This is a genomic window from Hymenobacter arcticus (assembly GCF_054779975.1).
The window spans coordinates 739,013-829,799 of sequence record NZ_BAAGXF010000001.1; the positions used below are offsets into that span (position 1 = coordinate 739,013).

At 61.6% G+C, this 90,787-nt stretch carries 69 protein-coding genes and 1 riboswitch (1 of these 70 only partly in view); of the genes, 42 read left to right on the top strand and 27 right to left on the bottom strand.

All coding sequences use genetic code 11. From position 1 onward, the window contains the following. A protein-coding gene (locus ACYVGC_RS03235; RefSeq protein ID WP_460582336.1) for a PAS domain-containing protein crosses the window boundary here: on the bottom strand, window positions 1–3,451 show its 5' portion. It extends 302 nt beyond the left edge of the window; the window shows 3,451 of its 3,753 coding nt (coding positions 1–3,451); it begins with the start codon at window positions 3,449–3,451; its stop codon lies off the left edge, out of view. A 348-nt stretch (window positions 3,452–3,799) separates the two neighbouring features. Here ACYVGC_RS03235 and ACYVGC_RS03240 point away from each other — a divergent pair, with 348 nt between their 5' ends. The 5 genes from ACYVGC_RS03240 (at window position 3,800) to ACYVGC_RS03260 (ending at window position 12,188) form a co-directional block, all read left to right on the top strand. Further along, window positions 3,800–4,468 (top strand): urease accessory protein UreF, encoded by a 669-nt coding sequence (locus tag ACYVGC_RS03240; RefSeq protein WP_460582337.1) that lies wholly within the window; start codon window positions 3,800–3,802, stop codon window positions 4,466–4,468. A gap of 64 nt (window positions 4,469–4,532) precedes the next feature. After that, complete coding sequence (ureG, locus tag ACYVGC_RS03245) at window positions 4,533–5,285, top strand: urease accessory protein UreG (protein ID WP_460582338.1); 753 nt, start codon at window positions 4,533–4,535, stop codon at window positions 5,283–5,285. 308 nt (window positions 5,286–5,593) lie between these two features. Next, on the top strand, window positions 5,594–10,099 hold the full coding sequence (gene gltB / locus ACYVGC_RS03250; protein ID WP_460582339.1) for a glutamate synthase family protein: 4,506 nt from the start codon (window positions 5,594–5,596) through the stop codon (window positions 10,097–10,099). A gap of 81 nt (window positions 10,100–10,180) precedes the next feature. After that, window positions 10,181–10,615 (top strand): Imm7 family immunity protein, encoded by a 435-nt coding sequence (locus tag ACYVGC_RS03255; RefSeq protein WP_460582340.1) that lies wholly within the window; start codon window positions 10,181–10,183, stop codon window positions 10,613–10,615. Between the two features lie 103 nt (window positions 10,616–10,718). After that, the gene (locus tag ACYVGC_RS03260; protein WP_460582341.1) at window positions 10,719–12,188 is read left to right on the top strand and encodes a glutamate synthase subunit beta; all 1,470 of its coding nucleotides are present in this window, start codon (window positions 10,719–10,721) and stop codon (window positions 12,186–12,188) included. A gap of 62 nt (window positions 12,189–12,250) precedes the next feature. Here the strand turns inward: ACYVGC_RS03260 and ACYVGC_RS03265 are convergent, their stop codons facing one another. From ACYVGC_RS03265 to ACYVGC_RS03285, 5 genes are all read right to left on the bottom strand, one after another. Next, window positions 12,251–12,778, bottom strand: coding sequence for a hypothetical protein (locus ACYVGC_RS03265; protein WP_460582342.1), 528 nt, complete (start codon window positions 12,776–12,778; stop codon window positions 12,251–12,253). Window positions 12,779–12,863: 85 nt separating this feature from the next. After that, the gene (locus ACYVGC_RS03270) at window positions 12,864–13,691 is read right to left on the bottom strand and encodes a phosphatase PAP2 family protein (protein WP_460582343.1); all 828 of its coding nucleotides are present in this window, start codon (window positions 13,689–13,691) and stop codon (window positions 12,864–12,866) included. A gap of 16 nt (window positions 13,692–13,707) precedes the next feature. Then, entirely contained in the window at window positions 13,708–14,337 is a 630-nt protein-coding gene (locus tag ACYVGC_RS03275; protein ID WP_460582344.1) for a YdcF family protein, read from the bottom strand. A gap of 13 nt (window positions 14,338–14,350) precedes the next feature. Beyond that, on the bottom strand, window positions 14,351–15,265 hold the full coding sequence (locus ACYVGC_RS03280; protein ID WP_460582345.1) for an urease accessory protein UreD: 915 nt from the start codon (window positions 15,263–15,265) through the stop codon (window positions 14,351–14,353). A 58-nt stretch (window positions 15,266–15,323) separates the two neighbouring features. Continuing rightward, window positions 15,324–15,737, bottom strand: coding sequence for a DUF6960 family protein (locus ACYVGC_RS03285; protein WP_460582346.1), 414 nt, complete (start codon window positions 15,735–15,737; stop codon window positions 15,324–15,326). Between the two features lie 211 nt (window positions 15,738–15,948). On the opposite strand from ACYVGC_RS03285, the gene ACYVGC_RS03290 reads away from it, so the two are divergent. Together ACYVGC_RS03290 and ACYVGC_RS03295 are read left to right on the top strand one after the other, a co-directional pair. After that, complete coding sequence (locus tag ACYVGC_RS03290) at window positions 15,949–17,340, top strand: T9SS type A sorting domain-containing protein (protein ID WP_460582347.1); 1,392 nt, start codon at window positions 15,949–15,951, stop codon at window positions 17,338–17,340. Between the two features lie 325 nt (window positions 17,341–17,665). After that, entirely contained in the window at window positions 17,666–21,010 is a 3,345-nt protein-coding gene (locus ACYVGC_RS03295) for an IPT/TIG domain-containing protein (protein WP_460582348.1), read from the top strand. 76 nt (window positions 21,011–21,086) lie between these two features. Here the strand turns inward: ACYVGC_RS03295 and ACYVGC_RS03300 are convergent, their stop codons facing one another. Then, on the bottom strand, window positions 21,087–21,554 hold the full coding sequence (locus ACYVGC_RS03300) for a hypothetical protein (protein WP_460582349.1): 468 nt from the start codon (window positions 21,552–21,554) through the stop codon (window positions 21,087–21,089). 240 nt (window positions 21,555–21,794) lie between these two features. Here ACYVGC_RS03300 and ACYVGC_RS03305 point away from each other — a divergent pair, with 240 nt between their 5' ends. Further along, on the top strand, window positions 21,795–23,684 hold the full coding sequence (locus ACYVGC_RS03305; protein WP_460582350.1) for an alpha-amylase family glycosyl hydrolase: 1,890 nt from the start codon (window positions 21,795–21,797) through the stop codon (window positions 23,682–23,684). 93 nt (window positions 23,685–23,777) lie between these two features. Here the strand turns inward: ACYVGC_RS03305 and kdpC are convergent, their stop codons facing one another. The 4 genes from kdpC to ACYVGC_RS03325 form a co-directional block, all read right to left on the bottom strand. After that, window positions 23,778–24,341 carry a potassium-transporting ATPase subunit C gene (gene kdpC / locus ACYVGC_RS03310; protein WP_460582351.1) on the bottom strand — a complete coding sequence of 188 codons (564 nt, stop codon included), beginning with the start codon at window positions 24,339–24,341 and terminating at the stop codon, window positions 23,778–23,780. 203 nt (window positions 24,342–24,544) lie between these two features. Beyond that, window positions 24,545–26,254, bottom strand: a complete 1,710-nt coding sequence (gene kdpA, locus ACYVGC_RS03315; protein WP_460582352.1) for a potassium-transporting ATPase subunit KdpA — start codon at window positions 26,252–26,254, stop codon at window positions 24,545–24,547. A gap of 174 nt (window positions 26,255–26,428) precedes the next feature. Next, window positions 26,429–27,781: an outer membrane beta-barrel protein gene (locus ACYVGC_RS03320; protein WP_460582353.1), complete on the bottom strand. Its 1,353-nt coding sequence runs from the start codon at window positions 27,779–27,781 to the stop codon at window positions 26,429–26,431. A 138-nt stretch (window positions 27,782–27,919) separates the two neighbouring features. Next, window positions 27,920–29,179 carry a cation:proton antiporter gene (locus ACYVGC_RS03325; RefSeq protein WP_460582354.1) on the bottom strand — a complete coding sequence of 420 codons (1,260 nt, stop codon included), beginning with the start codon at window positions 29,177–29,179 and terminating at the stop codon, window positions 27,920–27,922. 767 nt (window positions 29,180–29,946) lie between these two features. On the opposite strand from ACYVGC_RS03325, the gene ACYVGC_RS03330 reads away from it, so the two are divergent. Continuing rightward, window positions 29,947–31,788 carry a HAMP domain-containing sensor histidine kinase gene (locus ACYVGC_RS03330; RefSeq protein WP_460582355.1) on the top strand — a complete coding sequence of 614 codons (1,842 nt, stop codon included), beginning with the start codon at window positions 29,947–29,949 and terminating at the stop codon, window positions 31,786–31,788. A 17-nt stretch (window positions 31,789–31,805) separates the two neighbouring features. On the opposite strand, the gene ACYVGC_RS03335 is transcribed toward ACYVGC_RS03330, so the two are convergent. Continuing rightward, complete coding sequence (locus tag ACYVGC_RS03335) at window positions 31,806–32,435, bottom strand: nitroreductase family protein (RefSeq protein ID WP_460582356.1); 630 nt, start codon at window positions 32,433–32,435, stop codon at window positions 31,806–31,808. 137 nt (window positions 32,436–32,572) lie between these two features. Further along, on the bottom strand, window positions 32,573–33,145 hold the full coding sequence (locus tag ACYVGC_RS03340; RefSeq protein WP_460582357.1) for a protein-tyrosine phosphatase family protein: 573 nt from the start codon (window positions 33,143–33,145) through the stop codon (window positions 32,573–32,575). A 289-nt stretch (window positions 33,146–33,434) separates the two neighbouring features. On the opposite strand from ACYVGC_RS03340, the gene pta reads away from it, so the two are divergent. The 10 genes from pta (at window position 33,435) to trpS (ending at window position 44,688) form a co-directional block, all read left to right on the top strand. After that, a complete protein-coding gene (gene pta / locus ACYVGC_RS03345; protein WP_460582358.1) occupies window positions 33,435–35,528 on the top strand; it encodes a phosphate acetyltransferase in 2,094 nt (697 codons plus the stop codon). A 178-nt stretch (window positions 35,529–35,706) separates the two neighbouring features. Next, on the top strand, window positions 35,707–36,918 hold the full coding sequence (locus ACYVGC_RS03350) for an acetate/propionate family kinase (protein ID WP_460582359.1): 1,212 nt from the start codon (window positions 35,707–35,709) through the stop codon (window positions 36,916–36,918). 127 nt (window positions 36,919–37,045) lie between these two features. Continuing rightward, complete coding sequence (locus tag ACYVGC_RS03355) at window positions 37,046–38,884, top strand: glycosyltransferase family protein (protein ID WP_460582360.1); 1,839 nt, start codon at window positions 37,046–37,048, stop codon at window positions 38,882–38,884. Between the two features lie 106 nt (window positions 38,885–38,990). Further along, complete coding sequence (locus tag ACYVGC_RS03360) at window positions 38,991–39,863, top strand: DUF4198 domain-containing protein (protein ID WP_460582361.1); 873 nt, start codon at window positions 38,991–38,993, stop codon at window positions 39,861–39,863. A 116-nt stretch (window positions 39,864–39,979) separates the two neighbouring features. Beyond that, complete coding sequence (locus ACYVGC_RS03365; protein ID WP_151089188.1) at window positions 39,980–40,354, top strand: STAS domain-containing protein; 375 nt, start codon at window positions 39,980–39,982, stop codon at window positions 40,352–40,354. Between the two features lie 164 nt (window positions 40,355–40,518). Next, entirely contained in the window at window positions 40,519–41,436 is a 918-nt protein-coding gene (locus ACYVGC_RS03370; protein WP_460582362.1) for a ribonuclease Z, read from the top strand. Between the two features lie 127 nt (window positions 41,437–41,563). Then, window positions 41,564–42,313: a VUT family protein gene (locus tag ACYVGC_RS03375; RefSeq protein ID WP_460582363.1), complete on the top strand. Its 750-nt coding sequence runs from the start codon at window positions 41,564–41,566 to the stop codon at window positions 42,311–42,313. Between the two features lie 18 nt (window positions 42,314–42,331). Beyond that, entirely contained in the window at window positions 42,332–42,943 is a 612-nt protein-coding gene (locus tag ACYVGC_RS03380; RefSeq protein WP_460582364.1) for a PALP domain-containing protein, read from the top strand. Between the two features lie 130 nt (window positions 42,944–43,073). Beyond that, window positions 43,074–43,697: a hypothetical protein gene (locus ACYVGC_RS03385; protein WP_460582365.1), complete on the top strand. Its 624-nt coding sequence runs from the start codon at window positions 43,074–43,076 to the stop codon at window positions 43,695–43,697. A gap of 16 nt (window positions 43,698–43,713) precedes the next feature. Then, entirely contained in the window at window positions 43,714–44,688 is a 975-nt protein-coding gene (gene trpS, locus ACYVGC_RS03390) for a tryptophan--tRNA ligase (protein WP_460582366.1), read from the top strand. Between the two features lie 139 nt (window positions 44,689–44,827). Here trpS and ACYVGC_RS03395 read toward each other — a convergent pair whose 3' ends face one another. Then, window positions 44,828–45,631, bottom strand: a complete 804-nt coding sequence (locus tag ACYVGC_RS03395) for a hypothetical protein (protein ID WP_460582367.1) — start codon at window positions 45,629–45,631, stop codon at window positions 44,828–44,830. A gap of 243 nt (window positions 45,632–45,874) precedes the next feature. On the opposite strand from ACYVGC_RS03395, the gene ACYVGC_RS03400 reads away from it, so the two are divergent. Continuing rightward, window positions 45,875–48,046: a S9 family peptidase gene (locus ACYVGC_RS03400; RefSeq protein WP_460582368.1), complete on the top strand. Its 2,172-nt coding sequence runs from the start codon at window positions 45,875–45,877 to the stop codon at window positions 48,044–48,046. Window positions 48,047–48,166: 120 nt separating this feature from the next. On the opposite strand, the gene ACYVGC_RS03405 is transcribed toward ACYVGC_RS03400, so the two are convergent. Next, window positions 48,167–48,808, bottom strand: a complete 642-nt coding sequence (locus ACYVGC_RS03405; protein WP_460582369.1) for a Dps family protein — start codon at window positions 48,806–48,808, stop codon at window positions 48,167–48,169. 268 nt (window positions 48,809–49,076) lie between these two features. Between ACYVGC_RS03405 and ACYVGC_RS03410 the strand changes: the two genes are divergently transcribed. Together ACYVGC_RS03410 and ACYVGC_RS03415 are read left to right on the top strand one after the other, a co-directional pair. Continuing rightward, the gene (locus ACYVGC_RS03410; RefSeq protein WP_460582370.1) at window positions 49,077–49,745 is read left to right on the top strand and encodes a response regulator transcription factor; all 669 of its coding nucleotides are present in this window, start codon (window positions 49,077–49,079) and stop codon (window positions 49,743–49,745) included. Further along, the gene (locus tag ACYVGC_RS03415) at window positions 49,729–51,126 is read left to right on the top strand and encodes a sensor histidine kinase (protein WP_460582371.1); all 1,398 of its coding nucleotides are present in this window, start codon (window positions 49,729–49,731) and stop codon (window positions 51,124–51,126) included. Before ACYVGC_RS03410 ends, ACYVGC_RS03415 begins: the two co-directional genes overlap by 17 nt. Window positions 51,127–51,264: 138 nt before the next feature. Here ACYVGC_RS03415 and ACYVGC_RS03420 read toward each other — a convergent pair whose 3' ends face one another. From ACYVGC_RS03420 to mnmH, 6 genes are all read right to left on the bottom strand, one after another. Beyond that, a complete protein-coding gene (locus ACYVGC_RS03420; RefSeq protein WP_460582372.1) occupies window positions 51,265–52,173 on the bottom strand; it encodes a nucleotidyl transferase family protein in 909 nt (302 codons plus the stop codon). Next, complete coding sequence (locus ACYVGC_RS03425; RefSeq protein WP_460582373.1) at window positions 52,170–52,553, bottom strand: hypothetical protein; 384 nt, start codon at window positions 52,551–52,553, stop codon at window positions 52,170–52,172. Before ACYVGC_RS03425 ends, ACYVGC_RS03420 begins: the two co-directional genes overlap by 4 nt. A gap of 171 nt (window positions 52,554–52,724) precedes the next feature. Continuing rightward, window positions 52,725–53,783, bottom strand: coding sequence for a selenide, water dikinase (selD, locus tag ACYVGC_RS03430; RefSeq protein WP_460582374.1), 1,059 nt, complete (start codon window positions 53,781–53,783; stop codon window positions 52,725–52,727). Between the two features lie 49 nt (window positions 53,784–53,832). After that, entirely contained in the window at window positions 53,833–54,222 is a 390-nt protein-coding gene (locus ACYVGC_RS03435; RefSeq protein ID WP_460582375.1) for a VOC family protein, read from the bottom strand. A gap of 42 nt (window positions 54,223–54,264) precedes the next feature. Further along, entirely contained in the window at window positions 54,265–54,741 is a 477-nt protein-coding gene (locus ACYVGC_RS03440; RefSeq protein ID WP_460582376.1) for a hypothetical protein, read from the bottom strand. Window positions 54,742–54,938: 197 nt separating this feature from the next. Further along, window positions 54,939–55,976, bottom strand: a complete 1,038-nt coding sequence (mnmH, locus tag ACYVGC_RS03445; protein WP_460582377.1) for a tRNA 2-selenouridine(34) synthase MnmH — start codon at window positions 55,974–55,976, stop codon at window positions 54,939–54,941. A 201-nt stretch (window positions 55,977–56,177) separates the two neighbouring features. Between mnmH and ACYVGC_RS03450 the strand changes: the two genes are divergently transcribed. Both ACYVGC_RS03450 and ACYVGC_RS03455 read left to right on the top strand, forming a co-directional pair. Beyond that, window positions 56,178–57,656 carry a complex I subunit 4 family protein gene (locus tag ACYVGC_RS03450; protein WP_460582378.1) on the top strand — a complete coding sequence of 493 codons (1,479 nt, stop codon included), beginning with the start codon at window positions 56,178–56,180 and terminating at the stop codon, window positions 57,654–57,656. Between the two features lie 161 nt (window positions 57,657–57,817). After that, on the top strand, window positions 57,818–59,242 hold the full coding sequence (locus tag ACYVGC_RS03455; protein ID WP_460582379.1) for an NADH-quinone oxidoreductase subunit N: 1,425 nt from the start codon (window positions 57,818–57,820) through the stop codon (window positions 59,240–59,242). A gap of 83 nt (window positions 59,243–59,325) precedes the next feature. On the opposite strand, the gene ACYVGC_RS03460 is transcribed toward ACYVGC_RS03455, so the two are convergent. Further along, window positions 59,326–60,720, bottom strand: coding sequence for an NAD(P)/FAD-dependent oxidoreductase (locus ACYVGC_RS03460; RefSeq protein ID WP_460582380.1), 1,395 nt, complete (start codon window positions 60,718–60,720; stop codon window positions 59,326–59,328). 86 nt (window positions 60,721–60,806) lie between these two features. Further along, the gene (locus ACYVGC_RS03465) at window positions 60,807–61,481 is read right to left on the bottom strand and encodes a carboxypeptidase-like regulatory domain-containing protein (protein WP_460582381.1); all 675 of its coding nucleotides are present in this window, start codon (window positions 61,479–61,481) and stop codon (window positions 60,807–60,809) included. 109 nt (window positions 61,482–61,590) lie between these two features. Here ACYVGC_RS03465 and ACYVGC_RS03470 point away from each other — a divergent pair, with 109 nt between their 5' ends. The 18 genes from ACYVGC_RS03470 to ACYVGC_RS03555 all read left to right on the top strand — a co-directional run bounded on the left by ACYVGC_RS03470 (window position 61,591) and on the right by ACYVGC_RS03555 (window position 87,874). Next, on the top strand, window positions 61,591–61,980 hold the full coding sequence (locus tag ACYVGC_RS03470; RefSeq protein WP_460582382.1) for an ArsR/SmtB family transcription factor: 390 nt from the start codon (window positions 61,591–61,593) through the stop codon (window positions 61,978–61,980). Between the two features lie 83 nt (window positions 61,981–62,063). Further along, window positions 62,064–62,363 (top strand): (2Fe-2S) ferredoxin domain-containing protein, encoded by a 300-nt coding sequence (locus ACYVGC_RS03475; RefSeq protein ID WP_460582383.1) that lies wholly within the window; start codon window positions 62,064–62,066, stop codon window positions 62,361–62,363. Between the two features lie 14 nt (window positions 62,364–62,377). After that, a complete protein-coding gene (locus ACYVGC_RS03480; RefSeq protein ID WP_460582384.1) occupies window positions 62,378–63,076 on the top strand; it encodes a YjjG family noncanonical pyrimidine nucleotidase in 699 nt (232 codons plus the stop codon). Window positions 63,077–63,560: 484 nt separating this feature from the next. Continuing rightward, entirely contained in the window at window positions 63,561–64,106 is a 546-nt protein-coding gene (locus ACYVGC_RS03485; RefSeq protein ID WP_460582385.1) for a phage tail protein, read from the top strand. A 14-nt stretch (window positions 64,107–64,120) separates the two neighbouring features. Continuing rightward, window positions 64,121–64,654, top strand: coding sequence for a phage tail protein (locus tag ACYVGC_RS03490; protein WP_460582386.1), 534 nt, complete (start codon window positions 64,121–64,123; stop codon window positions 64,652–64,654). Window positions 64,655–64,693: 39 nt separating this feature from the next. Further along, window positions 64,694–65,221: a phage tail protein gene (locus tag ACYVGC_RS03495; protein ID WP_460582387.1), complete on the top strand. Its 528-nt coding sequence runs from the start codon at window positions 64,694–64,696 to the stop codon at window positions 65,219–65,221. 56 nt (window positions 65,222–65,277) lie between these two features. Further along, window positions 65,278–66,240 carry a methionyl-tRNA formyltransferase gene (locus ACYVGC_RS03500; RefSeq protein ID WP_460582388.1) on the top strand — a complete coding sequence of 321 codons (963 nt, stop codon included), beginning with the start codon at window positions 65,278–65,280 and terminating at the stop codon, window positions 66,238–66,240. Window positions 66,241–66,292: 52 nt separating this feature from the next. Further along, on the top strand, window positions 66,293–72,613 hold the full coding sequence (locus ACYVGC_RS03505) for a T9SS type A sorting domain-containing protein (RefSeq protein ID WP_460582389.1): 6,321 nt from the start codon (window positions 66,293–66,295) through the stop codon (window positions 72,611–72,613). Between the two features lie 79 nt (window positions 72,614–72,692). Then, window positions 72,693–72,893, top strand: coding sequence for a PID-CTERM protein-sorting domain-containing protein (locus ACYVGC_RS03510; protein WP_460582390.1), 201 nt, complete (start codon window positions 72,693–72,695; stop codon window positions 72,891–72,893). Window positions 72,894–73,100: 207 nt separating this feature from the next. Beyond that, the gene (gene pruA, locus ACYVGC_RS03515; RefSeq protein ID WP_460582391.1) at window positions 73,101–74,765 is read left to right on the top strand and encodes an L-glutamate gamma-semialdehyde dehydrogenase; all 1,665 of its coding nucleotides are present in this window, start codon (window positions 73,101–73,103) and stop codon (window positions 74,763–74,765) included. 186 nt (window positions 74,766–74,951) lie between these two features. Next, a riboswitch (SAM riboswitch) is annotated at window positions 74,952–75,045 on the top strand. 283 nt (window positions 75,046–75,328) lie between these two features. Continuing rightward, window positions 75,329–76,087 (top strand): phosphoadenosine phosphosulfate reductase family protein, encoded by a 759-nt coding sequence (locus ACYVGC_RS03520; protein WP_460582392.1) that lies wholly within the window; start codon window positions 75,329–75,331, stop codon window positions 76,085–76,087. Window positions 76,088–76,260: 173 nt separating this feature from the next. Further along, window positions 76,261–77,157 carry a sulfate adenylyltransferase subunit CysD gene (gene cysD / locus ACYVGC_RS03525; protein WP_460582393.1) on the top strand — a complete coding sequence of 299 codons (897 nt, stop codon included), beginning with the start codon at window positions 76,261–76,263 and terminating at the stop codon, window positions 77,155–77,157. A 153-nt stretch (window positions 77,158–77,310) separates the two neighbouring features. After that, window positions 77,311–78,606 (top strand): sulfate adenylyltransferase subunit 1, encoded by a 1,296-nt coding sequence (locus tag ACYVGC_RS03530; protein WP_460582394.1) that lies wholly within the window; start codon window positions 77,311–77,313, stop codon window positions 78,604–78,606. 158 nt (window positions 78,607–78,764) lie between these two features. Continuing rightward, window positions 78,765–79,580: a uroporphyrinogen-III C-methyltransferase gene (gene cobA, locus ACYVGC_RS03535; protein WP_460582395.1), complete on the top strand. Its 816-nt coding sequence runs from the start codon at window positions 78,765–78,767 to the stop codon at window positions 79,578–79,580. A 54-nt stretch (window positions 79,581–79,634) separates the two neighbouring features. Beyond that, window positions 79,635–81,455, top strand: coding sequence for a diflavin oxidoreductase (locus ACYVGC_RS03540; protein WP_460582396.1), 1,821 nt, complete (start codon window positions 79,635–79,637; stop codon window positions 81,453–81,455). A 369-nt stretch (window positions 81,456–81,824) separates the two neighbouring features. Beyond that, window positions 81,825–84,728: a TonB-dependent receptor domain-containing protein gene (locus ACYVGC_RS03545; protein WP_460582397.1), complete on the top strand. Its 2,904-nt coding sequence runs from the start codon at window positions 81,825–81,827 to the stop codon at window positions 84,726–84,728. Window positions 84,729–84,860: 132 nt separating this feature from the next. Next, window positions 84,861–86,576 (top strand): assimilatory sulfite reductase (NADPH) hemoprotein subunit, encoded by a 1,716-nt coding sequence (gene cysI, locus ACYVGC_RS03550; RefSeq protein WP_460582398.1) that lies wholly within the window; start codon window positions 84,861–84,863, stop codon window positions 86,574–86,576. Window positions 86,577–86,596: 20 nt separating this feature from the next. Continuing rightward, window positions 86,597–87,874, top strand: coding sequence for a TSUP family transporter (locus tag ACYVGC_RS03555; RefSeq protein WP_460582399.1), 1,278 nt, complete (start codon window positions 86,597–86,599; stop codon window positions 87,872–87,874). A 331-nt stretch (window positions 87,875–88,205) separates the two neighbouring features. Here the strand turns inward: ACYVGC_RS03555 and ACYVGC_RS03560 are convergent, their stop codons facing one another. The 4 genes from ACYVGC_RS03560 to ACYVGC_RS03575 all read right to left on the bottom strand — a co-directional run bounded on the left by ACYVGC_RS03560 (window position 88,206) and on the right by ACYVGC_RS03575 (window position 90,366). After that, the gene (locus ACYVGC_RS03560) at window positions 88,206–88,328 is read right to left on the bottom strand and encodes a hypothetical protein (protein ID WP_460582400.1); all 123 of its coding nucleotides are present in this window, start codon (window positions 88,326–88,328) and stop codon (window positions 88,206–88,208) included. A 655-nt stretch (window positions 88,329–88,983) separates the two neighbouring features. Beyond that, on the bottom strand, window positions 88,984–89,121 hold the full coding sequence (locus tag ACYVGC_RS03565; RefSeq protein ID WP_460582417.1) for a transposase: 138 nt from the start codon (window positions 89,119–89,121) through the stop codon (window positions 88,984–88,986). Between the two features lie 576 nt (window positions 89,122–89,697). After that, window positions 89,698–89,931: a hypothetical protein gene (locus ACYVGC_RS03570; protein ID WP_460582401.1), complete on the bottom strand. Its 234-nt coding sequence runs from the start codon at window positions 89,929–89,931 to the stop codon at window positions 89,698–89,700. A gap of 24 nt (window positions 89,932–89,955) precedes the next feature. After that, on the bottom strand, window positions 89,956–90,366 hold the full coding sequence (locus ACYVGC_RS03575) for a hypothetical protein (RefSeq protein WP_460582402.1): 411 nt from the start codon (window positions 90,364–90,366) through the stop codon (window positions 89,956–89,958). Window positions 90,367–90,787 lie beyond the last annotated feature (421 nt).

Genomic DNA, 90,787 nt, shown 5'->3' on the forward strand with positions numbered 1-90,787 from the left:
ACTTCACGGCGTTGCTGAGCAGGTTGTAGACCACCGAGCGCAGGTGCTGGGGCGTGAACGAGATGGTGGCGCAGGCCGTGAGGTCTAGCGTGAGCTGGGCATCGGTGGCCTCAAACTCGGGAGCTAGGTCGAGGCGCACGGCCTCCACCACGGCGGCCAGGTTGAGGGGCTCGGCGGGCTCGGCGTGGGCTTGCTGCAAGCGCGAGAGGTCGGTGAGCTGGGCAATGGTAAGCTGAAAGCGCTCGATGGACCCCCGCATCATGTCCAGCACGCGGGGCACCAGGCCGGCCTGCCGGGCCTCGGCGGGCAGCTGCTTACGAAGCAGCAGCAGCAGGCCTTCGATGTTGGAGATGGGCGCTTTGAGGTCGTGCGAGGCGGTGTAGATAAAGTTGTCCAGGTCGGCGTTGGTGCGGGTGAGGTGGGCGTTGGTGGTGCGCAGCTCGGCGTTGGCCTGGGCCAGCTGCTGGCGGGCCAGCACGCGCTGGCTCACATCGGTGGCCACTATCACCACGGCCGTCACCTGCCCTTGCTCATTGATAAGAGGCTGATAGACAAAGTGAAAATATACCTTTTCGGACCTTCCCTGCCGCACTAGTTGCGCGGGGAGCTCCTGGGCCACAAAGGGCATGCCCGTGCGCCGCACCTCATCGAGGATGTGCGGGTAGCCCTGGTCCACTACCTCCGGCAGCACTTCAAACAGGGGCTGCCTCAGCACCTCGGCCAGAGAGCGGCCCCACAGCTCACAAATGGCCGGGTTGGCCACCTCCACCACGTAGGTGGGGCCCGCCAGCAGGGCCAGGGCCACGGGGGCCTGCTCAAACACGGTTTGCATGCGGGCCAGGCCGGCGTCGCGCTCCTGGCGCGCGCGCACCTGCTCGCTCACGTCGTAGGCAAAAACGGAAACGCCCGTAATCACCCCGTTTTCGTGGTAGGCCTGGTACGTAAAGTTGAAGTAGCGCACCAGCGGCGGGCCGGTGGGCTGGGTGATGACCAGCGGCAATTCGGTGCCCGAAAAGGCTTCGCCCGTTTCATATACCCGCGCCACCAGCTCCAGAAAGCCCTGCGGCCCGGCTTCGGGGAGGGCATCGGCCATGCGGCGGCCATGCAGCTCGCGGCCGGGAAACAAGCCCGCAAAAGCTTCGTTCAGGTAGTCGTACCGAAACTCGGGCCCGTACATGAGGGCCACCAGGGCGGGTGTTTGGGCAAATACCTGGTAATACGTTTCGCGCTCCTGTGCCCGGCGCTGCACGGCGGCCAGCACTTCGGCCTGCAGGGCTTCGGCACGCTGCTGCTCCCGCACCTGGGCCGTAACGTCTATGCCAAATACCAGCACCCCGTTGATGCGGCTGTGCTCGTCGTAGCAGGCCTGCCCCACACCCCGGAAGTAGAAATCGGCCGGCGGACTGCCAGGGTGCTGCACCAGGGGCAAGTGTAGGCACGTTTCCTCGTGGGTTTCGCCGGTGGCGTACACGCGCTGCAGCAGCTGCCACACGGGGTGGCTGGCCAGTTCGGGCAGGGCCGTGAGCAGGGGCAGCCCCAGCAGCGGGCGGCCCGGTAGCAGTGCCTGCAAGATGGGGTTAATGAACTCAAACACCAGCCCGGGCCCGTTGAGCACGCAGATGGCGGCCGGGGCTTGCTCAAAAAAGCGCTCTAGGCGCTGGCGCTCGCGCTCGGAGGCGGCGCGGGCTTGCTGGGCCTCGGCCACGCCGGCGGCCACGCGGCATTCCAGCTCCTGGTTGAGCAGGTGCACCTGGCGGCGGGCCAGCACCTGCTCCGTCACGTCGTTGGCAATGGTGAGCACGCCCGTTACCTGGTTCTGCTCGTTGAGCAAAGGCTGGTACACAATGTTGAAGTAGCCGGCCACCAGCTCCCCGTTGCGCGGCACAAGCAACTCCAGCTCCTGCCCCCGCAGCGGCGTGCGCGTGCGCATTACCTGGTGCAGCAGCTCGTCAAATCCTTTGCCTTGCAGCTGGGGCAGGGCTTCGAGCAGGGGGCGGCCCAGTAGCTCGTGCGGCGGGTGGCCCCACACCTCGCCCGCAGTAGCATTGAAGGCCACCAGGCGCAGGTCGGGCCCCTCCACGTAGCTGATGGGCACCGGGGCCTGCTGAATAATGGCCTGCAGCTGCTGCCGCTGCGTTTCGGCTTCGGCGCGGGCGGCCCGGGCCTCGCGGGTGCGCGCCTGCACGCGGGTTTCCAGCTCTTCGTTGAGCTGCTGCACCTGGCGGCGCGCGCGCACCTGCTGCGTCACGTCAACGGCGAAGATGAGCACGCCGTCGATGACCTCGTGCGCGCCGTAGCGCGCCTGGTAAAGGCAGTTGAAATAATGGTCTGCCAGCTGGCCGCCGGGGGCGGTGGGCAGTTGCCGGCACACCTCGCGGCCCTGGCAGGTGCGGCCCGTGTTGTACACGCTATGCAGCAGGGCCAGCAGGGCCGGCCCATCTTCGCCCGAGTACACGTCTTGCAGCGGCCGGCCCAGCAGGGGCATACCCGGAAATAATTGCTGGTATACGGGGTTTACCAACTCGTGCACCAGCGCGGGGCCGTCGAGAATGCAGATGGCCACCGGCGACTGCTCAAACAGGCGCTCCAGGCGCTGGCGCTGGCGCTCCGCCTCGGCCCGGGCCTGCTGGGCCTCGGCCACGCCGGCCGCCACGCGGGCCGCCAGCTCCTCGTTGAGCTGCTGCAGCTGCCGGCGGGCCAGCACCTGCTCCGTTACATCGAAAGCAAAAATAGCAACGCCCACCACCTGGCCGTGCTCGTGGTAGGCTTGGTACGTAAAGTTGAAGTAACAGGTGTGCGGCGGCTGGTTGGCGTATATGCCAATAACCATTGGCTTTTCGGCCTCTGTATACGTGTTGCCCGTCTCGTACACGCGGTCTAGCCGGGCCAGTGAGTTCTGCTTGTCCAGCTCGGGCAGCGCCTCGGCCACGCGGCGCCCCAGCAGCTCGCGGCCCGGCATCAGCCGCCGATACGCCGCGTTGTAGTATTCAAACTCATGGTGTGGCCCGCGCATCAGGCAAATTGCGGCCGGGGCTTGCTCATACATTTGGTAGCGCGCAGCGGGCACCGCCGGGGCAGGTGCCTCGGCAAACAGCAGCATCAGGTGGGCGTCCTGGCGCTGGGCCGTTACGTGCCAGCCGCCGCGGCCGTCTTCGTAGCGGTGTGGCGGGCTGGGCTGGCCGGCGGCAGCTTCGGCAAACGCTGCGCGGCAAAAGGCCAGCAGCGCCGGCTGCGGGTACGCGGGGCCCAGCAGGGTGCCGGCCGGCTGCGCGGGTAGCTCCAGCAGGCGCTGGGCGGCGGGGTTGAGCCGCACGTAGGCAAAGTCAACCAGGTTTGTCGGGTCGGCCTCGGCATACACGGGCCTCAACTGCACCACCCCTTCCCGCAGGGCATCCAGCAGCAGCGCCGGTAAGACCAGGGCGGCAGGGGTAGGATGGATGGGAAAAGTCATGGCGCAGCGCAAATGCCAGGTAGGATAATCACAAGGTAGGTTGCAAGTACAAGCTTGCAAAATAGCCGCATCCAACACAGGCGCACGCCTTTTTTGTGCAGCTAATCAACTAGTTAGCATTTTTACAAGTCATTGCCCTTCTACGGTCCTCGGCAGTGCTGGGCTAAAGCGTTTTTTGGGTGCCGGCTGGCAGCCAAATATAAGTTATTAAGCTATTACTCCGCACAGTTTTTCTACCGGCTACCCGGCGCAGCCCTCCCCAAAATGCCTCGCCAACCCTAGCCCTGTCGCCGCCGGGGCCGCCCCGTCCGGCGCCGCGGCGTAGCTTGCCCACCCATCTCGCTCCCCGTGCCCCAACTCGCCCGCTTGCTCCACCTCGCCGATTCGGCGCTGCCCACCGGCTCCTTCGCCTACTCCTACGGCCTGGAAAGCAGCCTCACCTTTGGCCTGGTGCGCACCGAAACGGAGTTTCGGGCCTACCTCTATTCGTTTCTCCAGCAAGCAGTTAGCTTCGAGTTGCCGTTTATTACCTCGGCTATCTTATTAATTGATAACGAGTTAGATAATTTACTCACTGAGTACGATGCCCAGCTGCTCGCGCCCGCATTGCACCGCGCCAGCCTCACGCAGGGCAAAAACTGGCTCAAGCTGCTCGATTCATTTTATCCCGAAGCCGGGCTGGCCCAGCTGGGCGAAGAACTAGCGCGGCGGCAAGTACCCGCGCATTTTGTGCCGTTATTCGGCCTGAGCCTGGGCAAAACCGGTTTTGCCCAGGCTGCTATTCAGGCTACTTACCTGCACCTGGTCCTGCGCGACCAGCTGAGCGCGGCCATTCGCCTGGGCTTCATCGGGCCGATGGCGGGGCACCGGCTGCAACACGATTTTTACGCCGTTTTTGATAATTTGCTGAGCGCGGCGGATATTCGGCCCTACACCGAGGCCACGCGCTGCACCGTGCTGCTCGACGTGGCCCAGCTGCTGCACGACGACATTTACTCGCGGCTGTTTCAAAACTGACTATCGTTTAAGAAGTTACCGCTGAGGTACGCAGTGGTAACTTCGTAGAATAACCCGCCCACCTATGGCTTTCGTCGATAAGCTCGCCCTCCTTCTGCACGGCCACAGCCACGAGGCCCTGGAGTCGCCCGGCGACTTTGCCGCCCGCGAAACGCGGCGGCTGCCGCCCTACCGCAACTTCCGCAAGCGCGCCTTTACGGTGGGCATCGGCGGGCCGGTGGGCACCGGCAAAACGGCCCTGCTCAAGGCGTTGTGCGAAAACCTGCGGGGCGACTACCGCCTGGGCGTGGTCACCAACGATATTTTTACCCGTGAGGATGCCGAGTTTCTCATCCGCGAGAGCGCCCTCACCGCCGACCGCATCGTGGGTGTCGAAACCGGTGGCTGCCCCCACGCCGCCATCCGGGAAGACATTTCGCTGAACATGGACGCGCTCGAAGGCCTGATGTTACGGTTTGATAATCAAATCGATTACCTATTTGTAGAAAGCGGCGGCGACAACCTGGCCGCCCACTTCAGCCGCGAGCTGGTCGATTACTCCATTTACGTCATCGACGTGTCGGGCGGCGACAAAATTCCGCGCAAGGGTGGGCCCGGTATTACGCAGTCTGACCTATTGATTATCAATAAGATAGACCTGGCCCCATTGGTAAAGGCCGACCTTGCCGTAATGGACCGCGATTCAAAAAAAATGCGTGGTGATGGGCCCTTTGTGTTTGCCCGCGCCTCCGATGGCCATAACTTAGCCGCCATCATCGAGCACATTCACTCGGCCCGGGCCCGCGCCCTGGCCGCCGTGCGCGAAGACCGCCGCTAACTACTTAGCCTGCTGTTTGCTGGCGGCGGCGTATCTTACTCTGCGGTTTGCGCACCCACTGCGCCAAACTGCCCCGGCAACGGCTGACTTTGTTAGCCCGCGCTTCTACCCTCTCCCTCCCCTCCCCCACCCATCACGGATGCCGATTTTCGGCACTAGCCTCGCTGTTTTTTCGAAAGCAGCTTGGGGCCAGCGCCGCGAAGCCGTGCCCGGCCCGGAAGTAGCGCGGACTTTCCGTCCGCGAGCACTAAACGCCCCAAGTCGCGGACTGAAAGTCCGCGCTGCAGCTCGCCTAATTTCTACTTGAAATGACCACGCCCACTCTTTACCGGCCCGAGTTTGAGCACGATGCGTGCGGCACGGGCTTCATTACGTACATCGACGGGCGCAAGAGCCACCAGATTGTGGCCGACGCCCTCACTATGCTCGCCAATATGGAGCACCGCGGCGCGTGCGGCTGCGATTCCGACTCGGGCGACGGCGCGGGCGTGCTCATTCAGCTGCCGCACTGGTTTTTGCTGGAGGAGTGCGTGAAGCACGGCATCCGGCTGCCCGAGCCGGGCGGCTACGGCGTGGGCATGGTGTTTTTCCCGAAGGACTCCACGCTGCGCGAAGGCACCCGCGCCATCATCGCGGCGGCGGCGCAGCAGCTGGGCATTCCGGTGCTGGGCTACCGGCCGGTGCCGGTGCGCACCGCGGGCATCGGCGTCACGGCCCTATCGGCCGAGCCGGTGATGGAGCAGCTGTTTCTGGCGCGGCCCACTGGGGTGACTACGGAGGCCGACTTCGACCGCAAGCTATACGTGTTGCGTCGGTTGATTATCAAGAACTTGAAGGAGCAGCTGCCGACGGCGATGGAGGCGTTTTACTTCGCTTCGCTCTCGTGCCGCACCATTGTGTACAAGGGGCAGTTGACCACTTATCAGGTGGGCATGTACTACCCCGACCTGAGCGACGAGCGTGTGACGTCGGCGTTTGGGCTGGTGCACTCGCGCTTTTCGACCAATACCATGCCCTCATGGCGGCTGGCGCAGCCCTTTCGCTATCTCGCTCATAATGGGGAGATTAACACGTTGCGCGGCAACCTCAACTGGTTCTATGCCGGCCTGCCTACCTATACCTCGCCCTACTTTTCGGCGGAGGAAATGGAGATTTTGCTGCCCGTAATTGACGCGGGCCAGTCGGACTCGGCCTGCCTCGATAACATCGTGGAATTGCTCACGCACTGCGGCCGCTCGCTGCCCCACGTGCTGATGATGCTGGTGCCCGAGGCCTGGGACGGCAACGAGCAGATGGACCCGCTCAAAAAGGCGTTCTACGAGTTTCACGCCACCTTTATGGCCCCCTGGGACGGCCCGGCGGCGCTCAACTTCACCGATGGCAACCTGGTGGGCGCCATGCTCGACCGCAACGGCCTGCGGCCTTTGCGCTACGCCATCACCAACGACGGGCGCGTATTGGTGGCCTCCGAGGCGGGCACGCTGCCGCTGGCCCCGGAGACGATTATCAAGAAGGGCCGCTTGCAGCCGGGCAAAATGTTTGTGGTGGATATGGCCGCCGGCCGCATCCTCACCGACCGCGAAATAAAGGCGCAAGCCGCTGGGCAGCAGCCCTATGGCACCTGGCTGGATAACTACCAGATTCGGATGGAAGACCTGGCCGAGCCGCGCCTCACCTTCACCGACCTCGGCGCGGAGGCCGTGATGAAATTCCAGCAGGCCTTCGGCTACACCCGCGAAGACCTCGAAACCATCATCGCCCCGATGGCCCTGGAAGCCAAGGAACCCATCGGCTCGATGGGCGTGGACGTGCCCCTGGCCGTACTCTCCGACCAGCCGCAGCACCTGAGCAGCTACTTCAAGCAGTTTTTTGCGCAGGTCACCAACCCGCCCATCGACCCCATCCGCGAGCGGCTGGTGATGAGCCTGGCCACCTTCATCGGCAACAACGGCAACATCCTGGACGAGGACCCGCGCCACTGCCACTGCGTGGCCGCCAAGCAGCCCATCCTCAGCAACCGTGAGCTCGAAAAGCTGCGCAGCATCGACACTGGCTCGTTTCAGGCCAAAACCCTGCAAACCTATTTCAAGGCCGACGGCAAGCCGGGCGCCTTGCAGCGCGGCGTAGAGCGCCTGTGCCGCTACGCACAAGATGCAGTGGATGACGGCTTTGAGGTACTCATTCTTTCCGACCGGGCCATGGACTCGGAGCACGCACCCATTCCGTCGCTGCTGGCGGTGTCGGCGGTGCATCACCACCTCATCAAGCGCGGCATGCGCGGCTCGGTGGGCCTGGTGGTAGAGGCCGGCGACGTGTGGGAAGTGCATCATTTTGCCTGCCTGCTGTCGTTTGGGGCCACGGCGATTAACCCGTATTTAGCGCTGGCGACCATCCAGACGCGCCACGCGGCGGGGCTGCTAGGCGCCGATTTGCCGGCCGAAAAGCTGGCCTACAACTACATCAAGGCGGTGTGCGACGGGCTGCTGAAGATTTTCTCGAAGATGGGAATTTCGACCTTGCAGAGCTACCACGGCGCACAAGTATTTGAAATACTGGGACTTAATCAAAGCGTGGTGGACCAGTATTTCACCGGCGCCGTGACCCGTATTCAGGGGTTGGGGCTGGATGAAATTGCTAAAGAAACGCTCTACAAGCACCACCACGGCTACAAGCAGGAAAGCACGGTGGGCCCCGAACTGCTCGACGCGGGCGGCGTGTACCAGTGGCGGCGCAAGGGCGAGGCCCACATGTTCAACCCTGAAACGGTGCACCTGCTGCAACACGCCACGCGCACGGGTAATTATCAGACGTACAAGAAGTACGCCCAGCTGCTGAACGAGCACCCCAACCAGCTCTTTACCATTAGGGGGCTTTTGGGCTTCGCCAAGCACCGGCCCAGCATTGCCCTCGAAGAAGTGGAGCCGGCCGAGGCGCTGATGAAGCGCTTTGCCACCGGCGCCATGTCGTTTGGCAGCATCTCGCACGAGGCGCACAGCACGCTAGCCATCGCCATGAATCGCATCGGCGGCAAGAGCAATACCGGTGAGGGCGGCGAAGACCCGCTGCGCTACGAGCACATGGAAAACGGCGACTCCATGCGCTCGGCCATCAAGCAAATCGCCTCGGCCCGCTTCGGCGTCACGGCGCATTATCTCACCAACGCCGACGAGCTGCAAATAAAAATGGCCCAGGGCGCCAAGCCCGGCGAGGGCGGCCAACTGCCTGGCCACAAGGTAGATGACTGGATTGCGAAGGTGCGCCACGCCACGCCCGGCGTGGGGTTGATTTCGCCCCCACCGCACCACGATATCTACTCCATCGAAGACCTGGCGCAACTGATTTTCGACCTCAAAAACGCCAACCGCGCCGCCCGCATCAACGTGAAGCTGGTGAGCAAGGCGGGCGTGGGGACCATCGCGGCCGGCGTGGCCAAGGCGCACGCCGACGTAATTCTCATCTCGGGCTACGACGGCGGCACGGGCGCGTCGCCGCTTAGCAGCATCCGCCACGCTGGCCTACCCTGGGAGCTGGGCCTGGCAGAAGCGCACCAGACACTGCTGCGCAATCAGCTCCGCAGCCGCGTAGTGCTGCAAGCCGACGGCCAGCTCAAAACCGGCCGCGACCTCGCCGTGGCCGCCCTGCTGGGGGCGGAAGAATTTGGCGTGGCCACGGCCGCCCTCATCGCGGGCGGCTGCATCATGATGCGCAAGTGCCACCTCAACACCTGCCCGGTGGGCGTGGCTACCCAAGACCCCGAGCTGCGTAAGTTGTTCAGTGGCAAGCCCGAGCACATCGTCAACCTCTTCCGCTTTTTGGCCGAAGAGCTGCGCGAAATCATGGCCGAGCTGGGCTTCCGTACCCTTAACGAAATGGTGGGCCGCAGCGAATTCCTGAAAGTGAACCCCGACGCCGGCCACTGGAAAGCCAAGCTTATCGACCTCGACGCGGTGCTGCACCCGGCCCCCAACATCTCGGGCGGCACCCTCTACAACAGCGAAAGCCAGGACCACGGCATCGCCGAAGTACTTGACTGGCAACTACTAGCCCACGCCCAGCCCGCGCTGGAGCGCCAGGAAATGGTAACGGGCGAATTCGCCGTGAAGAACACCGACCGCACCATCGGCACGCTGCTCTCCAACGAGATTGCCAAGCGCTACCACGCCGCCGGCCTGCCCGCCGATACCATCCGCTACAAGTTCACTGGCTCGGCCGGGCAGAGCTTCGGCGCGTTCTCGGCCAGCGGCCTGACTTTCAAGCTCGAAGGCGAAGCCAACGACTACGTGGGCAAGGGCCTGAGCGGGGCGCGGCTGGCTATTTTCCCGCCCGCCGCCAGCACATTTATTCCCGAGAATAACATCCTCATCGGCAACGTGGCGCTCTACGGCGCAACTTCGGGCGAGCTTTACGTGCGCGGCAAGGCGGGCGAGCGCTTCGCGGTGCGCAACTCGGGCGCCACGGCCGTAGTCGAGGGCGTGGGCGACCACGGCTGCGAGTACATGACCGGCGGCCGGGTGCTGGTACTGGGTGGCACGGGCCGCAATTTTGCCGCCGGCATGAGCGGCGGCCTGGCTTGGGTATACGACCCCGCCGGCCAGTTTCCCGTGAACTGCAACCCCGACATGGTAGCCCTCGAAGGCCTCACCGAAACGGACGAGGCGGAGATTCAGGCTCTGCTCAAGCAGCACGTGGAGCTGACGGGCAGCCACTTGGCTAATTACCTGCTGGGCAACTGGGAGGAGGAAGCGGGGCGGTTTGTGAAGGTGTTCCCGCTGGAGTATAAGCGGGTGCTGGAGAAGGTGGTGAAGGTGGCCTAACGGGGCGCCTCACCCCCCGGCCCCCTCTCCGAAAAGGAGAGGAGGATGCTATTGTCAAGTAGAAATCAGGATAAGTTTGCAATGGTAGAAGTACATGGCTGGATTACGTTGCGATATAGCGACTACCATTCAGAAATTGTTGAACAAGAGAACTTTTTGTACACATTTAAGCAATTTCTTCTCAAGCATTGTGCATGGGTACTTAGCGACCAAGAAGGGCAGAGTGGTAGTCTGATTAGCCGCAACGGTTTAGATTGTTTTACTCTAAACGTGCAGCATAATCATCCTGGCAGTCCTTTCTATCCTTTGGATATTTTTACTTGGGTCGCCGAGAATTCAACTGGTAGCTATGGGATGCTTTATTTCCATGATGACGAAGATGCAATACATCATAATGAATTTCAAGTCTTCGTTTTAAAACGAGGAAAACTTGTCAAAGCAAACGACCATTTCCTGTCGCCTTATGTCGAAGAGGTCGAAAAAGAATACGACGAGAGCAATCCCCCAAAAGATTAACTTTCAATCCAATTAAAATAACTCCCAAACCCGCCTAGGCTCTCTCTCCCCCGCAGGATTCTGCGGATAAAGCAGAGTGGGGTCGGGGGGTGGGGCTGCACCCATGGGCAACATCACCGGTTTCAAAGAATACCCGCGCACCGCGCCGCCCAAAGCGGCCCCGACCGAGCGCGTCTCCCACTACCAGGAATTCATCGGCCTCTACCCCGAAAAGGAGCTGCACCACCAGGCAGCGCGCTGCATGAACTGCGGCGTACCGTTCTGTCACTCAGGCTGTCCGCTGGGCAATATCATCCCCGAGTTCAACGAGGCGGTGTACCGGCAAGACTGGCGCGAGGCCTACGACATCCTCTCGGCCACCAACAATTTTCCCGAGTTTACGGGCCGCATCTGCCCCGCGCCCTGCGAGTCGGCGTGCGTGCTGAGCATCCACAGCGCGCCGGTGGCCATTGAGGAAATCGAGAAGCACATCATCGAAATCGCCTTCGAGAAGGGCTACGTGCAGCCCACCGCGCCGGTGCTCAAAACCGGCAAAACGGTGGCCGTAGTCGGCTCTGGCCCGGCCGGCATGGCCGTGGCGGCGCAGCTCACCGAGGCCGGCCACACCGTGACAGTATTTGAGCGCGACCCGCACGCAGGCGGCCTCATGCGCTACGGCGTGCCCGATTTCAAGCTGGAGAAATGGGTGATTGAGCGCCGCATCAAGCTGCTCGAAGACGCCGGCGTGACCTTTCGTTACAACGTGGAAATCGGCCGCGACATCTCGGCCGACGAGCTGCGCCGCGCCTTCGATTCGGTGGTGCTGGCCGGCGGGGCCTCGGCCCCGCGCGAGCTGCCCCTGCCCGGACGCGACCTCAAAGGCATTCACTACGCGATGGAGTATCTGACGCAACAAAACCGCCGCGTGAGCGACACGCCCGTCGACAGCGAGCACATCCTGGCCGATGGCCTCGACGTGGTGGTAATTGGCAGCGGCGACACGGGCTCCGACTGCGTGGGCACCGCCAACCGCCAGCAGGCCAAGTCGGTAGCGCAGTTTGCCATGATGCACCAGCCCGGCGAAGAGCGCCCGGCCCACACGCCCTGGCCGCTCTACCCCACCGTGTTCCGCACTAGCAGCTCGCACGAGGAGGGCTGCCAGCGCTACTGGGGCGTGAACACCAAAGCCTTCCTGGGCGACGAAAATGGGGAGGTGCGCGCCCTGCTTGTGAGCGATGTAACCTGGGAAACCGACGACCTGGGCCGCCGCGTCCGCTTCGAGGAAGTGCCCGGCTCCGACCGCGAAATCCCGTGCCAGCTGGTGCTGCTGGCCCTGGGCTTCACCGGGCCCGCCAACGCGGGCCTGCTCGGCCAGCTAGGCGTAACACTGGATGAGCGCGGCAACGTGCACGCCCCCGAAACCACCTACCACACCAGTGTCCCCGGCGTGTTCGTGGCCGGCGACATGCGCCGTGGCCAGTCGCTCATCGTCTGGGCCATCTCGGAAGGCCGCGAGGCGGCCCGGCAAGTCGATATGTATTTGATGGGCAAAACAAACTTGCCGAGCAAGAACGCGGTGGGGATGTTTGGGTGAGGGTTATTTGGGTTTAGTGCAAAAGAGAAGCCCCGGAAGCAGTTGCTTTCAGGGCTTCTTCTCTAAGAATTTATCGTCAACTGAGGATACACAACTTTTTTAATATAATCCATAATCCAGTCACCTGCTTGAAGCAGCAATACCTCACGTTTTCTTAATTCTTCTAAGACCCGTTTCTTAAGATTAAGGTCAAAATTTAGATTAACTACGCTGCCGTCGCTAACACTATTATCATAGACAATAACGCACATCGCATCAAGCAATACATATTTCTTATTTACAAGTGTTTCAGAGTCGTCAAGAACGGCAAGAATAATTTCTAAATATTGCTCATCAGCCAATAACAACTCTTCATCCTGCGGCATCAAGTGAATTTCTTTGTCCCTTGCCCACTCAGTGAGTAACTCTTGGTCTAATGTTGGCAAGTGATAAGAAACGGTAAATTTCTCTTCAAAACATCTAGGGCATTTCAGTCCAAGTATTTTATTAATGTTAACGAGTTCAAAAGCAGCTTCTCGCTTTGAAACAGAAACCTGTTCTTCAAATTTACAATTTGAGCAAGTTCTCTCGATTTTATAGTCGCTTTTCACTTGTGCTAGTATTGTACTTAAACTGCCTTATTTGCCTCTGTAAAGTAGCTAGATTTTACGTTGTATCAGCTCTATAGCTACAAATTTACAACTGCTTGCTAACCAGCACCCCGCTGTACGAATACCCATTCACATTCACGCCTTGCAGCGGCACCAGCGAGATGCCCCGGCGGCTCGCCACCTTGTGCAGCTGCGGCACCACTACGCCCATGGTGGCCCCCACGGCGTAGCCCACGATATTATCGGAGAGGAAATGCTTACCGGCCTGAATGCGGAAATAGGCCACGGCGGCGGGCACCACGGCCGCCGCGCCCCACACGTAAGGCTGGGCCGGCGAGTCGGGGTTATAATCGTGGAAAACCTTGGCAGCGAAGAACGTAGCGGCGGCCGTATGCGCGGTGTGGCCCGCAAAAAATGAGTTGGTTTGGATGTGGCCGTTGCGTAGGTCGCCGCCCCCGGAGCCGTAGAGGAAGGGCCGGTAGCGCGGGATATTGCCAATGGAAGTGGTAAACAGGGCATCGGCGGCCAGCACGGTTTGCACGTAGAGCGCCAGCGTTTGCCCGTAGTGGCTGCGAATGGCGGGGCTCAGGGCCAGTAGGCCGGGGGCAACGACCAGCGTGGGGTAGCAGAGCAAGTCGCTGGCCGTCTGGGCGCTTTCGCTGTAATAGCCCGCCGAAAAGCGGTCAAACTTGGGCACGTCGTTCTTGTTGAGCGCGGCCAGCTCGGTGTTACTGAGGCCATCGCGCTGCATGGAGCGGTAGAGGCCAAAGCTGCTCACGGCCAGCTCGCCAGCAATGATGGGCGCATCGAGGGCAAAGCGCGTGCGGTAGGGCGAGCGGGCCGTTTGGGCCACGCCGGAGATGCTGGCCAGCCCTAAGGCGCCGGTAATTAACAGCGTAGAAAGAGGCTTCATAAGGCAAAAAATGAAGCTAAAACGCAGGGCTTCCTACTATGGTTATTGGAGAAGCACCCGCGACTTCCGGAAATAGCAGCGCTTGGTAATATGCTACGAACTCGCGTAGCAACGAGTATATGTCACGCAGCTCAAAGTAAGCTGGGCTAGCACCACTTACTTCCACAAAGCCAGCCTGCCGATACAGCATTTTGGTACGGCTGATGTGGTAAAACTGTGATACTACCACGATACTCCGGATGGGCAGCTTCGACCGCAGTAGCACCGTGTTGCGCACGGTCTGCTGCGTGTTGTTGCCGGCATTATCCACTATAATTGCGGCATCGGGTACGCCGTGAATGCGCAGATATTCCCGCATTTTAGTGCCCTCCTGAAATCCCTCTTTACCCAGCCCGCCGCTGACCAACAGGCGCGGCACGCGGCCACTGCGATAAAGCGCTAATCCGCAGGCCAGGCGCTGGGCAAGCCGCTCAGACAGCGTGCCATCCTCGTTGACTTTGTTGCCGAGAATAACGCCAATATCGGCGCGCTGCCGGCCGTCGCGCAGGCCATCCAGCGAGATGAACACTGTGTGCACCAGCAGCCAAGCTAGTAGAAAGCCCAGGCCATATTTCACCTTTGGAAGCCAGGAAGAATGACGCGGCATAACTTACTGACTATTAGTACTTACGCTGCAAGACATTAAATCCCAGCAAATTATCAGCCGCCACTACCGCCGCCACCGCCTGATACACCGGCTCCAAATCGCGCCGCGACATACCCAGTGCCCGCACCAGCAGCACGTTGTCGCGGGCCTGGGTTACGGCCACCACGTAGGGGCGGCCGGCCAGGCTGGCGTGCAGCTCGGTTTGGCCGGGCGGCGGCAGCTGGCGCAGCGCGGCGGCTAGCTGCCGAAACTGTGCGCCGGCCGGCGGGCCCACCAGGTAGATATTCAGCGCCGACTGGTAGGACCCGAATGTGGCCTGCGAAGTTGCCAGGTGCTCCTCGGGCCGCAGGGCGAAGCGGTCGAGCAGCGCCAGGCGGCCGGCCACGCTCACGCGCAGCTCGGTAGCGAAGGTGGTGAAGGCGAAGCTTTCGCCCAGGTCGGTGCGGCCGGCGTGGTACCAGTCGGCCAGCAGCAGGGTGGCGGTGGGGGCCAGGTGCCAGTGCTGGGCCTGGTGGTAGCGGCTGGCGGCCTGGGGCACCAGCGGGTCGGGCAGTACCACGGCCAGGGCGTTTTCGGCCAGGTGGCCTTCGGTAATCTGCTCGGCCTGCTGACCATCTATCGACTTGAAAATGCGGGTATTAGCCTGGGTGGTAAGCAGCAGGCGGCTACTTTCTTCACAGCGCACGCGCAGCCGGATGCGGTCGCCGGCTACCAGGCCGCCGCCGTAGCTGGCCAGCACGGCGTGGCAGGCGGGGCCAGTCGACTTCGGGTTGATAATCTTGAGCGGCTGCACGCTGCGGCTACCCACGAGCCGCGACTGCTGCCGCACCTGCGCCACGGTGAGCGCGCTCCAGGCGGTGGCGTCATCGGCGGGCAGCACGCAGCTTGGAGGGGGCGGGCCGCTGGGTAGGGAAGGAACTGGGGGCATCGGCGCAAATGTCAGCACGATTGTCAGGCATTGCTTTACACCGACGGGCGGGCGCGCGCTACTCGGCTTTGCGTAGCTCTTCAGGCTCGAAAATGCGGGCCACTTTGCGCTTGCGCTCCACCAGCTGGAAGGTGGCGCGGTCCTCCCGTTCGCTCCAGTAAATATCGGAAATCAGACCCTGGTGGGCAGGTTGGCCGGGAGCGGGCCGTACCTCTTCTACCAAATCGCCAAAGCCGAAAGCGGGCTTGTTATACAGCTCTTTGAATAGCTCGCCACGTACCAGAAACTGCTGCTCGTCGTAGCGCAGCGTTATCCAGTCGGAGTCATCGTCGAGGTCACTCACTTTCTCAAATACCTTCCCCACCGGCTCCAGCAGCTCAAACGAGCGGCGGTTGGCGGGGTGCAGGTAACGGTAGCCATACTCGGGCGACCAGGCATACAAACCAAAAACAACGGGACGGGGACGGGGCATATTAGGTAAAGAACGGGCGTAGCCGCCCTACTAACCGCAACTAGCCGGCCGGGGTTACCGCTGGCCAGCCGGCTGCCTGCAATTGCCCCCCGGCTGAGGGAGTTAACAATTTGCTAACATTGGCGCGGGCCATCCGGCGGGCTATACTGCTATTTTTGCTAATCATTCCATTAGCATTCACTTTTTACCTCTTGCATTTGCAAATACTTTTATGCAAAACCTCTCTTCCTTTTTGCAGCAGCTGGGGCTGCTGAGCGCGGCCGCGGGCCTGCTGAGCATCTCCACGGCCCAGGCCCAAGCGCCCCGCGCTTTTACGGCGGGCAACTACGTGGTAGCCCGCGTGGGTGATGGCACGGCCGCGCTAACCTCAGCGGCCACGGCTACTTTCCTGCTTGAATACACGGCGGCGGGCGGGCTGGTGCAAACTATTGCCCTGCCCGTGGCCGATGCCAGCCCCAACCTGGCCCTCACTGAAACCGGGTCGTCGGGTACCGATGCCGGCCTCACGCGCTCGGCCGATGGCCGCTACCTCGTGTTGCCCGGCTACAACGCCCCTCCCGGCACCCTGACGCTCGCCAACACTGCCTCGGCCACCACCAACCGGCTTATTGGGCGCATCGCGGCCGATGGCACCATCAACACCACCACCCGCATTACAGATGCGTTCAGCGGTACCACGTCGGCGGGGGCAAATATTCGTGGGGCAGCCTCGGCCAATGGGTCAGCCTTTTATGCCGTGGGCAACTCGGGCGGCGTAGTTTACGTGCCGCTGGCTAACACCGCCGCCAGCACCACTATTTCGACCGGCTCCCCCACCAACGACCGGGTAATCAACATCTTTGGGGGTAATTTATACGTCACCTCCGGCTCAACGCCTACCTACGGCGTATCGCAGGTGGGCACGGGCCTGCCCACCACCAGTGGCCAGGCCCAAACGCTGCTGACCAACGTAGTGCCCACTGGTGGCACGGCCGTAGCGGCTAGCCCATATTCCTTCTTTTTCACCGACCAAAGCCCTGCCGTGGCGGGCCCCGATGTGCTGTACGTAGCTGATGATGGCAATGCTACTACTACGCCCGGCGGCATCCAGAAGTGGAGTCTGGTGGGTACAACCTGGACGCTGAATGGCACCATCGGCACTTCCGCCGCCGCCTTGCGCGGCCTCACGGGCAGCACCAGCGGCACCACCGTTACGCTGCTGGCTACCAGTGCCAGCAGCCTGTATGCCGTGACCGACAACGCGGGCTACAACGCTGCCCCCAGCACCCTTGCCCTACCCGCCGCCATTGCTACGGCCGGTAATAACACGGCGTTTCGCGGCGTGGCCCCCGCCCCGGTGGCCACGGCCCTGGCCGCCCGCCCCGAAGCCACCCAGGGCCAGCTAGCCCTCTACCCCAACCCGGCCCAGGATGTGCTCACCATCAGCCTGGCTACGGGCTCGGCGGCCGGCCACCTCGCCGAAGTGCGCGACCTGCTGGGCCGCCCCGTGCGCACGGCTACCCTGCCCGCCTCGGGCCAGCTGAGCCTGGCTGGCCTGGCCGCCGGCAGCTACCTGCTCACCGTGGATGGCAGCCTAACCCACCGCATTAGCAAGGTTGATTAACTAGCTGACCTTTAGATTTTTATACAAAAAAAGCCTCCGCAAGCGGGGGCTTTTTTTGTGCCCATTTGGGCCGGTGGTAGTGCTACGGCTGTGTAGCACTTGAAATTAAATTTAGTTGCCGGATGTGCGAATGTCAAAATGCATTTTACTGATAATCAATACTTTATTTTACAAATCAAGTAGCAGACTCACTTAATTGACTTTTCGGATGAATAAAAAGCATTAAAAAGCTAATTCTGAACTAGCGTGCAGCTGGTCCTTAGTATCTTTGAGATTGATTTCTTTGATTATTCTTCATAGTTCCTCTTACGCACTGACACTTTTTATGGAAACAGCGTTTACCCATTTCTCTTTTTTGCGGCGCTACTCGGCGTATCTATTGGCTTTACTACTGCTTCCCCTGCTGGGCTGGGGGCAGTCACCGGTCGTGATTAGCCAAGTATATGGTGGTGGCGGCAATGGTGGGGCCTCTTTCAACCGCGATTTTGTGGAGTTGCACAATATTTCATCAAGTAGCCAGTCGCTGGCCGGGCTATCCGTGCAGTACGCAGCAGCCGGCAGCAGCAGCAGTTGGAGCAGCGTCTCACTGTCTGGCTCTATCGTGGCCGGAGGCTACTACTTGATAGGCGGGAGTATCACTGCGGCAGGCGGCGCAGCGTTACCAACTCCGGAGGCATCTGGTTTGCCCAACTTGGCGGCTGGGTCGGGTAAGGTTGCTTTAATTACTGGCACTGCCACTTTAACAGGTGCGTGCCCGACAGCCAACTTACTTGACCTTGTGGGCTATGGCTCATCTACTACTTGTTTTGAAGGTACGGGAGCAGCCCCTGGGCCAAGTGATAATACGCTTGCCATAACACGCAAAAACAACGGTTGTACTGATAGTAATAACAATGGCGCTGACTTCACGCTGGTAGCCGCGGCACCCCGCAACTCTGCTACTACGGCCACTGTTTGCCCGGCCACCCCAACCATCACCAGCTTCACACCCGCTAGCGGCCCAATAAATTCGGTGGTTACCGTCACGGGTGCGGGCTTCACGGGGGCTACCGCCGTCCGGTTCAATAATACGGCGGCGGCCAGCTTCAGCGTGACGGATGCCAGCACCCTCGTGGCCACGGTGGCGGTGGGCACTACCACCGGCCTGCTCAGCGTGACCACCCCCGGCGGCACGGCCACGTCGGCCACCAACTTTACGATAACGGCCACGCCCACAACGTTTTATAGCAAAGCCAGCGGGGCGCTCAACCTGCCCGCCTCGTTTGGGGCAAACGCAGATGGCAGCGGGGCGGCCCCGGTCAACTTTGCGGCCAGCAACACGGCTTATGTTGTCAATGGCTTAAACCGCTCTTTCACTGCCGATTGGGTTATTACCGGCACGGGCTCCAAGGTAGTGCTGGCGGCCAATGCCTCGCTCATTATTCCGCCCAGCTACACGCTTACGGGTGGGCTGGACCAGGCGGCCGGCAGCACGCTTATTATTCAAAACAGCACCGCCGCCGCCTACACCAATATCAGGCAGGGCGTGCAGGATGCCAGCAGCACCATCGACTTTGCGCAGGCCGGCGACTATACGTTACCCACTTTGCCTACGGCGAGTGGCTTCGCCCTGCAAAACCTGAAGCTGACCGGTGGCACCAAGCGCTTTGCCCGGGATGCAAGTGCTTCCAGAAACGGCACCGTAGTGCCTGGAACCCTAACGCTCGACGCTGCCCTGGTGGCGGGGGCTATTGCCACTGCTGCGCCCTCTTTTCCCTCTACCATTACCTTGCGGGGCAACCTTACGCTACTCAATAGCGCTTCGTTCCTGCCTGTTTCTGACAACAAAATCTTCCTTAAACTCTTGTCTGCTAGCCCACAGACCCTGACGGGCAACGGCAACGACATCATTCTGCTCGAGTTAGATGCGATAACTTCGGGCGGAGGGGCTATCCTTTCGGACACTGGTGGCAGCACCAACCTGGAACTGGGCAATGCCGTGACAGGTGGCTACTTTTTGGCAACTGGTACCACCTTGCAGCTCAACGCCAACACGCTAAAATTCACCAGCGGCGGCCAGGCCACAATCTTTGAAGGTAACACCGCTACGAATGGCCTGGGCACCATTACGCCGTCGGCCTCCTCCTCTATAGACCTGGAGAATACCGGTAGTAGCCTTACTGGCACGCTGCGCCTGACACCCGGCGCTACCACGGTAAACAACTTCCGTTTTTCTTCCATTAATGACGTATTGGAAATCCCGTCAAATCTGACAGTTAATGGCTTGCTCACACTAGATAAAGGCAGCATCCATATCGGCAATACAAACACCCTCACTCTCAACGGCACAACTACCCGCACCAGCGGTACCCTCAACGGCGCGGCCACTATGAACCTGGTTATTGGCGGTGCCGGCCCCTTGGGCAGCCTGGCATTTGAGCCAAGTTTTCAGCAGCTTAACAACTTCACGCTCAATCGCTCAGCCAGTAGCACGGCTACCCTGGCCAGCCCCCTCACGGTGGGCGGCACCCTCACGCTCACGGCGGGCCTGCTGGCTACCGATGCTACCAACGTGCTAACGCTGCCCGCCGCCGCCACGGTGGCGGGCGGCTCGGATGCCAGCTTTGTAAACGGGCCGCTGGTGCGGTTGGTAGGGCCGGTGAGCAACGCCACTGCCTACGTTTTTCCGGTGGGCAAAGGCGCGGCGTACCGGCCCCTCACGCTGACCATCCGCACGCAAACCAGCACGACGTATTACCGGGCCGAGCAGCTGGAGGGCCGGCCCACCCCCGCCACGCTGGCCAGCCCCGATGCCAGTGGCACCGACTTGGCCCGCATCAGCCGGGTGCGGTCGTTCACGCTTAGCCCGTTTGCCGCCGCGCCTGGTGCCGCATCGGTGCCCACGCAGCCAGCGGGCTTTGCGGGCAGCGTCACGCTCACCTTTGGTACCGATGATGGCGTAACCGCGCCCAACGACCTCGGCTTGGTAGTGGCCAAGCGCGCCGACAGCACCGTGCCCTGGGCCAACGTGGGCAACGCGGGCGTGGCCACCACCACTCCCGGCCCCACGGCCAGTGGCACCATCATGTCGGGCAATATCACCTCGTTTTCTGACTTCACCCTGGGGGCTACGAATAGCGATAACCTCAACGCTGTAAACCCCTTACCGGTGCATCTGACCAGCTTCACGGCCACCCGCGAGGCCCGCGGCGTGCAGGTAGTTTGGGCCACTGCTTCGGAGCTGGGCAGCGCCCGCTTTGTGGTCGAGCGCTCGCCCGATGGCCGCGCATTTGTGGCCGTGGCCAGCGTGGCGGCGCAGGGCCGTAGCGCGCAGGCCCATACCTACACCACCCTCGACCGCCCCGCCCCCGTAGCGCGCCTCTACTACCGCCTGCGGCAGGTTGACGCCGATAGCACCGTGGCCTACTCGCCCACCGTGGCCGTGGCCGCTACCGCACCTGCTACCCCCGAGTTGGTGCTGGCCCCCAGCCCCGCCCACGACTACCTCGGCCTGCTCACCGAGCAGCCCACCGCTTACCTGGTGCGCACGGCCCTCGGCCAAACGGTGCTGAGCGGCACCACGCGGGCCGGCACCACTGCGCTGGCCGTGGCCGGGCTGCCGGCCGGCGTCTACCTGCTGGAACTGCACACCGATGCGGGCCGGGTGGTGCGCCGCTTCGTGAAAGAATAACGCCTCCCTTCACCAGCAAAAAGACCCTGCGCAGCTTCTTGCGCAGGGTCTTTTTGCTGGTGGGTCTTAGCAATACTTAAACCGATTGGTAGCTGGTGGCCACCCGGCGGGCCGGCGGCTGGTCGCTGGCTTGCTGGTCGCGCAGCCAAGCCTGGGCGTTGGCGGCGTTGTCGAAATAGAACGGAAAGATAGTGTGGGCCGCCGCCCGGCGTAGCAGCAGCTCGGTGCGACCATCTTCCACCTGAGGCCGCTGGCCGGGCCGCACCACGCAGGCAATGAACAGCGGCTGGCCCAGCGCCGCGCTGGCCTGCGGAATGAACCACTCGCCAAACCACCGCACAAAGGCTTCATCGTGCCAGTCGCGCCGCTGCATGTCGAGGAGCCAGAAGCGGCACGCCCCGTGCGCCTGGGCCACGGCCAGCAGCTGGGTGTAGCAAGCGGGCAGGGTGGCGGCGGCCACCGGCCCGGCCCAGCTGCCGCGCAGCGTGGCGGTGGCGGGCTCGTAGGCGCAGGTAAATTTATCGGGGGGTAGCGCAACGTCCATAGGCAACAGGCTGCTCGCAAAGGGTAGCCTATCCTATGTAAGGCGATAAGCTGGGCAGGGTGGGCGCGCAACCGCGCCGGGCGGGCGATAGTTCCCCTGGCCCGGCAATTTGCTAGCCGGCTTAGTGGCGGCGGCGGCGGGCATATCCTAATCCGGTTAGCCTGCGTACAAGCCTCACTTAACCTGCCAGCCGCGCCGGTGAGGCTCAGCATTACAGAGCCCGCGCGGGGGCTTTTTTTTATGTCTACCCCTACCCTTTCTAAGGCAAAGGCCGCCAAAGCAGCGGCTCCTGGTGCTACCGCTACTCCTACCGCTTCGGCTAAAACTACTGCTACCCCTGCGCCAACTGCCCCCGTGCGCGATGGCTTCGGGGCCCTGCCCCACGCGGCGGGCACCACCTTCCGGGTATGGGCGCCGGCCGCCACGGCCGTGTCAGTCATTGGCACATTCAACGACTGGGACAGCGCCGCCCACCCCTTGCGGGCCGAGGCCGATGGCAACTGGGCCGCCGACCTGCCCGGCGTAAAAGCTGGCGACGGCTACAAATTTGCCCTCACCACGCCCGCTGGCGAGCTGACCCGCAACGACCCCTACGCCCGCGCCGTCACCAACTCGGCCGGCCACTCGCTGGTATTTGATACCCAGGACTTTGACTGGGAAGGCGACAGCTTTCAAATGCCCGTCTGGAACGACCTCATTATCTACGAGTTACACATCGGCACTTTCAATGCCAAGGAAGCCGGCCACCCCGGCACCTTCCGCGACGTGATTGAGCGCCTCGGCTACCTGCAAAGCCTGGGCATCAACTGCATCGAGATTATGCCCGCCACCGAGTTTCCAGGCGCATATTCGTGGGGCTACAACCCCTCTAATCCCTTCGCGCTGGAAAGCGATTACGGCGGAGCCGAAGCCTTCCGCGAGCTGGTGAAGGCCGCCCACCAACACGGCATCGCCGTGATTCTGGATGTGGTGTACAACCACTTCGGCCCCGGCGACCTCGACCTGTGGCAGTTTGATGGCTGGCAGGAAAACGACGGCGGCGGCATTTATTTTTACAACGACTGGCGCGCCGAAACGCCCTGGGGCCACAACCGCCCCGACTACGGCCGCCCCGAGGTGCGCCGCTACATCTTGGACAATGCCCTGATGTGGGTGGAAGACTACCATTGCGACGGCCTGCGTATGGATGCCATTGCCTTCATTCGCAACGTGAAAGGCGAAGAAGACCCCGGTGCCGACCTGCCCGATGGCTGGACGCTGATGCGCTGGCTGAACGAGGAAATCCGCAATCGCCAGCCCTGGAAAATCACCATCGCCGAAGACCTGCGCGGCAACCCCGCCATTACCGCCGCCATCGAGCAGGGCGGCGAGGGCTTCTCGGCCCAGTGGTCGTCGTCGTTTATCTATCCGATACACGAAGCGCTCAAAACCTTTGCCGATGCCGACCGTGACATGCACGCCGTGAGCCGCGCCGTGTGCACAGCCTACAATGGCGATGCCTTCCAGCGCGTTATCTACACCGAAAGCCACGATGAAGTGGCCAACGGCAAGAGCCGCCTGCCCGAGGAAATAGTGCCCGGCGATGTGGAGAACTACTTTGCCAAGAAGCGCACCGTGCTCGGCGCGGCCCTCACGCTCACGGCCCCCGGCATCCCGATGCTGTTTCAGGGCCAGGAGTTTCTGGCTCCTGGCGCGTTCAACGATACCGAGCCGCTGGAGTGGGACTGGGCCGAGGCGCACGCCGGCCTCACCGAGCTCTACCGCGACCTCATTGCCCTGCGGCGCGACCTGCACGGCGTGACGCCCGGCCTGCGCGGCCAGGGCTGCCAGGTGTTTCACATCAACGACACGGACAAAGTCATTGCCTTTGCCCGCTGGGATGGCAAGGTGGAGGACGCCACTATCGTAATCGCCAACTTCGCCAACCGCATGCACGAAAACTATACCATCGGCCTGCCCGCCGCCGGTAGCTGGACGGTGCGTTTCAATTCAGACTGGGCGGGCTATGATGCTGACTTTCAAGATTTCCCCACTTCGGGTACCGAAGCCCAGGCTGGCAAGTACGACGGCTACCCGCAGCACGGCAGCTTCGCGCTGGGGCCCTACGCGGTAGTGGTGCTGTCGCGCTAACCCGATTTCCTAGCCAGGCAAAAGCCCCGGAACGGTGACGTGCTTACGTCATCGTTCCGGGGCTTTTACTTGGGCTACTTTATTCCGCGCTGCTCAGGGCTGCTGGCCATCCAGGGCCAGGTTGAGGCGCAGCACGCTCACCCGCGCCGGCCCCATAAAGCCCAGCCACGGGCCTTGCACTTGCGCAGCTACCAGGGCGCGCACCTGGGCGGCGGGCAGGCGGCGGGCCTGCGCCACGCGGGCCACCTGCACGTAGGCAGCCTCGGGCGAGAGGTCGGGGTCGAGGCCCGAGGCGGAGGCCGTTACCAGCTCTACGGGCACCTGCTGGCGCGTAACGGTGGGGTTTTTCAGTAAAAAGGTATCGAGGCGGGCGCGCACGGCCGCCAGAAAATCGGGGTTGGCCGGCCCCAGGTTAGACGCCCCGGTGGCGGCCGCATTGTAGCCCACCGCCGAGGGCCGCCCCTGGAAATAGCGCGCCTGCGTGAACTGCTGGCCAATGCGAGCGAAGCCCACCGTGCGGCCGTTTACTACCACCGGCGAGCCGGCCGCCCGCTCGGGCAGCAGCTTGCCCACCGCCCACAGCAAGCCGGGGAAAGCAAAGCCGAAAATCAGCAGCAGCAGGCCACTCAGGATAATCGGACGAAAAAAATCAGTCATGACAAGGAGTTGGTAAGGAGGCGATTTAATGATTTTTCTCTCTGCACAAGGAAGGTCATGCTGACAATAGGAAGCATCTTGGTCGCTTCGTCAAACGGCCCGGCAGAAGCGGTAGAGATGCTTCCTGTCGTCAGCATGACCTTCCTTTTGACAATAATTATTAGCTAACTTATTGTCAATCAATCTTGTACATAACAAGCAATCTACTTGCCCCCGAAATGCTCGGCCAGCGGCCCCAGCGTGAGAGCCGGGAAAAACAGCAGCGCCCCCAGAATGCCGATAACCACCAGCAGCAGCACCCCAAACGTGAGGCTGTCGAGCCGGATGGCGCCCGCGCCCGGCTCGGTGTAGGGCTTGGCTTGCAGGCGGGACGCAATAAACAGCGCCCCCAGCAGCGGCACAAAGCGCCCGCTGAGCATGGCCAGGCACGGCACCAGGTTCCAGAACGGCGTGTTGCTGGCCAGCGACCCGAAACCCGAGCCGTTGCCGGCCGCCGCCGAAATCAGCTCGTAGAGCATGGCCGTGAAGCCGTGCGCGCCGGGGTTGCCGAGCCACTTGAGGGTGGTGGGCGCGGCGGGCGTGCTGGCCCAGGCCCAGGCGGCCAGGGCGGCGCTGGCCAGCACCACCACCGGCTGGGCCACGGCCACTACCGTGGCGGCCTGCATTTCGGGGGCCTCAATCTTTTTGCCCAGCACCTCGGGCGAGCGGCCCACCATGAGGCTGGCCACGAAGGCGGCGATAACGAGGTAGATAAAGAAGTTGAGGAAGCCGGTACCGAGCCCGCCAAAAAAGGCGTCAATCTGCATCAGCAGCATAAATGGCACCTGGGTGAGGGGCTGGAAGCTGTCTTGGGCCCCGGCCAGCGTGCCGGCCGGCACGGCCATGTTCAGGGCGTTGTAGTAGGCGGTGTGAAACACGCCGAAGCGGATTTCCTTGCCCTCCAGGTTGCCGGCGCGGGCATCGAGGCCGAGGGCGGCCACGGCGGGGTTGCTGTGCAGCTCGGCCACCACGGCGGGCACCAGCAGCAGGAGCAGCCCGGCCGTCATCACCCCAAAAACCAGCACCGCAAACCGGGTGCGCTTCAAATAAAAGCCCACCATAAACACGAAGGCCATGGGCAGCAGCAGCACCGCGAAGTGGTGCAGCACGAAGGCCGCAAAATCGGGCGTTTCGAAGGGGTGGGCGCAGTTGGGCCCGAAGAACCCGGCCCCGTTCGAGCCCAGCTCCTTGATGGCCAGGAGGGCCGCTACCGGGCCGCGCGCCACGGTGCCCGCCACGCCTTCGAGCGAGGTGAAGTGGCCGGCCCCGGCAAACGTCATGGGCACGCCGGTGAGCAGAAACAGCACCGAAAACCCGAAGCACAGCGGCAGCAGCACCAGCACGCAGGAGCGCACGAGGTCCTGGTAAAAATTGCCCACGCCGACTGTCTTCCCTTCGCGCTGGCCCAGGGCGCGCACCACCGCCACGCCCACCGCCAGGCTGGTACCCGCGCTCACAAACTGCAAAAACGTGAACACCGCCAGCTGGGCGAAGTACGAGGCCCCGGTTTCGCCGGCGTAGTGCTGGGCATTGGTGCTGGTGATAAAGCTCACGGCCGTGTGCAGGGCCTGGGTCAGCTCCATGGCCGGGATGTGGTCGGGGTTCCAGAAGGGTAATCTATTCTGAACCAACAGGATAACCACGGCCCACAGCAGCCATACCCCGTTCACGGCCAGCAGCGCCCGCAGGTACTGGCCCAGCGTCATGCTGTGCGCGGGCCGGATGCCGGCCACCCGGTAGCAGCCCCGCTCCAGGGCCGTGAGGAAGTGCAGCAGCGTGCGCTCGCTCGCATACACGCGGGCCAGGTAGCGGCCCACCGGCCAGGCCAGCAGCGCCGGCAACACAAAGAGCAGCAGCGCATTAAAAATAGACATGTTGGGTTTTTAGTTTCTGGTTCCTGGTTTGGGGTTCCTGGTTTCTGGTGGGAGGCGATGGTCATTGCGAGCCTGCGAAGCAATCGCACCTGAACGAGTCGTGCGGGTGTCGTGCGGGTGCGATTGCTTCGCTGCGCTCGCAATGCCCACCGCCTCCCACCAGAAACCAGGAACTTAAAAGTGCACAATCAGGTCGAGGGCGGCGGTAAACTGGTCGCGGCGGGTGCCTTTGTCGTAGGCCAGCAGGCCGGCGGCGTAGGCGTGGTCGTAGCGGGCCTCGGGGCGGAGGGTGAACAGGCCACCCCCAAAGTGCCGGATGTAGCCGATGGTGTGGCTGCTGTACACGGTTTTATTGCCGGTGCGCTGCCCGTCGATGTCATCCAGCAAGTCATTGCGCACCGATAGGTAGCTCGTGGGCGAAAGCAGCACCTGGAAATAGTTGACGGCCGCCACCGACTCGGACAGGCCCGGAATGAGCGCCCCCGCCCCCGCGCCGGCCCAGGGCCGGTCGGGCCCTTCGATAACGGTGCCGCCGGCCAGCGCGTCGTGCTGCCAGAGGTAGTACACCTCCGTCATCATGTGCACCTTGGGGCTGAAGCGGTGGCCCCAGGTAGCCACGCCCATTTGCACGTTGTCGTGGTTTTTGGAGTAGCTGCCCTCGCCCAGCGAGTTGATGCCCCCGAAGATGGAGTTATTATTATTCTTGGCCACCCAGCGCACAAACGCCTGGCCGTTGAGCTTGGCCGACTCGCTCCAGGGCACCAGCTCGTTGCCGGCGTGCACGCCCAGCTCCACCGTTACCTGGGGCGAGAGGCGCAGCGCGGCCAGCGCCCCGGTAAACGTGAAGGGGTCGTAGCTGAAGGTAAGCGAGTGGCTGAACAGGTAGTTGTCGGGCGCGAGCTGGGCCTCGATATCGGGCGGCGAAATGTAGCGGCCCACCCGCAGCGTGAGGCCCTGGGCCACCTTGGGCACGTAGAGCGTCACGTACTGCTCAATGGGGTCGAAGCCGTAGAGGTTGTTTTTCTTCAGCAGCTGGTTTGAAAACAGGCCCTTGGCCAGCGTGTAGCGGTAGTCGATGCCGTAGAGGTACGACGAGCGGAAGCCCCAGTCCACGTGGTCGGTCTGCATGGTATTCATTATCCGCTCAAACCGGATAACGGCCTGGCTCATCACCAGCTTGTTGGGCTGGATGTTGTAGGCCACCGGAATGTTGGAATTCTTCGACGTGCTGAACGTGTACGACGGGTTCAGCCAGCCATACACCCGGTACTTGCTGCTGGCCTGGCCGCCCAGCGCCTTTTGCAGCGGGTAGAGGGCCGTTTTGTCGGGGGCCCCAATAACGGGGCCCACCCACTCGCCGCTCGGAAACGGCAGCGACGGCAGTGGGGCGGGCAAGGCCCGGCCGTTGGTAGTGCGGGTGGTGGTATCGGCGGGGGGCGGGTTGCCGCCGCCGGTGCCGGTCAGCGATACCTGCCCGGCGGCAAAGGCGCTGCTCAATAGCAGGCCCGTAACTAAACTAAAACTCATGGTGCGGAAAAACACTGAACGTGTTACCGCCCCATTGCCAACACGGTACCAATCCGCAAAAACCGGCCTACTGAAGCCCTGTTGGCCTTTTTAGCTACCCACACGGCCTAGCGAAATGCTAGGCCCACGTGTAAAACGCTAGGCCGCTACCGGCGTGGCCGGCGCGGGCCGTTGCAGGCGCTTGGCCAGCGGCCCAATGGTGAGGCCCTGCCCCAGAATGGACACCACCACCACCACGTAGGTGATGCCCACCAGCAGCTCGCGCGGCATGGCGGGCGGCAGTGAAAGCGCCAGCGCCACCGAAATGCCGCCCCGCAACCCGCCCCAGGTGAGCACCGTGAGGCTGTGGCCGGTAAAATGCTGCCGCAGCTGCGGCAAACTCAGCGGCAAGCCCACCGACACCAGCCGGGCCACCAGCACCATGGCCACCGTGCACAGCCCCACCAGCACGTGCAGCCAGCTGATGTGGAGCACCAGTATCTCCAGGCCCATTAGCACGAAAAGCAGGGCGTTGAGAATCTCGTCCAGCATTTCCCAGAATTTATCCACGTACTCACGGGTGGTGTCCGACATGTCGCGCCGGCCCTTCGAGCCGATGACCAGGCCGGCCACCACCATGGCCAGCGGCCCCGAGGTGTGCAGGTAAATGGCCAGCGTGTTGCCGCCCAGCACCAGGGCCAGGGTAATGAGCACCTCGATTTTGTAGTTGTCGATGGACGTGAGCAGCCAGTGCGCCGCGTAGCCCAGGCCCGCGCCCAGCGCCAGCCCGCCCAGGCCCTCGCGCAGCAGCAGCGTCAGCACGTGCCCGGCCCCCACGTCCTCCCCCCCACCGCCGGCCAGCGCCAGCACGGTGGCAAACAGCACCACGCCCACCCCATCGTTGAACAATGACTCGCCCACAATCTGAATTTCGAGCTCCTTGGGCAGCCCCACCTGCGTGAGAATGCCCATCACGGCAATGGGGTCGGTGGGCGAGATGAGGGCACCAAACAGCAGGCAGTAGATAAAATCGAGGGGCAGCCCAAACAGCGGCAGCAGCAAATACAGCCCGCAGCCTATCATGCCCGTCGAAATGAGGGTGCCCACCGTGGCTAGCAGCAGCACCGGCACGCGCTGCCGCCCCAGGCTGCGCCCATCCAGGTGAATGGCCCCCGCAAACAGCAACAGGCTCAGCATGGCCTGCATCAGCACGGCGTTGAAATCGATGGTACGCACTACTTCCACTACTTGCAGCACCACGGGCACGCCCAGCCGCCCCAGCCCTACCAGCCCCAGCGACGACACCAGCGCCAGCACCATCAGCCCGATGGTGGCCGGCAGGTGCAAAAAGCGAAAATTGAGGTAAGCAAAGGCCGCGGCTACCACCAGCAGCAGCGAAAACGTGTAGTATAACTCCATAGCAACGGACCCAAAACCCAGTAAATTTCGCCGGCCGGCGGGCCAACAGCTGGCGGGCACCCGCCGCAAATATCCGGCGTTTTGCCCGTTGGTGCAGACATGGGGCATAGTCCCGCCGCTTTCCGATAGCCGTTAACTTCTACCGCCGGGCGCCCGGCGCGTGGCTAATCCAAGTTGCGGACCAGCGTACCGCGGAGGAAGGTTTAAGCCTGACGGGCCCCTTAGCCGGTCCGCCGGCGCGAACCGGCCGACCGGTTGTCGTTGACCGGTACGGGGCTGCGCAACGACAACCGGTCGGCCGGCTCGCGCCGGCGGACCGGGGAGCATGTGCCCGTCACGGGCGCCTCCCCCCCGGCCGCGGAGGGCGAGAGGTCAGAACTTACCTGCGCCGGGGGCCGGGCTGCCCGGTAGAAGTCAACGGCTCTCCGCCCCCCTCACTAGGTGGCATTGCTAGCAAATTGCAATCCGCCCTAGCAAAACGCTAGGCCCGCGCTAGCCAGTAATTTAATTAATTTATAGTCAACTTTTTAATTGACAATAAGTTGCAAACCACCTAACCCGTTGCGGCATTAGCTTTGTTACTACTGGCCCGAGCCTTTTATATGTAGTCCGGCAACTGGTCGAACTGCGGCTGGCCTCTCTCCCTGGCAGTAGCACGCCGGGCGAGAGGCCCTGGCCGGCGGCCCGCCGCGCGGGTGGCCGACCTTTGCTACAACATTGCGCGGGCCACCGCTTTCGGGCTGGGTTGCGGCGCTCGCTTTCTGCTTATGAATCTGAAGACCAAGATTACCGTCGGCTTTTTGGCGGTGCTACTGCTGCTGGCGGGCGTGGGGGCCTACACCCTCTACTCGCTTAAGCAGCTCGACCGCTCGGCCATCAACGTACTGAAAGACAACCTCTACTCGGTAGAGCTGGGCCAGCAGCTTACGGCGGCCCTCGACCAATTGGCCCCGGCCCAGCAGCAGCACTACCTCACGGCGACCGCCCCGGCCGGCTATGATGCCACGGTGCGCCAGGGCCTGGGCCAGTTTCGGCGGGCGCTCACCCGCGAGGCCGGCAACATTACCGAGCCCGGCGAGCGCGAGGTGGTCGATTCGCTCACCCGCACTTTTAGCGCCTACCAGCAGCTGCTGGCCGCGCCGGTGCCCGAGCGGCCCACCGATTATTATTTTGCCCGCGTGCTGCCGCAGCACCAGCTGCTGCGCGCCCAGACCGCCCGCATGGTGCAGCTCAACCTGACGGCCCTCACCCGCAAAAACGAAGCCTCGGCCCGCCAGGCCACCCAGGTTATCCGCTACACGCTGGCCATGCTCGTCTTCAGCGGACTAGTCATCCTGTTTTTCGTGCTCAGCGTGCCTGAGTCGGCCGTGACGCCCCTGCGCCGGCTGCTGGCCAGCATCGACCAGGCAAACCGCCAAGACTTCTCGTCCACGATTGAGGAAGGCGGGCGCGACGAGCTGGGCCAGGTGGCGCGGGCGTTCAACCGCCTGCTGGGCCAGCTGCAAGACTACCGCACTTCCACCCTGGCCCAGCTCACGGCCGAGCGCAACCGCGTGGCCAGCGTGGTCAACACCCTGGATGAGGGCCTGCTGCTGGTGGATGAAAACCGCCGTATTATCGTGGCCAACCCCGTCATCAGCAGCTTATTGGGCCTGCCCGTGGAGCAGCTCGTGGGCCGCGCCGCCGACGAGCTGGCCCAGCAAAACACCCTCTTTGGCCAGCTGCTACCCTACCTCGATACGCCTGCGGCCCAGCGCGCCCAGCAAAACGCCGTTTTCACCCTGTCCCAGCACGGGGAGGAGGCTTATTTCCGGCTGCTGGCCCACGATGTATTGAGCTTCAACCCAGCCCTCGATAAGCTGGAATTCACGGGTTCGGTGCTCACGCTGCGCAACGTGTCGGAATACAAGAAGCTGGACCAGGCCAAGTGGCACTTTCTGGCCCAGGTGTCGCAGGGGCTGCAAACGCCGCTCGCTGGTATGCAGCTCAGCCTCAAGCGCTTGCAGGAAGGCGCGGCGGGCTCGCTCACCCCCGAGCAGCAAAATATCACCTACACCCTGGCGCGCGAAAACAAGCAGCTGCTTAAGGTAGTGGGCGAGCTGCTGGATGTGTCGCGGCTAGAGCTGGGCACCATTCAACTCAACTTCCAGGGGGTGCGCCTGCACACGCTGGTGCAGTTCGTGGCCGATACCATTCAGCCGCAGCTGCAACCCAAGCGGCTGGTGCTCGATGTGCAGGTGCCCGATACGCTGCCCGCGGTGCGCGCCGACCTCGAAAAGACTACCTGGGTGCTGCTCAGCCTGTTGGCCAATGCCATTCGCTACTCGCACATGCAGGACCACCTGCGCATCGAAGCCCGCCTGGCCGGCGCCGGCCAACTGGTGCGGGTGAGCGTGCACGACCAGGGCCCCGGCATCGACCCGGCCAACCAGGACAAGATATTCCAGCGCTTTGCGCAGATACCCACCCAGGGCGGCTCGGGCCTGGGCCTCAGCATTGCCCGCGAGTTTGTGGCCAGCCAGGGCGGCGAGCTGGGGGTGGAAAGCGTGGTGGGCCAGGGCAGCACGTTTTGGTTTACGCTGCCCCTGGCCGGGCCAGTGGCAGCGTAAACCATTGTTTACAAACGTTATACCGGGGCCTGGTCGTAGCGCTCGTCGGCCAGCGTGGGCCACCCACCCTCAAACACAAACTCGGCCAGCGGCTTGCGGGTGCGCGGGGCCAGTTCGCGCTCGCGCAGGCCGTCGGGCAGCGTGTCGGCCGGGCCGGGGTAGCCAATGGTGAATACGGCAACCGGCTGGTAGTCGGCCGGAATATGAAAGGCCGCGCGGGCCGCGTCCTGCGAGAAGCCGGCCATCTGGTGAATCTGCAAGCCTAGCTCCACGCCCTGCACGGCCAGCGTGGCCATGGCCTGGCCCACGTCGTGGGTAGCCCAGGCATTGGGATTGTTATCGTGCGAAAACGTGGTTTTGGCAATGCTGATGGCCAGCACGGGCGCTTCCTTGGCCCACAGCTGGTTGAACGGCGCCAGCGTGCCCAGAATTTTGTCAAACGCCTCGGCGCTAGTGGCTTTGCTACCTACTACAAAGCGCCAGGGCTGCTCGCCAAAGCACGAAGAAGCCGAGCCGGCGGCCACAAAAAGCTGCTGCAACGCCTCGGCCGCTACCGGCTGGGCGGTGTAGGCGCGGGGGCTGCGGCGCTGCGCCAACTGGGGCAAAATGGGGTGCTCGGTCGGGAGCACATTGAGAAGGTCGGCCATGAGGTAGCGGGAAAAATTGCGTGAGCCGGGTAAACCGGGAAGCACTTGATTTGATTTATAAGGCGGGCCTTCACTTCATTTAATATACTTATTGACAGCACTTTACACACTAGTGCAGCGTAGCTTAGCAGCGGTTGCTACGCCCCCACGGGCCACTCGCGCACCAGCTGGCACTGGGCGGGGGTTTCCGGCGATTTGGTGTCGCTTTTGGCATCGGTGCGGCGCAGGTGCTGCACAAAGTCCAGGGCCCGCTGCCCGGTGGCGTAGCCGTGCCGGGCCAAAAAGCAGCCCACCACCGTGCCGGTGCGCCCGCGGCCGCCCCAGCAGTGCACGTAGGCGGGCTGGCCCGCCGCCAGGGACGCATCAAGCGCATTTAGAATGCGTTGCATATGCTCCGCAGCGGGCACGTCGAGGTCCACAATGGGCAGGCGGTGGGCGGTGGCGGCCACGCCCAGGGTGGCGGCCTCCTCAGCCAATTCGCGCTCGTAGCCCGGAATTATTGCGCCGTCGTAGTTCTGCTCATCGTCGTGCATGAGGTTGACGAACGTGCGGATACCCTGCCCCAGCAGGGCGCGCAGCTGCCGGCGGGTGCCGGCAGGGTCGGGCTTCACGGGCACGTAGCCGGCCAGCAGCTGGCCGGGCAGCACCCAGTAGGCGCGGTCGAAAGGTAAAACGGGGGAAGGAACGGAAGTCGGAAACGCATCAGCCATGCCCCAAAGAAACGCAGTGGCCTGGTTAGGAAGGAAGCGGGAGAGCACAGCTACTGCTGAGTTTAGACGCACGCGGAGCGTCTGTCATTGCGAGCAACGCGAAGCAATCGCATCCGGACGACACCCGCGCCAGTCGTTCGGATGCGATTGCTTCGCGTTGCTCGCAATGACAAACGTCTTTTGCGTAAGCCCTACTCAAATGCGCTGCTTGCATTGGATAGTCCGCGCTGCACCCAAAATTGAAACTCGCGTTAGCCAACGGCACCGCCCGCCGCTACGTTAGGGAGCTATGACTAAAGCCGTTTTCATTGCTACTGCGGAGCCTTACAGTGGCAAATCGCTCGTCACGCTGGGGCTCGTGAACATGCTGCTGGGCCAAACGCGGCAGGTGGGCTACTTCAAGCCCCTCATCGACTACGACCCGGCGCAGCAGCCCGACCCGCACCTGGCCACCATCAGCAGCTACTTTAAGCTGCCGCTGCCCGCGGCCAGCACCTACGCCTACACCCGCGCCGAGGCCCTGCACCTGCTCGAAACCGGGGCCCAGGGCGAGCTCATCGACACGGTTATTCGCAAGTTCAAGCACTGGGAGGACACCTGCGATTTTACGGTGGTGGAGGGCAGCGACTTCGTGGGGCCGGGCACCGCCTTTGAGTTCGATGCCAACGTGTCGATTGCCAAAAACTTAGGCGTGCCCGTTATCCTGGTGGTATCGGGGCAGGGCAAGAGCAGGGCCCAAGTAGTGAGCGCGGTGCTCACCACACTGCGCAACTTCGAGAGCCGCGAGGTGCCCGTGCTGCTGGTGGTGGCCAACCGCATTGCCCCCGCCCAGGCCGATGATGTGCAGGCCCTGCTGCGCAGCCAACTGCCGGCCGAGGTGCTGCTGGCCCTCATCCCCGACGACCCCAACCTGCTGCACCCCACCATGCGCGAAATTCAGGCCGGGCTGGGTGCCAAGCTGCTCTTTGGCGAGGCCGGCCTGGGCAACCAGGTCGACAACTACGTTATCGGGGCCATGCAGGTGCCCAATTTTCTTAACTACCTCAAGGATAACGTGTTAATTGTGACGCCCGGCGACCGCGGCGACATCATCGTGTGTGCCTTGCAGGCCAACCTGTCGGCCAGCTACCCCAAGGTGGCGGGCATCGTGCTTTCGACCGGCTCGGAGCCCGACGAGCCCGTGCGCCGCCTGCTGGAGGGTTTGCCCAATGCGGTGCCCATCCTGGCCGTGTCCACCGGCACCTTCGAAACCACCACGCGGGTGAGCGCCATTCGCTCGCGCCTCACGCCCGATAATCCGAAGAAGATTCAGCTGGCCATCAGCACCTTCGATCGCTACGTGGATGTGCCGGCGCTGCGGGAAAAGCTGGTCAGCTTCCAGCCCGAAGGCCTGACGCCCCACATGTTTCAGTACCGGCTGCTGCAATGGGCCAAGCGCGCCCGCCGCCACATTGTACTGCCCGAGGGCAACGACGACCGCATTCTGCGCGCCGCCGCCCAGCTGCTGCAGCAAGACGTGGTGGACCTCACCATCTTGGGCGACCCGGCCGCGGTGGCCGCGGCCATCAAGCGCCTGGGCCTGACCATGCCGCCCGAGCACCTGCGCATCATCGACCCGGTGAATTCGGCGCTGTACGCGGGCTACGTCGAGGCGTTTTATGAGCTGCGCAAGGACAAGGGCGTCAACCACGACATGGCCCGCGACCTGCTGCGCGACGTGTCGTACTTCGGCTCGATGATGGTGTACCAGGGCGATGCCGACGGCATGGTGTCGGGGGCGGTGCACACCACGCAGCACACCATCCGGCCGGCCCTGCAGTTTATCAAAACCAAGCCTGGCGTATCGGTGGTGTCGTCGGTATTTTTTATGTGCCTGCCCGACCGCGTGGCCGTGTTCGGCGACTGCGCCGTGAATCCTAATCCCACGGCCGAGCAGCTGGCCGAAATCGCCATCTCGTCGGCCGATAGCGCCGCCGCCTTCGGCATCGAGCCGCGCGTAGCTATGCTCTCGTACTCGTCGGGCACCTCTGGGGCGGGCGCCGATGTGGAGAAAGTGCGCCAAGCCACCGAGCTGGTGCGCCAGCGCCGCCCCGACCTCAAAGTGGACGGCCCCATCCAGTACGACGCGGCCGTGGACCCGCTGGTGGGCCGCCAGAAGCTGCCCGGCTCTGAAGTGGCGGGCCAGGCCAGCGTGCTCATCTTCCCCGACCTCAACACCGGCAACAACACCTACAAGGCCGTGCAGCGCGAAACCGGCGCACTGGCCATCGGCCCCGTGCTGCAAGGCCTCAACAAGCCCGTGAACGACCTCAGCCGCGGCTGCACCGTGGACGACGTGTTCAACACCGTGGTAATCACCGCTATTCAAAGCCAGCAGGGCTGATTGTGTTGAGAATCATTTGTCATCTAGGACTTACGGAACATCGTTTGTCATTGCGAGCACAGCGAAGCAATCGCATCCGAACGACGCTCGAACGACTCGTTCTGGTACGATTGCTTCGCTGTGCTCACAATGACAAACAGCTTTTAACGGCTGATTAATAGCTTAATAACTATACAACGTGAACATTTTCGTCGTCAATTCCGGCAGCAGCTCCATCAAATACCAGCTCTTCCGCTGGCCCGTGGAGCAGCCCGTATGCAGCGGGCTGGTCGAGCGCGTGGGCTCGGCGCAAGCCACGATTACGCACCGGGTTTTCAACTTGCAAGCCCCGGCCAGCCCGCCCACCGAAACCCAGCTAACCCTGCCGCTGGCCGACCACGAAGCGGGCTTGCACGAAGTGGTGCGCCTGCTCACCGCCGCGCCCCAGGGCGTTATTCAGGACCCGGCCGACGTGGCAGTGGTGGGGCACCGGGTGGTGCACGGGGGCGAGTCGTTTGCCGAGGCCACACCCATCACGCCCGCCGTGAAGGCCGAGATTAAGCGGCTATTTACGCTGGCCCCGCTGCACAACCCGGCCAACTACCTGGGCATTGAAGTAGCCGAGCGCGTGTTTCCGCGGGCCCGGCAGGTGGCGGTGTTCGACACGGCTTTCCACCAGACGCTGCCCGAGCACGCCTTTCGCTACGCCCTGCCCACGGCCCTCTACACCGAGCAGCGCATCCGCAAGTACGGCTTTCACGGCACCAGCCACCAGTACGTGGCCGCCCAGGCCGCCGCTTACCTAGATAAGCCTGATGCGCGCCTTATCACCATTCACCTCGGCAACGGGTGCAGCGTGGCGGCGGTGCGCGGCGGCCAGAGCCTGGATACCAGCATGGGATTCAGCCCGTTGGCCGGCCTGGTGATGGGCACCCGCTCCGGCGACGTCGACCCGTCGGTGCTGCTGCACCTGCTCGGGCCGCTGGGCTACACGGTAGAGCAGGTCAACACCCTGCTCAACAAGGAAAGCGGCATGCTGGGTCTCACCGGCGCTAACGACATGCGCGACATTACTACCGCCCTGGCCGCCGGCGATGCCCGCGCCGCGCTGGCCTACGACCTGTACGCCTACCGCATCCGCCAGTACATCGGGGCCTACGCGGCCGTGCTCAACGGCCTGGATGCCATCGTGTTCACGGCCGGTGTGGGCGAAAATGACGCCCTGGTGCGCGCGCGGGTCTGCCAGGACATGGAGTTTTTTGGCTTAATCCTGGACGAAGCCAAAAACCAGCAGCGCACCCCTGGCCTGCGGGAGCTAAATGCGCCGGAAGGTCAGGTAAAAATCCTGGTCATCCCCACCGCCGAAGAGCTGGAAATTGCGCGGCAATGCGCCAGCCTAGTTAGCGGCTAGGCCGTAGTAATGCGTAAGCGGCCATATCTCAGCTACTGCGCTTTCTACTAGGCAGCGTACTTTGGCGCAAGCTAATGCTAGCCCCTACATTCGTCCTACTCATAATTTTCGCCTCCTCCCACCCGCTATGCAGCCCCAGCCCCACGCGCCCGAAGCCTTGTTTCCCGATTCCTTGCTCATCGAAGTGGCCTGGGAAGTATGCAACCAGGTGGGTGGCATCTATACCGTTATCCGCTCCAAGGTGCCAGCTACCATGCCGGCCTGGGGTGGGCGCTACTGCCTGCTAGGCCCCTACTTTCCGCAGCAGGCCCAGGGGGAGTTTGAGAGCTACGACGACGACCAGCTGGCTGGCATGAACGACCCCTACGCCCAGGCCGTGCGCACGCTGCGCGCCCAAGGCATGGACATTTGCCTCGGGGTGTGGCTCGTCACGGGCCGGCCCCGCACGGTGCTCATCAACCCGTTTCAGAAGTACAATGAGCTGGGCACGCTGAAAAGTGACCTCTGGCGCGACCACCAGATACCCGCCCCCGACAACGATGACCTGCTGCACCAGGTTATCGCCTTTGGCCACCTGGCTACTCAGTTTATCGAAACCGTAGCCCGCCAAACGGTCAACCAGTGGAAGGTAGTGGCCCATTTCCACGAGTGGATGACGGGCGTGGCCATTCCAGAGCTACGCCGCCGCCAAGCCCCTGTGCACCTGGTATTTACCACGCACGCCACGCTGCTGGGCCGCTACCTGGCCATGAACGACCCCGAGTTCTACGACCACCTCATGCTGGTGGACTGGCGCACCCAGGCGCGCCACTTCAACATTGAGCCGGCCGTGAGCATGGAGCGCGCCGCCGCCCACGGCAGCCACGTGTTCACCACCGTGAGCGAGCTGACCGTGCGCGAATGCATCTATTTACTGGATAGGATACCCGATGCGGTGCTGCCCAACGGCCTCAACATCGAGCGCTTCGTGGCCCTGCACGAGTTTCAAAACCTGCACAAGCTCTACAAGGATAAAATCCACGAGTTTGTGATGGCCCACTTCTTCCAGAGCTACTCCTTCGACCTCGACCAGACGCTGTACCTGTTCACGTCGGGCCGTTACGAGTATCATAATAAGGGCTTCGACCTGACCCTGGAGGCCCTGGCCCGCCTCAACCACCGCCTGCAAGCCAGCGGCCTGGAAGGCCAGGTAGTCATGTTTTTCATCACCAAGCGGCCCTACACTAGCATCAACCCGCTGGTGCTGCAAAGCCGCGCCCAGCTGGAGGAAGTGCGCCAAACCTGCCGGGCCATTGAGGAGCAGGTGGGCGAGCGGCTGTTTTACGCCGCCGCCGCCAGCGCCGACCACCGCCTGCCCGACCTCGACAGCATGGTGGACGACTACTGGAAGCTGCGCTATCGCCGCGGCCTGCAAAGCTGGAAAACCTCGGCCCTGCCCTCCGTCATTACCCACAACCTGGTGAACGATCAGGACGATGATATCCTGAACTTCGTGCGCCGCGCCAACTTGGTCAACAACCAGCACGACCGCGTGAAAATCGTGTATCATCCTGATTTTGTGAGTACTACCTCACCTTTGTTTGGTATGGACTACGGGCAGTTTGTGCGCGGCTGCCACCTGGGCGTGTTCCCCAGCTACTACGAGCCCTGGGGCTACACCCCGCTGGAGTGCGCCGCCCGTGGCGTGCCGGCCATCACCAGTGACCTCTCCGGCTTCGGCGACTACGTGCAAAAAAACGTGCCCGAGCACGAGGACAAGGGCATTTTTGTGGTGCGCCGCCAGGAGCGCAGCTTCGACCAGTCGGCCGAGGAGCTTACTGATATGCTCTGGAATTTTGTGCTGCTAAGCCGCCGCGACCGCATCAGCCAGCGCAACCGGGTGGAAAGCTCAGCCGACATTTTTGACTGGAAAAACCTGCGCGTGTATTACGACCGCGCCTATGCGCTGGCGCTGGAGCGGCAGTAGGGTGTCGTTCAATAAGTTATCGCAGAGATTCGCCGCGGTAAACCGCTGAGAACAGACGTTGAACAGCTCAGCGAACCTCTGCGGTAACTTCCCGAACGACACCCGCATGAAAAAGCTATTCGCCTTCCTCCTCCTACCCGCCGCTGCCCTCGCCCACGAGTTCTGGCTGCAACCCACCAGCTACCGGGTAGCGGTGGGCGCGGCCGTGCCGCTGCGGCTGCTGGTGGGCCAGAACTTTGCGGGCGAAACCTGGCCCCGCCCCACGCGCCGGGTGCGCCGCTTCGTGCGCATGGGTCCCAGCGGCGCGGCCGACTCCACCGACCTACGCCCGGCCCTGCTGGCCGATTCGGTAACCCCGGCCATGCGCTGCCCCACACCGGGTACCCACCTGGTGGCGCTCACCAGCCAGCCCGCTTTTATGGAGCTGCCCGCTGCCCAGTTCACTGCCTACCTACGCGAAGAAGGCTTGGGCCCGGCCCTGCGCCAGCGCGAAGAGGACGGCCAAACCGCTACCAAGCCCGGCCGCGAGGCCTACCGCCGCTGCGCCAAGGCGCTAGTGCTGGCCACCAGCGGCCCCCGGCTAGCCCCAGCCGCAGCCGACACTGCTTTTCGCCGGGTGCTGGGGCTGCCCCTGGAGCTGGTGCCCGAGCAAAACCCTTACCGCCTGCGGCCCGGCGCGGCCCTCACAGTGCGCGTGCTGGCCCAAGGCCAGCCCGTGCCGGGCGCGCTGGTGCAGGTGTGGCAAGCCGAAATTCGTTCGAGCGCGCAACCATCTGCCGCGCCAATTGTTAGCCACTTCACTACCCACACCAATGCCCAGGGCCGGGTGCTGCTGCGCCTGCCTGGGGCCGGCCCCTACCTGCTGGCCACCGTGCGCATGGAGGCTGCCCCACCCCAACTGGCCAACCGGGCCGATTGGCTGAGCACCTGGGCCTCGCTTACCTTCGGCGGGCCGCTCACGGCAGCTGAAAAGCATTAGTCGCACCTTACCAAGTAGTTAGCGCTATGCGTGCGGCTGCGCTTACTTCTGCGTTTTCCTTTTTATCCTTACCTTCGCTTCTCAGCACCAAATCTCATTCTCCCGCCGCGGTTTTTATGAAGTACTCCATCGATAAAAAAGAAAGCTATACCGTCATCACCATTGATGAAAAAAAGCTTGATACGACCGTTGCGCCTGACCTAAAATCGGAGTTTGTTAAGCTCAACGCGGAAGGCAGTAACAACCTGATACTCGACCTGCAAAACGTAAAATACACCGACTCGTCGGGGCTCAGCAGTATCCTCATTGCCAACCGCCTCTGCAACTCAACAGGCGGCCTGCTCGTGCTCACCGGCCTGCAAGACCACGTGCTGAAGCTCATTACCATCAGCAAGCTGGAGTCGGTGCTGCACATCCTGCCCACCGTGGAGGAAGGCATCGACCGCATCTTTTTGCACGCCATCGAGCGCGACCTGACCGATAAAGAATAGTTTTTTCACTAAGCTGTTAGCCGTTAGCTATTAGCTGTTGGCTTCTCATTTCTATGAGAGCCGGCACCTGATAGCTAGCGGTTATACTTTTTCAGAAGCTACTCGTTGGTTCATTTCGTGAAAAAGCTAACAGCTAATAGCCAACGGCTAACAGCTAAACGCCAGTGACTTTTGAGCTTCAGATATTAGGTAGTGGCTCGGCCACGCCGATGGTGGGCCGCCACCCCACGGCGCAGCTGCTGGCCGTGGGCGAGGGCCGCTACCTCATCGACTGCGGCGAGGGCACGCAATTGCGGCTGCTGGAGCATCGCCGCCGCCTGAGCTCACTGCGGGTTATTTTCATTTCGCACCTGCATGGCGACCATTACCTGGGTTTGTTTGGCCTACTGAGCACGCTCAGTCTGCAAGGCCGCCAGGAGCCGCTGACGGTGGTGGGCCCGCCCGGCCTGGAGCTGGTAGTTACCACCCAGGCCCTGCACTCGCGCATGCAGCCCCACTACGACATCACTTTCGTGCCCGTCGATACCGAGGCCCACAGCGTGGTGTACGAGGATGCCCTGGTGCGGGTGTGGTCGCTGCCCATGCACCACCGCATTCCGTGCAGCGGCTACCTGTTTGAGGAGCAGCCCCGCCGCGCCAAGCTGGTAAAGGAGCTGCTACCCACCGGCCTCACCCCCGCCGAGCTCAGCCAGCTGGCCCAGGGCCACGACCTGCCCGCCGATGAGGCTACCGGCCGCCCCGCCCTGGCCCATGCCGATGTGTCGGTGCCCGCCGCCCGGCCGCGCCGTTACGCTTTCTGCTCCGACACCATTTATACGCCTGCGCTGGCCGAGCTGGTGCAGGGGGTGGACCTACTTTACCACGAGGCTACCTTTTTGCACGACTTGCGTGACCGGGCCGCCACCACTCACCATAGCACCGCCCGGCAGGCCGCCGAGCTGGCCCGCGCCGCCGACGTACATCGCTTGCTCATCGGCCATTTTTCGTCGCGCTACAAGCAGCTCGACCCGCACTTGCAGGAAGCCAAAGCCGTTTTTGAGTGGACCGAGCTAGCCACTGAAGGCCTGCTGGTGAGCGTGTAAAAATCACCTGTCATTGCGAGCGCAACGCAGTGGAGCGCGGCAATCGTACCAAAACGAAACCCGAACGATTTGGTCTGATGCGATTGCCGCGCTCCACTGCGTTGCGCTCGCAATGACAAATTTGGATATGCCCGCCACTCACGCCCATAAGAAACAGCAGCTTTACTTGGTGCTCAGTGGCATTTTTTTGGTAAATGCGCTGCTGGCCGAAATCATCGGCGTCAAGATATTTTCGGTTGAAAAAACCTTCGGCCTCACTGGCAATCTCACGGCGGGCGTGCTGGTGTGGCCGGTGGTATTCATCTCCACCGACGTTATCAACGAGTACTTCGGGCGCAAGGGCGTGCTGCGCATCACCTTCCTCACGGTGGGGCTGATTTTGTACGCCTTTTTGGTCATTCTGGGCACTACAAAGTTGATTCCGGCCGATTTCTGGCTCGACCTCAACAAGACCGATGCCCAGGGCCGACCCTTCAATATTGAGTTTGCCTACCAGAGCATTTTTCGGCAGGGGCTGGGCATTATTATCGGCTCGCTGGTGGCCTTTGTGATTGGGCAGGTGCTGGATGCCAGCGTGTTTCAAGCGTTTCGGCGCGTCACGGGCAGCCGCTTTATCTGGCTGCGGGCCACGGGCTCTACGCTCATTTCGCAGTTAGTGGACAGCTTTGTGGTGCTCTACGTGGCATTTCACGTGTTTGGCAACTGGCCAATGGCGCAGGTTATCAGCGTAGCCAAATTTAACTACTGGTATAAATTCGCGGCGGCTATTCTGCTCACGCCGGTGCTCTACCTGGCGCACTATGCCATTGACCGCTACCTCGGCCCGGCCGAAACGGCGGAGCTGCAGGAGGAGGCAGTAACAGACGTAAGCGTTTAACAACTAATTAACTGCAAAATGAGCTACCTATTTCGTTCAGCACTACTCGCGGTGGGGCTGCTACTGCCTGGGCTGAGCATGGCGCAATACGCGCCGGGCGTTTATAAGCTGGTGAATAATCCGCAGCAATACGTGGGTAATTTACTGGTGGATGGCCCCGAATTGCGCGTAAAAAACGGCAAGAGAATTACGCACGTTGCCGCCAGTGCCATCACCTACGTAAAAATAGCTGACAAGCAGTATTTCATTCCGGCCCAGGGCTTCCTCGTTCCGGCCGGCGTGAAATATGTGCCACTGCCCAGCACGCTGGTCGAAGTGCTTGATAGCGGCCGGGTGTCGCTGCTGCGCTACGAGTCGGCCAACGCCCGTGCGTACGGCGTTAATGGGGAAGTGACGAGCGGAGGCGCGGTGGCAGTGTACCTGGTAAAAACGGCCGACGCGACTAATGCCATCAGCCTGCCCGACTACGCCTGGACCAACAAAGGCCAGAAGCTGCGGCTTGCGCTTCGGCCCTATGCCGCCGACCGGCCCGATTTGCTGGCCTTGCTAGATGGTGGCCCAATTTCGGAGGGTATGCTTACCGCTTTTTTTCACGCGCTCAACTCTGGGCAACCTTTTGTAAAGCCCTAGCAATTGCTTGGCGCACTACGCCATTGACCGCGCCCGTGGCCCGGCCGAAACGGCGGAACTATAAAAGGAAGTGTTGGGGATAAAAGCGCGTGAAGCCCCACCTTTACCTTAGCCACTTTATTTTCCACCAGTGCGCCTCATTCTTCTAATAGCCGCTTTCCTGATTTCTCGACTAGCAAACGCTCAATTTGGCGAATTGAATACCTTTAAGCCAGGCTCCTACGTGTTGCGGGCCTCACCTGGCAACCGTCAGGTATGCATGCTTAAGCTGCGCAACCCGGAGAAACTAGTCGTGCAAAGGTTTGGCGCTAAGAACGTTATATTAACTCCAACCGAGGTATCGACATTTCGGATTGAGAATGAGAAGTATACCGTTGTCGAAGGCTTTGAAGTACGAGCCGACTTTGGTCGTCGTATAATAATGGGCAAAGTATTTCTGCAACAGCTGGACAGCGGCCGCATAGAGCTTATGCGTTACGACTATCCCAATAACCCCAATGGCACGCTACCCGCGCCTAGCATTTACCTGCTGCGCATGGGTAGCACGCTGGCCGCTATTTCCGGTAAATGGACTGGTAACCCGGGTGAGGAGTTTCGCACTAACTTATTGCCAATTGTGGCCTCCCGGCCCGACTTAGTGCAGTTTGTTAAATCTAAGTACATTTCGGCCAATGATATGCCCGACATCGTCCATGCGCTAAATACCGGTAAATCCTTACGGGCTATTGAAACGCCCGGCCCCAAAGCAGACTAACTTCTTAATTATTCGCATGTCCCGCATACTCACCGGCATCCAGAGCACCGGCCGGCCGCACCTCGGCAACCTGCTCGGCGCCATTCTCCCGGCTATCGAGCTGTCGAAAAACCCGGCCAACGATTCGCTGTATTTCATCGCCGACCTGCACTCTCTCACCACCGTGCGCGACCCGGCGCTGCTGCGCGCCAACACCTACGCCGTGGCAGCGGCGTGGCTGGCCTGCGGCTTCGACACCGCAAAAAACCTGTTTTACCGGCAGTCTGATGTGCCACAGGTGACCGAGCTGACCTGGTATTTATCGTGCTTCACGCCCTACCCGATGCTGGCTAACGCGCACAGCTTCAAGGATAAGAGTGATAAGCTGTCGGATGTGAACGCTGGCCTCTTCACCTACCCGGTGCTCATGGCGGCCGACATTCTGCTCTACGACGCCGACATTGTGCCGGTGGGCAAAGACCAGGTGCAGCACCTCGAAATAGCCCGCGACATTGCCCACGCGTTCAACAGCCGCTACGGCGATACGCTGGTGCCGCCCCTGGCCCGCGTCGATGCCGAGCTGATGACCATTCCCGGCACCGACGGCGCGAAGATGAGCAAGAGCTACGGCAACACCATCGACGTGTTTGCACCCGAGAAGGAACTGCTGAAGACCATCAAAACCATTATTTCGAGCAGCACGCCGCTCGAAGCCCCCAAAGACCCCGCTACCGACGTCACCTTCAAGCTGTACTCGCTGCTGGCCACGCCCGCCGAAACCGCCGACCTGCGCCAGCGCTACGAGGCCGGCGGCTACGGCTACGGCCACGCCAAGCAGGAGCTTTACGAATTGATTTTGAAGCGCTTCGCTACGGAGCGCGAGCAGTTTAACTTCTACCTGAACAACCTGCCCGAGATTGATGCGCAGCTAGCCATCGGGGCCCGGCGGGCGCAGGAGTATGGCGCGGGTGTGCTGGCCAAGGTGCGCCAAAAGGTGGGGTATGGCCGGTAACCAATAGCTTGTCATTGCGCGCGCAACGCAGTGGAGCGCGGCAATCTTTCCTTCACGCTTGGGTTGGTAATTCTAATGATAAGGACGACCAAGGAAAGATTGCCGCGCTCCACTGCGTTGCGCGCGCAATGACAAACAGTTAAAACTGCTGCTGGTTGGAAAAGCTGAAGCCCACCTTGCTGCCGCGGCTTACCTGCTGGTTTTCCAGCTTTTGCTTGACGCTGATTTTCTGGATTTCGGGGAGCGGCGGGGCGATGAGGTCGTTGTTGACGGCCGCAATCATGGCGCTTTCCACGAAAAGGCGCAGCGACTCGGCGGTTACCGCGTTGTGGCTCATGTCGTTGCCGGGCAACTCTAGTTGCTGCACGCCTTCGAGGAAGTAGTGGCTGTCGATGTTGATGAGCAGGCGGCCCAGCAGGTAGCCGGGGTCGTTGAGGCGCTGGTAGCGAATGCTATCGGCCATGAAGTTGTAGGCCATGATGTGGCCAAAGAAGCGCCGCCGAAAATCGGCCGCCACGTAGGGCGTGGTGAGCGGGCCAAAATCGTCGGGAAACGTGACGATATTGGAGTGCATCACGAACACCAGTAAGTCGCCCGAAAAGCGGATGTGAAACTCCATCTCATTGACGGGCAGGCACTCGATGCGCACGCTGGCGTCGGCATCGGTGGTTACTTTTTGGGTCAGCTCCAGGCACAACTGCTGCGATACCTGGCGCAACAGCGTGAAGGCCGCCTGCGTGGCCCGGAAGATGGCCTGCTTGGCGCTCGACTTTTCGCGCAGGCCCTCGGCAATGAGGTAGAGGCGGTCGGGCGGCAGGGCCTCGGGGGCAGCGGCCGCCGCTGGGGGCGCGGCGGGGGCTTTTTTGGGGCGGGCAGTCTTTTTGCGAGGAGCCGGCTGGTCGGTGGGAGGAGCCGGCGCGGGGGAAGCAGCAGATTTAGCCATTGGTACCGAATAAGTGAGGAGCGGCGCGCTCTGAGCGAGCGGCACCGCTTTACGAAGTACGCAAGCTAGCGCGATGGCGGTTGTGGGCCGGCTGGTAGGCGGCCATTATTCCTTCTGGCCAAGCCACCCTGAGTCTGCTACCCGTGTCCTTGCGCCGCAAGGCAGGCAGGGGCGCAGCCAAATCGGCCACGACGGCCGCGCCGGCCTTACTTTCAACCCTCCAAACCTCCTTATTTTCGAAACATGATACAGCACACAGTCCGCCAGGCGGGCGTGGCAGCGGCCCTTTTACTGGCCGGCACGAGCGCCGCATGGGCGCAGGTTGGCCCCGGCACCCAGTGGACCAAAGACGGCTACGGCTACCTGCGGGTAGAAAAGGACGAAATAGTGCAGCTCGACGCCCGCAAAACGGGCCAGCCCCTCACCATCCTCAGCAAGCAGCAGCTCACGCCCCAGGGGGCCACCGCCCCGCTCAAAGTGCGGCGCTTCTCGCTGTCTGACGATGGCAAGCTGGTGCTGCTCAACACCAACACCAAGAAAGTATGGCGCTACGACACCCGCGGCGACTACTGGGTATACAACCGTAACAACCAGCAGTTGAGCCAATTGGGCAAAGGACGACCTGAGTCGTCGCTGATGTTTGCTAAGTTTTCACCCGATGGCAGCAAGGTGGCCTACGTGAGCGAGCACAACCTATTTGTAGAGAACCTGGCCGACCACGCCATTACCCAGCTCACCCAGGACGGCACCGACCGCCTCATCAACGGCACCTTCGACTGGGTGTATGAGGAGGAGCTGGACTGCCGCGATGGCTTCCGCTGGGCTCCCAACGGCCAGAGCCTGGCCTATTGGCAGCTCGACGCGACCAAGACACGCAACTACCTGATGCTCAACACTACCGAGCAGCTCTACCCCTACACCGTGCCCGTGGAGTATCCCGTGGTGGGCCAGGACCCCAGCCGCGCCCGCATTGGCGTGGTGCCGGTGGCCGGCGGCGCTACCAAGTGGATGGATATTCCGGGCGATGCCGTGCAGCACTACCTGCCGCGCATGGAGTGGGCCGGCCCGAGCGAACTCATTGTGCAGCAGCTCAATCGGCGCCAAAATGAGAGTAACATTATCCTGGTGAACACCGCCACCGGGGCGGCCAAGCCGATTTACAGCGAAACTGACAAGGCCTGGGTTGATGCCAAGGACGGGGCCGTGGGCTGGAACTGGATTGAGGGTGAAAAGCGCTTCGTGTGGGCCAGCGAAAAAGATGGCTGGCGCCACCTCTACGCCATCGACCGCACCGGCAAAGAGCAGCTGCTAACGCCTGGTAACTACGACGTTATCAGCGTCGAAACCATCAGCGAGGCTACGGGCACCATCTACTTTATGGCCTCGCCGGCCAACGCTACCCAGACCTACCTCTACAAGGTGGCGCTGAAGGGCGGCAAGGCCGAGCGCGTAACGCCCGCCGAGCAGGCCGGCTCCAACAACTACGACATCTCGCCCAACGGCAAAATTGCGCTTCATACTTACTCCAGCGCCGCCAGCCTGCCAGTGGCCGACGTGGTGAGCCTGCCCGCCCACCAGCGCCTGAGCGGCGGCGAAAAGCCCCAGGTACCCGCCGGCTTTAAGGTGCCCAAAACGGAGTTTTTCCAGGTGAAAACGGCCGATGGCGTGACCCTGGACGGCTGGATGGTGAAGCCCACCAACTTCGACCCCAAGAAGAAGTACCCGATTGTATTTTACGTATACGGCGAGCCAGCCAGCCAGACCGTAACCGACCGCTTTGGTACGGGGGCCAACCGCCTCTACCAGGGCAACATGGCCGATGATGGCTACATCTACGCCTCGCTCGAAAACCGGGGCGCGCCCGCCCCGCGCGGCCGCGAGTTCCGAAAGGCTATTTACCACAACATCGGCGCACTCAACATCCGCGACCAGGCGCTGGGCGCGCAGGAAGTGCTGAAAAACAGCTACGTAGATACCAGCCGCGTGGCGGTGTGGGGCTGGAGCGGCGGCGGCTCGTCTACGCTCAGCCTGCTGATGCAATACCCGAAAATCTACAAGACGGGCATCTCCATTGCGGCCGTTGACAACCAGCTCAATTACGACAACATCTACCAGGAGCGCTACATGGGCCTGCTGCCCGAGGACAAGCACTACTTTGTAGATAATTCGCCGCTGGCCCACGCCAAAGACTTACGCGGCAACCTACTGCTCATTCACGGCACCGGCGACGACAACGTGCACTACAACAACGCCGAGCAGATGATTAACGAGCTGGTTAAGAACAACAAAACGTTCCAGCTGATGAGCTACCCCAACCGCACTCACGGCATTTCGGAGGGCGAGGGCACCAGCCGCCACCTGTCCAGCACCTATACCAAGTTTTTGAAGGATAACTGCCCGCCCGGCGGGCGGTAGAATTTCACTGATAAGATGCGAATGCTGTTCAACTAGATGGATGGCGTTTATCGATAAAAAGGCCCCGCTTCCAGGTTGGAAACGGGGCCTTTTTTATAGCCTATTGTCTTTATAACCAAACTATTGCATGTGCACCCGGAACTGCCACACTTGCTTATCGAGGGCGTAGCTCAACTCTTGCAGCTGGTTGGAAGTCACCTCATCTACCTTGCTGAGGTGGTCGATGCGCTGGCGCACGCGCTTGGCCACGGTGGTAATGCGCTCGGTCATTAGGATAAGCACTTGCTTGTCTGAGAGATAGCCACCGGGGAAATCGCCCAGGTTGGCCGTGGCGGCCACTACGCCCGTGCGGCCGTCGATGGGGTTGCCCACTTGCAGCACGCGCTCGGCCAGCAGGTCGGCGTACTTGCGGTACTCGTCGGCGTTTTCTTGCAGCTTTTCGTGCAGCGGCAGGTAAAGGGGGCCGCGTAGGTTCCAGTGGCTCTGCTTGGACTCGTGAAACAGCTCCAGCAGCTCCACTACGGTGGCTTGCAGGTCGTCGGTGACGGGCTTGCGCTTATCGACTTCTACCGGGATTTGGGCGTCGGCGGCGGGGTTGCGGTAGTCGAGCTTACCGGTGGGGTCGGCGGGCGGCGTGGGGGTGTTGTCGGGGGCCATAGTGCCGGCGGCAGCGGGGGCCGAGCGCCGGTTTTGGGCGGCGGCTTCGCGGGGGGCGTTCAGGGCCAGCACGGCCACCGCGGCGGCCAGGAAATATAGTTTCATCTGTAAAAATTGAAGAGAGGTAAAAGGTAAGTAGCGCTGAAAAACTGTGGCCTACTTTTGATTAACTGGTCCTTCAACGGGCCAGTGCCTTATGACTTTCTTAGGAAATAATTAAAATATGCTTAAAAAATAGCCCCTTGCGGGCACGCCAGCATCCAACCGGCGCGCGGGGCCGTTACCGGCTCAGCAACGAGTACTAGCTGCACCGCAACAGTGCGTAGCATCTCATCGGCAACTTTTATAGCTTAGCTTCTATCTTGGTATGGCAATGCAACTGTTATTGATTGAAGACGAGCCTGGTATTGCCCGGTTTGTGAAGCAGGGGCTGGAGGAGGAAGCCTACCTGGTGGACGTGGCCGACAACGGCCCCGACGGCCTGGCCCGCGCCCTCACCCAGCCCTACGACCTGCTGCTCATCGACTGGATGCTGCCCGGCCTCACCGGCCTGGAAGTGTGCCGGCAGCTGCGCGCCCAAGGCATGGCGGCCCCCATCCTTTTTCTCACCGCCAAAGACACCGTGGCCGATACCGTGGCCGGCCTGCAAGCCGGGGCCAACGACTACATCAAGAAGCCGTTTCACTTTGAGGAGCTGCTGGAGCGCATTCGGGTGCAGCTGCGGCCCGCGGCGGCCGGGCCGCTGGAGCAGTTTGGGGTGGGGCCGATTATGCTCGACGTGGGCACCCATCAGGTGCACAAAAACGGGGAGGAAATTGCCCTTACCCAGAAAGAATTTGCGCTGCTGGAGTACCTGCTGCGCCACAAAGGCAAGGTGTGCCGCCGCCAAAGCATTATCGAAAACGTGTGGGACATTCACTTTGAGTACAACACCGGCGTGCTCGACGTGTACATGAACGCGCTGCGTAAGAAGCTAAAGCTCAGTAAAGAAGAGGAATACCTGCACACTATTCGCGGCATTGGCTATGTCGCCCGCGACTAACATGAGCCTGCGTTTTAAGGACCGCATTGCCCTGCACTACATGCTGGCCACCGCCGCGCTGGTGGCGGCCGTGTACCTGGTAGTGTTTGGGGTGGTGCGCCACCGCGTGTATACCGACCTCGACAGCAACCTGCGCTTTGAGGCCACCAAGCACATGGGCGAGCTGGCGGTAGCGGGCCCCACCATCCGCTTTGCCAACCGCAGCGAGTGGGAGGAGCGCGAGCATCTGGAGGTGCAGGTAGACCCGGTTTTTATTCAGGTGAACGACGCGCGCGGGCACCTCACCGACCGCTCGCCCAACCTCAAGGCCGACCAGCTGGCCTTTGACGCCACGCCGGGCTGGCACGCGCCCCGCAACTCGGAGCTGCGCGGCAAGGCCCTGCGGCAGCTGCAAGTGCCGGTGGCGCGGGGCGGGGCCACGGTGGGCTACCTGCTGGCAGCCATTTCGTCGGAGGCGGCGCAGCACGTGCTTAATAGCTTGAAAATGGTGCTGCTGGGGTCGTTTCCGGTGGTGCTATTGGTGCTCTTCGGCCTGGCGCGGGGGCTGGCGGGGCGCAGCATTGCGCCCATCACGCAGATTACGGCGGCCACCAACCGCATCACGCGCACCAACCTGGCCGAGCGCGTGGCCCTGCCGCCGCGCCCCGATGAGCTACACACGCTGGCCAGCGCCATCAACGGCCTGCTGCACCGCGTGGAGCAGGCCGTGGAGCGCGAAAAGCAGTTTACCGCTGATGCCTCGCACGAGCTGCGCACGCCGCTGGCCGTGCTGCGGGGCACCCTGGAAGTGCTGGTGCGCAAGCCCCGCACGGTGCCCGAGTACGTGGCGAATATCTCGCTCGGCATTCAGGAAATTGACCGCCTCACTCACCTCGTGGACCAGCTGCTGCTGCTGGCCCGCTTCGAGAACCACGCCAAGGCTCTCAATCACCGCGAGCTGGCCGTAGGGAGCTGCGTGCACGACGTGCTGCACCGCCACCGCAATAGCCTCAGCAACAAACACATCCGAATAGAGGTGCAGGACCCCGACCCCACCCCCATCACCTCCGACCCCTACCTGGTCGATTTGATTCTGGACAATGTGCTGGCCAATGCCGTTAAGTATTCGCCGGCCGGCTCGGCTATTACGGTGGTGCTGGCACGGGCCGGCCAGTGGCTTTGCTGCACTATCAATGATGAGGGCATCGGCATCCGGCCCGAGGAGTTGGACAAGATTTTCGACCCCCTCTACCGCTCCGATGCCCTGAGCCACAAGCACATCGGGGGTACTGGCCTGGGTTTGTCCATCGTGGCCAAGGCCAGCACGCTCCTGGGCATCGAGCTGGCGGTGGCGAGTGCGCTGGGGCAGGGCACGGCATTTACGCTGCGCTTTCCGGCTTAGCTACTGCGGTTGCTAAGTCAGGCTACGTACGCCGGTTAACGGGCGCGATGCCCGCACGACTGGCCGAGTGGCGCATACGTCAACCGGTCCGCCGGCTTCGCCGGCGGACCGGAACAACGATTTAGAATATTTAACAATCTATTGATTATCAATAAGTAACTCAGCTAAAGCCACCTGCAACGTGGCGAGCGACTCGCCGGCGTCGGGCGGCAGGCCCAGCAGCCGGGCCACTGCCTGGCACACCACCGCCGGGCCCGCCGGATGGCCCAGGATGCCGGTTTCGCCCGCCGACTGGGTCGATTTGCTCAGCTTCTGCCCCGCGGCATCGGTGAGCAAGTTGTGGTGAAAGAACTGAATACCTTGCTGGTTAAACTTCTTTAAATCAGAAACTTGATTGGCGAGCCATAGCTGCGCCGCTGTGCTGGGCAGTAGGTCGTGGCCGCGCACCAGGAGCGTGGTGCCCAGCCGCAGGTCGTCTACTACTGAAGCCAACTGGTAGGCAACTACGCCATCTTTTTTGCGCACCACAAAATCGGGCATTGCGACGGCCAGCGGTACGCGCACGGCTCCTTGCCCACCATCGGCCCACTGGATGCCGGTATCTGCCGGCACCCGCGCCCGCCAGGCTGCGCCAGGCGTTGCTAGCGGTACGGGCGCGGCGGCCCCGCCCATGCGCGAGCGGGGGCTACCGTAGAGCAAGCCCGGCTGGTGCGCTAGCCGCCGCAGCGCTTGGTTATACTCGGGCAAGTGCAGCAGCTGCGAGTGGTGTCGCAGGAACTCATCGGGGCCAGTTGGCCCATAGTCATAATCAATTTTCAACCAATCAATTACCTCAAATACATTGTCGAGGTAAGCGCGGCGCAGGCGGGCCCGGTCAAGGTCGTCGATGCGCAGGTGCAGCGTGCCGCCGGCCTGGCGCACCAGCAGCCAGGTAAGCACGAAATTGACAGCGTTACCCAGGTGCAGGTAGCCGCTGGGCGTGGGCGCCAGCCGGCCGGTTATTCGTTGCTCGTTACACGATTCTTGTTTTCCGACGAGCAAACTCATGCCAAGAATCGGGCTGTAATTTCGGCAGGAGTCAGTTCGTAGTACGTGCCGTCCTTTCTTTTCTGCCGGTTGAAATACTTGTAACTATAACTGCCGAAGCAATTTAGCTTCAGCAATTCGTGGTAATAATCATGCAGGTAAAACTGACTTAATTGTTCGACAAACGACAGGTTCTGCCACGATTTGGTCGGTTCTTCAAACGGGTTGGTGAGTCGATTGATAAGTTCGGCTACTTCATCCTTCGTTATATTTTCAACCCGCACCGGCGGGGGCAGCGAGAGTCGAAAAGCCAGTTCTTCTTTACTGCCGCTTTCGTAGTATTCAAACAAGTCACTTTCGGAAACCTCCCTATCAATCAGCTCCTTAAGATGCTCAAGCACCACCTTTATCCCGGCCTCATCACCTTAGTCGCTGGCGGCGTCGTACGCAGTTAGTAGTTGTACTACTCGCGGGTAGCGCTGCTCAGCCCTGCTCAGTTGCGGCTCCAGCTCTGGGCGAAGCGACTTAAAATCAGGGCTGTTGCTTTCCATAGTGCGTTGCGAGGGTTACGCCTACTCCACCACTATCCACGGCTCACCTTCGGTGTGAGCTTGCAGTTCGCCAAAGCATTCCAGGGCCAGCCCGTACTGGGCAAACACGGCCTGGGCCGCCGCCTCGGCCGCGCCGGGCTCTACGCAGACCAGCAGGCCGCCCGAGGTTTGGGGGTCGCAGAGGTAGAATTTCTGCTCGTCGGTGAGCTGGCCGATTTTGTGGCCATAGCTCTGGAAATTGCGGATGGTGCCGCCGGGCACCGCGCCTTGCAGCAGGTAGCGCTCGGCCGCGGCCAGGCGCGGCACGTGCAGGTATTGAATAACAGCTTGCAAATCACTGCCTTCGCACACCTCCGAAAGGTGACCCAGCAGACCAAAGCCCGTGACGTCGGTCATGGCTTTTACGCCCGGAATCTCGCCCAGGTCGGCCCCGATTTTGTTGAGCTGGCGCATTTGGGCCGGGGCCACGTCGGCATCTTCGGGCCGCAGAATCTCGCGCTTTTGCGCCGTGGTCATAATGCCCACGCCCAGCGGCTTGGTGAGGTAGAGGCGGCAGCCGGCAGTGGCGGTGTCGTTGCGCTTCAGGTTTTGCTCGCTCACCAGGCCCGTCACGGCCAGCCCAAAAATGGGCTCGGGCGAGTCGATGCTGTGGCCGCCGGCCAGCGGAATGCCCGCCTCGGCGCAAATGGCGCGGGCCCCCTCAGTTACGCGGGCCGCTACCTCGGGCGGCAGCTTGTCGATGGGCCAGCCCAGCACGGCGATAGCCAGCAGCGGCCGCCCGCCCATAGCATACACGTCGGAAATGGCATTGGCCGAGGCGATGCGCCCGAAGTCGAAGGCATCATCGACGATGGGCATGAAGAAGTCGGTGGTGCTGATGACGCACTGGCCGGCCTGGTTGGGCAGGCGGTACACGGCCGCATCGTCGCGGCTGCCGTTGCCCACCAGCAGGTTGTCATAGTTGGGCTGGGGCAGGCTGCTGTGCAGGATTTTGTCGAGCACGCTGGGCGCAATTTTGCAGCCGCAGCCCGCGCCGTGGCTGTATTGGGTGAGGCGGATTTGGTCGAGTTCGGGCGTCATAGGTAGAAGGGCGTAAGCAGGTACTAACCGGCCAGCGGTCGTTTTTCTTTTAAATCGACCAGGCGGCATTTTGCAACACCACCCGGTAGCCGTCGGGGTCGGCAAAGGTGCGGCCCTGGCGGTCCCAATACGCATTGTGGGCCGGCACCGCCGGGTAGCCGTGCGCCTGCATCCGGGCTACGGCTGCTTCCCAGGTGGCACGCTCGGGCAGGTAGAAGACCAGCAGGTTTTCGGCCGTGGGCGCGGGCGGCACCGCGTGGCCCACCTGCTGGGTAAACTCCAGGTGATACGGGGCCTGCGGCTGGCCCACGATCAGGCCATCGAAGCCATCGTGGCCCGAAAAGGCATACAACTCACTAAGGCCCAAGCCATCTACGTAGAAGTGACGCAGGGCGGCCAGGTTATTGGTTGGCCGCGCCACTCGGAGCTTTTGATTCATAAATAACTGATATTCAATAATTTATTGAAATACTTCCCCTGCCTACGATACCACTATTTCACGAAGTAGTACACCTTCAAGGTATTGGTAAGTGCGGCTATTACTTCTTGTTTCTTCATGCCAGCGCTCAGCTTCGTAGAAGTAAATTTTGCATTGTGGAAAATCACTGTTATTAAAGAAGTTATGGATAAAATCTATAATAGCTTCTTGCTCAGTAGACTCGGTAATGTAATAAATGCTGATAACAAGTGGCACCGTAAAGCTGCCTGGTAAAACCTGAAGCGAGCTAGAATCGCTATGAAATGGCCGACGGCTTGGTTGAAAGACAAAACTGCTTTGCAATGCCGCTTCTAACATTTTTACCTCTGCCAAGTGCGACCAATTCAGGGTATACTCATAGCCGATAAATGGCAATTTCTGGCCCGCTTGTTTGGCGGCGTAATATTCCGCTTCATTCAGACATTCTAGGCATTTACCATGCATGACACGTGGGCGATAGCGAGTATATATATTCGCCATAGAGCCTAATAATGGAACACCAGCGAAGTAATAAGAGGCTGTGCGCTTGTAGCAGGAGATGCATAGGCAATTATCCCCCACTTTGCGATGGGGTACAAATCGTTTCTCTGATAAATTTTGCGCTAGGTGTTTACAAGTCCATGCAACTTCTTGCAGTCCATGCTTAGAGCAATCTATCATTCCCATAGACCTGCTACTTAAGTCGATGAAGTGCTTGGCTGTGCAACATTATTCTTTACAGTTGCCAGCACCAGCGCCGCATTCACCGCCGCATCTACCCCCTCGGTAGCCACCGTCACGGCGGGGCGGCCGGTGAGGCCGTAGCCGTAGGTTTTGTCGTAGTAGGCCAGCACCAGGTCCACCATGCGGGGCATGTCGTTGTCGGCAATGGCCCCGAGAGCTTCTTTAGTAACGAGGCCACCCAGCCGCTTGCTCAGGCGCAGCACGGCCGCGGCCAGCCCGGCGGCATCCTGGCGGCCGTAGTTGGCGGCTAGGTACTGCACGCGGGCTTCGCGGGGCACGTTGAGCACCAGCAGTGGGGCGGCCTGCATTTGGGCAAAGAAGGACGTGGGCAGGGTGAGGCTACCGATGCTGCGGCTCTCGTCCTCCACCCAAATGGGGCGGTCGGTGGGCAGGGCGGCCAGCGCAGCGGCGAGGTCGTTTTCAAATTGTTCCTGGGTGGGCTGCGGCGGCTGGCCCAGCGCCCCAAACGACGAGCCCAGGTGGTTGGCCAGGCCCTCCAGGTCAAGCACCGGCTCGCCCTGGGCGGCGAGGGCGTGGAGCACGGCGGTTTTGCCGCTGCCGGTGTAGCCGCCCAGCACGCGCAGCTGGTGCGGACGGGCCAGCTCATCGAGGGCCCAGCGGCGGTAATCTTTGTAGCCTTTGTCGAGCAGATTCACGTGCAGGCCGCCCAGTTCCAGCAGCCACTGCACGGCCCCGCTGCGCATGCCGCCGCGCCAGCAGTGCAGGCGCACTTCCTGGCCAGGGGCCAGCTTGCGGGCCTCCTCCACCATGGTGCGCATTTTGGGGCCGAAGAAGTCGAGGCCCAGCAGCACGGCCTTGTCGGGGTTCACCTGCTTATAGGTGGTGCCGATGCGGGCGCGCTCCTCATCGGTGAAGAGCGGCAGGCTGAGCGCCCCCGGAATGTGGCCCTGCGCATACTCGGCCGGGGCGCGTACGTCAAGGATGGGGCCAGCGGCGGCGGTCAGAAAATCGGTAATCGGGTGGCGGGGCATGGGCAGGTAATAGGATAGTCAAACTTACGGGGCGAGCGGCCGGGTGGGTGCAAACCACGGGCGGGCCAGCGACACCACCAGCCCTTAACGTCGCTTTTTCGTTCTGCGGGTAACTCACCTTCCCGGCGCGGGCAGTAAGTTTGCAGCTAATTCGCGCTAATCCCGCCGGGCTTCCGGCCGGCTTATCGTACGCTTTCGCTAATGCTGACAGCTTTTCTCGTCTTCTTCCCGCTTGCCGCCGCCCTCCTCCTGCACTTCGCCAAAGGTGGCGCGGCCCGCGCTCTGGCCCTGGGGGCTTCCTTCCTGGAATTGGCCGCGGCCGTGTTTGCGGCCATCGCCTACGTTCGCAACGGGCCGGCCGGCTTCGACCTCAACCTCAGCTGGATACCGTCGGCGGGCATCAATTTTCACCTCGGCATTGATGGCTTAAGCTTGTGTTTGGTGCTGCTCACCACAGTGCTAGTGCCCATTATTCTGGCCACCGCCTTCCGGCACGAAGAATACGAGAATCCCGGCGCGTTCTACGCCCTGGTGCTGTTTATGCAGACCGGCCTGTTGGGTGTGTTCACGGCCATGGATGCGTTCATGTTCTATTTCTTCTGGGAAGTGGCGCTGATTCCGATTTATTTCCTGGCCGGGGCCTGGAGCCGCCATGAGCGCCGCATCCAGATTACGTTCAAGTTCTTCCTGTACACCATCATCGGCTCGCTGTTTATGCTGGCCGGCTTCGTGTATCTGTATCTGCAAACCAGCCCAATGGCCGGCTCGCTGGCTGCGCATTCGTCTGATATTCAGGCTATGTATGCTGCGGGCAAGCAATTGGCTGCTTCCGACCAGGCGTGGCTGTTTTGGCTCATCTTCGCCGCCTTCGCTGTGAAGATGCCGATTTTCCCCTTCCACACCTGGCAACCTGATACCTACACCGAGTCGCCAGCCCCGGCTACCATGCTGCTTTCGGGCATCATGCTGAAAATGGGCATCTACGGCTGCCTGCGCTGGTTGCTGCCCGTGGTACCACTCGGCGTGAGCCAGTGGCAGCAGGTGGTGATGGTGCTGGCCATTATCGGTATCATCTACGGCGCCATCATCGCCATCCGGCAGCGCGACATGAAGCGGCTCATCGCCTACTCGTCGCTCTCGCACGTAGGCCTCATGATTGCCGGCGTGTTCTCGCTGAAAGCCATCGGCCTGCAAGGTGCGGTGGTGCAAATGCTGGCCCACGGCGTGAACGTAGTGGGTATGTTCCTGGTGGCCGATGCCATTGAGCGCCGCACCGGCACCCGCGATTTGGCCGACCTCGGTGGCCTCACGCGCCGCACGCCGCTGCTCTCGGTTTGCTTTCTCGTCATGCTGCTGAGCACCGTGGCGCTGCCGCTCACCGGCGGGTTTGTGGGCGAATTCCTGCTGCTGGCGGGCGTGTACGAGTTCAACATGTGGGCCGGGGCCATTGCGGGCCTCACCATTATTTTCTCGGCCGTGTACTTGCTGCGCATGTATCAGCGCGCTATGCTCGGGCCCGATTCGGCTTACTCTGAGACGATAACCGACCTCACTGGGGCCGAGTTGGGCATGTTTGTCCCACTTATCGTGCTGGTGTTTTGGCTGGGCTTGTTCCCCGGTACGTTCCTGCATTTGTCGGAGCCAACTATCAGCAGCATCCTGACGGCCGTCGGCCGGTAATACCTTATTGTCATGCTGAGCGGGCGAGAACGTCATGCTGAGCTTGTCGAAGCATCTCTACCACGCCGCTAGGTTAGTAATTCAACGAAGCGGTAGAGATGCTTCACTGCGTTCAGCATGACGTTCTTTTTTCAGCGCGACGTTCTTCTTCGAAGTCTAGTATGCTCCCTATCGTTCTCCTCTCCGCTTTCGGCATCATCAACCTGTTCTTAGGCTTTATGCGCTCCAACCGGGCGCTGCTGCCGTTTGCGCTGGTGGTGCTGGCCCTCGTATTCGGTGTCAACCTGCTCGACTGGAACCACGCCGGTAGTATTGCGGGCTTGTTCGACTCGCCCTACGTGGCGCAGATGCTGACCGTGGACAACTACTCGGTGGCCTTCAGCGGCATTGTGCTGCTCACGGCGCTGGTGCTGCTGCCCTTCTCGCGCTCCTATGTGGTGGCCGGCGAGCCCAACCTGGCCGAGTACTACTCGCTGCTGCTGTTCTCGCTGGTGGGCGCCATTATGATGGTGAGCTACAACCACCTCATCATGCTGTTTGTGGGCATTGAAATCCTGAGTATCAGCATGTACTGCCTGGCGGGCTCCGACAAGCGCAACGTGCGCTCCAACGAAGCAGCCCTCAAATACTTCCTGCAAGGCGCATTTGCCACTGGTATTCTGCTCTTCGGCATTGCGTTGGTGTACGGCGCTACCGGCACCTTTCAGCTCAACGAGCTGGCCGCCGCCATTGCCACGCCCGCCAATGCCAGCCTGCAATCCATGCTGTATGTGGGTGTGCTGATGATGGTTATTGGCATCGGCTTTAAAGTATCGGCCGCGCCCTTCCACTTCTGGACGCCCGACGTGTACGAGGGTACGCCCACGTTCTTCACCGCCTTTATGAGCACGGTGGTGAAAACCGCCGGCTTCGCCGCTTTCTTAAAGCTGCTGCTGGTGGCCCTGCCCGGCACCAGCGCCGTGTGGCTGCCCACCATCGTGGCCATGTGCGTGCTTACGCTGCTACTCGGCAACGTGGGCGCGGCCGTGCAAACCAGCGCCAAGCGCATGCTGGCTTATTCCAGCGTGAGCCACGCCGGCTACCTGCTACTGGGCCTCGTGGCCGGCCGCGGCCAGCTGAGCGGCCCCGCTGCGCAGGGTATCTTCTTCTACAGCCTGGCCTATTCCATCGCCACAGTGGCCGCGTTCGGCGTGCTCAAGCTCGTGTCGGACCAGCGCCAGCGTGAGGACTACGCCGGCCTCGCGGGCCTGGCGCGTACCAACCCGTTGCTGGCTTTTGTGATGACGGTGGCCATGCTCTCGCTGGGCGGCATTCCGCTCACGGGCGGCTTCTTTGGTAAGTTCTTCATTTTCACGGCGGTGGTAGCTCAGGGTTACATCTGGCTAGTGGTGTTCGCGGTGCTCATGAGCATGGTGGGCATCTACTACTACCTGCGGCCCGTAATTGCCATGTACATGCGCCCCGCTGAGCTAGGGGCCGATGCCCCGATTGTGGTCGATGGCTTTCAGTCGGCCACGCTGGTGCTGCTGGCCATTATGACGCTGGTACTGGGTATCCTACCTGGCTTCTTAAGTAACTTGCTATAAGTTATTATCGGACAACTAGTTACGAAAAAAGGCCACTGCAAGCAGTGGCCTTTTTTCGTTGTGCGCTTATTGCCTTCGAGCAGCTAGGCAACCGGGGCCGACTGCCCCACATTTTCCTGGATGGCGGGCGGCGTGGGGTTGTACTGCGTGGTGGCGGTGGCTTGCTCGGCGGCGCGCTTGCCTTTGTCGTCCTTCATATCGCGGCGGTTGAAGGGCCGGATAATCAGGCGCAGCGCCTGGTCGGAGCTGAAGTAGCTGAAGGCCCAGTCTACCAGCGCCACCACCTTGTTGCGGAAGCCCACCAGCAAAATCAGGTGGATAAACAGCCACGCCAACCAGCCTATAAAGCCCTTGAAATGCACGTTCCCGGGCATATCCACCACGGCTTTGTTGCGGCTGATGATGGCCATCACCCCCTTATTAATATAGTTGAATTCCTTGGGCGTTTCGCCGCGCATGGCGCGCTGGAGGTTTTCGGCTAGCAAGGCGGCTTGCTGCTGGGCCACGGGAGCCAGCATGGGCAAGCCCTTGGGCATCTCAGTGGTTACCATGTTGGCCACGTCGCCAATGGCGAAGATGTTGGTGTGGCCCTGCAGCTGGTTCCAGCGGTTCACGTTCAGGCGCTTGTTGCGGGTCACGGCCTCGTCGGGCAGGCCGGGCAGGGCGGCCCCGTTTACACCGGCGGCCCACACCATGTTTTCGGTCGGAATAAACTCGGTGTCCGAGTAGTACGCCTTGCCGTCTTCAAAGCGCGTGATGGCCGTATTGAGGCGCACCTGCACGCCCAGCTCGTCGATGTAGCGCTTGGCATCATCCTGCGAGGCTTTCGACATGGGGCCCAGCAGCGCCGGGCCAGCCTCTACCAGGAAAATCTGCATCTTTTGCAGGTCCAGCTCGGGGTAGTCCTTGGGGAGCACGTGCTTGCGCATTTCGGCCAGCGAACCGCTGATTTCAACGCCCGTGGGGCCGCCGCCCACCACCACAATATTCAGCAGCGCCTGCTTTTTATCGGGGTCAGTTTCGAGTAGCGCCTGCTCGAAGTTTTGGAAAATGAAGCTCCGCAAATTGAGGGCATTCGGAATGCTCTTTATCTGCATTGCGTTTTTCTCGATGCTCTCAATTCCGAAAAAATTGGTGAGCGAGCCGGTCGCAATCACCAGGTAGTCGTAGCTGATATCCCCGATGCTCGTCTGCACCGTGTTGGTGGCGGGCATTACCCCGCGCACATCCGCCATGCGGTAGTAGAAGTTCTTTTGGCCCGCAAAAATCTTGCGCACCGGGTAGGCGATGCTATCAGCTTCGAGCGCGCCGGTGGCCACCTGGTAGAGCAGCGGCTGGAAGTTGTGATAGTTGTTGCGGTCTACCATCACTACCTGCACGGGCGCGTCGGCCAAGTCTTGCGCCAGCTTGAGGCCCCCAAAGCCGCAGCCCACTATCACTACGCGCGGCTGCGCCGAAACCGGAAGATTCGTATCCATCAGAAAAAGCAAAAGGTGGCAATTGACTGCCACCTTGCTTAACCCGAAAACCCTGGTTGAGGTTATCTATTTTGCTTCAATAGTGCTTAGTAATCAATGCCTTCCTTCTTCTTGAACTCGCCATCCTTCACCTGCTTCACCAGCTTGAGCCAGCTAAAGGGATTCAGCAACGGGTTGTTGCTCTGCAAGTTAGGCGCAATACCCATGCGGCGGTCGAGGTCGTACTGCTGCTGCGACATCGTCTGGCGGTAGTTGGCGGTGGGGCCCATGGGCTGCGAGTTGAAAATCTTGCGCATCAGGTCCTCGTTCAGGTTTTCGGCCGCGGCCGAGCCCCGCTCGTTGGGCATGCGCAGCGCCAGAAAGGCCCGCTTGAACTCCTTTTCGGTGGCGTAGGGAAATACCCGCACATCGGGCAGGATGGTAGGGTCTTCCTTCAGGGAGATGATAACCGAGAAGCTTTGGCGCTGATAATCAGCGGGTACCACAATGGTTTGGTTGCGGTAGCCCAGCGAGCGTATTACAATGCTGTCGCCCGCCAGCACGGGCGTCGAGAAGTAGCCGTAGGCATTGGTGGTGGTGCCGCGCCCGGCCTTAGGCACGTACACCGACGCGCCGGGCACGCCCAGTAGGCTGTCGCCGCTTGCCACAATGCCCGTGAACTGCACCACCCGGCGCTTACCCTGCGCCCAGGCACGGGGCGCGGCCAACAGCCCGGTCAGCACGACCAGGCTCAGTAGCAAAAGGAAACGGCGGCTATTCACAGGAGGCGGGGTTAGCAAAAGGATACAGAACAAATATACGAACCTGCCCGCCGCGCTGGTCGTACTTTTGGGTACCAGCCCGGCCGGGCTCGGCCATTCTGAACGGTAGATGCGCGTAAAACATTTCCCGGTTGCATTCGGGCAGCAGCTTTTTAAGGCGCTCGGCGATGAGAGCCGCGTACGGATGCTCCATTTGCTGTGGCGCAACCACGAGATGGTGGTCGGCGACCTAGAGCAAGTGCTTGATTTTACGCAGACTAAAACCTCGCGCCAGCTGGCTTACCTCAAAAACGCCGGCCTGGTAGGCGTGCGCCGCCTAGATAACTGGATGTTCTATTTCCTGCGCGACGAAACTGCCGAGCTGCTGCACCAGTTACTGGGCTTAATGGAGCGCGACCCCCAGCTCGTGCGCGACCAGCAAGTGTACCAGACCCTGTGGAGCAACCGCGAGCTGGCCGCCTATAAAATCCAGAACCGCCGCTGGCTACCCTCTTCCTGAATGAAGAACTTGGAATGAAGAGTGAAGAATTGTTACTAGCGTAATTCTTCATTGCTAATTCCTCATTCCCAATTAAATACCTTATGTCTGACCGCCGCATATTCGTTTGTACCAATCAAAAATCGGGTGTTGGGGAGGACGTCGCCAAGGCCCTCAAAAAAGAACTCAAAGCTCAGCACGTCAAATCCATCGTGCTCGATGGCCAGGAAGTAGATACCCGCATCCAGACCTGCAACTGCCTCGACCGCTGCAAGCACTGCAAAAAGGGCCCCGGCGCGGCCCTGGTCATCTACCCGGCCGGCGTGTACTTCAACAATGCCCAGCCCAAAGACGCCGCCCGCATTGTGCAGGCGCTGGCCACCGGCTTATTCGCTGATAAATAGTCGCTTAGCACCCCATGAAAACCTACCGCCACCTGTTTTTCGACCTCGACCACACGCTCTGGGATTTTGAAACCAACGCGAATGAAACGCTGGAGCAGCTGTTTGCCGACTACGAGCTGGCCCGCCACGGCCTGTTCACGTTTGCCGAGTTCAGCCAGCGCTACAGCGAAGTGAACCAGGCGCTCTGGCGGCTGTACCAGAGCAACAAGGTGACGCAGAAGCAGTTGCGTGAGGCACGCTTTTCGCGCACGCTCACCCGGCTGGGCATGGCCGAGGCCGATATTCCGGGGGATATCTCGGCGCGCTTCACCGATATTCTGCCCCGTAAGGCGGCCGTGTTTCCGCACACCCACGAGGTGCTGGGCTACCTCAAAAACAAGGGCTACCAGCTGCACCTGATTACCAACGGCTTCGAGGATGTGCAGCACGTCAAGCTTACCTCCTCCAACCTCACCCAGTATTTCGAGGAAGTCATCACCTCCGAGCACAGCGGCCATCTCAAGCCCGACCCGCGCATGTTTGCCCACGCGCTGGCCCGCACTGGCGCCACCGCCGCCGAAAGCCTGATGGTGGGCGATAACCTGGAGTGCGACGTGCTGGGCGCCTACAACGCCGGCATCGACCAGGTGTACTTCAACCCCACCCGGCGCCGGCACTTCGCCCAAACCACCTACGAAATCAGCAGCCTCGATGAGCTGCGTGGATTTCTCTAACCCCCGCTAGTGCGGCTACCTCGCGCCTCGCTGGTAGCTAGCCTCATCGCTGCATAGTCAGCCCCTAGTAGTGGCCCGCGCCGCTGCTGTTTTACTAGTTTATTACTTGGCTAAAAACCAGGTATTTATACGGTGAAATAGCAGCGGCGCGGGCCTTTATTTTGCACTCTGCTAGGCGCACTAGTACGTGCGCATAGTGCTAAGGTGTTGTAGTAAATTCTTTAAAATACTTTCAACCAATTAGTTGTCACCAATAAATGAAAGAGCTGGCTTTTATTTTATGCGTTGTCATCAGGTAAAAATTATATTTTTACCTGATTTTACATCAATTAAATTACCAATCCTTATCCTGCGATAATAATGGCTGGGTATCGCATGCATGCGCGACTGTGCCGCCCGTGCAATTCTGCCCACGCTACTATCCATTTCGCTTGACACAGCGGCCTTTTCTTCTCCCTCTTTTCACCTTTTTTACTTTCACTTCATGGAGCCAATTTTAGGAGAAATCCGGGCCGTCGGCTTCAACTTTGCCCCCTATAACTGGGCGCTCTGCGACGGCTCACTGTTACAGATTCGTCAAAACACCGCCCTGTTTTCGCTGCTGGGCATCACCTACGGCGGCGATGGCCAAAACACTTTTGGCCTGCCCGACCTGCGCGGCCGGGCCGTGGTACACGTTGGCCAGGGCCCGGGCCTGAGCCGCTACACCCAGGGCCAAGTGAGCGGCACCGAAAACGTGACGCTGAACGCCCCACAAATGCCCACGCACACCCACGGCCTTGGCCCGGATACACGCGTTGCGGCGAATAACACGACCGGCAACCTGCCATCGCCGGCCAACAACTTCCTGGCCGGCAGCGGCAGCATCAGCCAGTACGGCGAAGAATCGGACGGCACACTTATGGCGCCCAACCTGATTGCGGGCACCAGCAGCAGCGCGGGCGGGGCCGAAGGCCACTCCAACATGATGCCTTACGTGGTCACGAATTACATCATTGCCACCCGGGGCATCTTCCCCCAGCGCCCCTAATCTTCTGATTCACCATGGAAAACTACTTAGGAGAAATCCGCATTTTCGGCGGCACGTTTGCCCCCGTGGGCTGGCTGGACTGTAGCGGCCAGCTGCTGGCCGTTAGCGAGAATGAAGCGCTGTTTATGCTGCTCGGCACCACGTACGGCGGCGATGGGCAAACCACCTTCGCCCTGCCCAACCTGCAATCGCGGGCGGCGGTGGGCATGGGCCAGGGGCCGGGCCTGAGCTATTACAGCCAGGGCCAGCCCGCGGGCACCGAAAACGTGACGCTGCTGGCCCAGCAGCTGCCGGCGCACCAGCACCTGCTGCAAGGCACCATCCAGGCCGTTACGGGCGGCACCGGGGTGAAGTCGCCCAAGCTGGCCTTATTTGGCGACCAAGGCAATGACCTGTTTGCGGCGGCGGGCAATGCCCCACTGGCGGCCGATGCGCTGACGCTGAAGGTTGCTCCGGCGGGCGGCAACCTGCCGCACGCCAATCTTCAGCCCACGCAGACTATCCGGTACATCATTGCCACGGCGGGATTATACCCCAGCCAGCAGTAGCCCCGGTTTCTTTCTTTCCCAGCTAAATCCCGCTTTTTTATGGATGCTTTTATTGGTGAAATCCGCATGATGGGTTTTGGCATCACTCCCCGCGGCTGGTTGCCGTGCGCCGGCCAGCTGCTGGCCGTGAGCTCAAACCAGGCCTTGTTTTCGCTGCTCGGTACCGCGTACGGCGGCAATGGCGTTCAAACCTTCGGCTTGCCCGACCTGCGCGGCCGGGTAACGCTGGGCTACGGCCCGGGCCAGCAGAACTACAACATGGGCCAGGCCGCCGGTTCGGAAAGCGTGACGCTGACGGCTACGCAAATGCCGGCGCACAGCCACGCCCTCACGGGTACCCTGCGGGCAACCCTGTCGCCCACCGGAGCCGACCCCGGCGGTAGTTACCCATCGCAAAGCACTGCCACCCAGTACAGCACGGGCACGGGCAATGCGAACATGAGCGGAGCTGCCTTGTCGGGGTCTATGGGCGTGGCCGGCGGCAGCCAGCCCCACGAAAACCGGCAGCCGGTGCTGGCGATGAACTATTGCATTTGCACGCAGGGCTATTTCCCGTCGCGCGGCTAAACCACTCCTTTGCCCTGGCGCGGCCGTGCCAGGGCTTTTTTAGTTCCCGTTTTTTTATGCGGCTTGCCCTCATCATCAGCAGCGTACTGGGGCTGCCCCTGTTGCAAGACCTTGCCTCGCAAGGAGTAGTGGCGGGGGTGGCCGTGCCCGTGACCGGGCACGAGGAGCCCGAGCAGCTGGCCCAGCTGGCCGCGGCCCTGGGGCTGCCAGTGCAGCGCCTGCGGCGGCCCGGCCTGGGTGCGGCCCTGGCGGCCTGGCTCGCGCCCCTGGCCCCCGATGCCGTGCTGGTGCTGACGCTGCCGTGGCGCATTCCGGCCAGCGTGCTGCGGCTGCCCCGCCTGGGCTTCCTCAACGTGCATTTTGCCGCCCTGCCCGGCTACCGGGGGCCGGAGCCCCTGTTCTGGCAGCTGCGCAATGGCGAAACGGCCGGCGCGGTGACGATACACCGCATGGAGGCCGACTTCGATACCGGGCCGGTGGCGGTGGCGGTGGCGGTGCCCATCGGGCCGCACGACACCCACGGCGTGCATCGGGCGCAGCTGGCCCAGTACGCCGTGGCGGCCGGCCGCCAGCTGCTGGCCGCCCTGCAAGCCGGCGAGCTGCCGCTGCAGCCCCAGGACGAAACCACGGCCCGATACTGGCCCCGGGCCAGCCTCCCCGATGTGTGCGTGCGCTGGGCCGAGCCGGCGGCAGTCATTGCGCGGTTGGTGCGCGCCGCCAACCCCTGGAACCGGGGCGCGGTAGCCACCCTGCGCGGGCAGCCCCTGCGCCTGCTGGGCGTCGCGCCCGTGGTGGGCAGCGTGCAGGCCCCGCCTGGCACCGTGGTGCGGGCCGATGCCGACCTGCTGGTGGCCTGCGCCACCGGCGAGCTGCTACGGCTCGACATGCTGGCCCTGGAGGAAGGCTACTTCACCGGGGCGCAGCTCGTGGGCCTGGGCATACGGGCCGGCGAGCTGCTCGGCGAGCTGGGAGCGGTGCCAACGCCTGCGCTGGTAGCGGTAGCCTCCCAATCGGGCTGATGCTTAGCAGATACTGCGTAATCATTTTACTTTTCTCACCCATTTTTCAACTATGCGACATCCTTTACACCGATTACTCCTGCTGCTATTGCCACTGAGCATGGCCCTCGGGGCCAGGGGACAAACTCCATTAGTCACCGAAAACTTCGCCACTGACGGGGAAGGCGTGCGCTACACCTCCAACTCGGCGACAATAGCGAGCCAGCCGTTCCTGGACCCAGGGGACGGAACTACCAAGACCGGCTTTAATAACCTCCATTACTTCATCCGGTCGGACTTTAACCCGCCCCGATACCCGAATACCGCGGCGGGAGGCATCGTGTTTGGCACGAGTACCAACCCACTCACGATATATGACCCGGGCACGACTACGCCGGCGGCCACCGGATTCTGGGCCTGCGAAGGAGTGCGTGGTGCCGGCGGCATTAGTGTGATGCCCAGGACTGACCCGGGCAACGTGACGCTGAACGCCGTAACCGTAACGAACTACACCGGCCTGCAGGTGCAGGTGAAGCTGGCCGACGCACGCTTTGCCTCGGCAGTAGCGGACGCCGATGACAAAATCCGCATTCAGTATTCGATGGATGGCGGGGCCTGGACAACGGTGGGCATGTTTATGGGTGGTGGCAGCATGCTTTGGACTTCGGCTGACCCCGGAACTGAAACGCAGTATCCCAGCACGGATGCGCGTTATCGCACGCTGACCCGGGCGTTTCAGGCTTGCACCTACAACATCGGCACCATCGGCAACAGCCTGCGCGTGCGCGTGGAGGTAGACCAGTTTGGCGGCACGGAAGAAACTGCCTTCGATGACCTGGCCGTGCTCGGCACGGTGAGCACGGTGACGCCGCCCAGCCTGACGAACATAAACCCCGGCAATACCGATGTGACCTACACGGAAGCCCAGCCCAGCCCCGTGCAGATAACCAGCAGCATCACAGCTTCTTATGCGACCAACCTGACCGGCGCTACCGTGCAGTTCAGCACGGGCTTCCGGACCGGACAGGACCGTTTGAACTTCACGAACCAGAGCAGTATCTCGGGCTCTTACAACACGGGCACGGGGGTGCTTACGCTGACAGGGAGCGCCCCGCCGGCGGCTTACCAGGCGGCCCTGCGCTCCATTACCTACTCCAACTCGAGCACCACCAACGCCACCGGTGGGCGGCGCACGGTGCGGTTCAGCGTTACTGATGGCTCCAATACCAGCGCCGCGCAAACGCGCGACGTGGTGGTGACGGCCATTCTGGCCGGCCCGGCCGCCATGCCCTACACCGAAGACTTTACGCCGGATGGGGAGGGCACGCGCTACGCCACCAACACCTTTAATGTTCCGAGTACCGGCGGCGGGGGGCTGGGCTGGTTCCGCACCAACGTGAACCCGATGCCGGATTACACCACGGCCACGTTCAGCAACATCAGCAACGGCTACTACTGGTACGGCGAAGGCACCAAAAACGTCTCCAACCCCGACCCGGCCCTGATTGGCTTCCTCGAAACCCAGACCATCGACGCCACGAACTACCGCAACCTGCACTATCAGGTGCGGCTGGCCCAGGGCCTGGCCGGCCAGTGGGAAGCGGACGACTACGTGAAATTCTACTACCGCGTGGGAACTGGCAGCTGGGTGCTATTCGGCGCTTTCTACGGCAACGGCAGCAGCAGAGACCTGCAGCGCGATACTGACCTCGACGGCCTGGCCGACGGCACTGTGCTGACCAATACCCTTACCAACATCGACTTCACGCTGCCCCCTGCCCTGGGCGGCATCATCGACTTCCGCACCGTGCACAGCAGCAATGGGGCGGAAGAAATGGCCATGGACCTGATTCAGGTAACGGGCACGCAGGTATTTTCCCCAACCGTGACGACGGCCGCGGCCAGTAGCATCACGCCCACCAGCGCGGTGCTGGGTGGCAACGTGACCGACGGCGGCGGCGATGCCGTGACGGAGCGCGGCGTGGTGTACGTAGCCGGTACTGGCACGCCCACCACCAGCAATACCAAGGATGCCAACGGGTCGGGCACGGGCTCGTTTTCGAGAACGGTGTCGGGCCTGACGGCCAGCACCCAGTACACGGTGCGGGCCTACGCCATCAACTCGGTGGGCACGAGTTACGGGGCCAATGTGACCTTCACGACGCTCACCACGGTCACGTCCATCGTGCCGGCAGCCGCCAACCCCACCAACGCCAGCAGCGTGACGTACACCGTGACGTTTGCGGCTAGCGTGACGGGGCTTACTACCGCCAACTTTACTACGGTACCCAGCGCCGGCATTACCGGCAGCAGCGTAACGAGCGTGAGCGGCTCGGGCACTACCTACACCGTGACCGTGAGCACGGGCAGCGGCAGCGGCACCCTCGGGCTGACGCTGGCCAACGATACGAACCTCACCCCCGGCATTTTCAACAAGCCCTTCACCGGCACGCCGCTCTACACCATCGACAAAACGGCCCCGACGGTGACCATCAGCTCTTCGACGGGGGCTAGCGGCAGCACCAGCAGCGCCGCTACGTTTGCCTACACCGTAACCTTCTCGGAAAGCGTAACCGGCTTTGTAGCTGGTGATGTGACCGTAAGTAATGGTACCATCTCGGGCTTCTCGGGCTCGGGCACCACCTATACGTTCAACGTGACGCCCGCCGCCAATGGCGCCGTAACCGTGAATGTGCCCGCCAACGTGGCCCAGGATGCAGCCAGCAACGGCAACACCGCCGCTAGCCAGTACAGCATCGCCTATGCGCAGCTCGTGACAGCGGCGCCGGTCATCACCTCGCCAGCCAACAACACCTTAACCAACCAGGACGTGACCATCAGCGGCACGGCCCCAGCCAACAGCGCGGTCACCGTGTACGTGAGCCAGAACGGCACCGCCTTTCAGGAAATCGATACCTACACCGCCACGGCGGGCGGCACCTTCACTGCTACGGCCTTGTCCTTACCCAGCTCCACGTACCAGACCTACGCCATAGCCCAAAGCCCGGGCGCGGACGTGAGCGCCAACTCGAACCGGGTCAACTTCATCGTGGACCAGACGCGCCCGACGGTGGCTATCAGCTCCACAGCCGGCGCCAGCGGCGGCAATACGACCACCTCGCCCATTCCTTTCACGGTGACTTTCTCGGAGCCTGTAACCGGCTTTGTGGCCGGCGACGTAACGGTGAGCAACAACGCCTCGGTTGGCACCGTCAGCGGTTCGGGCACGACGTACACCTTTAACGTAACGCCCACAACGGCGGGCCTGGTAACGGTGAATGTACCCGCCAACGTGGCCCAGGACGCCGCCAGCAACGGCAACACGGCTGCTAGCCCATACAGCATCACGTACAGCCAGTTGGTGACGGCGGCCCCGGTGGTGTTAACTCCGGCCAACGGCTTTGTGAACACCAACCGCCCAACCTACAGCGGTACGGCGGTAGCTGGCAGCACCATCACGGTGTTTGTAAATAATAGCGTCATCGGCACTGCTACGGCTGATGGCACCGGCAACTGGACCTTCGCCCAGCCCGCCCCCCTGGTTAACGCTGCCTATACGGTATACGCCACGGCCCAAACCAGCGGCAGCGCCGCGAGCGCCAAGTCAAATACCAACACCTTCGTCGTTGACACGATAAGCCCCACCGTAACCATCTCCTCGTCGACAGCGCCCAGCGGCAGCACCAGCAGCTCCTCACCGCTGGCCTACACCGTGACCTTCTCGGAAGGCGTGACGGGCTTCGTAGCCGGCGACGTAACCGTGACCAACGGCGCTATCTCGAGCTTCACGGCTGCCAGCAGCTCCAGCTATACCTTCACCGTGACGCCCGCCGCCAACGGCGTGGTGACCGTGAACGTGCCCGTGAATGTGGCTCAGGATGCCGCCGGCAACGGTAATAACGCCGCTAGCCCGTACAGCATCACGTACAGCCAGCTGGTGACGGCCGCGCCGGTAATAACGAGCCCAACCGACAACCAACTGTTCAACACCACCACCCCTACTTATCAGGGCACGGCAGTGGCTAACTCCACGATAACCGTATTTGTGGATGGCACGGCCATCGGCACTACTACGGCAGTGGGTGGCAACTTCTCGCTCACGCAGCCCACGGCCCTTGCGCAGGGCAGCCACACGGTACGAGCCACGGCCCAGGCCAGCGGCGCGGCCGTGAGCGCCGCCTCTACTACCGTTAATTTCACCATCGACTCGGTGAGCCCGACGGTAGTGCTGGGCAGCACGGCTACGAGCCCGACCGCCACCTTGCCCATTCCGGTGCGGGTGACGTTCTCGGAGAGCGTAACGGGCTTCGGGGCCAATGGCGTAACGGTTACCAACGGCACGCTCACCGGCTTCAGCGGCAGCGGTAGTCTCTACACCTTCAACGTAACGCCCCTCGCGCCAGGCACGGTAACGGTAAACATCGCCGCCAACGTAACCCAGGATGCGGCCGGCAACGGCAACACCGCCGCTACTACGTTCAGCATCACCTACACCCCGGCCGTAACGGCCACTACCTGGACCGGCGCGGTTTCGAGCGACTGGTTTACGGCCGGCAACTGGACGGCGGGCGTACCCACTGCTATGGTGGATGCGACCATTCCGGCCGCTGCTCCCCGCTACCCGCTTATTTCGGCCGGCACGGCCAACACAAAAAACCTGAGCATCAATAGCGGCGCCTCCAATTCACAAACTGGTGGCACACTGATTGTTAATGGTGATTTGACCAACAACGGTACCTTCAGCGCCAGCGGCGGCACCGTGAGCCTGGGAGCTACAGCCCGCCCCAACGGCCCGAACATCTTGGGCAGCAGCAGCAGCCGCTTCTGGAACCTGACCGTGCAAACCAATGGGGTGCTGCTGAGCACTTCGGCTGGTGCTTCGGTACAGCGCGTGCTGACCCTGGTGGGCAACCTGACCACCAACGGTAACGCCTTCACCCTGCTCTCGGGCAGCACCGGCGATGCTCTGGTCGTGAACAATGGCGGCGTAGTAGCCGGCACGGCTACCGTGCAGCGTTACATTGACCCCAGCGTGAACCCTGGCCTGGGTGCCCGCCACTACTCGGCCCCGGTGAGCAACACCACCGTGGCCGACCTGACCACGGGCGGCTTTACGCCGGTGCTGAACCCCGCCTTCAACACGGCCGATAAGCCGGCGCAGGTGCGGCCCTTCCCCATGGTGTTTGGCTACGACCAGAGCCGCCTGACCCTGGTAAATACCCTGCCTACTTTCGATAAGGGCTTCTTCTCGCCCAGCGCCCTCAGCGACCCGCTGCTGGTGGGCCGGGGCTACGTGGTTAATCTCGCCAGCACCGAGCTGGTGGATTTCGTTGGCACCCTCAACAACGGCGACGTGACGACGACCATGGCCAGCAACCGCGCCACCTATGCCAACGACGGCGGCTGGCAGCTGGTGGGCAACCCCTACCCGGCCCCGCTCGACTACGGCACGGTGCTCGCGGCTGACCGCGCCGGCCTCGATGGCTCGTTCTACGTGTACAGCAGCACCAGCCAGTACCAGGGCCGGTACCGCGCGTACGTCCGCGGCGTGGGTGACAACCCCGTGGTGCCATCGGGCCAGGGCTTCTTTGTTCGGGTAAGCAGTGGCCAGCTCACCGGCTCGCTCACCCTGCACAATACCAACCGCCTCGTTACCCCTGATGCCACTACCTTCCAGCGCACCGCCGCCGAAACCCGGCCCCTGGTGCAGCTTACGCTGCAAGGTGCCGGCAACACTGCCGACGATGCCTACGTGTACTTCGAAAACGGGGCCACCAATGGCCTCGACGCGCAGTACGACGCCGTAAAGCTGCCCAACACCACGGGCCTGAACCTTTCGACCAGCATCACGGGCCAGCAACTGGCCATTGATGGCCGCGCCGAGCTAGGCAAAGCCCAGCAGGTAGTGCCCCTGGCCGTGGGCGTGCCCACCGTGGGCACCTACACGTTCACTACGGCGCAGCTGCTGAACCTGGCCAATGTGCCGGTGTACCTGCGCGACTTGCAGCTCGGCACCATTACCGACCTGCGCCTCACGCCCAGCTACCAGTTCACGGTGACCAATGCCGCGGCGCTCATCACCGGCCGCTTCGAGCTGGTGTTCTCGCCGCAGCAAGCCCTGGCTACGGTGCCCGCCGCCTTGGCCCAGCAGGTAGCCCTCTACCCCAACCCGGCCCAGAAGGCCGCGTTCGTAGAGCTGCCTTCCAGCCTCGGCCGCCAGGCCGTAACGGCTACGCTAGTTGATGCCCTCGGCCGCCAGGTACGCACCGTGCAGCTGCCCGCCCAAGGCTCGGTGGCCCACCCGCTCGACCTGAGCGAGCTGGCTACCGGCGTCTACGCCCTGCGCCTAAGCACCAGCGCCGGCGTGGTTGTGAAGAAACTGGTGGTAGAATAAACCTTCCCTCCGGGCGGCCGGCTGTAGCTGGCCGTCCGCGAGGATTTCCCTTTTCATGACTGCATTTCAATACCATCGCATGACTCGTTATTTTCTGGCTTTTGCCTTCATTTTCAGCGCTTTGCTAAGCCAGGCGCAAGCCCCCGGCTCGGGCACTCCCACCCCGGAGGACCCCGCTCCCGACCCCACCGCCGTGCCCCTCGATGGCGGCGCCACGCTGCTGCTGGCCAGTGGCGTGGCCTACGGCCTCAAGCGCCTGCGCCAGCGGCGCACGAGCTAACCCCGGCTGATACAGGTTATCCGCTCATACTGAGCGCTTAATTAGGAACGGTGCCCCATTTCCTGGCCGGGAAGTGGGGCACCGTTTTTAGTGGCCCGCGCCAGCGGTGCATCCGGGCTGCGCAGTTGCGCCTTTCCCCCGGTTGTGGCCCGGCTGGCTACCTTTACACCCTGGTTTTTTACCACCCGCAACTCGTTTTCCTCGCTTATGTCCAACGCCTTTTTCCGAGTTCCCACCCCCATCAACGAGCCCGTTAAGGGCTACGCGCCCGGCTCCAAGGAGCGCGCCGAATTAAAAAAAGCTCTTGCTGACCTCAACGGCCAGCAGGTGGATATTGCCATGACCATTGGCGGCCAAGCGGTGCGCACCGGCCGCACGCTGCCCATTGCCCCGCCCCACGACCACCAGCGCGTGCTGGGTCACTTTCACGAGGGCGATGCCAGCCACGTAACCCAAGCCATCGACGCGGCGCTGGCCGCCCGCACCGCCTGGGCCGAGCTGCCCTGGCAGGAGCGCGGCGCTATTTTCCTGAAAGCCGCCGAGCTGCTAGCCGGCCCCTACCGCGCCCGTCTCAACGCGGCCACCATGCTGGGCCAGAGCAAGAACGCGTTCCAGGCCGAGATTGATGCCGCTTGCGAACTTATTGACTTCCTGCGCTTTAACGTGCATTTCATGCAGGAAATCTACCGCCAGCAGCCCGAGTCATCGCTCGGCATGTGGAACCGCCTGGAGCACCGCCCGCTCGAAGGCTTCGTGTTTGCGCTCACGCCCTTCAACTTCACTTCCATCGCCGCTAACCTGCCCGTGGCCGCCGCCCTCATGGGCAACGTGACGGTGTGGAAGCCCGCCTACCCCCAAATCTATTCGGCCCAGGTGCTGATGGAGTTGTTCCAGGAAGCCGGCGTGCCGGCCGGCGTTATCAACCTCATTTTTGTGGATGGCCCGGTGGCCGGCGACATCATCTTCAAGCACCGCGACTTTGCGGGCATTCACTTCACGGGCTCGACCAAGGTATTCCAGACTATTTGGGGTGAAATCGGGCAGAATATTCACCGCTACAAGTCGTACCCGCGCATTGTGGGCGAAACCGGCGGCAAGGACTTCATTATCGCCCACCCCTCGGCCCACGCCAAGGCCGTGGCCACCGGCATCTCACGCGGCGCGTTTGAGTACCAGGGCCAGAAGTGCTCGGCCGCCTCGCGCGTGTACCTACCCTCCAACCTGGCCGACGAGATTCTGGGTTACGTGAAGCAGGACGTGGAGTCGATGAAAATGGGTGATGTCGAGGACTTTACCAACTTCATCAACGCCGTTATCACCGAAGCTAGCTTCGACAAGCTCGCCAAGTACATCGACGAGGCCCAAGCCAGCCCCGACGCCGAAATCGTGGTGGGCGGCCACTACGACAAGTCGAAAGGCTACTTCGTGCAGCCCACCGTCATCCTAGCCAAAGACCCTAAGTACGTAACCATGTGCGACGAGCTATTCGGCCCCGTCGTGACCGTGTATGTGTATGATGCCGAGCAGTTTGAGGCTACCCTGGACATCGTGGACAGCACCTCGCCCTACGCCCTCACCGGCGCTATTTTTTCGCAGGACCGCTACGCCATCGACCTGGCTACCAAGAAGCTCGTGAACGCGGCCGGCAACTTCTACATCAACGACAAACCTACCGGCGCGGTAGTGGGCCAGCAGCCCTTCGGCGGGGCCCGCGCCTCGGGCACCAACGACAAGGCCGGCTCGCTGCTCAACTTGCAACGCTGGGTGTCGCCCCGCGCCATTAAGGAGACGTTTAACCCGCCCACGGAGTACCCATACCCCTTCATGGGCGCTGAGCCCCAGGAAGATTTGAACCTGGATAAGGGTCTGTAGCACAAGCCAACGCCTTGACTGGAAAAACAAAACCCTAACCCCCGGCTTATACCGGGGTCAAGACCAACGGGCGGCTTCTCTGACGAGAGGCCGCCCGTTGATTTTCAGGCACTTGCTAGTTTATTTGGAATTTCGAAAATTCCTACTCTACCTTTGTGCCATCAATTCCTCTTGCCAGAAGGATTGTTTTTATACAGAGGCGCGGAGAGACAGGCTCGACGAAACGCCGGCAACCCCCAGCTACTTGCTGGAACGGTGCCAAGTCCTGACCATATAAAAACAAGTTGCCGTGTGCTGCTCTAACAACCTCCGCCTTACGACCACCTCGCTTGCTGCCTTACAGCATGGGTGTTGTTGTATATGCGGCGCTGGCCGAATGCGCGCCGGCGTGATGCGGAGCTGTTAACGCCGCGTAGCGCGGCCGCCGGTCGCCCATTTCTCCGTTCGGGTACTGCCATTTCCTGCCAGGGTTAGCCGCGCGCTGCCTGTCCGCACTGGTTTGTCGCGCCGGGCCATTTTCTTCTTGGTGTTTTCGTGCCCGAAGCACCGCTCCTTTTCTCAGTATGGATGCTACCCTTGAAGCGCAGGTCGATGACTTACGCGGCTACCTACCCGACCATTCGGTGCCCGAAACCCTGGCCTTGCTAGCCGACCATTTTCCCGGCCGGGCATCGTTTTCTACCTCCTTCGGGCTTGAAGACCAGCTGATTACCCACTTCATTTTTGAGCATGAGCTACCTATTCGGGTGTTTACGCTCGACACGGGCCGCAATTTTCAGGAAACGTATTCGACCTGGAACAAGACGCTGCTGCGCTACGGCCAGCCCATCGAAGTGTATGCGCCGCAGGCGGCCAGCCTCGAAGCCCTGGTGACCCAAAAAGGCCCCAACAGCTTCTACGAGAGCCTCGATAACCGCAAGGAATGCTGCCACATCCGCAAGGTAGAGCCGCTGGCACGGGCCCTGGCCGGTCAGCAGGTGTGGGTAACGGGCATCCGCGCCGAGCAATCGCAGAACCGCCAGCACATGCACCGCGCCGAGTGGGATGCCGGCCACCGCCTCATCAAAGTGCACCCGCTCTTCGACTGGACCTGGGCGCAGTGCCTGGACTATGCCCAGGCCCACGGTATTCCGGTTAACCCGCTGCATCAGAAGGGCTTTGTGAGCATCGGCTGCGCGCCCTGCACCCGCGCCATTGCGCCGGGCGAGGACTTCCGGGCCGGCCGCTGGTGGTGGGAAAACGCCGACGCCAAGGAGTGCGGCCTGCATAACACCGCCGAGCACCAGGGCCTCGACCCGGTGGTGGAGCGAATGCCGGGCTAGCACTTAACTCCTTTATTATCAATTTTTTGTTATTGCGAGCGCAACGCAGTGGAACGCGGCAATCTTTCCTTCACGCTAGGGTTAGTAATCAAATACCGCGAACGACCAAGGAAAGATTGCCGCGCTCCACTGCGTTGCGCTCGCAGTGACAAACGATAAAATACTATTAGACAATGGATTACCTAGATAAATTAGAAGCCGAAGCTATTCACATTCTCCGCGAGGTGGCGGGCCAGTTTGAGCGGCCGGCGCTGCTGTTTTCGGGCGGCAAAGACTCGATTGCCCTCACGCGGCTGGCCGAAAAAGCGTTTCGGCCCGGTAAGTTTCCGTTTCCGCTCGTGCATATCGACACGGGCCACAACTTCCAGGAAATCATTAATTTCCGCGATGAGCTGGCCGCCTCGCTGGGCGAGAAGCTGATTGTGCGCAAGGTGGAGGACACCATTCGGGCGCGCGGCCTGCACGAGCCGGGTGGCAAATACCCGAGCCGCAACCCCTTGCAAACCTATACGTTGCTAGATGTAATTGAGGAGTTTGAGTTCGACGCCTGCATTGGGGGGGCGCGGCGCGACGAGGAGAAAGCCCGCGCTAAGGAGCGCATCTTTTCGGTGCGCGACGACTTTGGCCAGTGGGACCCCAAGCGCCAGCGCCCCGAGCTATGGAACATCTACAACGGCCGCATTCAGAAGGGTGAAAACGTGCGCGTATTCCCCATTTCCAACTGGACGGAGCTGGACGTGTGGAACTACATCCAGCGCGAAAACATCAAGCTGCCCGAGATTTATTTCTCGCACGAGCGCCAGTGCGTGGTGCTGCCCAGCGGCCAATTATTGGGCTTCAGCGAGCACCTCAACCTCGATGACACCGACGAGATAGTGAGCCGCCGCGTGCGCTTCCGCACCGTGGGCGACTCGACCTGCACCGCCGCCGTGGAAAGCGACGCCGCCTCCATCGACGACATTATCCAGGACCTGCTGCTGGCCAAGGTGAGCGAGCGCGGTGCCACCCGCCTCGACGACAACCTCTCCGAAACGGGCATGGAAGACCGCAAGCGCAACGGGTATTTCTAGAAAAAAGAACGTCATGCAGACCGCAGGGAAGCATCTCGCGTGGGGTACTAACAAACTCGTTAGCTACGCTGACTTTCGGTTCAACGACGCGAGCGAGATGCTTCCCTGCGGTCTGCATGACGGCCTAACGATACATAATTAGCAATTAATCAAATGGATATCCTACGATTTATCACCTGCGGCAACGTCGACGACGGCAAGAGCACGCTCATCGGCCGCCTGCTGTACGACAGCGACTCGGTGTCGCTCGATGTGCTGGCTACGCTTGAAAAGAAGCGTACCGCTACCAATAGCACCGACGTAGACCTAGCCCTGCTCACCGACGGGCTCAAGGCCGAGCGCGAGCAGGGCATTACTATCGATGTGGCGCACAAGTACTTCACTACGCCGCGCCGCAAGTTTATCATCACCGATGCGCCGGGCCACGTGCAGTACACCCGCAACATGGTGACCGGGGCCAGCAACGCCGACCTGGCCATTGTGCTGGTCGATGCCCGCCAGGGCGTGATTGAGCAGACGCGCCGCCACACGCTGCTGGCCTCGCTGCTGGGCATCCGGCACTTCGTGCTGGCCGTGAACAAGCTGGATTTGGTAGGCTACGACGAAACCGTTTTTCAGCAAATAGTGGCTGATTACCAGCTTATTGCCGAGCAGCTCAAGCTGGCCCACGTGGTGGCCATTCCGCTGAGTGCCCTGCACGGCGACAACGTGGTGCGGCGCTCGAAGCACATTGCCTGGTACAGCGGCCCCAGCTTGCTGGAACACCTCGAAAGCGTGCCCGTGCCCGCCGATGCCAACCCCCACGAGCCGCGCTTCCAGGTGCAGTACGTCATCCGGCCCCAGACCGAGGAGCTACCCGATTACCGGGGCTATGCGGGTCGTATTCAGAGCGGTACGTACCGCGCCGGCGACAAAGTGCGCATCTGGCCCTCGGGCCTCGACACGGTGCTCGAAACCATTGAGGTCAACCAGCAGGCGGTGGCCTCGGCCGAAGCACCGCAGGGCGTCATTCTACGCCTGCGCGACGACATCGACATCAGCCGCGGCGATACCATTGTGCCCCTGAGCGCCCACCCCGCCGTGGTGCGCGAGCTTGAAGCCACTCTCTGCTGGATGGATGAGCGCCCCCTGCGCGCCGGCCGCAAGCTGCTGGTGCAGCACCACGCCGCCGTGGTAAAAGCCTCGGTAACGGCTATTCTGCAGAAAACTAACATCGAAACCTTTGAAAGCCAAGGCACTGACGAGGCCAAGCTCAACGATATCGTGCGGGTGCGCCTCAGAACCGCCCTGCCCCTGGTGGCCGACGACTACCGCCAGAACCGCGCCACCGGCGCGTTCATCTTGGTGGATGAGCAAACCGGGGCCACCCTCGCCGCCGGCCTCATCGCCGCCACCGACCCCGAGTACTTCACCCAAGAAGTACCGGTGGAGGCCACATTTTCTATCTAATATGCTGTGAAACAAGCTGTAAAAGAACGTCATGCTGAGCTTATCGAAGCATCTCGCTCGCATCGTTGAACTGTGCTAATGAAACGGTAGAGATGCTTCACTGCGTTCAGCATGACGTTCTTTTATAATTACCACAAAATACTTACAATTAATATATTATGAAGCCTTCCCCGCTTTTCGTACCCCGCCTCACCGTAGTAGGCGCCGGCCCCGGCGACCCGGAGCTCCTCACCCTAAAAGGGGCGCGGGTGCTGGCGGCCGCCGACGTAGTGCTGTACGATGCCCTGGCCAACGACGAGCTGCTGGCCCATGCCCGGCCGGGCGTCGAGCTGCTGTTTGTGGGCAAGCGGCGGGGCTTCATGGCCTATACGCAACAGGGTATTAATGAGCTAATTGTGGAGCGCGCCTACCGCCGCGGCCACGTAGTGCGGCTGAAGGGCGGCGACCCCTTCGTATTTGGCCGGGGCCGCGAGGAAATGCTGTACGCCGAGGCCCACGGGCTGGCCACTGAGTACGTGCCCGGCATCAGCAGTGCGGTGGCGGCGGCGGGTAGCCTGGGTATTCCGGCCACGCACCGCGGCCTGAGCGAGGGCTTCCGGGTGCTCACGGCTACCACTGCCGACGAGCAGTTGGCCGACGCGCTGCTGGAAGCGGCCCGCACACCGCGTATCACCACGGTTATCCTCATGGGCATGAGCCGTTTAGCCGAAATAACGGCGCTATTCAGCCACTACGGCGGGGCCGATGTCCCGGCCGCTGTCATCCAGAACGGCACCCTGCCCACCGCCCGCCTCATGGTAGGCACCGTGGCCGACATTGCCGCCCGCGCCGCCCACGCCGGCCTGGGCGCGCCCGCCATCATTGTGCTGGGCGAGGTGGTGCGGCTGGCTAAAGCACCCGCCCAGGCCGGAGCCTTAGCCGCCGGGCTACCCGCTTTGCTACACGAGCTACTGCCCTACTCGAAGGTAGCCTGAAGCCCGGCGCGCCTTGCTTTTATTTATTTGTAACCTGCTGATTTTCTTCATCTAATGCCTGCGCTACCACTCCTTCCGCCTACCCTCGATGAAGCCGCCTTGCAGCAGCTTACGGCCGGCCTCACCCCGCAGCAGCTGGTGTGGCTGAGCGGCTATTTTTACGGCCAAGCTACGAGTGGCGCGGTAGGCGCGGCCGTAGTGGCCCCGGCGGCTGCGGTAGCCCCGGCCCTACCAGCCGCCACCCAAAAGGTGACCATCCTCTACGGCTCGCACACCGGCAACGGTAAGAGAATAGCCGAGCAGGCGGCCGCGGCCGCCGCCAGCCGCGGCCTTGCCGCCGAGGTGCGCGACATGAACGACTACCCCGGCCGGCAGCTGGCGCAGGAGCAAAACCTGCTCGTGATTGTGAGCACCCACGGCGAGGGCGAGCCGCCCATTAGCGCCGAGGAGCTGCACCAGTTTATCAACGGCCCGCGGGCCCCCAAGCTGCCTAAGCTGCGCTTTGCCGTGCTGGCGCTGGGCGACAAAAGCTACCTGCACTACTGCCAGACGGGCAAGGACTTCGACCAGCGCCTGGCCGAGTTGGGCGGCACCCGCCTGCTCGACCGCGCAGACGTGGACGTGGCCTTCAAAGCTCCTTCAGCGCAGTGGATTGAGTCTGTGCTGGATGTACTAGCCGGCTCCGCGGCACCTACCGCGCCGGTGGCAGCTACCGCAAGCAATGCCGCCGTTACGCTGGAAGCGGCCCCCGTTGACACGCAGTTTACCCACGAAAACCCCTGGCCGGCTAAAGTCCTGGAAAGCATTCAGTTGAATGGCCGAGGCTCGGATAAGGAAACGTATCACATCGAGCTGGACCTGGTGGGCTCGGGCCTGCACTATGCGCCCGGCGACGCCCTGGCCGTGGTGCCCATCAATCATAACCCCCTGGTAGAGGAGGTGTTGCGCGCCGCGCGCCTCAGCGATACGGCTCCCGTGCTGCTGGGTACCGAAAGCCTCCCGCTGGCCGCCGCCCTGGCCAGCCGCCGCGAGCTCACGGTGCTCACCCGCGACGTGCTGGAACGCTACGCCGCCCTGGCCCCCCACACCGAATTGCAGGGCCTACTAGCCGATGCCAGCCGCCTGCAACCCTACCTCTACGGCCGCGACGTGGCCGACCTGCTCACCGATTTTCCCACCGACCAGCTCACCGCCCAGGCCCTGGCCGACACCCTGCGCCCGCTGCCTAGCCGCGCCTACTCCATCGCCAGCAGCCTGCTGGCCCACCCCGAGGAGGTGCACCTTACGGTAGGCGCCGTGCGCTACGAGGCCCACGGCCGCCGTAAGCACGGCGTGTGCTCGTCGTTTCTGGCCGACCGCATAGCAGTGGGCGACGAAGCGCGAGTGTATGTGCAACACAACGAGTACTTTAAGCTTCCCACTGAGGCCAGCACCGACATTATTATGGTGGGCGCGGGCACGGGCATCGCGCCGTTTCGGGCCTTTGTGGAGGAGCGGGTAGAGCTGGGTAGCGCCGGCCGCAACTGGCTGCTATTCGGCAACCCGCACTTCACCACCGACTTCCTCTACCAGGCCGAGTGGCAGCAGCACCTCAAGCGCGGCGGCCTGGCCAAGCTCGACGTGGCCTTCTCGCGCGACCAGGCCGCGAAAGTGTACGTGCAGGACCGCCTGCTCGAAAACAGCCGCGACGTATTCGGCTGGCTCGAAAACGGTGCGCAATTCTACGTCTGCGGCGACAAAACCCGCCTCGGCCACGCCGTGCAGGCCGCCCTCACCCAAGTGGTCCAAAAGGAAGCCGGCCTCTCGCCCGAAGAGGCCGCCGCTTATGTCAAAAACCTCAAAAAGCAGCGTCGCTACCTGGAGGACGTGTATTAGATAACTTATTCATAGCCAAACATAAACAACGTCATGCTGAGCGGAGCGGAGCGCAGCGCAGTCGAAGCATCTCTACCACGAGCGTAATCCAATCGGCACGACGAAGCGGCAGAGATGCTTCGACTGCGCTGCGCTCCGCTCAGCATGACGTTCTTTTTAAGCAGCATAATTCTTACCCTCCGCCACGAGGGTCCCATTTCCATGAATGCACATTTCCTTCTGCCATTCCTTGCCCCCGCCCGCACCACCGGGTGTTGTTGTTGAAGCTGCCGCTGCGCCAGCGCTGCTCTAGGAAGCAGCCAGCGCTTACCCCGACACGGCCTTATAAGCCTAAGCTAATTACTTCATCAACTGCAAGTTATTATCAGAATGAAATCCGTTTACGCTTCCTTTATCCTGGCCCCGGCCCTGCTACTGGCCAGCACCGCGCCCGCCGCAGCCCAGGCCGAGCTAATTGCCATTAGTGGCGTAGTGCACGAAAAAGGCACCAAAGGGGCCCTGCCCGGCGTGAGCGTCAGCGTGAAGGGGGCCAGCGTGGGCACCCAGAGCGATGGCGACGGCAAGTTTGCCTTTCGGGCGCGGCTACGCTATCCGTTTGTACTGGTGTTTAATGCGATAGGCCATGATACGCAGGAGCTGGAAATTGCCAGCGGCAGCCAGCCCATTGCCGTTACCCTGGAGTCGCGCGATGTGCTCACCAGCGAAGTCGTGGTGTCGGCCTCGCGAGTGGAGGAAAGCCGGTTGAAGTCGCCGGTGGCCATCGAGAAGCTCGACATTCGGGCCATCAAGGAAACGCCTGCTCCGAGCTTCTACGACGCCCTCGAAAACGTGAAAGGCGTGCAGATGCTCACCAGCAGCCTCACCTTTAAAGTGCCGAATACCAGGGGATTCAATGTGCCCAACAACTTCCGCTTTATGCAGCTTGTGGATGGCGTGGATATGCAGGCCGCCACGCTGGGCGTGCCGCTCGGCAACGCCATCGGGCCCACGGAGCTCGACATTGCCAGCGTCGAAATCACGCCCGGCGCGGCCTCGGCCCTCTACGGCATGAACGCCATCAACGGCATGGCCAACCTCACCACCAAAAGCCCCTACACCTACCAGGGCCTGAGCGTGTACCAGAAAATCGGCGTCAACCACGTCGATGGCATCGACCGCCAGCCGAGCGTGCTCACCGAAACGGCCATCCGCTGGGCCCAGGCGTTTGGCACGGACAGCCGCTGGGCTTACAAGGTGAACCTCGACTACCTGCGCGGCACCGACTGGCTTTCGAACACCCAAACCGACCAAAACCCCCAGCCCGGCGCCACCGCCAACCCGGCCTTTCCCGAACTGGCGGGCAGCTTCAACCCGGCCGCCGACTTGTGGAACCGCTACGGCGACGACACCAACTCCTCGCTGTCCGTCACGATTCCGTATCAGGGTCGTAACCAAACCTTTACGGTAACGCGCACAGGCTACTACGAGAAGGACCTGGTAAACCCCATCGTGCGCAATATCAAGGCCGACGCCAGCATCCACTACAAGCTCACCGACAAGCTGGAGCTGAGTTACGGCTACCGCTTCGGGCTGATGGACGGCGTGTTTCAGCGCGGCAACAAGATTCAGCTCGACGGCGTGACCGTGCAAAACCATAAGCTGGAGCTCAAGGGTAGCGACTTCGTGGTACGGGCCTATACGCTGCTCGAAAACACCGGCAACTCGTATAACCTCAACCCTTTAGCGCTCAACCTCGACCTGCAAAACGGCTCCAACGCCGTGTGGGGCGGCAAGTTTAGCACCGCGCTGCAAAGCCAACTGGCCGCCGGCACCGCCCTGGGCCCAGCCATGGTAGCCGCCCGCGCCGCCGCCGATGCCGGCCGCGCCGAGCCCGGCATCCAGGCTTTCAACGACCTTAAGAGTCAGATTACCAGCATCAACAACTGGGATAGCGGCGTAAACGTGAAGGGCGCGCCCATTCCCGGTGGCGCGGCCCTCACCCAAAGCAGTCGCACCTACCACACTGAGGGCGTGTGGAACCTCGGCCCGCGCATCAAATTCATGGATGTGCTGGTGGGCGCCGATGCCCGCGTGTACCAGATTATCCCCGACGGCAACAACTTCGTGGATTTCAGCCGGCCGCTGGCCGAGCGCAGCCAGCCCGGCGGCAACTACGTGTATTACAAGAAGTTCGGGGCGTTTGGCCAGGCCACCAAACTACTGTTGGAAGATAAGCTCAAGCTAACCGCTTCGCTGCGAGTTGATTACAATCCCGAGTTCACGGCCAAGGTAAACCCGCGCCTGGCCGCCGTGTACACGCTGGCCGAGAAGCACAACTTCCGCGCCTCGTACCAGAATGGCTGGCGCTTCCCCTCGCTCTTCGAAGCCCTGTCGTTCGTGAACAACGGCAACGTGCGCCGCGTGGGTGGCCTGGCCCGCGTGAATGAGGGCCTTAACTACCTCCAAAACTCCTACACCCGCGCCAGCATCGACCGCTTCAACGCGGCCGTGAACGCCTACGTGGCCGCCAACAACGGCAGCACCGCCGCCCAGGCCGCCGTGCTGCCCCAAAACAGCAGCCTGCTGCAAGTAGCCAACCTGGCCACCGAACAGCCCGAGCAAATCGACGCCTACGAAGTGGGATACCGTAGTGTATTGCTGGACAATAAGTTAGCCATCGATGCCGATGCCTACTACAACGTATACTCCGGCTTCCTGGGCCAGGTAGAAGTGAGCGTACCCAAAGACGCCAGCGGCAACCAAGTCACCGTGAGCACCGACGCGGCCGCCCTCGCCGCCCTGCGCGCCAACCGCGACGCCCGCCAGGACCGCTACCGCGTGTACACCAACTCGCGCCAGAATTACCGCAGCTACGGCTCCACCCTGGGCCTCACCTACAACTTCGCCGGCAAATACACGGTGGGCGGCAACCTCAACTACAATGCCCTCTCGACCAACAGCGAAACTGATGTCTTCGTGACGGGGTTTAATACGCCCAAGTGGGCCGGTAGCGCCTCGTTTGGCAACCGCGAAATTGTGCGCAACCTGGGCTTCAACGTCGTGTACCACTGGCAAACGTCGCTCTACTGGGAAAGCCCGCTGGCCAACGGCCAGGTGCCCGCTTACTCCAACCTCGATGCTCAGGTCAACCTGCGCGTACCCAACTTAAAATCAACCATCAAGCTCGGCGGCACCAACATCTTCGACAACCGCTACTACCAGTACGCCGCCGGCCCCACCATCGGCGCGCTCTACTACGTGGCCGTCACCTTCGACGCTACCGTGTTGCACTAATTAAAATTTGTCATTGCGAGCCTACGAAGCAATCGCACCCGCACGACACCCGCACAACTCGTTCTGGTGCGATTGCTTCGCAGGCTTGCAATGACGGATAAGCTTGTATCTCTACTTACTAATTCTCTTCTAATGTCTTCTATCCTACCGCCCGCCCCCGCCGCCCATTCTGAGGTCGAGCACGTCAAAGTTGCCAGCCGCTACCTGCGCGGCACCATCGTCGAGAGCCTCAACAACCGCCTCACCGGCGCCCTCAACCCTGACGATACCCACCTCATCAAGTTCCATGGCTCGTACCAGCAAACCGACCGCGACCTCGAAAGCGAGCGCAAGCGCCAAAAGCTGGAGCCGCTGTTCTCGTTCATGATTCGGGTGCGCGTGCCGGGCGGCGTGGCCTCGGCCCCGCAGTGGCAGCGCATGGACGCCCTCGCCGATGCCTACGGCAACGGTACCCTCAAGCTCACCACCCGCCAAACGTTTCAGCTGCATGGCGTGCTCAAGCGCGACTTACCTGCTGCTATTCAAGGTTTTAACGAAGTGCAGATGGACAGCATCGCGGGCTGCGGCGACGTGAACCGCAACGTGATGTGCAACACCAACCCGCACGAGTCGCCGGTGCACGGCGAGGTGGTGGCGCTGGCCCAGGCCATCAGCGCGCACCTCACGCCGCGCACCACCGCCTACCGCGAAATCTGGCTCGACGGCAGCCTGCTCGAAACCACCGAGGCCGTGGACGACGAGCCCATTTACGGCCACACCTACCTGCCCCGCAAGTTTAAAATCGCCCTGGCCCTGCCGCCCTACAACGACTCCGACATCTTTTCCAACGACATCGGCCTCATCGCCATCGAGCAAAACGGCCAGTTGCTGGGCTTCAACGTGGCCGTGGGCGGCGGCCTGGGCATGACGTTCGGAATGCCCGAAACCTACCCCCGCCTAGCCGATGTCATCGGCTTCGTGCCCACCGCCGAGGTACTCGACGTGTGTGAGAAAATCGTCACCATCCAGCGCGATTGGGGCAACCGCGCCAACCGCAAGCTCTCTCGCCTCAAGTACACCATCGACCGCGTGGGCCTGCCCGCCTTCGTGGCCGAGCTGCACCAGCGCCTGGGCCACGAGTTGGCCCCCGCCCGCCCCTACCAGTTCCACAGCTCCAGCGACGCCTTCGGCTGGACCGGCGACCCCGCCGGCCTCTCGCACCTCGTGCTCTTCGTAGAAGGCGGCCGCGTGCTCGACCGGCCCGGCTACCGCCTCAAGTCGGCCCTGCGCGAAATCAGCAGCTTCCACACCGGCGAGTTCCGCCTCACCGGCAACCAAAACCTCATTCTGGCCAACGTCGAGCCTAGCCACCGCGCGCGCATCCAAGCCATTCTGGAAGAAAACGGCGCGGCTCCCAAGGCCGAGCAGCTCACCGCCCTGCGCCGCGAGGCCCTGGCCTGCGTCGCCCTCAACACCTGCTCCCAAGCCTTTGCCGAAGCGGAGCGCTACCTTCCGCAACTACTTGATAAATTGGATACTGTAATCCGGGCTCACGGCCTAGCCGAAGCCGGTATCCTCCTGCGCATGACGGGCTGCCCCAACGGCTGTGCCCGCCCCTACCTGGGCGAAATCGGCTTAGTGGGCAAATCGCCCGGCCGCTACAACCTCTACCTAGGCGCCAACCACACCGGCGAGCGCCTCAACAAGCTCTACCGCGAAATGCTAGACGAAGACGGCATCCTGCGCGAGCTCACGCCCCTGCTCGCCGCCTACGCCGCCGACCGGCAGCCGCAAGAAGGCTTCGGCGACTTCACGGTGCGCACCGGCGTGGTAAAGGCGACGGTAGAGGGCCTGGACTTTCACGACTAACCCGTATTTTTCTCTAACCTATGGCTACTGACCTGCTTTTCACTGCTCCTGCGGTAGTGCCCCATGGCCCACCAGCGCTGTTGGGAGGCAGTCCGGTCCCAGTATTTTTAGACTTGGCGCAGCGGCGGGTATTGTTGGTAGGGGGTGGAGCGGAGGCACTGACGCAGCTCACTGCCGTGCTCGATGCAAATCCCACCGCTACCATCACGGTAGTTGCCCCCCACTTCATCCTGGCCCTGCGCACGCTGGCCGCCCGTCACCCCCAAGTAGTGCTGCTCCCCCGTGCCTTCGAGCCCGACGACCTGCCCGGCCACGACCTGATACTAGTAGCCACCCCCGACGCCGACCTCCACGGCCGCGTACGCGCCGGAGCCGCCGCCCGCAGCCTGCACGCCGTAACGGCCCTGGGCCCCACCGATGAGGCCGCCGCCGTGGCTCATTGGCAGCGCGTGGCTACGTTCACGCTGGGTGCTTTCGCACTTTTCTTGGTCGTCACCATTCTATCGTATTATTTCACCTGGCAGCAGGCGTGGCACGTGGCTACGAGCTCCACTACCTTCTACCTATTCGTAGCCGTGGGTTTTGTGGCGCAGCTCATCGACGGTATGCTGGGGATGGGCTACGGCATCGTGTCGGCCATTAGCCTCATGTCGCTGGGGCTGAATCCGGCCTCGGTCAGCGCCAGCATTCACACCGCCGAGATGTTTGCCAGTGGCGCTTCGGGCTACAATCACTACCGCTTCGGTAACGTTAACAAGCGCTTATTCAAGGTATTACTGCTACCGGGCGTGGCCGGCTCCATTGCTGGGGCGCTACTCCTCTCTCGCCTGGGCGAAGAACACGTTACGTTCCTCAAGCCCATACTGGCACTCTACCTACTCATTCTGGGCTTGCGCATCCTTAGCAAAGCGTTGAAAAAGCAAACCTCCCAGCGCAAAAAAGTCAAAAACGCGGGCTGGCTGGCCGGCGCGGGTGGCTTCCTCGATTCTTTCGGTGGCGGCGGCTGGGGGCCGCTGGTCACGAGCACGCTCATAGCCAATGGCCGTACCCCCAATTACGTCATTGGTACGGTGAGCTTGGTCGAGTTTTTCGTGACTTTCGCCAGCGCGCTCACCTTCTTCTCGGTGCTAGGCCTCAAGCACTGGCAAATCGTATTAGGCCTCATCGTGGGTGGTGTTTCAGCTGCGCCCATTGCCGCCCGCTTGGCCGGCCGCATCCCCACCCGCTGGATGTTTATCGGTGTAGGTTCAATGGTAATCTTCTGGAGTCTCTGGACCCTACGCAAATTATTCTTTTAAAATAGTACGCTGGTCAAGTAAAAATAGCCCTAATGTGGTTGGGTAAAGGTGTATAAGGAGAAATAACCTTCCCTGTGGATAGTCGGGTACCAGTGGGCACGGAACTCAGGTAGGTTAAAGCGATAGTAGCGTTCCATTGCGAGCGGAGTGCAGTAGCCCTGCGCAGCATGTAAAGGCTGCGTATCGTATTAGTAGTCCAAGCACTTGGCCAGTTCTAAGCGGGCTTCTTACAGGTCAGCGAAGCAGAAATCGCAGGGTAATAATTCAGTCTTGAGCGTACTCCATCCACTCTCTGCAAAGGTGCTGTCATACGAGTTGCCTGATCGGTATCCTAGGTGCGGTCTAGAAGTTGAGTAAAGGCTTCGTTGGTGTACTGGCCGCCTTGGTCAGCCTGCTCGTGCACGCCGACCAAGGCGGCCAGTACACCAACGGCCCGGCTGAAAGAGTTCAGCATCAAGTCAGTATGAAAGACTCGCTTGCCTGCCAACCTACCATGTACCGGGAAAAGGCGTCGTGCCGACAGGCTACATACGCCTAGTGTCTTATGGGCAGCGCCAGACAGGCAATGTCGCCCACCCAGATTTAATTCGGAGCCGTAGCTACGAGTCTGATGACTAACTTATTAGTGGCCTCCACAGCCTACAGGTCGGCTTGGGTAGTGCGCGGCGGCCGGGCGCTAGTTTGCATGCAGAGGGCCCATAAGCCACTAACGATGAGTCATTAGCGCAAACGCTACTGGTCCACCGCGTTGCCTTCGCGCCGCATCTAGGCCTAGGGCCAGCACTGTCAGTAGCGGCCGGCAGGCGTGGTAGAGCGCGCTGCGCTGCTAGTTGCCACGCAGCTCGCGCGGGCTCATCCGCCCGTACAGGGACGCGCTTGTACCATGCGTATCAGCCGCTGGCACTGACACCCAGTACCTAATAATACTGCCGTACGGGCCAATAATAGGCATGTAAAGCAATGAATGTGAATCGTTTCATTGGCCTGTCGGTTACGAAAATGTGGTCAGCGCTTTTTAAAATATCCCGCTCCATCTCCGCACGAGCCGGTTAGGCCCGTAACTGCTTGTTTTTCTAATTTATGGCTTCGCTGTCCACCGGGCGGATAGTTTAGGTGCAAGCGGCCCGCAACCACTTGCCCAGCATGGCTTCGCTCATGCCTAAGGCTTGCGCGACCCACATTGCCGCCTGTCCGCTCCGCATTACGCGGCGGACTACCTTAGTCCGAAAAGCCGCATCATACTCGATTCATTGCCATTTACTGGCTGATTTTTCTGCTCCCATGACCAGGTAAAGTTACTTTCTCCTTGTTCACTTTTACCCGACCAACTCATACGCAAGCGAGTCGTTGCGTTGCATACGAACTTCATTCTTATAATTTTTAAATAAGTAGTGGCCGTCTGTTACCCTGATGATTCTACTATTATATAGTTACATAAGACAACATAACTATAAATTTTTTATTACAGTGCTTTACCAGAGTTATGCGATTGATAATCCTATTCTGCCAAGCAACCACTAAGATAGGGTGTTTATTGAGAGCGATTGAAACACGCTCAAAACGGAGCTATTGCCACTCAGCACCTGTTCTATCGACTTGAAAGAAGCCCGATTATAAATTTCAAATTACCTATATCATTACTGCAATACGTAATATCTACACTCCAACCGAACTTAACTATCAGTTCTGTATCAATTCTCACTCGACTATCCCAATTATAAATAAAAAATTTATATCATATTATCTATAAAATTCTTTTTTAATTACCAAGTTTATAAATAATAATTACACAATCTAAACTAAAATTCTTACATAGAACCTGTTTAGGAAGTAGTCGGCTGGATGACTTTACGCAGGAGGAGCACGGTAAAAGCGAGCCAGTGCAAGGCTAGCCAGTTTTGCAGGCTGGTTTCGAAGCGCACAAGCAAGGCCTTGAAGCCGTCGAGCCACGCGTTGAGCCGCTCAATAACTAGCCGTCGGCGATACAACTCCGTGTCGAACGGCGTGTCATCGTCGGTCTGCCAATCAGCCGAACGCCGGTTGCGCGGAATGTTCACTTCGATGTCGCGTCGCGCACAAGCCTAGCGTAAACTATTGACATCAAAGGCTTTGTCAGCGTTTAGAAACAATCCTTCCAGGCGCAGCTCGGCGGCTTCAAACAAGTCGCAGAGTTCGGCAAAAACCCGCTTCAACTCAAACGTGTCATGTTGGTTGCCGGCCTGGGGTGTGGCTATGGTCAGCGGCAAGCCCTGATTGTCAGCCAGAAACAGGGCGTTGGTGCTACGCCCCACCTTGCGGTCTTGGTAGTCGATGGCCGCCTCCTCGTTCTTGGCCAGCGCATGGCTAACGTTGAGCTGGATGCTGGACAGGTCCAGCGTACGCCGATGCAGGCGCAAGCTGGTGAGCAACAGCTTTTTCCAGGCTTCCTGCTTGCCCCAGGCGTTAAAGTGGTAGTACACACCCTGCCAGCTCAGCGGCTCGCCCGTGAACAAGGCCTTGACGGGTAGCCAGCGCTACTGACAGCCCGTTTTAAGTTTGTAGCAGATGGCCCCCACCACCTCGAACGGGTCAGCGCTTGGACGTCGGCCGCCCAAACGAACGGGCAAGTGAGGCAGGAGCCAACGCGTAATCATATCTTTGAACAGGACTTCCATGACAACGGACTGAAATGAGGTATGTCGCACCCCAAATTTCGCCCCGTCGTGGGAGTCTTTTTTATTTCTAACCTACTTCCCAAATAGCTTCTTAAACATGGTTATTTTAAATCAATATTTTTCTCTAATTCTCTTATAAACAATTCTCTTATAAACGCAAGAGCCCTCCTGCTAATCGCTGGTGAAAGCGAAACAGGAGGGCTCACGTGTAAAGTTGGCGGCGACCGACTCTCCCACCGGTGAAGGCAGTACCATAGGC

Excerpts from the sequence above, each read along its gene's own strand:
- ureG (WP_460582338.1), top strand. The coding sequence starts at position 4,533 with ATGGCTTTCGTCGATAAGCTCGCCCTCCTTCTGCACGGCCACAGCCAC.
- gltB (WP_460582339.1), top strand. The coding sequence starts at position 5,594 with ATGACCACGCCCACTCTTTACCGGCCCGAGTTTGAGCACGATGCGTGC.
- ACYVGC_RS03255 (WP_460582340.1), top strand. The coding sequence starts at position 10,181 with ATGGTAGAAGTACATGGCTGGATTACGTTGCGATATAGCGACTACCAT.
- ACYVGC_RS03260 (WP_460582341.1), top strand. The coding sequence starts at position 10,719 with ATGGGCAACATCACCGGTTTCAAAGAATACCCGCGCACCGCGCCGCCC.
- ACYVGC_RS03270 (WP_460582343.1), bottom strand. The coding sequence starts at position 13,691 with ATGAAGCCTCTTTCTACGCTGTTAATTACCGGCGCCTTAGGGCTGGCC.
- ACYVGC_RS03275 (WP_460582344.1), bottom strand. The coding sequence starts at position 14,337 with ATGCCGCGTCATTCTTCCTGGCTTCCAAAGGTGAAATATGGCCTGGGC.
- ACYVGC_RS03280 (WP_460582345.1), bottom strand. The coding sequence starts at position 15,265 with ATGCCCCCAGTTCCTTCCCTACCCAGCGGCCCGCCCCCTCCAAGCTGC.
- ACYVGC_RS03285 (WP_460582346.1), bottom strand. The coding sequence starts at position 15,737 with ATGCCCCGTCCCCGTCCCGTTGTTTTTGGTTTGTATGCCTGGTCGCCC.
- ACYVGC_RS03290 (WP_460582347.1), top strand. The coding sequence starts at position 15,949 with ATGCAAAACCTCTCTTCCTTTTTGCAGCAGCTGGGGCTGCTGAGCGCG.
- ACYVGC_RS03295 (WP_460582348.1), top strand. The coding sequence starts at position 17,666 with ATGGAAACAGCGTTTACCCATTTCTCTTTTTTGCGGCGCTACTCGGCG.
- ACYVGC_RS03300 (WP_460582349.1), bottom strand. The coding sequence starts at position 21,554 with ATGGACGTTGCGCTACCCCCCGATAAATTTACCTGCGCCTACGAGCCC.
- ACYVGC_RS03305 (WP_460582350.1), top strand. The coding sequence starts at position 21,795 with ATGTCTACCCCTACCCTTTCTAAGGCAAAGGCCGCCAAAGCAGCGGCT.
- kdpC (WP_460582351.1), bottom strand. The coding sequence starts at position 24,341 with ATGACTGATTTTTTTCGTCCGATTATCCTGAGTGGCCTGCTGCTGCTG.
- kdpA (WP_460582352.1), bottom strand. The coding sequence starts at position 26,254 with ATGTCTATTTTTAATGCGCTGCTGCTCTTTGTGTTGCCGGCGCTGCTG.
- ACYVGC_RS03320 (WP_460582353.1), bottom strand. The coding sequence starts at position 27,781 with ATGAGTTTTAGTTTAGTTACGGGCCTGCTATTGAGCAGCGCCTTTGCC.
- ACYVGC_RS03325 (WP_460582354.1), bottom strand. The coding sequence starts at position 29,179 with ATGGAGTTATACTACACGTTTTCGCTGCTGCTGGTGGTAGCCGCGGCC.
- ACYVGC_RS03330 (WP_460582355.1), top strand. The coding sequence starts at position 29,947 with ATGAATCTGAAGACCAAGATTACCGTCGGCTTTTTGGCGGTGCTACTG.
- ACYVGC_RS03335 (WP_460582356.1), bottom strand. The coding sequence starts at position 32,435 with ATGGCCGACCTTCTCAATGTGCTCCCGACCGAGCACCCCATTTTGCCC.
- ACYVGC_RS03340 (WP_460582357.1), bottom strand. The coding sequence starts at position 33,145 with ATGGCTGATGCGTTTCCGACTTCCGTTCCTTCCCCCGTTTTACCTTTC.
- pta (WP_460582358.1), top strand. The coding sequence starts at position 33,435 with ATGACTAAAGCCGTTTTCATTGCTACTGCGGAGCCTTACAGTGGCAAA.
- ACYVGC_RS03355 (WP_460582360.1), top strand. The coding sequence starts at position 37,046 with ATGCAGCCCCAGCCCCACGCGCCCGAAGCCTTGTTTCCCGATTCCTTG.
- ACYVGC_RS03360 (WP_460582361.1), top strand. The coding sequence starts at position 38,991 with ATGAAAAAGCTATTCGCCTTCCTCCTCCTACCCGCCGCTGCCCTCGCC.
- ACYVGC_RS03365 (WP_151089188.1), top strand. The coding sequence starts at position 39,980 with ATGAAGTACTCCATCGATAAAAAAGAAAGCTATACCGTCATCACCATT.
- ACYVGC_RS03375 (WP_460582363.1), top strand. The coding sequence starts at position 41,564 with ATGCCCGCCACTCACGCCCATAAGAAACAGCAGCTTTACTTGGTGCTC.
- ACYVGC_RS03380 (WP_460582364.1), top strand. The coding sequence starts at position 42,332 with ATGAGCTACCTATTTCGTTCAGCACTACTCGCGGTGGGGCTGCTACTG.
- trpS (WP_460582366.1), top strand. The coding sequence starts at position 43,714 with ATGTCCCGCATACTCACCGGCATCCAGAGCACCGGCCGGCCGCACCTC.
- ACYVGC_RS03395 (WP_460582367.1), bottom strand. The coding sequence starts at position 45,631 with ATGGCTAAATCTGCTGCTTCCCCCGCGCCGGCTCCTCCCACCGACCAG.
- ACYVGC_RS03400 (WP_460582368.1), top strand. The coding sequence starts at position 45,875 with ATGATACAGCACACAGTCCGCCAGGCGGGCGTGGCAGCGGCCCTTTTA.
- ACYVGC_RS03405 (WP_460582369.1), bottom strand. The coding sequence starts at position 48,808 with ATGAAACTATATTTCCTGGCCGCCGCGGTGGCCGTGCTGGCCCTGAAC.
- ACYVGC_RS03410 (WP_460582370.1), top strand. The coding sequence starts at position 49,077 with ATGCAACTGTTATTGATTGAAGACGAGCCTGGTATTGCCCGGTTTGTG.
- ACYVGC_RS03415 (WP_460582371.1), top strand. The coding sequence starts at position 49,729 with ATGTCGCCCGCGACTAACATGAGCCTGCGTTTTAAGGACCGCATTGCC.
- ACYVGC_RS03420 (WP_460582372.1), bottom strand. The coding sequence starts at position 52,173 with ATGAGTTTGCTCGTCGGAAAACAAGAATCGTGTAACGAGCAACGAATA.
- selD (WP_460582374.1), bottom strand. The coding sequence starts at position 53,783 with ATGACGCCCGAACTCGACCAAATCCGCCTCACCCAATACAGCCACGGC.
- ACYVGC_RS03435 (WP_460582375.1), bottom strand. The coding sequence starts at position 54,222 with ATGAATCAAAAGCTCCGAGTGGCGCGGCCAACCAATAACCTGGCCGCC.
- ACYVGC_RS03440 (WP_460582376.1), bottom strand. The coding sequence starts at position 54,741 with ATGGCGAATATATATACTCGCTATCGCCCACGTGTCATGCATGGTAAA.
- mnmH (WP_460582377.1), bottom strand. The coding sequence starts at position 55,976 with ATGCCCCGCCACCCGATTACCGATTTTCTGACCGCCGCCGCTGGCCCC.
- ACYVGC_RS03450 (WP_460582378.1), top strand. The coding sequence starts at position 56,178 with ATGCTGACAGCTTTTCTCGTCTTCTTCCCGCTTGCCGCCGCCCTCCTC.
- ACYVGC_RS03455 (WP_460582379.1), top strand. The coding sequence starts at position 57,818 with ATGCTCCCTATCGTTCTCCTCTCCGCTTTCGGCATCATCAACCTGTTC.
- ACYVGC_RS03460 (WP_460582380.1), bottom strand. The coding sequence starts at position 60,720 with ATGGATACGAATCTTCCGGTTTCGGCGCAGCCGCGCGTAGTGATAGTG.
- ACYVGC_RS03470 (WP_460582382.1), top strand. The coding sequence starts at position 61,591 with ATGCGCGTAAAACATTTCCCGGTTGCATTCGGGCAGCAGCTTTTTAAG.
- ACYVGC_RS03475 (WP_460582383.1), top strand. The coding sequence starts at position 62,064 with ATGTCTGACCGCCGCATATTCGTTTGTACCAATCAAAAATCGGGTGTT.
- ACYVGC_RS03480 (WP_460582384.1), top strand. The coding sequence starts at position 62,378 with ATGAAAACCTACCGCCACCTGTTTTTCGACCTCGACCACACGCTCTGG.
- ACYVGC_RS03485 (WP_460582385.1), top strand. The coding sequence starts at position 63,561 with ATGGAGCCAATTTTAGGAGAAATCCGGGCCGTCGGCTTCAACTTTGCC.
- ACYVGC_RS03490 (WP_460582386.1), top strand. The coding sequence starts at position 64,121 with ATGGAAAACTACTTAGGAGAAATCCGCATTTTCGGCGGCACGTTTGCC.
- ACYVGC_RS03495 (WP_460582387.1), top strand. The coding sequence starts at position 64,694 with ATGGATGCTTTTATTGGTGAAATCCGCATGATGGGTTTTGGCATCACT.
- ACYVGC_RS03500 (WP_460582388.1), top strand. The coding sequence starts at position 65,278 with ATGCGGCTTGCCCTCATCATCAGCAGCGTACTGGGGCTGCCCCTGTTG.
- ACYVGC_RS03505 (WP_460582389.1), top strand. The coding sequence starts at position 66,293 with ATGCGACATCCTTTACACCGATTACTCCTGCTGCTATTGCCACTGAGC.
- ACYVGC_RS03510 (WP_460582390.1), top strand. The coding sequence starts at position 72,693 with ATGACTCGTTATTTTCTGGCTTTTGCCTTCATTTTCAGCGCTTTGCTA.
- pruA (WP_460582391.1), top strand. The coding sequence starts at position 73,101 with ATGTCCAACGCCTTTTTCCGAGTTCCCACCCCCATCAACGAGCCCGTT.
- ACYVGC_RS03520 (WP_460582392.1), top strand. The coding sequence starts at position 75,329 with ATGGATGCTACCCTTGAAGCGCAGGTCGATGACTTACGCGGCTACCTA.
- cysD (WP_460582393.1), top strand. The coding sequence starts at position 76,261 with ATGGATTACCTAGATAAATTAGAAGCCGAAGCTATTCACATTCTCCGC.
- ACYVGC_RS03530 (WP_460582394.1), top strand. The coding sequence starts at position 77,311 with ATGGATATCCTACGATTTATCACCTGCGGCAACGTCGACGACGGCAAG.
- cobA (WP_460582395.1), top strand. The coding sequence starts at position 78,765 with ATGAAGCCTTCCCCGCTTTTCGTACCCCGCCTCACCGTAGTAGGCGCC.
- ACYVGC_RS03540 (WP_460582396.1), top strand. The coding sequence starts at position 79,635 with ATGCCTGCGCTACCACTCCTTCCGCCTACCCTCGATGAAGCCGCCTTG.
- ACYVGC_RS03545 (WP_460582397.1), top strand. The coding sequence starts at position 81,825 with ATGAAATCCGTTTACGCTTCCTTTATCCTGGCCCCGGCCCTGCTACTG.
- cysI (WP_460582398.1), top strand. The coding sequence starts at position 84,861 with ATGTCTTCTATCCTACCGCCCGCCCCCGCCGCCCATTCTGAGGTCGAG.
- ACYVGC_RS03555 (WP_460582399.1), top strand. The coding sequence starts at position 86,597 with ATGGCTACTGACCTGCTTTTCACTGCTCCTGCGGTAGTGCCCCATGGC.
- ACYVGC_RS03560 (WP_460582400.1), bottom strand. The coding sequence starts at position 88,328 with ATGCTGAACTCTTTCAGCCGGGCCGTTGGTGTACTGGCCGCCTTGGTC.